The sequence below is a fragment of the Niveibacterium microcysteis genome, from assembly GCF_017161445.1.
Lineage (GTDB): Bacteria > Pseudomonadota > Gammaproteobacteria > Burkholderiales > Rhodocyclaceae > Niveibacterium > Niveibacterium microcysteis.
The window spans coordinates 57,672-170,351 of sequence record NZ_CP071060.1 but is presented as its reverse complement, the minus strand read 5'-3'; the positions used below and the strand labels follow the sequence as shown (position 1 = coordinate 170,351).

The 112,680-nt window shown below is 66.4% G+C and carries 104 protein-coding genes and 1 tRNA gene (2 of these 105 running past the window's edge); 49 read left to right on the top strand and 56 right to left on the bottom strand.

Going from position 1 to position 112,680, the window contains the following annotated elements; all coding sequences use genetic code 11:
* Positions 1–62, bottom strand: the start of a protein-coding gene (gene phoB, locus JY500_RS00765; protein WP_172201818.1) for a phosphate regulon transcriptional regulator PhoB. It extends 643 nt beyond the left edge of the window; the window shows 62 of its 705 coding nt (coding positions 1–62); its start codon is at positions 60–62; its stop codon lies off the left edge, out of view.
* 208 nt (positions 63–270) lie between these two features.
* On the opposite strand from phoB, the gene JY500_RS00760 reads away from it, so the two are divergent.
* Positions 271–1,509, top strand: coding sequence for a phenylacetate--CoA ligase family protein (locus JY500_RS00760; RefSeq protein ID WP_206254731.1), 1,239 nt, complete (start codon positions 271–273; stop codon positions 1,507–1,509).
* Positions 1,510–1,537: 28 nt separating this feature from the next.
* On the opposite strand, the gene JY500_RS00755 is transcribed toward JY500_RS00760, so the two are convergent.
* Genes JY500_RS00755 through JY500_RS00745 form a run of 3 tightly spaced genes read right to left on the bottom strand, consistent with a single transcriptional unit; the run spans position 1,538 to position 3,659 of the window.
* Complete coding sequence (locus tag JY500_RS00755) at positions 1,538–2,320, bottom strand: SDR family oxidoreductase (protein WP_172201822.1); 783 nt, start codon at positions 2,318–2,320, stop codon at positions 1,538–1,540.
* A complete protein-coding gene (locus JY500_RS00750; RefSeq protein WP_172201825.1) occupies positions 2,317–2,970 on the bottom strand; it encodes a thiol:disulfide interchange protein DsbA/DsbL in 654 nt (217 codons plus the stop codon). Before JY500_RS00750 ends, JY500_RS00755 begins: the two co-directional genes overlap by 4 nt.
* A gap of 23 nt (positions 2,971–2,993) precedes the next feature.
* Positions 2,994–3,659, bottom strand: coding sequence for an SPOR domain-containing protein (locus JY500_RS00745; RefSeq protein WP_206254730.1), 666 nt, complete (start codon positions 3,657–3,659; stop codon positions 2,994–2,996).
* 170 nt (positions 3,660–3,829) lie between these two features.
* Between JY500_RS00745 and ubiB the strand changes: the two genes are divergently transcribed.
* The 4 genes from ubiB to mutY all read left to right on the top strand — a co-directional run bounded on the left by ubiB (position 3,830) and on the right by mutY (position 9,326).
* A complete protein-coding gene (gene ubiB, locus JY500_RS00740; RefSeq protein ID WP_206254729.1) occupies positions 3,830–5,353 on the top strand; it encodes a ubiquinone biosynthesis regulatory protein kinase UbiB in 1,524 nt (507 codons plus the stop codon).
* 194 nt (positions 5,354–5,547) lie between these two features.
* Positions 5,548–7,113, top strand: a complete 1,566-nt coding sequence (locus JY500_RS00735) for a high affinity choline transporter 1 (RefSeq protein WP_172201831.1) — start codon at positions 5,548–5,550, stop codon at positions 7,111–7,113.
* A gap of 126 nt (positions 7,114–7,239) precedes the next feature.
* Positions 7,240–8,304 (top strand): VanZ family protein, encoded by a 1,065-nt coding sequence (locus tag JY500_RS00730; protein ID WP_206254728.1) that lies wholly within the window; start codon positions 7,240–7,242, stop codon positions 8,302–8,304.
* Entirely contained in the window at positions 8,301–9,326 is a 1,026-nt protein-coding gene (gene mutY, locus JY500_RS00725; RefSeq protein ID WP_206254727.1) for an A/G-specific adenine glycosylase, read from the top strand. Before JY500_RS00730 ends, mutY begins: the two co-directional genes overlap by 4 nt.
* Before the next feature lie 84 nt (positions 9,327–9,410).
* Here the strand turns inward: mutY and JY500_RS00720 are convergent, their stop codons facing one another.
* Positions 9,411–10,016 (bottom strand): LON peptidase substrate-binding domain-containing protein, encoded by a 606-nt coding sequence (locus JY500_RS00720; protein WP_206254726.1) that lies wholly within the window; start codon positions 10,014–10,016, stop codon positions 9,411–9,413.
* A gap of 135 nt (positions 10,017–10,151) precedes the next feature.
* Between JY500_RS00720 and recA the strand changes: the two genes are divergently transcribed.
* From recA to JY500_RS00660, 12 genes are all read left to right on the top strand, one after another.
* Positions 10,152–11,174, top strand: a complete 1,023-nt coding sequence (gene recA / locus JY500_RS00715) for a recombinase RecA (protein ID WP_172201846.1) — start codon at positions 10,152–10,154, stop codon at positions 11,172–11,174.
* 20 nt (positions 11,175–11,194) lie between these two features.
* Entirely contained in the window at positions 11,195–11,644 is a 450-nt protein-coding gene (gene recX, locus JY500_RS00710; protein WP_172201848.1) for a recombination regulator RecX, read from the top strand.
* On the top strand, positions 11,631–12,353 hold the full coding sequence (lptB, locus tag JY500_RS00705) for an LPS export ABC transporter ATP-binding protein (RefSeq protein WP_206254725.1): 723 nt from the start codon (positions 11,631–11,633) through the stop codon (positions 12,351–12,353). The genes recX and lptB overlap by 14 nt, the downstream gene beginning before the upstream one ends.
* A 16-nt stretch (positions 12,354–12,369) precedes the next feature.
* Complete coding sequence (locus JY500_RS00700) at positions 12,370–13,839, top strand: RNA polymerase factor sigma-54 (RefSeq protein WP_206254724.1); 1,470 nt, start codon at positions 12,370–12,372, stop codon at positions 13,837–13,839.
* 11 nt (positions 13,840–13,850) lie between these two features.
* Complete coding sequence (gene hpf, locus JY500_RS00695) at positions 13,851–14,174, top strand: ribosome hibernation-promoting factor, HPF/YfiA family (RefSeq protein ID WP_172201854.1); 324 nt, start codon at positions 13,851–13,853, stop codon at positions 14,172–14,174.
* A gap of 117 nt (positions 14,175–14,291) precedes the next feature.
* The gene (gene ptsN / locus JY500_RS00690) at positions 14,292–14,759 is read left to right on the top strand and encodes a PTS IIA-like nitrogen regulatory protein PtsN (protein ID WP_172201856.1); all 468 of its coding nucleotides are present in this window, start codon (positions 14,292–14,294) and stop codon (positions 14,757–14,759) included.
* Complete coding sequence (gene hprK / locus JY500_RS00685; protein WP_172201858.1) at positions 14,746–15,690, top strand: HPr(Ser) kinase/phosphatase; 945 nt, start codon at positions 14,746–14,748, stop codon at positions 15,688–15,690. The genes ptsN and hprK overlap by 14 nt, the downstream gene beginning before the upstream one ends.
* Positions 15,691–15,761: 71 nt before the next feature.
* Positions 15,762–16,226 (top strand): PsiF family protein, encoded by a 465-nt coding sequence (locus JY500_RS22360; protein WP_206254723.1) that lies wholly within the window; start codon positions 15,762–15,764, stop codon positions 16,224–16,226.
* Between the two features lie 112 nt (positions 16,227–16,338).
* On the top strand, positions 16,339–16,686 hold the full coding sequence (gene cutA / locus JY500_RS00675) for a divalent-cation tolerance protein CutA (protein ID WP_206254722.1): 348 nt from the start codon (positions 16,339–16,341) through the stop codon (positions 16,684–16,686).
* A gap of 11 nt (positions 16,687–16,697) precedes the next feature.
* Positions 16,698–18,524, top strand: coding sequence for a protein-disulfide reductase DsbD (locus JY500_RS00670; protein ID WP_206254721.1), 1,827 nt, complete (start codon positions 16,698–16,700; stop codon positions 18,522–18,524).
* A gap of 246 nt (positions 18,525–18,770) precedes the next feature.
* Positions 18,771–19,364 (top strand): TetR/AcrR family transcriptional regulator, encoded by a 594-nt coding sequence (locus JY500_RS00665; RefSeq protein WP_206254720.1) that lies wholly within the window; start codon positions 18,771–18,773, stop codon positions 19,362–19,364.
* An 84-nt stretch (positions 19,365–19,448) separates the two neighbouring features.
* Complete coding sequence (locus tag JY500_RS00660) at positions 19,449–20,549, top strand: alkene reductase (RefSeq protein ID WP_206254719.1); 1,101 nt, start codon at positions 19,449–19,451, stop codon at positions 20,547–20,549.
* A gap of 79 nt (positions 20,550–20,628) precedes the next feature.
* On the opposite strand, the gene JY500_RS00655 is transcribed toward JY500_RS00660, so the two are convergent.
* Positions 20,629–21,171, bottom strand: coding sequence for a Spy/CpxP family protein refolding chaperone (locus tag JY500_RS00655; protein WP_206254718.1), 543 nt, complete (start codon positions 21,169–21,171; stop codon positions 20,629–20,631).
* A 143-nt stretch (positions 21,172–21,314) separates the two neighbouring features.
* Between JY500_RS00655 and JY500_RS00650 the strand changes: the two genes are divergently transcribed.
* Positions 21,315–21,971 (top strand): MOSC domain-containing protein, encoded by a 657-nt coding sequence (locus tag JY500_RS00650; RefSeq protein WP_206254717.1) that lies wholly within the window; start codon positions 21,315–21,317, stop codon positions 21,969–21,971.
* A gap of 22 nt (positions 21,972–21,993) precedes the next feature.
* Here the strand turns inward: JY500_RS00650 and JY500_RS00645 are convergent, their stop codons facing one another.
* From JY500_RS00645 to thiS, 5 genes are all read right to left on the bottom strand, one after another.
* Positions 21,994–22,872, bottom strand: a complete 879-nt coding sequence (locus tag JY500_RS00645; RefSeq protein WP_206254716.1) for an aldo/keto reductase — start codon at positions 22,870–22,872, stop codon at positions 21,994–21,996.
* A gap of 16 nt (positions 22,873–22,888) precedes the next feature.
* Entirely contained in the window at positions 22,889–23,392 is a 504-nt protein-coding gene (locus JY500_RS00640) for a GNAT family N-acetyltransferase (RefSeq protein ID WP_206254715.1), read from the bottom strand.
* A gap of 3 nt (positions 23,393–23,395) precedes the next feature.
* Positions 23,396–24,112, bottom strand: coding sequence for a tRNA (guanosine(46)-N7)-methyltransferase TrmB (gene trmB, locus JY500_RS00635; protein ID WP_206254714.1), 717 nt, complete (start codon positions 24,110–24,112; stop codon positions 23,396–23,398).
* Between the two features lie 99 nt (positions 24,113–24,211).
* A complete protein-coding gene (locus tag JY500_RS00630; protein WP_172201877.1) occupies positions 24,212–24,997 on the bottom strand; it encodes a thiazole synthase in 786 nt (261 codons plus the stop codon).
* A 17-nt stretch (positions 24,998–25,014) separates the two neighbouring features.
* A complete protein-coding gene (gene thiS, locus JY500_RS00625; RefSeq protein ID WP_206254713.1) occupies positions 25,015–25,218 on the bottom strand; it encodes a sulfur carrier protein ThiS in 204 nt (67 codons plus the stop codon).
* Between the two features lie 165 nt (positions 25,219–25,383).
* Between thiS and JY500_RS00620 the strand changes: the two genes are divergently transcribed.
* The gene (locus tag JY500_RS00620) at positions 25,384–27,252 is read left to right on the top strand and encodes an autotransporter domain-containing protein (RefSeq protein WP_172201879.1); all 1,869 of its coding nucleotides are present in this window, start codon (positions 25,384–25,386) and stop codon (positions 27,250–27,252) included.
* 92 nt (positions 27,253–27,344) lie between these two features.
* Positions 27,345–27,418 (top strand) — tRNA-Gly (locus tag JY500_RS00615).
* A gap of 129 nt (positions 27,419–27,547) precedes the next feature.
* Here JY500_RS00615 and JY500_RS00610 read toward each other — a convergent pair.
* Positions 27,548–28,003, bottom strand: a complete 456-nt coding sequence (locus JY500_RS00610) for a PEP-CTERM sorting domain-containing protein (RefSeq protein WP_206254712.1) — start codon at positions 28,001–28,003, stop codon at positions 27,548–27,550.
* A 335-nt stretch (positions 28,004–28,338) separates the two neighbouring features.
* Here JY500_RS00610 and trhA point away from each other — a divergent pair, with 335 nt between their 5' ends.
* Positions 28,339–28,983 carry a PAQR family membrane homeostasis protein TrhA gene (trhA, locus tag JY500_RS00605; RefSeq protein ID WP_172201882.1) on the top strand — a complete coding sequence of 215 codons (645 nt, stop codon included), beginning with the start codon at positions 28,339–28,341 and terminating at the stop codon, positions 28,981–28,983.
* Between the two features lie 9 nt (positions 28,984–28,992).
* Here trhA and JY500_RS00600 read toward each other — a convergent pair whose 3' ends face one another.
* Together JY500_RS00600 and JY500_RS00595 are read right to left on the bottom strand one after the other, a co-directional pair.
* Positions 28,993–30,171, bottom strand: a complete 1,179-nt coding sequence (locus JY500_RS00600; protein ID WP_206254711.1) for an HD-GYP domain-containing protein — start codon at positions 30,169–30,171, stop codon at positions 28,993–28,995.
* Positions 30,172–30,264: 93 nt separating this feature from the next.
* Positions 30,265–31,944: a magnesium transporter CorA family protein gene (locus JY500_RS00595; RefSeq protein WP_172201886.1), complete on the bottom strand. Its 1,680-nt coding sequence runs from the start codon at positions 31,942–31,944 to the stop codon at positions 30,265–30,267.
* Positions 31,945–32,059: 115 nt separating this feature from the next.
* On the opposite strand from JY500_RS00595, the gene JY500_RS00590 reads away from it, so the two are divergent.
* Entirely contained in the window at positions 32,060–32,788 is a 729-nt protein-coding gene (locus tag JY500_RS00590; protein ID WP_172201888.1) for an NYN domain-containing protein, read from the top strand.
* Positions 32,789–32,865: 77 nt separating this feature from the next.
* Here the strand turns inward: JY500_RS00590 and JY500_RS00585 are convergent, their stop codons facing one another.
* On the bottom strand, positions 32,866–33,147 hold the full coding sequence (locus tag JY500_RS00585; RefSeq protein ID WP_172201902.1) for a hypothetical protein: 282 nt from the start codon (positions 33,145–33,147) through the stop codon (positions 32,866–32,868).
* A 162-nt stretch (positions 33,148–33,309) separates the two neighbouring features.
* Here JY500_RS00585 and JY500_RS00580 point away from each other — a divergent pair, with 162 nt between their 5' ends.
* A complete protein-coding gene (locus JY500_RS00580) occupies positions 33,310–33,720 on the top strand; it encodes a PilZ domain-containing protein (RefSeq protein ID WP_206254710.1) in 411 nt (136 codons plus the stop codon).
* Between the two features lie 19 nt (positions 33,721–33,739).
* Here the strand turns inward: JY500_RS00580 and JY500_RS00575 are convergent, their stop codons facing one another.
* The 8 genes from JY500_RS00575 to JY500_RS00540 form a co-directional block, all read right to left on the bottom strand.
* Positions 33,740–34,897, bottom strand: a complete 1,158-nt coding sequence (locus tag JY500_RS00575) for a hypothetical protein (RefSeq protein WP_206254709.1) — start codon at positions 34,895–34,897, stop codon at positions 33,740–33,742.
* Positions 34,898–35,072: 175 nt separating this feature from the next.
* The gene (locus JY500_RS00570; protein ID WP_172201908.1) at positions 35,073–35,288 is read right to left on the bottom strand and encodes a SlyX family protein; all 216 of its coding nucleotides are present in this window, start codon (positions 35,286–35,288) and stop codon (positions 35,073–35,075) included.
* A gap of 147 nt (positions 35,289–35,435) precedes the next feature.
* Complete coding sequence (locus tag JY500_RS00565) at positions 35,436–36,551, bottom strand: hypothetical protein (RefSeq protein WP_206254708.1); 1,116 nt, start codon at positions 36,549–36,551, stop codon at positions 35,436–35,438.
* Positions 36,552–36,622: 71 nt separating this feature from the next.
* A complete protein-coding gene (locus tag JY500_RS00560; RefSeq protein ID WP_206254707.1) occupies positions 36,623–36,886 on the bottom strand; it encodes a hypothetical protein in 264 nt (87 codons plus the stop codon).
* 55 nt (positions 36,887–36,941) lie between these two features.
* Positions 36,942–37,859 carry a ribosome biogenesis GTPase YlqF gene (gene ylqF, locus JY500_RS00555; protein ID WP_172201914.1) on the bottom strand — a complete coding sequence of 306 codons (918 nt, stop codon included), beginning with the start codon at positions 37,857–37,859 and terminating at the stop codon, positions 36,942–36,944.
* 92 nt (positions 37,860–37,951) lie between these two features.
* A complete protein-coding gene (locus JY500_RS00550) occupies positions 37,952–39,505 on the bottom strand; it encodes an ATP-binding response regulator (protein ID WP_206254706.1) in 1,554 nt (517 codons plus the stop codon).
* A complete protein-coding gene (locus JY500_RS00545; RefSeq protein WP_206254705.1) occupies positions 39,502–43,653 on the bottom strand; it encodes an ATP-binding protein in 4,152 nt (1,383 codons plus the stop codon). The genes JY500_RS00550 and JY500_RS00545 overlap by 4 nt, the downstream gene beginning before the upstream one ends.
* Positions 43,650–44,816, bottom strand: a complete 1,167-nt coding sequence (locus tag JY500_RS00540; protein WP_206254704.1) for an urea ABC transporter substrate-binding protein — start codon at positions 44,814–44,816, stop codon at positions 43,650–43,652. The genes JY500_RS00545 and JY500_RS00540 overlap by 4 nt, the downstream gene beginning before the upstream one ends.
* Positions 44,817–45,045: 229 nt before the next feature.
* Between JY500_RS00540 and JY500_RS00535 the strand changes: the two genes are divergently transcribed.
* The 6 genes from JY500_RS00535 to JY500_RS00510 all read left to right on the top strand — a co-directional run bounded on the left by JY500_RS00535 (position 45,046) and on the right by JY500_RS00510 (position 54,511).
* Positions 45,046–48,759 (top strand): DUF2339 domain-containing protein, encoded by a 3,714-nt coding sequence (locus JY500_RS00535; RefSeq protein ID WP_206254703.1) that lies wholly within the window; start codon positions 45,046–45,048, stop codon positions 48,757–48,759.
* Entirely contained in the window at positions 48,756–50,114 is a 1,359-nt protein-coding gene (locus JY500_RS00530; RefSeq protein WP_206254702.1) for a DUF3999 domain-containing protein, read from the top strand. The genes JY500_RS00535 and JY500_RS00530 overlap by 4 nt, the downstream gene beginning before the upstream one ends.
* 168 nt (positions 50,115–50,282) lie before the next feature.
* Positions 50,283–51,938, top strand: a complete 1,656-nt coding sequence (locus JY500_RS00525; RefSeq protein WP_206254701.1) for a flagellar assembly protein A — start codon at positions 50,283–50,285, stop codon at positions 51,936–51,938.
* A gap of 64 nt (positions 51,939–52,002) precedes the next feature.
* A complete protein-coding gene (locus JY500_RS00520; RefSeq protein WP_206254700.1) occupies positions 52,003–52,392 on the top strand; it encodes a hypothetical protein in 390 nt (129 codons plus the stop codon).
* A gap of 120 nt (positions 52,393–52,512) precedes the next feature.
* The gene (locus tag JY500_RS00515; RefSeq protein WP_206254699.1) at positions 52,513–53,343 is read left to right on the top strand and encodes a GDSL-type esterase/lipase family protein; all 831 of its coding nucleotides are present in this window, start codon (positions 52,513–52,515) and stop codon (positions 53,341–53,343) included.
* Positions 53,344–53,452: 109 nt separating this feature from the next.
* Entirely contained in the window at positions 53,453–54,511 is a 1,059-nt protein-coding gene (locus tag JY500_RS00510; RefSeq protein ID WP_206254698.1) for an acyltransferase family protein, read from the top strand.
* Between the two features lie 6 nt (positions 54,512–54,517).
* Here the strand turns inward: JY500_RS00510 and JY500_RS00505 are convergent, their stop codons facing one another.
* From JY500_RS00505 to JY500_RS00495, 3 genes are all read right to left on the bottom strand, one after another.
* The gene (locus JY500_RS00505) at positions 54,518–54,916 is read right to left on the bottom strand and encodes a hypothetical protein (protein ID WP_206254697.1); all 399 of its coding nucleotides are present in this window, start codon (positions 54,914–54,916) and stop codon (positions 54,518–54,520) included.
* Positions 54,917–54,991: 75 nt separating this feature from the next.
* Positions 54,992–55,876, bottom strand: a complete 885-nt coding sequence (locus JY500_RS00500; protein WP_206254696.1) for an alpha/beta hydrolase — start codon at positions 55,874–55,876, stop codon at positions 54,992–54,994.
* Entirely contained in the window at positions 55,873–57,492 is a 1,620-nt protein-coding gene (locus JY500_RS00495; RefSeq protein WP_206254695.1) for a wax ester/triacylglycerol synthase family O-acyltransferase, read from the bottom strand. Before JY500_RS00495 ends, JY500_RS00500 begins: the two co-directional genes overlap by 4 nt.
* Before the next feature lie 293 nt (positions 57,493–57,785).
* On the opposite strand from JY500_RS00495, the gene JY500_RS00490 reads away from it, so the two are divergent.
* The 3 genes from JY500_RS00490 to JY500_RS00480 all read left to right on the top strand — a co-directional run bounded on the left by JY500_RS00490 (position 57,786) and on the right by JY500_RS00480 (position 63,253).
* Positions 57,786–59,774 (top strand): OPT family oligopeptide transporter, encoded by a 1,989-nt coding sequence (locus JY500_RS00490; protein WP_206254694.1) that lies wholly within the window; start codon positions 57,786–57,788, stop codon positions 59,772–59,774.
* Positions 59,775–59,877: 103 nt separating this feature from the next.
* On the top strand, positions 59,878–61,014 hold the full coding sequence (locus tag JY500_RS00485; protein WP_206254693.1) for an FRG domain-containing protein: 1,137 nt from the start codon (positions 59,878–59,880) through the stop codon (positions 61,012–61,014).
* 109 nt (positions 61,015–61,123) lie between these two features.
* Positions 61,124–63,253, top strand: a complete 2,130-nt coding sequence (locus tag JY500_RS00480; RefSeq protein ID WP_206254692.1) for a DEAD/DEAH box helicase — start codon at positions 61,124–61,126, stop codon at positions 63,251–63,253.
* A gap of 87 nt (positions 63,254–63,340) precedes the next feature.
* Here the strand turns inward: JY500_RS00480 and JY500_RS00475 are convergent, their stop codons facing one another.
* Positions 63,341–64,195: an SDR family oxidoreductase gene (locus tag JY500_RS00475; RefSeq protein WP_206254691.1), complete on the bottom strand. Its 855-nt coding sequence runs from the start codon at positions 64,193–64,195 to the stop codon at positions 63,341–63,343.
* A gap of 88 nt (positions 64,196–64,283) precedes the next feature.
* Between JY500_RS00475 and JY500_RS00470 the strand changes: the two genes are divergently transcribed.
* The 4 genes from JY500_RS00470 (at position 64,284) to JY500_RS00455 (ending at position 67,485) form a co-directional block, all read left to right on the top strand.
* Positions 64,284–64,700: a winged helix-turn-helix transcriptional regulator gene (locus JY500_RS00470; RefSeq protein WP_206254690.1), complete on the top strand. Its 417-nt coding sequence runs from the start codon at positions 64,284–64,286 to the stop codon at positions 64,698–64,700.
* Positions 64,701–64,786: 86 nt separating this feature from the next.
* Positions 64,787–65,269, top strand: a complete 483-nt coding sequence (locus JY500_RS00465) for a hypothetical protein (protein WP_206254689.1) — start codon at positions 64,787–64,789, stop codon at positions 65,267–65,269.
* Between the two features lie 68 nt (positions 65,270–65,337).
* Entirely contained in the window at positions 65,338–65,979 is a 642-nt protein-coding gene (locus JY500_RS00460; RefSeq protein WP_206254688.1) for a c-type cytochrome, read from the top strand.
* 336 nt (positions 65,980–66,315) lie between these two features.
* Positions 66,316–67,485 carry a carboxylesterase family protein gene (locus JY500_RS00455; RefSeq protein ID WP_206254687.1) on the top strand — a complete coding sequence of 390 codons (1,170 nt, stop codon included), beginning with the start codon at positions 66,316–66,318 and terminating at the stop codon, positions 67,483–67,485.
* Between the two features lie 112 nt (positions 67,486–67,597).
* On the opposite strand, the gene JY500_RS00450 is transcribed toward JY500_RS00455, so the two are convergent.
* The 4 genes from JY500_RS00450 to JY500_RS00435 form a co-directional block, all read right to left on the bottom strand.
* Positions 67,598–67,798 carry a hypothetical protein gene (locus JY500_RS00450; protein ID WP_206254686.1) on the bottom strand — a complete coding sequence of 67 codons (201 nt, stop codon included), beginning with the start codon at positions 67,796–67,798 and terminating at the stop codon, positions 67,598–67,600.
* A 164-nt stretch (positions 67,799–67,962) separates the two neighbouring features.
* Positions 67,963–69,303 (bottom strand): DUF1996 domain-containing protein, encoded by a 1,341-nt coding sequence (locus JY500_RS00445; protein ID WP_206254685.1) that lies wholly within the window; start codon positions 69,301–69,303, stop codon positions 67,963–67,965.
* A 104-nt stretch (positions 69,304–69,407) separates the two neighbouring features.
* Positions 69,408–69,644, bottom strand: coding sequence for a DUF1272 domain-containing protein (locus JY500_RS00440; RefSeq protein WP_206254684.1), 237 nt, complete (start codon positions 69,642–69,644; stop codon positions 69,408–69,410).
* Positions 69,637–70,062, bottom strand: a complete 426-nt coding sequence (locus JY500_RS00435) for a rhodanese-like domain-containing protein (protein WP_172201967.1) — start codon at positions 70,060–70,062, stop codon at positions 69,637–69,639. Before JY500_RS00435 ends, JY500_RS00440 begins: the two co-directional genes overlap by 8 nt.
* 97 nt (positions 70,063–70,159) lie before the next feature.
* Here JY500_RS00435 and JY500_RS00430 point away from each other — a divergent pair, with 97 nt between their 5' ends.
* Entirely contained in the window at positions 70,160–71,149 is a 990-nt protein-coding gene (locus JY500_RS00430) for a helix-turn-helix domain-containing protein (protein WP_206254683.1), read from the top strand.
* Here JY500_RS00430 and JY500_RS00425 read toward each other — a convergent pair.
* Positions 71,146–71,535: an S-adenosylmethionine decarboxylase family protein gene (locus JY500_RS00425; protein WP_206254682.1), complete on the bottom strand. Its 390-nt coding sequence runs from the start codon at positions 71,533–71,535 to the stop codon at positions 71,146–71,148. The two genes, JY500_RS00430 and JY500_RS00425, sit on opposite strands and share 4 nt — an antisense overlap.
* 128 nt (positions 71,536–71,663) lie before the next feature.
* On the opposite strand from JY500_RS00425, the gene JY500_RS00420 reads away from it, so the two are divergent.
* On the top strand, positions 71,664–72,413 hold the full coding sequence (locus JY500_RS00420; RefSeq protein ID WP_206254681.1) for a GGDEF domain-containing protein: 750 nt from the start codon (positions 71,664–71,666) through the stop codon (positions 72,411–72,413).
* Positions 72,414–72,419: 6 nt separating this feature from the next.
* On the opposite strand, the gene JY500_RS00415 is transcribed toward JY500_RS00420, so the two are convergent.
* Genes JY500_RS00415 through JY500_RS00405 form a run of 3 tightly spaced genes read right to left on the bottom strand, consistent with a single transcriptional unit; the run spans position 72,420 to position 74,697 of the window.
* Positions 72,420–73,358: a DMT family transporter gene (locus JY500_RS00415; protein ID WP_172201976.1), complete on the bottom strand. Its 939-nt coding sequence runs from the start codon at positions 73,356–73,358 to the stop codon at positions 72,420–72,422.
* Positions 73,355–73,750, bottom strand: a complete 396-nt coding sequence (locus tag JY500_RS00410) for a VanZ family protein (protein ID WP_206254680.1) — start codon at positions 73,748–73,750, stop codon at positions 73,355–73,357. The genes JY500_RS00415 and JY500_RS00410 overlap by 4 nt, the downstream gene beginning before the upstream one ends.
* Positions 73,751–73,758: 8 nt before the next feature.
* Entirely contained in the window at positions 73,759–74,697 is a 939-nt protein-coding gene (locus tag JY500_RS00405; protein WP_206254679.1) for an isoaspartyl peptidase/L-asparaginase family protein, read from the bottom strand.
* A gap of 328 nt (positions 74,698–75,025) precedes the next feature.
* Here JY500_RS00405 and JY500_RS00400 point away from each other — a divergent pair, with 328 nt between their 5' ends.
* A complete protein-coding gene (locus tag JY500_RS00400) occupies positions 75,026–75,415 on the top strand; it encodes a hypothetical protein (protein ID WP_206254678.1) in 390 nt (129 codons plus the stop codon).
* 14 nt (positions 75,416–75,429) lie between these two features.
* Here the strand turns inward: JY500_RS00400 and JY500_RS00395 are convergent, their stop codons facing one another.
* Both JY500_RS00395 and JY500_RS00390 read right to left on the bottom strand, forming a co-directional pair.
* Entirely contained in the window at positions 75,430–75,747 is a 318-nt protein-coding gene (locus tag JY500_RS00395) for a DUF3301 domain-containing protein (protein WP_216661859.1), read from the bottom strand.
* Complete coding sequence (locus JY500_RS00390; protein WP_172201984.1) at positions 75,744–75,962, bottom strand: RNA-binding S4 domain-containing protein; 219 nt, start codon at positions 75,960–75,962, stop codon at positions 75,744–75,746. Before JY500_RS00390 ends, JY500_RS00395 begins: the two co-directional genes overlap by 4 nt.
* Before the next feature lie 84 nt (positions 75,963–76,046).
* Between JY500_RS00390 and JY500_RS00385 the strand changes: the two genes are divergently transcribed.
* Positions 76,047–77,282: a DUF1615 domain-containing protein gene (locus JY500_RS00385; RefSeq protein ID WP_206254677.1), complete on the top strand. Its 1,236-nt coding sequence runs from the start codon at positions 76,047–76,049 to the stop codon at positions 77,280–77,282.
* Positions 77,283–77,330: 48 nt separating this feature from the next.
* Here JY500_RS00385 and JY500_RS00380 read toward each other — a convergent pair whose 3' ends face one another.
* On the bottom strand, positions 77,331–77,768 hold the full coding sequence (locus JY500_RS00380; RefSeq protein ID WP_206254676.1) for a pullulanase-associated domain-containing protein: 438 nt from the start codon (positions 77,766–77,768) through the stop codon (positions 77,331–77,333).
* A 90-nt stretch (positions 77,769–77,858) separates the two neighbouring features.
* Complete coding sequence (locus tag JY500_RS00375) at positions 77,859–78,446, bottom strand: acyl carrier protein phosphodiesterase (protein WP_206254675.1); 588 nt, start codon at positions 78,444–78,446, stop codon at positions 77,859–77,861.
* A gap of 188 nt (positions 78,447–78,634) precedes the next feature.
* Here JY500_RS00375 and JY500_RS00370 point away from each other — a divergent pair, with 188 nt between their 5' ends.
* Both JY500_RS00370 and JY500_RS00365 read left to right on the top strand, forming a co-directional pair.
* On the top strand, positions 78,635–79,177 hold the full coding sequence (locus JY500_RS00370; protein ID WP_206254674.1) for a cytochrome b: 543 nt from the start codon (positions 78,635–78,637) through the stop codon (positions 79,175–79,177).
* An 84-nt stretch (positions 79,178–79,261) separates the two neighbouring features.
* Positions 79,262–80,842 (top strand): GGDEF domain-containing protein, encoded by a 1,581-nt coding sequence (locus JY500_RS00365; protein WP_172201989.1) that lies wholly within the window; start codon positions 79,262–79,264, stop codon positions 80,840–80,842.
* Between the two features lie 105 nt (positions 80,843–80,947).
* Here JY500_RS00365 and JY500_RS00360 read toward each other — a convergent pair whose 3' ends face one another.
* Positions 80,948–81,385, bottom strand: coding sequence for a MaoC family dehydratase (locus JY500_RS00360; RefSeq protein WP_172201990.1), 438 nt, complete (start codon positions 81,383–81,385; stop codon positions 80,948–80,950).
* A gap of 86 nt (positions 81,386–81,471) precedes the next feature.
* Positions 81,472–82,467 carry an Lnb N-terminal periplasmic domain-containing protein gene (locus tag JY500_RS00355; RefSeq protein ID WP_206254673.1) on the bottom strand — a complete coding sequence of 332 codons (996 nt, stop codon included), beginning with the start codon at positions 82,465–82,467 and terminating at the stop codon, positions 81,472–81,474.
* Between the two features lie 123 nt (positions 82,468–82,590).
* On the opposite strand from JY500_RS00355, the gene JY500_RS00350 reads away from it, so the two are divergent.
* Together JY500_RS00350 and JY500_RS00345 are read left to right on the top strand one after the other, a co-directional pair.
* On the top strand, positions 82,591–85,071 hold the full coding sequence (locus JY500_RS00350; protein ID WP_206254672.1) for a mechanosensitive ion channel domain-containing protein: 2,481 nt from the start codon (positions 82,591–82,593) through the stop codon (positions 85,069–85,071).
* Positions 85,072–85,220: 149 nt separating this feature from the next.
* Positions 85,221–87,341, top strand: coding sequence for an acetyl-CoA hydrolase/transferase C-terminal domain-containing protein (locus tag JY500_RS00345; RefSeq protein ID WP_206254671.1), 2,121 nt, complete (start codon positions 85,221–85,223; stop codon positions 87,339–87,341).
* A 31-nt stretch (positions 87,342–87,372) separates the two neighbouring features.
* Here the strand turns inward: JY500_RS00345 and JY500_RS00340 are convergent, their stop codons facing one another.
* The 3 genes from JY500_RS00340 to JY500_RS00330 all read right to left on the bottom strand — a co-directional run bounded on the left by JY500_RS00340 (position 87,373) and on the right by JY500_RS00330 (position 90,666).
* Positions 87,373–88,113, bottom strand: a complete 741-nt coding sequence (locus tag JY500_RS00340; protein ID WP_206254670.1) for a hypothetical protein — start codon at positions 88,111–88,113, stop codon at positions 87,373–87,375.
* A 62-nt stretch (positions 88,114–88,175) separates the two neighbouring features.
* The gene (locus JY500_RS00335; protein WP_172201996.1) at positions 88,176–89,039 is read right to left on the bottom strand and encodes an N-acetylmuramoyl-L-alanine amidase; all 864 of its coding nucleotides are present in this window, start codon (positions 89,037–89,039) and stop codon (positions 88,176–88,178) included.
* A gap of 136 nt (positions 89,040–89,175) precedes the next feature.
* Positions 89,176–90,666, bottom strand: a complete 1,491-nt coding sequence (locus tag JY500_RS00330) for a DegQ family serine endoprotease (protein ID WP_172201998.1) — start codon at positions 90,664–90,666, stop codon at positions 89,176–89,178.
* 168 nt (positions 90,667–90,834) lie between these two features.
* Between JY500_RS00330 and JY500_RS00325 the strand changes: the two genes are divergently transcribed.
* A complete protein-coding gene (locus tag JY500_RS00325) occupies positions 90,835–91,758 on the top strand; it encodes a hydrogen peroxide-inducible genes activator (protein WP_172202000.1) in 924 nt (307 codons plus the stop codon).
* An 11-nt stretch (positions 91,759–91,769) separates the two neighbouring features.
* Here JY500_RS00325 and JY500_RS00320 read toward each other — a convergent pair whose 3' ends face one another.
* From JY500_RS00320 to JY500_RS00310, 3 genes are read right to left on the bottom strand one after another with little or no spacing between them, the layout of a single operon-like run.
* Entirely contained in the window at positions 91,770–96,587 is a 4,818-nt protein-coding gene (locus JY500_RS00320; RefSeq protein WP_206254669.1) for a PAS domain S-box protein, read from the bottom strand.
* 15 nt (positions 96,588–96,602) lie between these two features.
* Positions 96,603–97,649 carry an HD domain-containing phosphohydrolase gene (locus tag JY500_RS00315; RefSeq protein ID WP_206254668.1) on the bottom strand — a complete coding sequence of 349 codons (1,047 nt, stop codon included), beginning with the start codon at positions 97,647–97,649 and terminating at the stop codon, positions 96,603–96,605.
* Between the two features lie 17 nt (positions 97,650–97,666).
* A complete protein-coding gene (locus tag JY500_RS00310; RefSeq protein WP_206254667.1) occupies positions 97,667–98,806 on the bottom strand; it encodes a response regulator transcription factor in 1,140 nt (379 codons plus the stop codon).
* Positions 98,807–99,020: 214 nt separating this feature from the next.
* On the opposite strand from JY500_RS00310, the gene JY500_RS00305 reads away from it, so the two are divergent.
* Positions 99,021–99,491, top strand: coding sequence for a Dps family protein (locus JY500_RS00305; RefSeq protein WP_172202008.1), 471 nt, complete (start codon positions 99,021–99,023; stop codon positions 99,489–99,491).
* Positions 99,492–99,546: 55 nt separating this feature from the next.
* Here JY500_RS00305 and JY500_RS00300 read toward each other — a convergent pair whose 3' ends face one another.
* The 8 genes from JY500_RS00300 to JY500_RS00265 all read right to left on the bottom strand — a co-directional run bounded on the left by JY500_RS00300 (position 99,547) and on the right by JY500_RS00265 (position 106,481).
* Positions 99,547–101,496 carry a S9 family peptidase gene (locus JY500_RS00300; protein ID WP_206254666.1) on the bottom strand — a complete coding sequence of 650 codons (1,950 nt, stop codon included), beginning with the start codon at positions 101,494–101,496 and terminating at the stop codon, positions 99,547–99,549.
* Positions 101,497–101,645: 149 nt separating this feature from the next.
* The gene (locus tag JY500_RS00295) at positions 101,646–102,110 is read right to left on the bottom strand and encodes a bactofilin family protein (RefSeq protein ID WP_172202012.1); all 465 of its coding nucleotides are present in this window, start codon (positions 102,108–102,110) and stop codon (positions 101,646–101,648) included.
* An 81-nt stretch (positions 102,111–102,191) separates the two neighbouring features.
* Entirely contained in the window at positions 102,192–102,557 is a 366-nt protein-coding gene (locus JY500_RS00290; RefSeq protein WP_206254665.1) for a hypothetical protein, read from the bottom strand.
* Between the two features lies 1 nt (position 102,558).
* Positions 102,559–103,410 (bottom strand): M23 family metallopeptidase, encoded by an 852-nt coding sequence (locus tag JY500_RS00285; RefSeq protein WP_172202016.1) that lies wholly within the window; start codon positions 103,408–103,410, stop codon positions 102,559–102,561.
* A gap of 282 nt (positions 103,411–103,692) precedes the next feature.
* Positions 103,693–104,295 carry a ubiquinone biosynthesis accessory factor UbiJ gene (locus JY500_RS00280; RefSeq protein WP_172202018.1) on the bottom strand — a complete coding sequence of 201 codons (603 nt, stop codon included), beginning with the start codon at positions 104,293–104,295 and terminating at the stop codon, positions 103,693–103,695.
* Positions 104,296–104,300: 5 nt separating this feature from the next.
* Positions 104,301–105,194 (bottom strand): Tim44 domain-containing protein, encoded by an 894-nt coding sequence (locus JY500_RS00275; protein WP_172202020.1) that lies wholly within the window; start codon positions 105,192–105,194, stop codon positions 104,301–104,303.
* A 110-nt stretch (positions 105,195–105,304) separates the two neighbouring features.
* The gene (gene ubiE, locus JY500_RS00270; protein WP_206254664.1) at positions 105,305–106,042 is read right to left on the bottom strand and encodes a bifunctional demethylmenaquinone methyltransferase/2-methoxy-6-polyprenyl-1,4-benzoquinol methylase UbiE; all 738 of its coding nucleotides are present in this window, start codon (positions 106,040–106,042) and stop codon (positions 105,305–105,307) included.
* 10 nt (positions 106,043–106,052) lie between these two features.
* Positions 106,053–106,481: a gamma-butyrobetaine hydroxylase family protein gene (locus tag JY500_RS00265; RefSeq protein WP_206254663.1), complete on the bottom strand. Its 429-nt coding sequence runs from the start codon at positions 106,479–106,481 to the stop codon at positions 106,053–106,055.
* Between the two features lie 108 nt (positions 106,482–106,589).
* Here JY500_RS00265 and JY500_RS00260 point away from each other — a divergent pair, with 108 nt between their 5' ends.
* The 3 genes from JY500_RS00260 (at position 106,590) to JY500_RS00250 (ending at position 111,603) form a co-directional block, all read left to right on the top strand.
* On the top strand, positions 106,590–108,941 hold the full coding sequence (locus JY500_RS00260; RefSeq protein ID WP_206254662.1) for a fatty acid cis/trans isomerase: 2,352 nt from the start codon (positions 106,590–106,592) through the stop codon (positions 108,939–108,941).
* 90 nt (positions 108,942–109,031) lie between these two features.
* Entirely contained in the window at positions 109,032–110,324 is a 1,293-nt protein-coding gene (locus JY500_RS00255) for a ferredoxin reductase family protein (RefSeq protein WP_206254661.1), read from the top strand.
* Between the two features lie 58 nt (positions 110,325–110,382).
* Positions 110,383–111,603 carry a TCR/Tet family MFS transporter gene (locus tag JY500_RS00250; protein WP_172202030.1) on the top strand — a complete coding sequence of 407 codons (1,221 nt, stop codon included), beginning with the start codon at positions 110,383–110,385 and terminating at the stop codon, positions 111,601–111,603.
* Positions 111,604–111,637: 34 nt separating this feature from the next.
* On the opposite strand, the gene JY500_RS00245 is transcribed toward JY500_RS00250, so the two are convergent.
* Positions 111,638–112,680, bottom strand: the 3' portion of a protein-coding gene (locus JY500_RS00245) for a sensor domain-containing diguanylate cyclase (protein WP_206254660.1). 571 nt of this gene lie beyond the right edge of the window; only the last 1,043 of its 1,614 coding nucleotides appear in the window; the start codon falls outside the window, past its right edge; it ends in the stop codon at positions 111,638–111,640.

Genomic DNA, 112,680 nt, shown 5'->3' with positions numbered 1-112,680 from the left:
TTGGCTGCGATCAGTTCTTGGATCGCGGGCTCGTCTTCAACGAGCAGGATGTTGGCTGGCATGGTCTGACTCCGGTCGCCTCGGGGTAGAGGGTTCGGCGACGAGTCTATTGCGTTCACTTGAACGATTTATGACACGTCACGTTATTGAAACACAGCCGTCGCCGCGCTGACGTCCCGGCGACACATGACGCCCGGGCGACAGACAGCACCGCAGCCCCGTCGCAGCATGGCGTTGCGCGATCCCGCGCGCTCCGCACGGTGTCGTCCGATGACCGAACACTTCGATGCGCTGGAAACCCGCGCGCCCGCCGACCGTGAGGCTGCGCTGATGGCCCGGCTGCCGGCGCAGATCGCGCTGGCGCAAGCTCACGCAGCGGCCTACGCCGATAGCTTTCGCGGCATCGATGCGGCCGCGATACGCTCGCGCTCGGCACTTGCCGCGTTACCCGTGGTCCGAAAAGCCGACCTGCTCGCGCGACAACAGCAGCACCCGCCCTTCGGCGGCTTTTCCACGGTGGGCTGGGGCCCCGATTGCGCGCGCGTCTTCGCCTCGCCAGGCCCGATCCATGAGCCTGAGGCGCCACGGCGCGACTACTGGCGGATGGCGCGCGCCCTTTACGCGGCCGGCTTCCGGCAGGGCATGCTGGTACACAACAGCTTTTCCTATCACTTCACACCGGCCGGCTCGATGCTCGAATCCGGCGCGCAGGCACTCGGGTGTACCGTTTTCCCGGCGGGCACCGGACAGACCGAATTGCAGTTGCAGGCGATCGCCGCGCTGCGCCCCGACGCCTATGTCGGCACGCCATCATTCCTGCGAATCCTGCTCGAGCGCGCTGCCGAGAGCGGGCTCGCATTCGACAGCTTGCGTCATGCGGCGGTATCCGGCGAGGCTTTTCCCGAGACGCTGCGCGAAGCGCTCGCCTCACAGGGCATTGCCGCCTACCAGGTATATGCGACAGCGGATCTCGGTGTGATTGCCTACGAAACCGCGGCACGTGACGGGCTCGTCGTCGACGAGGACATCATCGTTGAAATCGTGCGACCGGGCAGCGGGGACCCGGTACCCGAAGGTGAGGTCGGTGAGGTCGTCGTAACCAGCTTCAACCCGACCTATCCGCTGATTCGCTACGGCACTGGTGATCTATCGCGGGTGCTGCCGGGCACAAGCCCGTGTGGGCGCACGAATACGCGCCTGGCTGGCTGGTTGGGGCGTGCTGATCAGGCGGCGAAAGTACGCGGCATGTTCGTCCATCCCGGCCAGATTGCGGCAATCGTAAGGCGTTTCAGCGAGGTCAGCCGCGCCCGACTGGTGGTCGACAACCCCGACGGCAAAGACCGGATGGTGCTGCACTGTGAGACCCCGGAGCATGGCGGCAACCTTGAAGCCTCGCTCACCGATGCGTTGAGGGAAGTCACCAAATTGCGGGCCGAGGTACGCCTGCTTGCACCCGGCGCCCTGCCCAACGACGGCAAACTGATCGAGGATCTACGGCGCTACGACTGAACCCGCCTCGCCCACCAAAACGGCGGGCTCAGGTCGGCAGCTTGCGCGGCTTGTGCTTGGCCTTCGCGAATACGCGATCGAACAACCAGTTCGGCGCGATCGCGAGAAGCCGGGCGACGATACCCATCTGCCACGGGATGACGGTGTAGCTGGTCCCGCGTTCAATGGCCCGCGCAAAACGCCGCGCGGCGACATCCGCATCGAGAATGAAAGGCATCTTGTACGGATTAACCGCGGTGAGGGGGGTGCGGATGTAGCCCGGCGCGATCGTCACGACCTGCACACCACTGGCACGCATCTCGACGCGCAGGGCTTCGAGGTACTTCACGGCTGCCGCCTTCGAGGCGCTGTAGGCGCTGCCACCCGGCAAGCCACGCACGCCAGCGACCGAAGCAATGCCGACCAGCCGGCCGACGCCGCGTTCGCGCATCGCTGCAACGAAAGGATGAAAGGTGGCGAACAGGCCGAGCACATTGGTGCGCAGCACCGCGTCGAACACCTGCAAGTCCTCGGCGTGTTCGGTCAGCACACCGACCGAGATGCCCGCATTGGCAATCACCACGTCAGGCAAACCATGGCGCGCAATGAAGGCGTCGGCCGCAGCCTTCATCGCCGGCAGGTCCGCCACGTCGGCCGAGAGGGCCATATGGCCCTCGCCCGGCAGTGATTCGACGAGCGCTGCGAGTTTGTCCGCACGGCGCGCCACCAGCCCGAGCACGGCACCCTGCGCGGCGTAATGCCGCGCGAGCGCCTCGCCGATGCCGCTCGACGCACCGGTCAGGAAGACCCGCTGCCGTGCGCTGTCGCTCACTTGCGTCCGCGCTCGCCGCGGGCGCGCACGATCAACTGATCAACGACCGCGAGCGTGCCTTCGAGCGAGTTGGTCATGCTCGGTGCGGTCATGTACTTGCCGTCGACCGCCAAGGTCGGCACGCCCTGGATCTGGTAGGCGGCAGCAACCTGCGTGGCGCGCTGCAACTTGCTGGCCACCGAGAAGGAGCGGAAGTTCTCGTTGAATTTGGCGACGTTGACGCCGTTCTTCTGCAGCCAGGCGTTACGGGTCGCCTCGTCCTCGAGATTCACACGGTCGTTGTGGATCGCCGAGAAGGTCGGCAGCGACATGCGCTCGGTCTCGCCCATCAGTTCGTAGGTCAGGTACATCTTCGCCAGCACCGTCCACGCGTCACGATTGAACGTGATCGGAATACGGCGGAACTGCACATCCTTGGGCAGCTGCTTGAGCCAGGCCTCAACCACCGGCTCAAGCTCGTGGCAATGCGGGCAACCGTAGGAGAAAAACTCCAGCACCTCGATGCGATCGCCGCTCTCGGTCGGCCGCGGCGGGTTGATCACGCGGAAGTCCTTGCCAGCCTGCAGCGCCTTCTGCGCAAAGGCGCGCGAAGACATGGCCGCAAGCGCGGCGAGCGAAACGATCTGCTTGAAGAGGTCACGACGATTCATGCGTTGGGGCTCCGATAATGGGTTCAGTGACCCGACTGCGTGGCGGCAGGGGTCGATGCTTTGACCTTGACCACGTTCGATTCGATCCCGGCCTGCGCCAATTGCGCACGCGCGGCGTTCATGTCTTCCGGCTTGGCGTAGGGGCCAATGCGCACGCGGTGCAGTGTGCCCTTGTCACCCGCCTCGATGCGCTGAACGCTCGCCTCAACGCCCATCAGGGCAAGGCGAGCCTTCAGGTTGTCGACCTCGGACGGGTCGGCAAAGGCGCCAAGCTGCAGATAGAAGCGATCGGCCGACTCGGCTTGCGCGGCCGGTTTGGCGTTCTGGGCCGGCGGCAGCGCCGCCTGATCGCCCTTCGGCAGGATGTCGTAGAAGTCGAATTTCTTGTCGCCATCGGGCGCCGACTGTGCAGCAGGCTGTGCCGGGGCTGCGGTGGCGGCCTGCTCCGCCGGCTTCTCGACCGGCTTGTCGCCGGGTTTGCCGGGCAGGGCGATCGGTGCGCCACCGATGCTTTGTGCCGCCTCTGGCTTGCCGCCGGCCTTCTGGAAGTCGTACGGCCGAGAGAAGTACCAGGCAAGCGCGGCTGCAATCAACACGCCGATGATGAGACCGACAAAGACGCCGATCAGGGTACTGCCCTGGCTACTGTTGCGCGCGGGCTGGGGACGCGGTTTCTGGGCGCGGCTCATCGTAAATGCACGGTTGACGGATAACGGGCAAGTATAGCCTGCCGCCCGCCGCGTTGCGGTGCGGCGCCCGCGGCTTTGTCCGGCGTGGCTTTGCCGGTAGAGTCTCGGCTTTGCCCGGCGGCGGCTCGTGCCCCGGGCCGAACCCCGGTTTTCCATCAGAAGAATCGCCTGTGCGCCTGTTCCGCCTGATCAAGATCGTGCATGTGAGCCTGCGTTTCGGGCTCGACCGGATCGTCCTCGACAGCACCTCCGAGCGTTTGTCCGCCTGGGCCGGCCGGCTGTTCTTCTGGCGTGATCTGTCCGCCCCGCGTGCGGTGCGGCTGCGCGAAGCACTTGAGTCACTCGGGCCGATCTTCGTCAAGTTCGGCCAGGTGCTGTCCACCCGGCGCGATCTGATCCCGCCCGACATCGCCGACGAGCTGGCAAAACTGCAGGACCGCGTCCCCCCCTTCCCGACCGAGCAGGCGCTGGCCGTGATCGAGGCCGAATACGGCCGATCGGTCGATCAAGTGTTCAAGCGCTTCGATCGCAAGCCGATCGCATCCGCCTCGATCGCGCAGGTGCACTTCGCCGAGCTGCATGACGGCACGGAAGTCGCACTCAAGGTGGTGCGTCCGGGCATCGAACGCGTGATCGAGCATGACCTCGGGCTGCTCGAAGCCGCCGCCTACCTGATCGAGCGCGTGTGGGTGGACGGCCGGCGGCTCAAGCCGCGCGAGGTGGTCGCCGAGTTCGCCAAGCATCTGCGTGACGAGCTCGACCTGATGCGCGAAGCCGCCAACTGTTCGCAGCTGCGGCGCAACTTCAAGGGCTCGCCGCTGCTGGTGGTGCCCGAGGTGTACTGGGACTACTGCTCGTCGCGCGTGATGGTGATGCAGCGCATGGTGGGCACGCCGATTTCACAGCTGGAGCGTCTGCGCGAGCAGGGCGTCAACCTGCCGGCCCTGTCGCGCGCCGGCGTCGAGATCTTCTTCACCCAGGTGTTCCGCGACGGCTTCTTTCACGCCGACATGCACCCGGGCAATATCTTCGTCTCGGCGACCGGCAAGTACATCGCGCTCGATTTCGGCATCATGGGCACGCTGGAAGAGCGCGATAAACAATACCTCGCGCAGAACTTCATTGCGTTCTTCCGGCGCGACTACAAGCGCGTCGCGCAGGCCCATGTCGACGCGGGCTGGGTGCCGGCAGGCACACGGGTCGATGAATTCGAGAGCGCGATCCGCGCCGTCTGCGAGCCGATCTTCGACAAGCCGTTGAAGGACATCTCCTTCGGCAAGACCCTGCTGCGCCTGTTCCAGACGGCCCGCCGCTTCCAGATGGAAGTTCAGCCGCAACTGGTGCTGCTGCAGAAAACCCTGCTCAATATCGAAGGCCTGGGTCGCGAACTCGACCCCGAACTGGATCTGTGGAAGACCGCCAAGCCCTTCCTTGAACGCTGGATGAACGAGCAGATCGGCTGGCGCGCCTTTGTCCGCCATGTCGAGGAAGAAGCGCCAAGCTGGGCGGCGTACTTCCCGCAACTACCTCGTCTGGTGCACCAGGCCTTGCAGCACGAAGACCGCGATGCGCTGCGCGAATCGCTGGCCGAAATCGAACGCCAGCAAGCGCGTACCGCGACCTGGCTGCGTGTCGTCGGATTCGCTGCCCTGGCGCTGGCGGCGATCGAACTGTGGCACCTCTGGCACGGTTGAAATCCGGCCCCGGATCGCACGCAAAAAATCGGGAAATCTTCAATCGCATCAGGGCTATAATCGCGCCCGATCGATTGCGCCGGCGTCATCCGTAATGCCGGCACAGGCTGTCGAGTAGGGCCTCCGGTGCGCACCGGGGGCTTTTTACTGGCCTCGCGTTCCCGCCTGGGTTCGCCGCATCCCTCTCCCTGACCATGCTGCTGAGCTTTGTCATTGCCTACTGGCTGATCTCCATCGGAATCGGCCTCTACGCCGCGCTGCGGGTACACAACAGCCGCGACTACGCCGTCGCGGGCCGCAGCCTGCCGATGTACATCGTCACCGCGACGGTGTTCGCAACCTGGTTCGGCTCCGAAACCGTGCTGGGCATTCCCGCCACCTTCCTGAAGGAGGGCCTGCACGGCGTGGTGGCCGACCCCTTCGGCTCCTCGCTTTGCCTGATCCTGGTCGGCCTGTTCTTCGCCAAGCCGCTTTACCGCCTTAACCTGCTGACGATCGGCGACTACTATCGCCAACGCTTTGGCCGCACGGTCGAGATCATCACGACGATCTGCATCGTGATCTCGTACCTGGGTTGGGTTGCGGCGCAGATCAAGGCGCTGGGCCTCGTCTTCAACGTGCTGTCGGACGGCGGCATCTCGCAAGACATGGGCATGGTGCTGGGGGCCGGTTCGGTGCTGATCTACACGCTGTTCGGCGGCATGTGGTCGGTGGCGATCACCGACTTCATCCAGATGATCGTGATCGTGATCGGCCTGCTCTTCATCGGCTGGGAAGTGTCGGATCAGGTGGGCGGCGTCGGCGTGGTGGTGAACCACGCGCTGGAGCACGGCAAGTTCAACTTCCTGCCGGAACCGACGATGTCGGCCATCGTGCCCTTCATGGCAGCGTGGATGACGATGATGCTGGGTTCGATTCCGCAGCAGGACGTCTTCCAGCGCGTGCAATCCTCGGCCAACGAGAAGATCGCCGTGCGCGCATCGGTGCTGGGCGGTTCGCTGTACTTCGTTTTCGCCTTCGTGCCGATGTTCCTCGCCTACTCGGCGACCCTGATCGCACCCGATCTGGTGGCCAAGTACATCGACAGCGATTCGCAGCTGATCCTGCCGGAACTCGTGCTGCAGAAGGCACCGCTGTTCGCACAGATCATGTTCTTCGGCGCACTGCTGTCGGCGATCAAGAGCTGCGCCTCGGCGACGCTGCTGGCGCCGTCTGTCACCTTCTCGGAAAACCTGCTGCGTCCGCTGATCACCACCTGGCGCCCGAACCTGACCGACCACCAGTTCCTGCGGATCATGCAAGCCGTGGTGCTGGTGTTCACCGCGAGCGTCACCTACATCGCGATGAACTCGAAGCTGTCGATCTACGGCCTGGTCGAAAACGCCTACAAGGTCACCTTCGTCGCAGCCTTCGTGCCGCTCGTCACCGGCCTCTACTGGAAGCGGGCCACCAACCAGGGTGCGATCGGCTCGATGGTGCTGGGCCTGATGACCTGGCTCTCGCTCGAAGCGCTCGCCGCGATGCCGACACCGCCAGAGTGGATCGCGACCTGGCCGCCGCAGTTCGTCGGCTTCCTCGTTGCGATCGGCGCGATGGTGCTGTTCTCGTTATTGCCGCAGAAGATCGGCAACAACGGGGTGCTGGTCGGTCACACAGGTCCGGTGGGCTACCACCCAGCGGCGGGCCACGGCCCGCACCACACCGGCGAGCCCGCACACCCGCACCATGGTGCTGCACGTCCGCCGCACCCGCAGCCTTGAGCGCGTAGCCATGCCAGGCAAGGGGTCGCCACCCGATCGGGGGCGGCCCCTTTCTGCATTTTTGGGGTGCCGCGCGAGCCGTGCTACCGTTCTACGCAGGGCGCCACATCGGCGCAGGACACCGGCTTGCAATCCACCAATCGAAATCATCTTCCTCGCGATCTCGCCATCGCCGTCACCCTGCTGACGACGTACGCCTGTCTGCACCCGTTTTCCGGCTGGCATTCGATCGGCGTGGGGCCTTTCGACTTTCTCGTTGCGCCTTGGCCCCGCTACTTCACCGGCCTTGATATCGGCCTGAACGTGCTCGGCTTTGCGCCGATCGGCTTCGCATGGGGCACGGTGCTGTCGCGCGGCATGCCGCCGGGGCGGCGGGTGTTGATCGTGTGGATCGCCGCGACGCTGCTGAGCCTGACGATCGAGACGATCCAGAACTACTTGCCAACACGCGTCGCGAGCAACATCGACCTCTTCGCCAACAGTGCCGGCGGCCTGCTTGGCGCGATCCTCGCGCTGCGCTTCGGCCGCATCTTCGACGACAACGGTGCGCTCGCGCGCTGGCGCGAACGCCGCATCCTGCCCGGCCGCACCGGCGGGTTCGGCCTGCTGGTGGTCGGCCTGTGGTGGGTGTCGCTGCTGAACCCCAGCAGCTATCTGTTCGCAAATGGCGACCTGCGCAACCTGATCGACCTGACGCCCAGCTATGTGTTGAGTGGCCACGGTTTCCTGCGCGTTGAGCTCGCGCTGACGGCGGCCAATGCGGTGGCGATTGGCTTGCTGGCGCGGCACGCGATGCGCTCGCCCTCGCTGCTGCTGGCCGCCACCGTGCTGCTCGCGGGCATCGGCGTGAAGACGCTCGCCAGCTCGCTCTTCCTGGTGCCCGCGCAGCCGTGGCACTGGGCGACCCCCGGCGGGCTGCGGGGGCTCGCAATTGGGGTCGCCTTGCTGGCGCTGTTCTGGCGGGCCAGTGTGCATACCCGGCATACGCTGATCGGCCTCGCGCTGATGACGGCCACCGCGCTCGTCAACCTCGCACCGGACAACCCCTACTGGGATGCCATGACGCGCATCCGGCAGCAAGGCCATGTGCTGAACTTCCACGGCCTCACGGAGCTCGTCGGCAGCTTCTGGCCCTTCTTCGCGCTGCTCTGGCTGAGCTTTGGCACTCGGCGTGCGGAGAGCGTGCGGTGAGCCAGTTCGCGGACACGCTGATCGCATGGCAGCGGGCGCACGGCCGTCACGATCTGCCTTGGCAAGCCAGCCGCGACGCTTATCGCGTGTGGCTATCCGAGATCATGTTGCAGCAGACGCAGGTGGATACGGTGATCCCGTACTACCAACGTTTCCTGGCACGCTTTCCCGATCTGGCCTCCCTCGCCGCCGCACCGGTCGACGACGTGCTCGCGCTGTGGAGCGGGCTCGGTTACTACGCCCGTGCGCGCAACCTGCATGCCGCGGCGCAGCAGATCGCGCGTATGCACGGCGGCCGCTTTCCGCAATCGGCCAGCGCGATCGCCGAGCTGCCGGGTATCGGCCGCTCGACGGCCGCGGCGATCGCAGCGTTCTGCTTCGGCGAACGCGCAGCCATTCTCGACGGCAACGTGAAGCGGGTGCTCGCGCGCCACTTCGGCATCGAAGGCTTTCCTGGCGTACGCGCCGTGGAGCAATCGATGTGGGCGCTCGCGGAATCTCTGCTGCCCGCGCAGGGCGTCGACACCTATACCCAATCATTGATGGATCTGGGCGCGACGGTCTGCACCCGAAGCCGGCCGCGCTGCGCGGATTGCCCGGTTACCGGCAGCTGCGTGGCGCGTCAGCAGGGTCGCCAAGCGGAACTGCCGACGCCGCGCCCAACACGTGTTGTGCCGGAGCGCCAGAGTCGGGTGCTGATTGCCCGCAATGATGGCGCGGTGCTGTTGCAGAAGCGCCCGCCACACGGCATCTGGGGTGGCCTGTACGCATTGCCGGAGATCCCGGACGAGCTCGACGCCGAAGCCCATGCGCTGGCGCTCGGGCTGCGCGCAAACGGTGGCGCAACGCCCTTGCCACCGCTACGACATGCCTTCACGCATTTCCGGCTAACGCTGGAGCCCCAACTACTCGATGTGAGCGGCGAAGGCATTCACGACCCCGCCTGGCGCTGGGCGGCACCGCATGAATGGGACTCGCTGGGTTTGCCAACGCCAGTGCGACGCCTGCTCGATAGCCTCTAGGAAAACGGCAGCCAAGTCGGTCCGACGGCGCCCGACTGGGGGCTGGGCGAGCAGTGTCGATACGTCCCCGGTCGCGCGACGCCGTCAGGCGTCCTGCTTGAGCAGACCGCGTTGAACGAGGAACTGCTGGATGATCGTCAAGCGCATCAGTGGGTCGTCCAGCTCAAGCAACTTTTGTTTGGCCTTGACCGGAATCGGCAGGATTTCGGTATAGCGGTACCCCACCCATGCCGCGTCGTCGAAACGATGCGGCGCCGGAATCGCCTTTTCACCCGCGTCGGCAACCACCGCCTGCAACAAGGGCAGGGTATCGGCCAGCGCTTCGGGCGGCGCTTGCACTTCCGGCTCCGGCACCCACTCGACTACAGCCCTGAGCAAACCATCGGGCTGGGCGACGGCCTGCGCAATGCGGAACCGGCGCTCGCCGGTCACCACAATCTGCAGGATGCCGGGCTGATCCATGTCCCACTCGACGATGCGCGCGCTCGTGCCGACCTGGGCGGGCGTTGCCGGCGCGCCGGTCTCCTCGCCCTCTTCGATCAGGCAGACGCCGAAACTGCTGCCGTCCCGAATGCACGCCTTGACCATGTCCATGTAGCGCACCTCGAATACCTTGAGCGGCAATCGCGCTTCGGGGACAAGTACGGTGTGCAGGGGAAACAGAGGCAGTTCGGCGGGCAGTTCGGGCATCGGATTGGTCTCGCGGGCCCGCGAAACGCGCGCCGGGTGAAGTGGCGGAAGTGTGCCATGTTTTCCTGCACGCGCCCGACCGAGACGCACGCAATCTCTGTGCCATAATCGTTTCCAACGAATCGAGGAAACCCCATGGACGACAACAAGGCGAAAGCACTTCAGGCCGCGCTGGCCCAGATCGAAAAACAGTTCGGCAAGGGCTCCATCATGCGGATGGGCGATGGCGAAGTGGAATCGGACATCCAGGCGGTGTCGACCGGCTCCCTCGGGCTGGACATCGCGCTGGGCATTGGCGGCCTGCCGCGTGGCCGCGTGATCGAGATCTACGGCCCGGAATCGTCAGGCAAGACGACCCTCACGCTGCAGGCGATTGCCGAGATGCAGAAGATGGGTGGCGTGGCCGCCTTCATCGACGCCGAACACGCGCTCGACGTGTCCTACGCGCAGAAGCTGGGCGTCAACGTCGGCGACCTGCTGATCTCGCAGCCGGATACCGGCGAGCAGGCGCTTGAGATCGCCGATATGCTGGTGCGTTCCGGCAGCGTCGATATCGTCGTGATCGACTCGGTCGCCGCACTGACGCCGAAGGCCGAAATCGAGGGCGAGATGGGCGATCAACTGCCTGGCCTGCAGGCCCGCCTGATGTCGCAGGCGCTGCGCAAGCTGACCGGCAACATCAAGCGCACCAACACCATGGTCATCTTCATCAACCAGATCCGCATGAAGATCGGCGTGATGTTCGGCAACCCCGAAACCACCACCGGCGGCAATGCGCTGAAGTTCTACGCCTCGGTGCGTCTGGACATCCGCCGCACCGGCACGATCAAGAAGGGCGACGAAGTCATCGGCTCGGAGACCAAGGTCAAGGTCGTGAAGAACAAAGTCGCGCCACCGTTCAAGGAAGCGCACTTCGACATCCTTTACGGCGAGGGCATCTCGCGCGAAGGCGAGATCATCGACATGGGCGTCGAACAGCGCTTTGTCGACAAGTCCGGCGCGTGGTACGCATACAACGGCGAGAAGATCGGCCAGGGCAAGGACAACGCGCGCGAATTCCTGCGCTCGCACCCGGAAACCGCACGCGAAATCGAGAACAAGATCCGCGTACAACTGGGCCTGCCTGAACTGCCGGCTGGGGAAGCCGCCGCGGCCTGAACCAACGAGGCACATTGGCGATGAGCGGCGACGAGCTGAAGGCCCGCGCGCTCCGAACGCTGGCGCAGCGCGAACACAGCCGGGCCGAGTTGGCGCGCAAGCTGGCCGCGCACGGTGAGCCGGACGCGGTCGAAGCGGTACTCGACCGGATGAGCGAACTGGGCCTGCTGTCCGACAGCCGCTTTGCCGAAAGTTACGTGCGCAGCCGTGCCGGCCGGCTCGGCCAGCGACGCATCCAGCATGAACTCGCACAGCGCGGCGTGGATCCGGAAACGATCTCCGAAGCGCTGGCGAGTGAGTTGGGCGAGACAGAACTGGAGCGCGCCCGTGCAGTGTGGGCGCGCAAGTTCGGCAGTACGCCGGGCGATGCAAAGGAATGGGCGCGCCAGGCGCGCTTTCTGACCGCCCGCGGGTTTTCCGCGGAGGTCGTGAGAAAAGTGTTGAAAGAGCCGTTCGATGAGTCTGCTTAAGGTAGGCGGTCTATCCAAGCGCTACAAGGCACGCACTGTCGTGCGCGATGTCGGCTTCGAAGTCGGCAGCGGTGAGGTGGTCGGCCTGCTCGGCCCCAACGGCGCCGGCAAGACGACGTGTTTCTACATGATCGTTGGCCTGGTGCGTGCCGACGGCGGCACGATCACCCTCGACGACAAGGAAATCACCCACCTGCCGATCCACAAGCGGGCGCATCTGGGCTTGTCCTACCTGCCGCAGGAAAACTCGGTATTCCGCAAGCTCACGGTGGCCGAGAACATCCTCGCGGTACTTGAACTGCAGAAGCTGCCGAAGGACAAACTCGCCGCGCGGCTCGATGAGCTGCTGGGCGAGTTGGGCATCACGCACTTGCGCGATGCAACCGCGATGTCCCTCTCGGGCGGCGAGCGGCGGCGGGTTGAAATTGCCCGCGCGCTGGCCACCAACCCGCAGGTGATCCTGCTCGACGAACCCTTCGCCGGCGTCGACCCGATCGCGGTGATCGATATCCAGAAGATCATCCGCTTCCTGAAGGATCGCAACATCGGCGTGCTGATCACTGATCACAACGTGCGCGAGACGCTGGGCATCTGCGACCGCGCCTACATCATCACCGAAGGGGTGGTGCTCGCCAGCGGCCGCCCCGACGAAATCGTCCAGAACGACAAGGTTCGCGAGGTTTACCTCGGCGAGCATTTCCGACTCTGATCGCGCAACCCCCACGATGAAGCCCTCGCTCCAGCTCCGCATCTCCCAGCAGCTCGCGCTGACCCCGCAGCTGCAACAGTCGATCAAGCTGCTGCAGCTATCGACACTGGAGCTCAACAGCGAAATCGAGCGCATGCTGCTCGAGAACCCCTTGCTCGAACGCGAAGACGCCGAGTCGGACCCGGAAGCCTGGGGGCAATCCGCCACCACGCCGAGCGGCGACGAACGCACCGACACCGCCAACGATGCGGCGGCCGAAGCGGCCGAGACCTCGCCCGAACCGAGCGAGCCGAGCTTCGACGATGCCGGCAGCTATGACGACGGCCCCACCGAGTGGTCCGGCGAAGGTGGCGGCAGCGGCAATCGCGACGATGACGACGAAACGGATTTCCAGGAATTCCGTGCTGCGCAGACGAGCCTGCGCGACCACCTGGATGAACAAGTTGCCCTGATGCCGCTGTCGGACCGCGATCGCGCGCTGCTGCGCTTCATGATCGAAGCGCTCGACGACGATGGCTATCTGACCCAGCCGCTCGACGAACTGCTGGAGCTGTTGCCGCCCGAGTTTGAAGTTGACGTCGACGAGCTGCAGATCGCCCTCGCGCACCTGCAGAACCTCGATCCGCCGGGCATCGGCGCACGCTCGCCAGGCGAATGCCTGAAGCTGCAATTGCGCCTGCTGCCTGAGAGCGCTGCGCGTGAAGCCGCGATCATCATCGTTGAGCAGCATCTGGAGCTGCTGGCCGCGCGGGATTTCGTGCGACTCAAGCGGCATCTGGGTTGCAGCGACGAAACGCTGCGCGAGGCGCACCAGCTCGTTTGCAGCCTCGATCCGCGCCCCGGTGCGCGGTTTGCCGCAATCGAGACGCGATATGTGATCCCGGATGTGATCGTGCGCAAGGTGCGCGGCCACTGGAGTGCGACACTGAACCCGGACGCGATGCCCAAGCTGCGGATCAACCAGCTCTACGCCGGAATCCTGCAGCAGAACCGCGGCTCGGCCGGATCGCTGGCCGGGCAGTTGCAGGAGGCACGCTGGATGATCAAGAACGTGCAGCAACGGTTTGACACGATCCTGCGGGTATCCCAGGCAATCGTTGACCGCCAGCGGCAGTTCTTCGATTATGGGGACGTGGCAATGCGTCCGCTGACACTGCGCGAAATCGCGGAGCAGCTTGATCTGCATGAGTCGACGATCTCTCGGGTGACCACGCAGAAGTACATGGCCACGCCAAGAGGTATCCTTGAACTGAAGTATTTTTTCGGCAGCCACGTCGCCACGGATTCTGGCGGCGCGTGTTCAGCTACGGCGATTCGTGCGCTGATTCGCCAGCTGGTCGCGGCAGAGGATCGCAAAAAACCGCTATCCGATGCGCGGATTGCCGAGCTTCTCGGCCAGCAGGGGATTGTCGTTGCGCGACGAACCATCGCAAAGTACCGCGAGTCGCTCAACATCCCGCCGGTCAGCCAGCGCAAGATGATCTGAGAGGATAAATCATGAACCTGAACATCACCGGACACCATCTCGAAGTTACCGCCGCGCTCCGCGACTACGTAACATCGAAACTGGATCGCGTGATTCGCCACTTCGATCACGTCACGAGCGTTAACGTGATCCTGTCGGTGGAAAAGCTGAAGCAAAAGGCGGAAGTGACGGTACATGTACGCGGCAAGGACATTTTCGTCGAGAGCATTGACGAAGATTTGTATGCCGCAATCGACGCCATGACGGACAAACTGGACAGGCAGGTTCTCAAGCACAAGGAAAAGTCCTACGATCACGGCCACGAGGCGCACAAGCGCCAATCTGCAGAATCGTAATCACGGTCGCTCTAGTGAATCCCGGCGCGTAAGCTTGCGGAAAGCCCCCGCGCCGAACATGAGCTGACCCCGGATCTGCGCGCCTTCGGGCGCGCAGTGCATTTCTGAACCCCAAGCATGAATCTCATCGCCCCGCTGCTGCCGCCGTCCAATGTGCTCGTCGATCTTGAGGCGAGCAGCAAGAAGCGCGTCTTCGAACAGGCTGGCCTGCTCTTCGAAAACCATCAGGGACTCGCGCGCAGCGCCGTCTACGACGCGCTTTTCACGCGTGAAAAGCTCGGCTCCACCGGCCTTGGACAAGGCATTGCGATTCCGCACGGCCGTATCAAGGGCCTGCGCGACGCCGTCGGTGCCTTCATCCGCCTTGCGCAGCCCGTGCCATTCGAGGCCCCGGACGGCAAGCCGGTGAATCTGATGTTCGTGCTGCTGGTGCCGGAAAGCGCCACCGAGCACCACCTGCGACTGCTATCGGAGCTCGCACAGATGTTCTCCGACCGCAGCTTCCGCGATGCACTGGCGCAGGCCAGTGATGCGTCCGAGGCCCACACCCTGTTCGTGAACTGGAACCCGAATGCGGCGAACTAGCGTCGCCCGGATCTACGAGGACAACCGCGACCGGCTCGGCCTGAGCCATCTCGCCGGCCCGCTCGATGTCGAGGTTCAGGTTCCAAACGAGAAAGTGTGGCCAGCCGAGCTGGTAGGCCACCTCAACATCATCCACCCGAACCGCATTCAGGTGATGGGCGAGGCGGAGCTGGGCTGGATTCGTCGCCAGGCACGCGACAAGGTACAGCATCAGCTGGAAAGCATCCTGCTGGCGCACCCGCCAGCGATGATCGTGGCGGACGGATGTGAAGTGCCGCCGCTGATCCAGAGTGCGTTCGAAAGCGCACGCGTCGCAATGTTCACGACCTCGGCCGAGACGGCCCGCGTGATCGATTCGCTGCGCACCTATCTTGCGCGCAACCTTGCCGAGAAAACCTCGCTGCACGGCGTGTTCATGGATGTGCTCGGGCTCGGCGTGCTGATCACCGGCGATTCCGGCGCCGGCAAATCCGAGCTTGCGCTCGAACTGATCTCGCGCGGTCACGGTCTCGTCGCGGACGACGTGGTCGAAGTGTCGCGCATCGCGCCAGGTGTGCTGGAAGGGCGCTGCCCGCCAATGTTGAAGGACTTCCTGGAAGTCCGTGGCCTCGGCATCCTGAACATCCGCACGATCTTCGGCGAAACCGCATGCCGCCGGAAGATGAAGCTCAAGCTGGTGGTACATCTGCATCGCCAGATCCGCGGCGAAAGCGCGCAGATGCCGCGCCTGCCGCTGGAAGACGACATGCAGGATATCGTCGGTGTGCCGACTCGCCGCGTCACCCTGCCGGTTGCCGCCGGCCGCAACCTTGCGGTGTTGCTGGAAGCGGCGGTGCGAAATACCATTCTTCAGTTACGTGGCATAGACTCGATGCAGGAATTCGTTGATCGCCAACGCTCTGCGCTGGATCTCGACGAAGAAGACCTGTAGCCCGAACGCTCGCATCTCCTTCCGCCACATCGGTGGCGGCTCTACCCCAATCTCTCCTCCGGAGGCCTTGCATGAATAAGCTTGTGATCCTGGCTGCAGCTCTGGCCGCGCAGTTCGCCCTGCTCCCCGCCCACGCCGCCGACGAGGCGAAGAAGCCGACTGCGCAGCAGGAAAAGATGAAGGTCTGCAACGAGAAGGCGACCGGCATGAAGGGCGATGAGCGCAAGAAGTTCATGAGCGACTGTCTGAGCGCCAAGCCCGCTGCCGCCGAAGCCGATGCCAAGGCACCCAGCGCCCAGCAGGACAAGATGAAGGTTTGCAATGAAAAGGCGACGGGCATGAAGGGCGATGAACGCAAGAAGTTCATGAGCGACTGCCTCAGCGCCAAACCCGCTGGCGCGCCCGCCGCCGATGCGAAAGCGGACGCCAAGTCCAGCACCTCTCAGCAAGACAAGATGAAAGTCTGCAACGAAAAGGCAACCGGCAAGACGGGTGACGACCGCAAGAAGTTCATGAGCGAATGCCTTAAGGGTTGAACCCTCGCCGCTGCGACCAAACCCCGCCCTTAGGCGGGGTTTTTGTTTGGAGCCAAGGCGCGGCTGGCCGCTGCCGCTAGAATTCAGAGGCGGAGTCCTCAGGGGTAAGGCCATGACAGAGCCTGTGCTGATCGTGATGTGCAACTTTCCTGACGCGGCGACGGCAGAACGCATCGCGCAGCGTCTTGTGGAACGTCGGCTCGCCGCCTGCGTCAACATCCTTGCGCCGATTCGTTCGATCTATCGCTGGCAAGGCGCCGTCGAACAGGCAGAGGAAGTGCCGGTCCTGATCAAGACCGCCGCATCCCGCTACGCGGCGCTCGAAGCAACGTTGCTAGCCGAGCACCCCTATGAGGTGCCAGAGATTCTCGCAGTTGAAGCAAATCGCGGCGCCGCGGCCTACCTGCAATGGGTGGTCGCGATGACCGAACCTGACGAACAATTGCCCGACGGGCTCTAGAAACACGACCGATGAAGTTCCTGATCTCGCTGTTGCTTTGCTGCCTCACAACAAGCGCCCTTGCGGCGCCGGAATTGCTGGAACCCGAGAAGGCGTTCGGCGTCACGGCCGAAGCCAAGGACTCGAAGACGATTTCGCTGCATTTTGCGATCGAGAAGGGTTACTACCTCTACAAGCATCGGTTCGCATTCGAGCCCAAGGACGCTACCTTGACGCTCGCACCCGCCAGCTACCCTGCCGGCGAGCGAAAGCAGGACGAGTTCTTCGGTGAAGTGGAGATTTTCCGCGGCGACCTCGCAGTCTCGGTGCCCGTTGCGTCCGGAGCGCTCGGCAACGGACAACAGCTGAGCGTTACATACCAAGGCTGTGCAGACGTGGGGGTTTGCTACCCACCGCAAACGACATTGGTGACGCTCGGCGGCGCCGAAGGTGGCGGCTTGCTGTCGCGCGCGCTTGGCAAGCTCGGTGCTCGTGACGAACCCGCCCCGGCTGCCACCGCGCCCGCGATCGCGGCGACAGTGCCGGTCACCGCGGACGAGAGCGGGCGTCTTGCTGGGCTGTTGAGCACCGGCAAGCTCTCATTGATCCTGCTGAGCTTCTTCGGTGCCGGTCTGCTGCTTGCCTTCACGCCTTGCATGCTGCCAATGCTGCCGATCCTCTCCGGCATCATCGTAGGCCAGGGCGCACACGTGACCCGTGCGCGCTCAACCGCCCTGGCAGGCGTCTACGTGCTGGGCATGGCGCTGACCTACGCGGTGGCGGGTGTAGCGGCGGGTCTTTCCGGCACGCTGCTGTCGGCGGCATTGCAGAATGCCTGGGTGCTCGGCGGCTTTGCGGCGATCTTCGTCGTCCTTGCATTCGCGATGTTCGGCTTCTACGAACTGCAACTTCCCTCGGCATTGCAGAGTCGCCTTTCCGACCGCGCCAACCATCAGCGCGGCGGCTCAGTGCTGGGCGTGGCGGTGATGGGCGTGTTGTCGGCCCTGATCGTCGGCCCCTGCGTCGCGGCGCCACTCGCCGGCGCCTTGCTCTACATCGCCAAGACCGGTGACGCGCTGCTCGGCGGCGTGGCGCTGTTCGTGATGGCGCTGGGCATGGGCGCCCCGCTGATTCTGGTGGCCGTTGCCACGCGCGGCCTGCTGCCGCACGCCGGCCCTTGGATGGAGTCCGTCAAGCGCAGCTTTGGCGTGATCCTGCTCGCGCTCGCGCTGTGGCTGGTCACGCCGGTACTGCCGCAGGTTGTCGTGATGCTGGCGTGGGCCGCGCTTGCGATCGTGTGCGCCGTATTCCTGCATGCGCTGGACCCACTGCCACCGCAGGCAAAGGGCGCGCGGCGCTTCTGGAAGGGGGTCGGGGTACTGTTGCTGATCGTCGGCAGTGCGCTGCTGATCGGCGCTTTGGGTGGCAGCCGTGATCCACTGCAGCCACTCGGCTTCCTGCGCGGTGCAACGGCCGCCGAGGCCAATACGAAACTGCCGTTCCAGCCAGTAGCCAGTGTTGCAGAGCTTGATGCCCGGCTCGCCGAAGGGCGGCCGGTAATGCTCGACTTTTACGCGGACTGGTGCGTCAGCTGCAAGGAGATGGAGCGCTTCACCTTCAGCGATCCGCGCGTCGCAGCAGCCCTGAAAGACACGCTGCTGCTAAAGGCGGACGTCACCGGCAACACCGAGGCGCACCAAGCGCTGCTGAAGCGCTTCGGGCTGTTCGGCCCGCCCGGCATCGTCTTCTTCGACGCTGCCGGGAAGGAAATCGATTCGAGCCGGGTCGTCGGTTTTCAGCCCGTGGATGGCTTTCTTGCGACACTCGCAGCACGCAGCGCGCAAAAAAGTGGGTCGTGAAGCCCCCGCCTCACGACCCGATACGACTACCGACCACGAACCTCGGATCCGTGGTTTGGACCACCGGAGCCGAAAATCCCGCCACAAGGGAGCCATGCAACGGGATCGGGGCGCATTCTGCCTTAAAGGTGAGGCACCTGTCTATGCGCATGGCATTTTTGTGTGGAGTTCTTCGCAGCTCAGCAAGCCGACACAGGCACTTGCGACGCTTGCATTGTAGACGACCGGTCTAGTACGATTCGCCCCATGAACCGGACCACTGACACCCGCGAGCACATCCTGCAGACCGCCGAGAGCCTGATTCTCGGCAAGGGCTTCGCCGCCGTGGGGCTTGGCCCGATTCTCAGCGCCGCTGGCGTACCCAAGGGCTCCTTCTACCATTGGTTCCCCTCCAAGGAAGCGTTTGGGGTGGCCTTGCTCGAGCGCTACTTCGAGCGCTATCTCGAAAGCCTCGATGAGCGTTTTGGCAGCGCCGCCGGCACCGGACGCGCGCGGGTGCTCGGCTATTTCGCCGACTGGATGGACCGCCAGCGCGACGGCGGCTGCGCGCAGCAATGCCTCGCGGTAAAGCTGGCCGCCGAAGTGGCCGACCTCTCCGAGCCGATGCGCCAGGCACTCGAAGTCGGCACGCGGCGCATCACCGCGCGAATTGCGGGCGCCCTGCAGACCGCCTCGCAAGACGGTTCGCTGCCGGCAGGCGCGGACCCGGCAAGTCTGGCTGTCACGCTCTACACCTTGTGGATCGGCGCAAGCGTGCTGACCAAGGCACAACGCGACGCCACGCCGTTTGAAGCCGCCTGGGCGCACACGCTGCACCTGCTAGGCGCCGATCTGCACTGACCGATTGAAATCATGTTTTCCGATCGACTTCGTCCTGACTCTAGCCGACCGGTCTAATCACAACACCCCACCTGGAGTATCACCATGAACGCTGACAAGCTGCTGCACCCGATTCAGGTTGGAAACCTGAGCCTGCCGAATCGCATCTTCATGGCACCACTGACGCGCCAGCGCGCGAGCCAACCCGGCAATGTGCCGACTGCACTGAACGCCACCTACTACGCGCAACGCGCCTCGGCCGGCCTGATCGTCACCGAAGCCACGCAGGTGATGCCCGAGGGCCAGGGCTACGCCTGGACCCCCGGCATGCATACCGACGCCCAGCAGGCTGGCTGGAAACTGGTGACTGATGCGGTTCACGCGGCCGGTGGCCATATCGCGCTGCAGCTCTGGCATGTGGGCCGCATCTCGCACCGCCATGTTCAGCCGGACGGCAAGCTGCCGGTAGCCCCTTCGGCGATCCAGGCCAATGCGCAGACCTTTGTCGTCCACCCGGATGGCAGCATGGGCATGGTGCAGACCGATCTGCCGCGTGCGCTCGAGGTCGAGGAATTGGCGGGCATCGTCGCCGCATTCCGTGCTGCCGCGCGCCGCGCCATTGATACCGGCTTCGACTTCGTCGAAATCCACGGTGCCAACGGCTACCTGCTGGACCAATTCCAGAGCACCGGCCCGAATCAGCGTACCGATGCCTACGGTGGAAGCGTCGAGAACCGCGCTCGCCTGACGCTCGAAGTGGTCGATGCGATCGTTGCCGAAATCGGCGCCGCGCGCACGGGCATCCGCCTGTCGCCTTTCGGCACCTTCAACGACATCGCCGACACCGAAGCCGAGGCGATGGCCTTCTACCTCACCGAGCAACTCGATGCCCGCAAGCTGGCCTACGTGCATATCGCGGAACCGGACTGGGCGGGCGGTCCGCAGTTGGCCGACGCTTTCCGCGCCGCGCTGCGCCAGCGCTTCAAAGGAACGCTGATCTTTGCCGGCGGCTACACGCTTGAGAAGGCCGAAGCGCTGATCGCCAGCGGCGTGGGTGACGCGGTCGCGTTCGGCCGCCCCTTCATCGCCAACCCGGATCTGCCGGCACGCTTTGCCAAGGGCGCGGAGCTGAACGCCCCGGACGCATCGACCTTCTACGGCGGCGCGGACAAGGGTTATACCGACTACCCCAGCCTCGCAAGCTGATCAGCTGTAAACGAAAAACCGGCCGGGTTACCCCGGCCGGCCAGCGGCTTGCCCTCACGCAACCCCGCTCTGCAAGCGCTCAGGGCTGCAGGTCTTTCGGCGCCGGTGCGGGTGCCGCACCACGCGGCCCGCGCATGCCGCCACGCCCACCATGCGGCCCCATTATGCTGTGCGCGTCAAACGCCTTCTTCTGCTCTGGCGTGAGCTGGTCGTAAAACTTGCGTGTCTCGACGAGGTGCTTTTCCATCTGCGCCTGACGCAGCTTGGAGTGCTCGAGCATCGCTGCCATACGGTCCGGTGCCGGCTTGTCGCGCAGCGCATCGAAGTCCGGGCGATTCTTCGCCATCGCTTCCATGTCGGCGAGGATGCCGTCGCGATAAGCCTTCCACGCGGGCTCTTGCGCGGCGCTGAGCTTGAGTGTGTCGTGCAGCGCGTCGAAGCGCTTGGTGGCCATCTGCTGCATGCGCGCCGGGTCGATCGGGCGCTTCTGGCCGTGCATGGGCGGCATGCCGTCGCCCATCGGGCAGTCTCCCGGTCCAGGCGCGGCAAGGACCGCCGCGGTGGTCAGCGCAGCTGCACCGGCCGCGAACAGCAAGGCAACATGTCGTTTCGTGTTTTTCATGTGATCCTCCGGTATTCGGTTCTGGGCCGACACACCGTGTCCGACCCTGCACTTGCATTGAAGCACCGTCCGCGCGCCAAGGTGTTTACCCCGCAGGCGGGCATGTTTCCGGTTGTTACCGGCGCCCTTGTCTGGACCACTGCATGAGCACACGCTATTTCACAGGCCGTGCTGGCCACCTGGCCGATGGCACGCCGTCCGCGATTGCCAAACAGCCCGTGGTGGTGGCGCTGCGGCTCGGGCCGCTCGGCTTCGCGGGCGACGAGCAGGCGGATCATCGCTTTCATGGCGGTCCGGATCAGGCCTTGCACTACTACCCGGCTGAGCATTACGCCGCGCTGGCGGCACGCTTCCCCGCGCTGGCGCGCTTCGGCCCCGGCGATCTGGGCGAGAACATTTCCGACACCGGCTGGCTTGAGCACAACGTGCGCCTCGGTGATGTATTCGCGCTGGGCGAGTGCCGTATCGCCGTCACGCAACCACGGGTGCCTTGCCACAAGATCGCCAAGCGTCTGGACGAGGCGGACGCGCCGGCGTTTGTCGCAGAGACGCTGCGCCTCGGCTGGTACTTCCGCGTGATTCAGGGCGGCATCGTCACGCCGGAAGCGCAGCTTGAGCGGGTGGAAAGCGACCCCGCCGCGCCGTCGATCGCGACGCTGTGGCAACTGCGACTCGACCCGGCGGCCGACCCTGAATTGATCAACTGGCTCGCGAACCACCCGGCGTTGGGCCGAGCATGGCGCGGCAAATTTGCGCAGCGCGCCGAATGGCTGGCCCGCAATCCGCCACTGTTCCGCTAGGGCTACACGGCGGCGGCTTGAATCAGATCTGGCCGATCCAGTCGTGATCGTGCTGCAGGAAGGCCGCCCGCAGGTTGCCGATCTGGTAGTCCGGCAGGGGGCCAAGGCCGAACCATTCGATGTTCTGCGCCAGGTTTGCCGCGTTGGCGGTGCCGACGATCGCGCTTGAGACGCCCGGCACCGAAGTCGCAAACCGGATTGCAATCTCGCCCCAGGCATGGCCGAGATTCGAGACCGCCATCGCGCGCCAGCGCAGCCAGTATTCCTCGCAGTAGTCGCCGAGCGGCCTCTCCGCAAAGCGCCAGGGGTGGTTCGCTGACGGACGCTTTGCGATGAACCCCTTGCCCGTGATGCGTGGCAGGACGCGATCGATGACGCGTTGGTCGCACAGGTTCAGCGAGGCCATGAAACCGTCGAAGCGGCCACAATCGACGGCGTAGTCGAGGTCTGCGTTCTCGCCCGAATAGGCGACCGCGCGCACTTTGCCAGCCTGCTTGGCCGCCTCAAGCGCATCGATGACTTCGCCGCGCGCGAGCGTTTCGGCCGGGCAGGAATGCAGATGCACGATGTCGATCCGGTCGGTCTGCAAACGCTGCAGCGCCGCCTCGACGCCCGCGGTGATGCAAGGGCCGGTCCAGTCGGCGAAACCGTCAATGCCGTAGCCGAGCTTGGTCGACAGCACGATCTCGCTGCGCCGCCGCGCGAGATGGCGCCCGATGCGCTCTTCCGACAAACCGTAGCCACGCGCCGTGTCGATCAGCGTGATCCCGGCATCCACGGCGGCATTCAGCAGCTTGCCGACACTCGCTTCATCGAGCCGTGCATCGCCAATCTGACCGGCTCCCAGGCCCAGCGCAGACACTTCGATGTCGCTTTGGCCGTAACGGCGGCACGGAATCATGGTGGATCTCCTTGAATCAGGCCCGGCTCGATCGCAGCAAGCGGGCCAGGCGGGCGCCGCCCGGCGACGGAATGAGCGGCAGGCGGAATTCGACCCCGGTAGCGTTTTCGCGTTGGACCTCGAAACCCAGCGCACGGTGCAACCGCAGCAAGGCCGGGTTGGCCTTGTACACGTAGCTCCACAGGACTTCGATGCCCAGCGCGTCGATCAACGACGCAAGGCCGCCCAAAAGCTCGCGCAGCACGCCAGCCGTGCGGTAGCTTGGATGCACGGCGAAGGCCGTCACGAACCAGCTTGTCGCCGTTTGCTGGGTGACCATGCCATAGGCGACCAGCCGGCCGTCACGCCACACCTGACACAGCTGCGACACTGGAAGGCTTTCCGCGATGCGCGCGCGGCAAGCCTCGGCGTCCGCGGCCAACCCGCTGGCGCGGCGCGTTAGCAGTTCGAGCGCCAGCAGCGCATCGACCAAGGCGTCGTCGGTCGCCGCATCGTCCAGCGCGGGAGCCGCCTCCTGCATCACTCAGGCCTTGCGCCGGAAGACCAGGTCCCACACACCATGCCCGAGCTTCAATCCGCGATTCTCGAACTTCGTCAGCGGGCGGTAGTCGGGCTTCGGCGCATAACCGTCGGCGGTGTTCTCGAGCATCGGTTCGGCCGACAGCACTTCCAGCATCTGCACCGCGTAGTCTTCCCAGTCGGTTGCGCAGTGGATGTAGCCGCCCGGCACCAGCCGCTTGGCGAGCTCATGCACAAAGGGGCTCTGGATCAGACGCCGCTTGTTGTGACGCGCCTTGTGCCACGGATCGGGAAAGTACACATGCACGCCGGCCAAGGACGCATCGGCCAGCATGTCGCGCACCACCTCGAAGGCGTCGTGCTGCATCACGCGAATATTGGAAATGCCGCGCTCTTCGATCAGCTTGCACAGGTTGCCGACACCGGGGCCATGCACCTCAATGCCGAGGAAGTTGTCGCCCGGTCGTGTCTGCGCGATGGCGGCCGTGGTGTCGCCCATGCCGAACCCGATCTCGAGGATCGTCGGCGCGGCGCGGCCGAACGCCGCAGCGTAGTCGAGCGGTGCGGCGCGGTACTCGACGCCCCAGCGCGGCATGCCTTCCGCAATGAAACGTTCCTGCGCCGGCGACATGCGCCCCTGGCGCACGACGTAGCTGCGGATCGGGCGCGTCTTCGGGTCGTCGACCGACAGATGCTTGCGCGGTTCGGGTGTGTCGCTCATGCGGTGGTTCCGGAAATAACACCGCCGCGGCGCTGCGCGGGCAACGGCGAAATCCGTCCGTATTGCCCCGCCGAGTCCGCGGCGTCAGGGATTACATGGTCAGCTGCCGATCAGGCCCGTCGTAGGCGAACTCGGGCTCGCCGAATAGAACTTCTTCGGCATGCGGCCGGCACGGAAAGCCTCGCGCCCCGCTTCGACCGCCTTCTTCATCGCACCGGCCATCAGCACTGGATCTTGCGCAAGTGCGATGGCAGTGTTCATCAGCACGCCGTCGCAACCGAGCTCCATCGCGATCGCCGCATCGGACGCGGTGCCGACACCAGCGTCCACCAGCACCGGTACTTTCGACTGCTCGATGATCAGCTTCAGGTTCCACGGGTTCAGGATGCCCATGCCGGAGCCGATCAGCGACGCCAGCGGCATCACCGCGACGCAGCCGATCTCTTCGAGCATGCGCGCCTGGATCGGGTCGTCCGAGCAGTAGACCATCACCTTGAAGCCGTCCTTCACCAGCGTTTCTGCGGCCTTCAGGGTCTCCGGCATGTTCGGGAACAGCGTATTCGGGTCGCCCAGCACTTCAAGCTTCACGAGGTCGTGTCCATCGAGCAGCTCGCGCGCCAGGCGCAGCGTACGCACCGCATCGTCCGCGCTGTAGCAGCCGGCGGTGTTGGGCAGGTAGGTGAATTCGGACGGCGGCAGTGCGTCGAGCAGGCTCGGTGCGTTCGGGTCCTGGCCAATGTTGGTGCGACGGATCGCCACGGTGACGATCTGCGCGCCGGAGGCGACAATAGCCTCGCGTGTCTGCGTGAAGTCGCGATACTTGCCGGTGCCGACAAGCAAGCGGGAACGGTACTCGGTACCGGCAATGATCAGCGGGTCAGTCATGTTCTTGGGCTCGGGCTTCAGCCGCCGCCGACAGCGACGACGATTTCAAGGCGGTCGCCCGCTGCGAGGGCAAGCTCGGCGTGGCGACCCTTAGGAACGATCTCGCCATTGCATTCAACCGCGAGCCGCTTCCCGGCATAGCCGAGGCGCTCGAGCAGTTGGGCAACGGTTGTATTGGCGGGCAGGGATTGCGGGGCGCCGTTGAGGACGATCTCGATCATGGCATTTCCGCGACAGAGGCGCGGATTCTAGCACGCGGGCTGCTACGCTTAAGGCTTGCCGCCCGTCGCAGTCAGTGCCAAGATCCGGCACCATACGCATCCGTACTGGGTGCGGGCCGGATCAATCAGTCGCAAAACCAAAAATACCTACACGAGGAGACCCTGATGTTCGCACGCCAACCGCTAGGCCTGGCCATTGCAGCGCTGTTCGCGCTTCCCGCATCGGCAGCCGATTTCACGAATACCTTCTTCTTCGGCGACAGCCTGACCGATTCGGGCTACTTCAAGCCGATCCTCACGGCGAGCGGTGCAGGCACCCTCGTGAATGCCGGCTTCGCCGGCAAGTTCACCACTAACCCGGGCCCGGTGTGGTCCGAGGCGCTGGCAGCCAAGCTTGGCACCACCGCCGCACCGAGTAACACCGCCGGCGGCACCAACTACGCACAAGGTGGCGCCCGCGTGAATAGCACGCCCGGTTTCGGCGGTGGTCCGGCCACGACGGCCACGCCGATCACCGGCCAAGTCGGCGCCTACCTCACTGCCAACGGCGGCGCGGCCGACTCGCATGCGCTCTACACCGTTTGGGGCGGGGCGAATGATCTGTTCTACGCCGCAGGTGGCGGGGTTCCGGTAGCCAGCCTGCCGACCTTCGTGCTGACGACCGTAACACAGCAGGTCGGTGCCGTCGAAGCGCTGAAGAATGCCGGCGCGAAGTACATCATCGTGCCGAGCCTGCCGAACATGGGCAAGACTCCGGCTGCGCTGGCTGCCGGCGCCACGGCTGCTGCCGGCCTGACGCAATTGTCCGCCTCGTACAACTCGCAGCTGTTCGGGCAAATGGCCGCCAAGGGCCTGAACGTGATCCCGCTCGACACGTTCAACCTGATTACCGAAGTGCAAGCCAATGCCGCCGCCTTCGGCTTCACCAACTCCGGCACCGCCACCGCCTGTCTGACCACCGCCACGAACCCGACCGGCACCTCGCTGTTGTGCGGTGCGCCGGGCTCTACCGTCGCCAACCCGCAGGAATACATCTTTGCCGACGGCGTGCATCCGACCACGCACACCCACGCGATCCTCGCCGACTACGCATACTCCATGCTGGTGGCCCCGCAGCAGATCGGCATGCTGGCCGAAACGCCGGTCCGCACCCGCAACACGCTGACCAACACGCTGCTCGATCAAGGCATGGAATCGCCGACCAAGCCGAGCCGCCTGTGGGTAAGCGCCAATGGTGGCCAACTCAAGTACGCCGACTCGCCTGAATTCGGTGGCGCCGACGGCATGCCCTGGGGCATCACGGTCGGCTACGACACGCGTACGCAGTTTGGTGGCCTGGGCGTCGCCTTCAACGGCGGCAGCTACAAGCCGGACTTCGCCGCCGACGGTGGTTCGTACTCGCAGACCGAACTCTCCGCCAGCCTTTATGGCGGCATGGTGTTCGGCCAGCTCGGCCTGTCCTTCGCCGGCACGATCGGCTACATCAACTACAACACCGACCGCGATGTTCACCTCGGCAACGTGACCCGCACGATGAGCGGCGAAACCGAAGGTTCGAACGTGTCAGCCGGCATGCAGGCCTTCTACCAGCTGCAATCGGGCAAGCTGACGCACGGCCCGGTCGCCGGCCTGACCGCTCAGCGTGTCCAGGTTCGCGCCTTCAACGAATCGAATGCAAACGGCGCTTCCACCGCGCTGAGCTTCGGTTCGCAAGTCCGCCAGTCGGTACTCGGCCGCCTCGGTTATCAGCTGAGCTACGACGCGACCAGCTTCATCCCCTACGGCCGCATCGGTGTCGAGCACGACTTCATCAAGTCGACCGATCGCGACATCGAAGTGGGCCTGCCGTCGCTGTACTCGGGAAGCTACAAGCTGCCGGCCGGCGAAGTGGATCAAACCGCGGCAACGGTGCAGCTGGGTAGCCGTTTCCACCTGAGCCCGGCACTCGGCGCATGGGTGGAATTCAACGGCAACTTCGGCCGCAAAGATGTCACCGACTACGGCCTGTCCGGCGGTCTGCGCTACGCCTTCTGATCGACGGTTTGCCTGAAACCCCAACGGCCCGGTACAATCCGGGCCGTTTTCACGTTCCGGTGTTGCCACCCGAACGTTCGAATCGGCCCTGAGCGGGCGTCGTATAATGGTAATACCCTAGCTTCCCAAGCTAGAGCCGTGGGTTCGATTCCCATCGCCCGCTCCACTTCTGTCTGCCGAACAGCTCCCGGACTTACCTGCACGCACGGCCAAAGGCCATCGCGATGTTTCTGCACGTCAAAAAACAAACCGCCCGACTGCGCGGGCGGTTTGGGCAACGCTGCAGCGCGGGCGCTTAGCGGCGCATGCGACGGCTGCTGATCGTGATGATCATGCCGAGGCCACCCAGCAGCAGTGCATAGGTCTCGGGCTCCGGCACCGCCGGGATTGCGCCGGCACTGGCAATCGCGTAACCGGCGCCGAATAGCGGCTTGATCGAAACACCAAGCAGGTAGTCGCCAGCGGCGAGGTTGAAGAAGTCATACGTTCCGAGGGCGTAGCTGCCGGAGAGTTTGTTCCAGTCGCCGTCGAGCAGCGTCCAGAAACCGGTCGCGCCGACACCGCTGACTTGGGCGAACACGGTGGAGGGACCCGTGATCGTGAAGGAGACGACATCGGCAAAGCTCTTGGTCTTGCTTGCGGTGGACACCGAACTGAGGCTTGAACCAAGGGTTCCGAGGTCCGCAGCCTGCGCACTCAGGGCGGTGGCCATGAGCACGAGTGCGGCAAGGAAGGTTCGCATGGTTTTCATGGCGATACTCCTGTTGAGGTTGGGGCCATAGCCTCAACGCATAAGCCGTGCCATCTCGCGGCAGACCGCAACGCCAGCAGGAAAGAAGCGCCAAGCATTTGATTTCGTTGGCGATTATCCAAATGCCAGTCCGACGAAACTGGGATCCGGACAGCTCGCGGCACCACCCGCCAAGAGTGGAATTGGTGCGCCGCACCAAAACCGGTGCATCGTTTTGTCGCTAGACGTAAGCGAAGCCAGCTGCAAGATGCCGCGGCTGATCCTGCTCAAAGCGGCCCGAATGCCGGCGTCCGATGCTGGTACCTTAGCGAAGCCAGCTCACGGAAAGGATTGTCATGAAAGTCAAAAAGCGCCCACAGTCGCGCGCCGAAGAGCTCGCCAATTCCATCAGCCACGGTATCGGCCTGCTCGCGGCACTTGTTGCTGCACCGATCCTGATCGTCGTAACCGCACGCAGCGGCAATGCCGCGAACATTGTCGGCGCGGCGGTATTTGCGGTGTGCATGGTGCTGACCTACCTGAATTCCTCGATCTATCACTGGATGCCGCAAGGGCACCTGAAGCAGGTGTTCCGCAAATTCGACCATGCGGCGATCTTCCTGCTTATCGCGGGCACCTATACACCCTTCACGCTTGGCGTGCTCAGCGGGGCGATGGGCTGGACGCTCTTCGGGCTGGTGTGGGGCATTGCGGCGCTGGGTCTGCTGCTGATGCAGTTCAACCGACTCGGCAACCAGTGGGTGTCGAACGGCCTGTATCTCGCCATGGGGTGGCTGATCGTCGTCGCGACGGTGCCGCTGGTGACGCACATGGCACCGGCTGGTCTATTGCTGCTTCTTGCCGGCGGGCTCGCCTACAGCGGTGGCGTGGTGTTCTATGCGCTCGATGCGCGCCTGCGCTTTGGCCACTTCGTGTGGCATCTGTTCGTACTGGCCGGATCGACCTGCCACTTCTTCGCGGTGCTTTGGTACGCCAACTGAGTAGCCGAATCAGAACTCGAATTCCAGCGTATCGAAGGGCCGCATCCGGCTGCGCGACTCATAGCCGAAGATCAGCGCCGGGTTCAGGTTGAGCTGGCGGAAACGCTCCACCGGCACCGTCGCGACCACCGCAAACTGCGATCGCGCGCTGTCGCGGATCACCGGCTCCATGTAGAACTGGCCTTTGCGATTGATCAGCGCATACACCAGCGGCTGATCGGCCCGCACGCCGCGGCGCATGACCAGCCCCAGCTCGCCGCTCGCGAGCCGCACACCAGAGCCGGGTGGATAGATGCCCAGCTCGCGGACCAGCGCATTGACCAGCGGATTGTCTGCCCCGCCGTGGCTGATGAAGGTTTCGCGCAAGGCCTGGTCCGCCGACAGGGCTGGACGGCTCGCCCGCGGGCTGACCTTTGCGCCGAAGATGTCGGCGAGGCGGATTACTTCCGCCAGTTGCGCCGCCGACCCATGGCGCACCCGCGTCGGCAGGGCATCCGGCGCTTCGTGATGCAACGCGACGGCGCGCAGCCAGTCGTTGTCGGTCACTCCGGCAGACTCCAGCAGGTACAGGCCGCGCACCGGATGCTGGTGGATGATCTCGCGCTGCGGTGCGCTGGGTGGCGCGGTTTGGGTGACCAGGCTGGTTTGCAGCTGCCGCATGCCGATGTTCATGCTCAACGCGGCACGCAGCAGCTGTTCGCGCTGGTGCGGTGGCCAACCCAGGCGGCGGGCGACCAGTTCGCACAGCGTGGCGGCATGGATCGCGTGGGCAACCGCATAGTTGGCGCCGTTCCAGCGCATCATCTGGAACAACGCGAGATCGGCGTCGCGCTCGCAAAGCTCGCTGATCAGCGGTGCGAGCTCGCTCAGGCGGTCTGAAAAGTCCGGCGTACGTTCAAAGGCATGCAGCAAGCTGGCGAGGCGGGCCTCGGTTCGCGCCCAGCTGCCCACCGGGTCACTGAGCACCTGCCGCCTTGCCGGCTCCGGGCGCACCGGCGGCCTTTCTGACGGCGCGGGCGGGCTGGCGTCGGCGACATAGGCGCCGCGCACGACCAACTGATCAAGCTGGTCCGGCATCTGGATGCGGTAACCACGGCGCAGCAGCAGCTTGCCGCCGGCGTCGAACACATCCCACGGCAGCGGCTCATTCAGGCGCAGCGAGCTACGCGAAAGGCGGATCGAACGCATCAGCTAACTCCCCCGACCCTGCTGACAGGGTCTGAACCGTTTATCGGCGCAGCGGGTATCCGGCTTGAGCCAGCCGCTCACGATGTGCGTCCCTCAGCCCGCACCTGCGCCGCGATCGCCGCCGGGCCGCATCGCGCGAAGAAAGGCTCGGCCCTTCTGCCGCAGACTCAAGTTCTCGTCCGACAGCTCTTCGAGGAAATCCGACAGGCGTTTCGACTTGGCGACGGCAATCAGGGTCAGTACGGTAGACAGGATCAGCACGAAGAAGAACACATTGACCCGGTCGATCAGCGGCGCTTCCGCTTCGGCGATCAGGTTCATGCCAAGGAAGCCGGTCGAGATCGTGCCGATCAGCCCGAAGATCGTCACCACAGTCAGCCGGACCACGGTGTTCGACTGGCGCCGCGCGCTGTCGCTATCAAGGTAGTCGTTCATCTCGGCGACCTGCTCCTTCACCTGCACGAACAGGGCATCGTTGCCCAGTTGTGTCGACGCACGGCGAAACAGCGATTGCACCTGGCCGCGCTCGGAAATCTCCGGGAACCAGTAGCGATGCGTGAAACCGAGGAACAAGGCGTAATTCGCACGGATGCGGCGCTTGAATCGGCGCACCGATTCGACGCGACGAATATCAAGCCCGCCAATCGCGGCGGCCAGGCGGTCCGAGAACACCAACAAGGCCGCACGATGGAAGTGCGCGATCAGGAATAGCAGAAAGTACTGGTGGCGGAACTGGGCCAGCAGCCCGCGCTCGGCATCGCGGTAGAACTCGCAATCCGCCTCGCCAACGACGATCAGCGACTGGCCCGAGCAGAGGAATCGGGTATTCGGCCCCGCCGCTGAGTTGGACCAATAGCGGTCGTCGCAGTGGCGCTGCTCGAATTCACAGACCGAGGGGTCATTCAGCGGCAGCGGATCGCCCGGGCGCAGATGGGCGACCAGGCCCAGCCGGATGAAATCCTCGCGCGACAGCGCGCGAGGCTTCTCCAGCGCGAGGTAGGCCATGAACGGCATGCGGTGGTATTCGATCTGGCGGTAGCGCAGCGGCCCATCCTCGCGCACATGGTCCGACACCAGCGGCTGCAGCAGCCACGCCCAGTGCACGCCGACACACGGAGCCCGGTTGCGGCACACGAAAGCGAGGTAGCGCGACCGGGCATCGCTGTCGGAACTGCTCAGCACCACATCGTCCGCCCCAAGCCACTCGGCGCGATGTACGTTGTGCAGCCCCTGCCCGGCGTCGTCCCAGCCCGATGGATAGGCGCGGCCGAAACGGTAAAGCAGTTCCTGCGCGGTGCTCAGCGGCAGCGATTCGGCGTGGAGCTCCACGTTCAGCAGGATCAGATCCAGCTCAAAGAAGAAGTACAGGTCGACATGCGCGACGGCCAGTCGAACCGGCGTATCGCCCGGCGCGACCGTGATCCGCAAAGCCTGAACATCGTCGCGGCGAAACACGCGCATCGGCCCGGCCGGCAACGGGCCGTCCGGCAGGTCGTCGGCACAGCGCGGATCCCCGTACAAAAAGCGCTGCACGTACGGCAGGAAGGAGACGAACTCCTTGTAGTGGCGTTCGTGGAAGTGCTGCGGATCTTCGGTGAACTCGTCCGCAACGCGGCGCCAGGGGTGCTGCCAGCGTGGATCATCCAGCGTGCGCCAGGGCTTGCGGCGCACTTCCTCGCCGTGCGCGCCCTCCAGCTGCAGCGGCCACAGCAAGACATGGCGGAAATGGCGGACGATCTGGTCCGCAGCGGATCCCGGTTCGCTCGATGACATCGGCCCCTCCGGCTTTCAGCGTCGGCCGCGGAATACCCGCCCCTGACGCGAGAACACAAGGATAGGTCAGCCGTGCGAGACTGTCTGCCCTCGCCCTACTCGCAAGAGGCTCGCCATGCCGCTGGACGAACGCCGCGTCGCCCTGTTCATCGACGCCGACAATGCCCCCGCGCTGTATATCGACGTGATTCTCGCCGAGCTGGCGCGCCACGGCACGGTCTGCATCCGCCGCGCCTACGGCAACTGGAAGAGCGATCGCCTCAACAGCTGGGAAGCGGTGCTGAACCTGCATGCGATCCAGCCAATGCACCAGATCGACTACACCAAGGGCAAGAACGCGACCGACCTCGCGCTCGCGATCGACGTGATGGACACGCTGTATTCGCGCGAGATCGACGTCTTCGCGATCGCCTCGTCGGACTGCGACTTCACCCCGCTGGCGACCCGCCTCCAGGCCGCAGGCAAGCGGGTGATCGGTTTCGGCGAGCGCAAGACACCTGTGGCCCTGGTGAACGCCTGCTCCACCTTCCTCTACCTGGAGCAGGAAACAAGCGGGGAGACGCCGGAGGAAGTCACCTCGATCGCACCGCGCGACGCCAAGGCGCTGAAGGGCGACGCGCGACTGATGAACCTGCTGCGCAACGCGGTCCACGCGGCGGAAGATGATCAAGGCTGGGCACCGCTCGCCAAGGCCGGCGCACTGATCGGCAACCAGGCTTCGTTCGATTCACGCAACTACGGCTTCAAGAAACTGGTGGATCTGTTCGATGCAATCGACCTGTTTGAAGTAACCCGCCGCGACGGGCACCCCTTCGTGCGCGACAAGAAACGCAAGATCAGCTGATTGTCGGGCCACAAAAGCAAAACGCCCCGCATTGCGGGGCGTTTTGCTTGATACGAGGCTGAATTGCGGTGTCGCTATCAGTCCGCTGCCAGATTCGCGGCAAACACGCTGTCGGCGTTGTCCGGGAATTCGTAGCGGGCAAACGCACGGCGGATGCGGGCCTTGTTATGGCGTGCGCCGTGGTCGATGAAGCGGATACCGATTGCCTTGCCGTTCTGCGCCATCGTCATGAACGCAAACCGCCAGCGGGCGGTTTCCGCCAAACGCTCTCGCAGTTCGCACTCATTGGCGATTTCCACACCCGCCGCCTTCAGCGAGTCGAGGAATTCAGCGTAGGACTCTTCGCAAAGCCTTCCCATATTTCTGCTCCGTTATTCTGCGGTGGTCGTCCACCATGACGCCTCTAACGGGGGGCATTACGGAAAGGTTGACAGCGCTTTTCAGCCGCTTTGAGCGCCGCCACTTGCGCGAAACCGGCTCTGCGGCCGAGACTTCGCCTTCCTGACAAAAAACTGACGCCCATGAGCGACACCTCTGCCAGCAACGAACGCCGCACACGCCAACGCTTTGCCGCCCAGCGCGACGGCAAGACGATCTTCTGGGTTGAACTCGATGGCCACCGCCTGCCGCTCAACGACCTATCGCTTGAGGGCTTCAGCTACGCCTCGGCGATTTCGCCCGAGCTTGGGCTTGAATTTCCGTTCGCACTGCGGCTCGAAGGCATTCCGGACCGCGTCCGCGGCCGCGCGCGCATCGTCAATTACGTCAATGCCGCTGCGGGCGGGCAGGTGGGCTGCCGTTTCCTGAGCTTCGATGGCGATGGCGCCTTCGATCTGCACGACTGGCTGACGGTGCATGTCATCACCAGTGCATCGGTGCGCATCTCGGAGCAGGAAGCCAAGGCGATCGTGGCCGGGCCCTCGCTGATCTGACGCCCGCCCGCTTAGAAGGTCACCCGCCGCGACGGGCGACGCGATCGTCGCGCCTTACTTTGTCGGCTTGCGGCGCAAATGCCGGCAGCTCGCGTCTGAGCAAGGTCAGCAGCAAACGGTCACCGTGCACCCGCAACACCGGCCACACGGGTCGCAAAACCGCCTCAGCCTCGTCGCGGCGCCCTTGTTGCGCCAGGGCCAGCGCATAGGCGCCGCTGCATTGCGCAAGCGATAGCCATGTCGCGGGGTTGGCCGCATGGGCCTGCAGGCTGCGTGTGGCGCCGGCCAGGGCGGTGACGGCCTCGCTGCGGCCATGGCGTAGCGCGATCATGCCGCGCGCCCAATCGTGGAAGGGGCGGCGCGACGCCGGAAGCTTGCGCGGATCGACGCCGGCAAGCAGCTCCAGCGCCGCCAGCAAATCACCGACCCGCGCTTCGGCCAGCGCCAGATCGACACGGAGCGCCAGATCCGCCGGCGCCGCCAGGTGCGCCGCGCGGCTTGCGGCGACGAAGCCGGCGTAGTCACTGGCCGCGTAGTTCACCATCGCAAGGCGTTGATCGACCAGCGTTGGCGACTTCGCATGCAGACGCTCGCGCCAAGGTTCGAGCGCCGTGCGCGCCTTTTCGAGTTCCCCCTGCGCCGCGCAAATGCACGCCGCACGGGCGGCAAGATCGAAGGCCGGCATCGGCTTGCGCACCTGGCTGGCCAGTTGGCCGGCGAGGGCGGCGGCATCAGTCCAGCGGCCGAATGCCATCGCCCGAAGCAGGCGGTCGTGGCAGATCGCGTAGCGATACTGCAACAGCGCCGGCAGCAGGGCGAAAGCCAGCACACCCAGTGCCAGCAACACGACGATTGCTTGCGCCAGAACGAGACCGGACGCGAGCAGGAACGCGACCAGCGCGACCCAGTAGCACTGACGGCGCAGAAGTTCGGCACAGAAAGTGCGAAGGCTGGGCTCTGGCTGCTGACGTAGCGGCAACAGCGCCTGGGGCGCCGCCGGCGGGTAGCCACCGCGTTCGTCACGCGGCGCGATGAGCTCCGCCACGTCGCGCAGGCGAATGTTGGCCAGCCCGCGTGCCGCCAACGAGGCAATCGCCTGCTCTGCGTTGCCGGCGTCGACCGAATCCATCACGGTGTGCCCCGCCGGATCATGGGCACTGAAGAAAATGCGTGCCATCGTGAGCCCCCTGCCTGCGGGGCCACACCAGCCGAGGCCTCGCGAATCACGATGCTGGCATACGCCTTTGGCATTTTCGACGCCGTTCGTCCGGCCCTTCCGACCGGCCTTCGGCGCGCGGCGGATGACACCTTGCGCGGGTGTCGGAGCGTGGCCTACGTAGTGCGGCGAGCGCTCAGTAGTGCGGTGGAATCTCTTCGCGCAGATCGCGCGGCTCGCCACTTCCGCCACCCCCGCCAGCGCCGGCACGCACCTGCTCGGTCAGCGCGCGGACGTGCTTCTGCAAGGCCTCGATCTGCTGCTGCTGGCGATAGACGGTGTGATTGAGCTCGTCGAGCAGGTCTTCGGCGAAGCTGAGTTTGACTTCGAGGCGGGTGATGCGCTCTTCCATGGGCAATCCTTGAGTGGCGGCGCCATTCTAGGGCAGGACCGGAGAAGTCGTTATGGCAGCGCGCCGGCACCGGAACCCGGATGTCGCGATCCGCACTGCCGGCGTGCCGCGCGAGCCGGCACGCCGCTGCACTCAGGCAATGCTGGTTCAGCCCGCCTTGACCTTGGTGGTGTAGGCGAGATCGCTCTGCAGATTGGTCTGGGCCACACCAATGCGCAGCAGCGCGTAGGTGACGCTGGCGAATGGATCCTCGTAGTCCGGCCGGCTCGCTTCCAGCACCGAAACGCCCTTCGGAATCAGGCGCCCGCGGCCGGTATCCACCGTCGGCTCCGCCTTCAACACCCGTTCGTAATCGGCGCCACGCACGAGCAGGCTGAAGCCCGGGCGCAGCGACAGCACCTTGGCGCTGGAGAGCCCGCCGCTCACTTCCTCACGCGCGCGCTTCGTCAGCACATAGCTGATCGGATCACCGGCGAACACCGCTTCGCTGGTTTGGTCGCCGAGCAGGCGGTCGAGACTCTGGTTGAGGAAGTTCAGGCAGGGCGTGGTCAGCGCCGGCAAGCCGAGCAGGCCGATCAGCTCCTTGCCGGTATCGCCGGTGATGAAGTTGAGTGCCTCCCGCCACAGCGGCGGTTCTTCGTGCCGCAGCACCTTGAACTGCAGCTTGAGCGCGCCGCCCGGCACTTCCATCACGCGGTTCTGGAACGCGCGGCGGAACGACAGACCCAGCTCGGTCGGCTCGGCCGCGACCGGTTCCTTGCCGCTGGCCTGCTTGTAGAGCTTGAGCCCGGCGTTGAGCACCCAGTTGAGGTTTTCCAGGCCGGGGTTGTTCTCGCCGCGATCCTGCGCGATCGAGAACTGGAAGGTCAGCCTGTCCTTCGGGCCGAAGCGCTTGTCGTTACGCGCGAAGTGGAAACCGACCACCGAGATGCCGAACAGCGCATCCGGATTGTCGTCGTTGCCGTCCAGCGCGGGGTCTGCCTCCTCCGGGCCGGCAACGCGATCGGTGTTGCCCTCGCTGATGAAGGGCAGCACGAAGAAGCTGGTTTCCCCCTGGCTCGTATCGGTCAGCTCCATGCGTCCCTCGCGCATGCGGAACTCGACCCCGTGCAGCGCATGGTGGCCGTTTGCGTCGCGGCCGAAGGCGCGCGGTGTCCAGATCTTGGGGTCTTCGACCAGGGCGCGATCGCTCACGCTCATCGGGTCGATGCGGATCAGGCCGGCACGTGTCGGCCCGGACGGGGCACTGAAGAAGGCGGGCATGGTGCAGCTCCTGCGGGGTGGTCTTTCAGACTAGACCCCCCGCGTGAAGCTGCAATGTCGGATTGCGCCGTTCAGCGGCGGCGCGGCAACGCGCGCAGGGCGCCACGCAGGCATGCCGACTGCAGGCGCCAGCCGAGCACCGCGGCAATGCAGAATGGCGCGAGCCCCAGCCGCACTGCACCGCTGGCGAGCGGCGAAAGATCCGGTACGCGCGGGCCGCGCATCACGCGCCGGCCAAGCGCGAGTGGTGTGGCCACGCTCCAGGCCACCAGGCGATAGGTGACATCAACGCCTGCGCGGCGCGGCAGCGTTTCTTCACTGGGGATCGGATGCATGGTTCGCTTGTCCGGCAGAGTCAATCGAGCAGCCTAACCGATCCACCGCCCGATTTCAGGCGGGTTCGGCATCGTCGTCGGGCTGCGCCGCCTCGGGCACCACATCGCGCGCCTTGGCCGCCGCCAGCATCGCGGCACGGGTGCTCGGGGTTTCGAGGCTGATGCGGCCCAGCGTGCCGCTGCGGTAGTCGGTCAGCAGGATCAGCGCGGCTTTTTCAAGGTCGAGATCGCCACCCTTCATGCGGCAGCCACGGCGCTTGGCGACTTCCTCGACCACGCCGGGCCCGTCGAACCCAGCCGGGTTGAACTTGTAGCGCGCGCCCAGCTGGGTCGGATAGCGCGCCAGCAGGCATTCTGCGAGGAAGGCGGCCACCGCTTCCTCGATCACCGCGTTGGTGCCCACCGCATGGCTCGCGGCAAGCATGTAGCCGTCGCTGTCATGCTCGATCTTCGGCCACAGCAGGCCGGGGGTGTCGGTCAGCGTCATGCCGGGGCCCAGATCCAGCGTCTGCTGGCCCTTGGTCACGGCGGGCTCGTCGCCGACGGCGGCCACCTTGCGTTTGAGCAGCGCGTTCATCAGCGTGGATTTGCCGACGTTGGGGATGCCCATGATCATCATGCGCAGCGGCTTGGTGTTGTCGTCGCGGTGCGGTGCGAGCTGGCGGCAGGCGGGCACGATGCGTGCCACGTCCGCTGGCTTCTTGAACGACAGGGCGAGCGCTCGCACACCGGGCTGTGCGTTGTAGTAGTCGAGCCACTCGCGTGTGGCTTCGGGGTCGGCGAGGTCCGCCTTGTTCAGGAGCTTCAGGCAGGGGCGCTGCCGAAACAACCGCAGCTCCTCAATCATCGGGTTGCGGCTGGCCTCCGGAATGCGGGCGTCCAGCACCTCGATCACGATGTCGACAATCTTCAGGCTTTCGGCGGCTTTCTTGCGCGCCGAGGCCATGTGTCCGGGAAACCACTGGATCGCCATCGGGGTCGTGTCCGTTCGGAAAGCGTTGCAAAAGGGGCGTCATTGTCCCACCCCTCGGGCGGAAAGGCACCCTGCCCCAGCAGCCGGGTGCCTCAGGGGGTGTCGACTGCACTCGGCAAGGTGACGGCGAAGCTGCTGCCGGTGCCGGGTTCGCTGCGAACCGAGATCTGCCCGCCGAGCGTCTTCTCGACGATGCTGCGCACGATATCCAGCCCGAGCCCGGTGCCGCCGCGCCCGGCCTTGGTGGTGAAGAAGGGTTCGAATATCTGCCCCAGCAGCGCCGGCGGCATGCCGACGCCGTCGTCACTGACGCACAGCTCGATCGCGCCGGAGGGCAGGCGGCTTGCCGAGATGCGGATCGTGCCGCCGCTGCGCGCCTCGAACGCGTGTGCCACCGCGTTGGATACCAGGTTCGCGATCACCTGACCCAAGGGGCCGGGGCTGGTATGCAGCCGCAAGCCGGCCGGCAGGTCGAGCATGAAACGGTGTTTGCCCTCGGCGAGCATCGGTGTCAGCGTGTAGCGGAACTCGTCGACCCACTGCGCGAGATCAATCTCGCGTCGTTGCGACGTCGCCTGATCGAGCGCCATGCGCTTGAAGGATTCGAGCAGCTCGCAGGCGCGCCCGAGGTTGCTTGCCAGCATCGTGGTGGCCGCTTCGCTGGTGTCGAGGAAAGCGTCGAGCTCGGAGCGCCGCAGCCCGCCGGTCTTGAGGTCTTCGCGCACGGCGCGGATGCGGCCGGTGAGCGACGTCGCGAGCGCAGTGACGTTACCGATCGGGTTGCCGATATCGTGCGCAAAGTTCGCCACCAGGCGGCCGAGCGACGCAAGCTTTTCCGCCTGCATCACCTGCTGTTCGAGCTCGCTGTTGATCTGCCGCAGCCGACCTTCGGTCTGACGCCGTTCGCTGGTGTCGAAGATCGACACCAGCACGCTGGTGCCGTCGTCCCCCGGAATCGGGCTGAGGCCGATCTCGCACGGGAAGGTACTGCCATCGCGCCGCAGTGCCTCGAGGGCGCGCCCCTGCGCCATGCGGCGCGGGCGTGCCGCGCCGAAGTACTCGGTCACGCGCTCACGATGCTGGACAACCTGGTCCTGCGGAATCAGCACATCGACCAGCTCACCGACCAGCGCCGCGGGTGCGTAGCCCAGGAGTGCCTGCACCATGCCGTTGGCAAAACGGATGCGGCGCTGCTGATCGACGATCAACAGCGCCGAGGGCATCAGTTCCACCACCTGGCGGAAACGCACCTCGGCGGTCTTGCGGCGCAGCAAGCTGCGCACACGCGCCAACAGCAGGCCGGGTGACACAGGCTTGGTGAGGAAGTCATCGGCGCCCAGTTCCAGGCCTTCAAGCTGGCTGGCCTCGCTGGTGTCCGCGGTAATCACGATGACCGCGACATCGCGCGTTTCGGCACCGTCGCGCAGTTGCCGCAACACATCGAAACCGGAGAGCTCCGGCATCATCACATCGAGCAGAATCAGTTGCGGGCGATCCGCCAGGCGAGCAAGTTCCAGCGCCATGCGGCCGCTGGTCGCGGTCTTGATCCGGTAGTGGTGTTTCAACGTGGCCGCCAGCACATGCAGGTTGGCCGGCTGGTCGTCGACCAGTAGCACAAGCGGCTTGTCGTGTTCGCCTTGGGTCATGCGGACACCTCCAGATCCAGGGTCGCGATCAGCTGCGCCACGCTGGCGAGCGCCCCGTCGTGATCGAAGTGATCGATCTGCCGCAGCAGTCGCCGCAGGGGCTCACCCGGCCCATCGTACGCCGTCAGCTGGCGCAGTGTCTCGATCAGTGCGTCGGGGATCAGTTCGCGACGCTCAAGATAGGGCGGCAACGCCCGCAAGGTATCGCGCAAACCGGGCAACTCGCGCGCGCGCGGCCCGGCGTCCGCATCCGAGAAATGCGCACGGATCACCGCGACCGCGGTAAGCAACGCCGCGGCGAAGTCTGCCCCAGGGCGCTGCGTGCCGTCGCTACGCAGCGCCTGTTCGGCGGCCGCGGCGGCGCCGGCCAACGCCACCGCGCCCAGGTTGCTCGCCGCACCCTTGATCGCATGCAGGCGGCCCAGCGCATCGCCGATGCGGCCGTCGGCCAGCAGCGCGTCAATTGCATCGGCCGCGCCGGCGCAATCATCCGCCAGCTCGCAGAGCAGTCGTTTCAGGCTGGCCACATCACCGTCGAGTCGCCGCAACGCGGCAGACAGATCGAAACCGGGCAGTGGCGGCAGCACCGGCTCCACATCAACCACCACCACATCGGCGGCAACGCCGGCCTGTGGCAGCCAGCGCAGCAGCACCTGATCGAGCAGCGCCGGGTCGATCGGTTTCGGCACGAAGTCGACCATGCCGGCCTCCTGGCTCAGCCGACGATCTTCGGGCAGCACGGCCGCCGTCATCGCAACAACGGGAATGCCCGCGCAACCGGGCAGCGCATGAATGCGCTGCGTGGCTTCGAGCCCGCCCATCACCGGCATGTGCAGATCCATCAGCACAAGGTCGAAGGGCGCCTCCATGACACATTGCACCGCTTCGCCGCCGTGCTGCGCGGTATGCACCACGATGCCCCGACGCGCCAGGAAGCCCGCCGCCACCTGCTGGTTCTGCGCGTTGTCTTCCACCAGCAGCACACGCGCGCCGTCGAAGCGCAGTGTCGGTGTCGGCACCGCCATCACGTCGCCAGCGGGATGGGGAGCCGGCGGCCAGTGCGCGGGAAGCTCGTCGGCCGCGAGCGCCGGCAAGGTAAAGCTGAAACAGGCGCCCTCGCCAGGCTGGCTCTCGACGCTGATCTCGCCGCCCATCGCGTTGACGAGGCGCTTGCAGATCGCCAGCCCGAGGCCGCTGCCGCCATGCCGCCGCGTAACGCTGCCGTCGGCCTGCGTGAAGGGCTGGAACAGGCGTTCGATCTGCGTTTCGGACAAGCCAATGCCACTGTCGCGAATGCTGCAACGAAGCATTGGCGTGCCATCGCTGCGCGCCTCGGCGGGCTCTGCCTGCAAGACGACCTGCCCCTGTTCGGTGAACTTCAGAGCGTTGCCCAGCAGGTTGTTCAGCACCTGCGCAATGCGCAGCGGATCGCCGAGGATCGGCTCTGACAGGGCTGGCGAAATATCGATCCGCAGACCAAGCCCGCGCTCCTCGGCGCGCGCCGCGAACAGGTTGGCCGCATCCTGTGCCAACTCGCCGAAGCGCAGCGGAATCTGCTCGACCTGGAGCTGGCCGGCCTCGACCTTCGAGTAGTCGAGAATATCGTTGAGTACGCCCAGCAAGGTGCGGCCCGAAGCGATCGCGGTGTTGAGGTAGTCGCGCTGCTCGGCGGAGAGCTCGCCGTCGAGCACCAATTGCGTCAGTCCGAGCACGGCGTTCATCGGCGTTCGGATTTCGTGGCTCATGTTGGCCAGGAATTCCGACTTCGCGCGGTTGGCCGCCTCGGCCGCCTGGCGGGCCGAAGCCATTTCGGCGGCGAGCTGGCGCTCCTGCGTCACGTCTTCGAAAAGCCAGACCGTGCCGCGCGACAGATCGCGCGGATCGATCGCCCGGCCTGCCAGGGCACAGATGAAGCGGCTGCCATCCTTGCGCTTGAGCTCCTGATCGCGCCGGTGGATGCCGCCCGTCTCAAGCTCGGCATAGATGGTGCCGCCGGCAACATAGGCGGCCTCGTCGAGGTACCAATCGCGCGTGGTGCGCCCGATCAGCTCGTCGCGACCGTAGCCGAGCATTTCTTCAAGGCGCCGGTTGCACTTCTCGACGACACGGTTACGCAACAGCGAAATGCCGAGCGAAGCGGATTCGAAGATCGCCGTTTGCTCGTCGGCCACGTTGCGCAGCGCCGCCTCCTGTCGCCGCGCCTCGGTCACGTCGCGGTTGACGCCGACAGCGCGCAGCGGCGTGCCATCGCTCGCGCGCACGATCACCGCCAGTGCGCGCAGGTGCCGCACCTCGCCCTCCGGCGTGACGATGCGGAACTCGGTGTCGAAGCTGCCCGCACCGCGCAGTGCGGCATCGAGCTCGGCCGCGGCACGAGCGCGGTCTTCCGGGTGCATGCGCGAGACCCACGCCTCGTAAGCACCCGAGAATTCGTCGCGCTTGGCGTGGTAGAGGTCAAACATCCGGTCGTCCCACAGCAACACGTCGGCGACCACGTCCCAATCCCAGATGCCCGCGCCCGCCGCCTGCGTGGCCAGCGCCAGACGCTGTTCGCTCTCGTGCTCGGCCTCTTCGACCAGTTTGCGCTCGGTGACGTCGGTCACCACGCCGTTCCACAAACTGCCGCCGTCGCCGCTGGGCGTACCGTCCGACTCGATGCGGAACCAGCGCGTCTGGTCGCGCACGACGAAGCGGCACTCCATCCGGAAAGGCGCCATCGCCGCGACCGCCTCACCCTGCCGCCGCATCAGCTCAGGCAGATCCTTCGGATGTGCGCGTGAGAAGGGCAGCAGGGGGTCGCGCGCAATCGCCGCCTCGTCAACGTCAAGCAGCTCGCAGAAGCGCGGGCTGACATAGTCGAAGCCATGACTGCCGTTGGCGCCGACGCGGAAGGTGTAGATGCCGGCCGAGATGCGACGTACCAGGTCGTCGAAACGCGCATTGCTGCGCGCCAGTTCCTGCGTGCGTGCGGTGACGCGCTGCTCCAGCAGGGCCTGCTCTTCGGCAAGCCGCTCTGCCATGCGATTGAAACTCGCGCCGAGCTCGCGGAACTCGCTGCTGCCCGCAAGCGGCGCGCGTTCATGCAGATCGCCGGCTGCGATGCGCTGCGTGGCGCCGAGCAGCTGGCGGATCGGCTTGACGATGCCGCGCGCAAACATGCTGGCGACGACGAAGGCAGCGAACACGAGCAACGCCAGCGCTGCGAGGCTTTGCATGCGCAACGCGGTGGCCGGCGCAAAGGCCTCCTCGGCGTCGATTTTGACGACCATGTACCAGCGCAAGGCCGGCAGATAACGCCATGCCGCCGCCACTTGCACACTGCCGTAATCGCGCCCGATGCCGCTGCCACGCTCGCCGCGGATGGCGGCCTGCATCGGCTCGCCAAGCTTGTCGAGCGGCCGCCGCAGGCGGAACGCGGCATCCGGCACCCGCCGCAACGGCACCACATAGAGCGCCTTGTCACCCTCGACCTGGGTAACGATCGTCTCACCGGTATTGCCAAGTCCGGTCGGATCGGTGACCACCGCGTTGAGGTGTTCCAGCGACAACTGCAGCGCGACGGTGCCGATCGGTTTGCCGTCGCGGATCACCGGCGACACCATGAAGACGGACGGCCGCCCGCCGGATGGCGCGTAGGCGGCCACCGGCGTGACCTGCGTCGTCAGCAAGGCCAGCGCCTGGCGGTGTGCCTGCGCGAGAATCGTGTCGCGGTAGGGGCCGGTTTCGAGGTTGCTGTCGAAGTCCGCCTCATGCAGCACCGAGAACACCACCGTGCCATCGGCGGCGATCAGCAGCAGATCGTAGCCGCCGCTGGTGTCTTGCACGCTGAGAAAGTAGTCGCGGTAGCGGGCCGCTTCGATCTGGTACTGCGTGGCTTCGGTGCTGGCCAGCAGCGAGGGCAGCACGCTCAGCGCATGCTGGGCCGTTGGCGAATTGGCCAGCGCACGGCTGTCGCTGACGCGCTCTTCGAGGTAGCTGTTGATCTGGTCCGACTTCTTGTCCGCGATCGCCGACAGGTGCGTCAGCATCGTCGCGGTGAGCGTGCGTTCGAACGCGGTATCGGCCCACCAGGCAAGCCCGCCGACCGGCAGCGCCGACAGCAGCAGGAAGCCCAGCAGCAGGCGCGGCAGGATGCGGCCCGGGCTCACGGCGTGCCGCCTTCAAGCATGTGCTGCCAGGCTTCCCGGCTGCGATAGGCAGGCCAGGGCGCCGGCCGCAACGGGTAGTCCGACGCGAAAACCTGTTCGAACTGGCCGTCCGGCAATGCGCGGCCGACTCGCATGCGCTTCCACAGGTGGCGCGTGGCGGCATCCACCGCTTCGATCGATGAGGGGCCGCCGACCGATTGGTGCAGGAGCGCGGCGTTGACACGGACCGGGTCGTCGCTGCCGGCGTCGCGTACCGCCTGCGCCCATAACTTCACCCCGACGTAGGCGGCTTCGACCGGGTCGCTGGTCGGCCGATCCGCGCCGAAGCGGGCACGCCAGGCCGCGACGAAACGCCGGTTCTGTGGCGTATCGACAGACTGGAAGTAGCTCCAAACCGCATAGTGTCGTGTCAGGCGCCCGCCACCCCAGGCCCGCATTTCAGGTTCGGCAACGCTGAAGGACATGACGGGTTGATCGACAAGCCCGGCCGCGACCAGGGCGGCGAAGAAGGCCGCGTTGCTGTCACCGTTGAGCGTGTTGAGCACCGCGACCGGCCGTGCGGCGCGCAATTCGGCGATGACCGCCTCGAAATCGTGGCTGCCCAGCGGAAGGTAGTGCTCGCCGGTGACCTCGCCGCCGCGCGCCTCCACCAGATCGCGGATGATCAGGTTGGCGGTGCGCGGGAAGCGGTAGTCAGAGCCAACGAGGAACACGCGTTTGCCGTATCGCTCCAGCATCCAGTGGGTGCCGGGCACGATCTGCTGATTCGGCGCCAGGCCGGTGTAGAGGATGTTGGGCGACTGCTCCATGCCCTCGTACTGCACCGGGTACACCATCAGATGACGATGGCGCTCGACCACCGGGCGTACCGCGGCGCGGCAGGCCGAGGTCCAGCACGCGAACAGTGCGCTGACATGTTTCTCGGAGATCAGGCGCTCGGCCTCGCGCGCGGCCTGGTCTGCATCGGAACGGCTGTCCGCCAGTTCCACTTCGACCGGCCGCCCCAGCACGCCGCCATCGGCGTTGAGTTCGGCCACCGCCATCTGCACCGCATCGACCAGCGGCCGCTCGCTCGCCGACATCGTGCCGCTCAGCGAATGCACGACACCGATACGGATCGGGGCGGGCGCTGGCCGGTGCCGGATGAACAGCACGGTGCCCACAATGCATATCGGCAGGAGGACGAGTAAGGCGTATCGCCTGGGCATGGAAGGCACGTTCCGGCTGGTCGCTTCCTTCAATTACGGCCGTGGCGGGCGCGCCTTGAACCGACCGCAGTGGCAACGATCTGCACCCGACCGCGTTTTCGCTCACGCTGTGCAGCACGGCGCTGTGGGAGACTGCCCGCCGTGCGGCGTATCGGCCGCGTCGCCCGGAAACGGAGTGGATGCTGTGAGTCTTCTGTTGCTGTTGATCGGCCTCGTGGTGGGCCTCACGACCGCGCTCGCCAATGACCTGAGCGGCTGGCTGGGTGCGATGCTGGGCGCCTTGCTCGGCTTTCTGCTTGGGCGGGTGGTATGGCTGACGCAGCAGTATCAGGACGTCGCTGAACGGTTGGAAGCCAGCGAGAACGCGCTCGCCGCACTACGCGAACATTTCGACCGCGTCACGCTGGCGATCCATCAGCGTTTCGTTGCACTGGAATCGGGCTCCGGGGCCACCGCTGCGGCGAGCCCAGAGGCAGAGCGCGCGACCGAAGCGCCTGACGTCGTGGCGGTGCCATCGCCGAGCGTCGAACCCACGCCGGCCAGCGAACCCGAGCTCACGCTCGACCTGTCGCCAACGCCGGCGCCAATCACGCCAGCGTCACTTGAGCCGATCGCGACAGCGCAGACCAGCGCAACGGCGGTAAGCAAGGACGAGGCACCACTTGAGGCTGCAGTGGCTCAAGTGCGCACGGACGACGCCCCGACCGACCCGATTTCGCCCGATTCCGCGCCGGTCAGCGTGCCGGCCGAGGCGATCGACGAACCGCCCCCGGAACCAGCCGGCCCCAACCTGATCGAACGCGCCTTCGACGCCGCGCGCGCCTGGCTCTTCGGCGGCAACACGCTGGTGCGCATGGGCATCGTGCTGCTGTTCCTCGGGCTGGCCTTCCTGCTGCGCTACGCGGCCGAACGCACCACGCTGCCGATCGAGTTCCGCTACGCTGGCGTTGCGGCCACCGCGCTCGGCCTGCTGGTGGTCGGCTGGCGGCTGCGCGAACGCAACGGGCCCTACGGCTTGCTGTTGCAGGGTGCGGCGGTGGCGGTGATGTACCTCACCACTTTCGCGGCGATGCGGCTGCATCCGCTGATCCCCCTGCAGTTTGGCTTCGTGCTGATGGTGGCGGTCGCGGCGCTCGCTGGCCTGCTCGCGGTAAAGCAGAACGCGCCCTCGCTGGCAATCGCCGGCACGCTGGGCGGCTTTGCGGCACCGATCCTCGCTTCCACCGGCGGCGGCAGCCATGTGGCGCTGTTCTCCTACTTCCTGCTGCTCAACGCCGGCGTGCTGGGCATTGCCTGGTTCAAGGCCTGGCGGGTACTCAATCTGGTGGGTTTTGCCGGCACCTTCCTGATCGGCACCGCATGGGGGCTGCGCAGCTACCAGCCGGAGCTCTTCGCCAGCACCGAACCCTTCCTCGTCGCCTTCTTCCTGATGTACGTGACGATCGCACTGCTGTTCGCAAGCCGCCGCATGGCCGAGTGGACATCGCCGATCCGCGATGCTGACCACGGCGAACTGCTGCGTGGCGCCCTCGCGCATGCCAACGCGATCGACGGCACCCTGCTGTTCGGCGTGCCGCTGGTGGGCTTTGGCCTGCAGGTGGCGATCATCCGCCACATCGAATACGGCATGGCGTTCAGCGCCTTCGCGCTGGGCGCCTTCTACCTGATCCTGGCACGCGCGCTGCTCGGCCGCGATCGAGTCCGCAACCTGTTGCTGGTGGAAGTCTTCCTCGCGCTCGGCGTGATCTTCGCGTCGCTGGCGATCCCGCTCGCGCTCGACGACCAATGGACCGCCGCCGCGTGGGCGGTGGAGGGTGCCGGCATCTACTGGCTCGGCCATCGCCAGCAGCGCACGCTTGCGCGCGCCTTCGCGCTGCTGCTGCAGGCCGGTGCCACGCTGTTCTTCCTGCGCACACTGGGCAGCGGCACTGCCGACCCCGGCCCGCTGCTGGCCGGTTCCTGGCTCGGCACGCTGATGCTGGCCGGCGCGCTGCTGTCGAACTGGCGCGTCGCCCGCATCGCAGCTGCGAACGACAACCCGCCCGCCGACGCCGCCCTCCAACCGCTCTTCGCGGTGCTGGGCCTCGTCTTCGCCTACCTGCTGGCGCCGATGCTCGCCGGCAGCACCACCACCGCGGTGGCCTGGGCGATCGCCGGCGTCGCCACGGTGTGGGCGGCACTGCGCTTTGCGGACCGCGCCGCGCTGCTCACCGGCATGCTGGTGCAGGTGGCTGCCGGCATCGTGTTCTTCGCCAACAACCACGGCGCGGCGGCGGATGGCGGGCAAGTCTTCGCGGCTGGCCTGTCGGGCCTGGTGGTATGCGGGCTGATCGGCCTCACGGTGCTCGCCAGCACGATCCTCGCGACCCGCCATGCCGATGCGCTGCCGGGGCTGTCGGTCGGGGTCGGGCTCTTCCTCGTCTTCGGCCTCGCGCTGATCAACTTGGCGGTGCTCTTCGTGCTGCCCTGGCGGGTGGCGAGCGGCGTGTGGGCGCTCAGCGGCGTGCTGATCCTGTGGCTCGCGATTTCGCTGCGGCAGGCGGTGGCGATGTGGTTCGGCATTGCACTGCAGGTGGCGGCCGCGGCGGCCTTCCTGATGCAGGTGTGGCCGCACGTCGCGCTGCATGCCGACCCGGATCTCTCACCGCTGCGCCATGCCGGCTTCCTGGTGCCGCTGGTGATCGCGCTCGCGGCATGGGTCGCCGCATGGCGCCTGCAGCAGCGCGGCGACGAGCAGTTTGCCGACATCGCACCGAAGCTCTCGCTGCTCGGCCTGCTGTGGGGCGCGCTGTGGTGGGGCTATGCCTGGCTCGCCGAGATCGAACGCTTCGTCGTACCGGCGCAGCAGCACGCCGCAACGCTGGGCCTGATCGCTGCCACCGCGATGCTGTGGACGCTGGCGGCACGCCGCTGGGCCTGGGCCACGCTGGCTAACCTGTGCCTGGCGCTGACGCCGCTCGGTTGTTTCGCACTCGCGGCCGACTATCACGCCGGCTATGCGCCCTTCGCCCGACTCGCGGGCGCGGGCTGGCTTGCGATGCTGGTCGCGCACCTGCTCGCACTGCGCCTGCTCGGGGAGGGCGATGAAGCGCCGTGGCCGGCGATCGGCATCAAACTCGCTCACGCGCTCGGTGCATGGCTGCTGTTGACGGTGCTGGCACTCGAAGCGCGCGTACTGTTCGCCGAACTGGGCGACGAACGGTCTGCATGGCGCTGGCTCGGCTGGGCGCTGGTGCCCGCCGCCTACCTGATCTTCACTGCGCGCGAGCAGTGGCCGCAGCGCTGGCCCTTCGGCGCGCACGCATCCACCTACCGCACCCTGGTCGCCACGCCGGTGGCGCTGTTGATGATGCTGTGGGTGATGGCGGCAAACCTGCACTCGACAGGCGCTGCAGCACCGCTGCCGTACATCCCCATTGCCAACCCGCTGGAGATCGCCTGCGGCATCGTGCTGCTCGCGGTGTGGCGCTGGCTCACGCGTGTCGATCTGGCGTACGACGCGCAGCAATTGCTGCGCCCGAGCTTCGGCGCGGTCGCCTTCCTCGTCTACACCTGCGGCGTGGCCCGCGTCGTGCATCACTGGGCCGGCGTACCCTTCGAATCGCACGCGCTGTTCGCATCCATGACGCTGCAGGCAAGCCTCTCGATTGCGTGGAGCATCGCCGCGCTGGCGCTGATGGTGAGCGGCCACCGCTCGAAGGATCGGCTGCGCTGGCTGATCGGCGCGGTGCTGATCGGCGTGGTCGTCGCCAAACTGTTCCTGATCGAACTCTCGAACACTGGCGGGCTCGCGCGCATCGTGTCCTTCATCGCGGTGGGCGTGCTCTTGCTGGTGGTCGGCTACTTCGCGCCGCTGCCGCCCAGGACCAACGAATCGAACGAAGAGGCCACATCATGAGCCGCGTCGCCACCCTCCTAGTCGCGCTGCTGTGCTGCAGCGTTGGCCACGCCGCCGAAGAACAAGCGGCGGACTTCGCCGCCCGCGCCAGCATTCGCGTTGCGCAGGCCGCACCGTACGCGCGGCTCACGCTGCCGATCGACGCCTACCTCGCGGCCCGCTCACCGGATCTGCGCGATCTGCGCATCTTCAATGCAAACGGCGAGGCGGTGCCCTTCGCGCTGATCGCTACACCGCCGCAGACGCGCGCCAGCGAACAGCAACGCGCACTGCGCTGGTTCCCGCTGCACGGCGAAGCCAACACCACTGGCGGCGACCTGCAGGTGGACGTGCGGCGCGACACCGCCGGCACCGTGGTGTCGGTACGCGAGCAGGCGGGCAAAGCGGCCGGCAAGCCGCTGCGCGGCTACCTGATCGATACCGGCAGCAAGGATGCGACGCCGGCGGCGCTCGACATCACGCTCGGCGAGGGCGTCAGCGGCTTCCACCGCGTCAGCGTCGAGGGCAGCGACGATCTCGCGCAGTGGCAAAGCCTGCAGCCCGACGCCGTGCTCGCAGTGCTCGATTTCAACGGCGAACAGATCCGCCGCGAGCGCATCGAACTTGGTCAAACCAACGCGCGCTACCTGCGCGTGCTGTGGCGCGAGCCCGCCGAAGCGGCGCCGATCACCGCAGCGAAGTTCATCACACGCGAAGCGCACACCGAGCCCCCCGCGATGGTCTGGACACCCGCAAGCGCCGCGCTGCGCGACGCCAAGGGCGACTATGTGCTGAAGCTGCCGACGCCGATCCGTGCCGAGCAACTGCGTGTCACGCTGCCGCCGGGCAATCTGTTGGCCCCTGTCGAAGTCGCTACGCGCAACGACGAACGCGCGCCCTGGCAGCGCCTCACCAGCGGCGTCGTCTACCGCCTCAGCGGCGAAGGGCCGGATCGCACCTCGCCCGACATCGCGCTCGGCAACATCGCGATTCAGCATCTGCGCCTGCACGCCGACCCGCGCAGCGGTGGCCTCGGCAACACCGCGCCCGCGCTCCAGGTCGGCCTCACGCCGCAGCAGCTCGTCTTCCTCACCCGCGGCCCGGCGCCCTACACCCTCGCCCTCGGCAACCCCAAAGCCGCACCCGCCGCGCTGGCGATCGGTACCCTGGTGCCCGGCTACGGCCAGCCCGACGCACCCAGGATCGCGGACGCCGAAGCAGCCTTCGGCCCCCAGGCCAGCGCCGCCGACAGCAGCAGCCCCGCCACGCCGGAATCACCCGCCGCCACGCGCAAGTGGGTGCTGTGGGCGGTGCTCGTCGTGGGTGTCGCGGTGATGGGCGGCATGGCGTGGTCGCTGGTGAAGCAAACGAAGTAGCTGCTGATGATCGCCGCTCGGCGTCGCGCGCAGCAGAGGCCGGCCCGCGTTGGGCGCTGCACAACAAGCTGATCGCCCGCCAACGGCCAAGCTGATTCGGCTTTCCTTTCCCCACGTGTCGCGGCATCCTGTTCCATCACCGCGTGACGTTCGGATCGGGGGCCACAGATGGGCGACGTATCCGCAGAGCAGGAAGACCAGCCGCTGACGTTGAGTTTCGACGAAGCGCAGCGGGCGGTGTTGGTGGATTTCACACCGCAGCCGGGGGCGGCTGCGGTCACCGAAGAAGGCTTGCGTGCAACACTCGCGGAGCACGGCTGGGGTGCGTTCCGGATGTCCGCAGAGGCGCTCGCAGCCCTGCTGGCGGCCTGCAGCGCCGGTACTGCCGTGGCGTCGCTTCGAATTGCCGAGGCCGTGGATGCGACGTTCAGCGTCGCTTTGAGCGAGGATCAAATGCTGGCGCATTTGAGCCTGGTACCCGCAGAAGGCGGCGCAGCAGTATCTCGGGATGCCGTGCTCGCTGCGCTGACCGAACTCGGCGTTCAATCCGGCGTTGACCAGACTGCCCTGACCGAAGCGCTCGCGGCCGGCGTTGCCGATCACATGGTGATCGCACGCGGCCTGGCGCCGGAACACGGCGCCGACGGCAGGCTTGAACCCTGCCAGACACAGCCCCGCACCCGCAGCCCGAAGGTCAGCGAAAGTGGGCAGGTGGACTACCGCGATCTGGGCGATCTGCTGGTGGTGCATCCGGGTGACGCGTTGATGCGCCGGATACCACCCACGGCCGGCACGCCCGGCCGTACGCTCACCGGCGCCATCGTACCGGCGCAACCTGGCAAGGCCGTTGTGTTCGGCGCAGATCTGCCGGGCACGAAACGAAGCGCAGAGGACCCGGATCTTCTCGTGGCTGCGATCACGGGTCAGCCGGTCTTGCGGCACGACGGCATGATCGTGGAGCCGGTGCTGGTGATCGAGTCGGTGAGCATGACGAGCGGCAACATCCGCTTCGAAGGCAGCGTGAAGATCAAGGGCGATGTCGAGTCGGGCATGACGGTCAGCGCCACCGGCGATATCGAGGTCGGCGGCGTGGCTGAACTCGCGACGCTGGACGCCGGCGGCAGCGTGGTGGTGCGCGGTGGCATCATCGGCGCACTGGGTCGCAAGGACGGCAAGAGCAGCGGCGCGCCGATCACCCGCGCGGCGGTGAGCGTGGAAGCGGGCTACGCGCAGAACGCGCATATCGAGGCCGGTGACTGCATCGTGATCGAGGACGCCGCGATCCAGTGTGAGCTGGTCGCTGCAAACCATATCGTCGTCGGCAGGAAGAAGCGCGGCTGCCTCATCGGCGGCCGTCATCAGGCGACGATGAGTCTCACGGCAAAAGAAGTCGGCAGCCCGCAGCGCCTGACGACGCAGATCGAACTGGGCATCAATCCGGCGATGCACAAGCAGATGCTGGAGCTGGCAAAGAGCCGCGACGCCAAGGAAACGCAGTTGCTCGAAGTCAGCAAACTGCTCGCGCTGGCGCGTCAGCATCCGGGCAGGCTGCCGGATGCCACCGTGACGAAAGCGCGCCAAACGGCCGCAGCCATCGCGGCTGCAATCGCCGAGCTGCGCGAGCAGTACGAAGAGATCAACCGCAAGGTTGCGCTGTCGCTCGGCGCACGCGTGATCGCAACACAGAAAATCTACGAATCGGTGGAAGTGCATCTCGCCGGGCACCGGTTCCGCGTGCCACGCGAATATGGCGCCTGCGCCGTGGGGCTCGACCGCGAAGGCCAGCTCGGCCTGCTGGCGCCGGATGAGCCCGCGTTGGATTGAACGGCCGAATCCATCGCCGCGATGAACCGGACGGCATCGTCGGCCGGGGCGTATCATCGATCGCATGGCCACCTCATCGAAACGCAAACCGGCAGCGCCGCCCGCAAGTACCGCGGCCGTATCGGAGAAGCCGTTTCTGCGCTTCTACCATTCGGAAGCATTGCGCCAGAAGACGCTCGAACTGCTGGCCTTGATCGAAGGCGCGGACGATCCCGGCGAACATGGTGTCGCGCTCGCCGACCTGGTCGTCGAACTGATGAACAGCGGCATGGACTACTTCTTCATGCAACCGCTGAAGGAGTCGAAGGCCGGCTTCATCGTCCAGCAATCCGCGAACCTCGGGCTGACCGGCGCCCAGCAGGTGATCGGCTCGGTGATCCGCAAGATCATCCAACGCATGGACGCAGCCCAGCTTGTGTCGGTCAGTGGTTCAATCAGGCGGCTGATGGTTTGAACTGTGCAACGCGCCGACCGCGCCAGCGAGCACAATGTCATCAGCATTTGCGCTGGATGAAGTCGGCATGTCGTCACCCGCTGTACAAAGCGTTTCCTTCACCCACTCCGGATACACCACATGGCACACGACTTGGTCTTGCTTGCACAGGCGCTGCAACGCTCGGCGAAGCGGCTTGCGCTGATCGGACTGCTGTTGCCGCTATGCGGCTTGAGCAGCTGCGGCGGTGGCGGGTCCGACGCGCAAACCACGCCACCGAGCGCGCCCATGTCAATTGAAGCCCCCACCTGGCTCAACAGCGGCGTGCGCGTGATGGCGCTCGGCGACTCTCTGACCGAGGGTTGGCCTGCGACCTACGGCGGTTATCGCTTCGAGCTGTATCGCCGTTTCATCGCCGCGAAGCTGCCGGTGGACTTCGTCGGTTCGGTCACGAACGCGTCATACGGCCTGCCCGACCCTAACCATGAAGGCCATGGGGGCTGGACCTCGTACGACCTGCGAGACGGCCGCCCGAACGGCCTGGACAACGGCAATGTGCGCAACTGGCTTGGAGCCTGGCATCCACAAGTAATCCTGCTGCTGGCCGGCACCAACGACGTCTTCTACACGCAGGGCGACGACACGATCGCCGCCAACCTGCTTGCGCTGATCGACCGCATCCGCGAAGTGGCACCCGATGCCGAACTCTTCGTCGGCTCCACGCTGCCTCTGGCCGATCCGGGCCTTGCCGCACGCGTCGTGCGATTCAACGCCATCGTGCAGCAAGGCCTCGCCACGCGCATGCAGCTCGACCCCCACTTGCACAGCGTGCCGACGCACGACGCGCTCAGCATCGACGACCTCGCGGACGACGGGGTCCATATTCGCCCCGAGGGGCCGGGCAACGGGAAACTGGCCGACGCGTGGTTCAGCGCGATACGCAGCACGCTGGAACGTCTGAGCACTCACTGAACCTTCGGCCAAACAGGAAATACCGCGCGGCGGGTGAGCGGCCGCCGCCGTTAGAATCCCCCGTCGCCAAGCCCACCGGGCTGGCCGCTGCTTGGAAACGGGATTCTGGATGGCAAACGCCCGCTATGTTTTTCTCGACGGCATTCGCGGCGTTGCCGCACTGTTGGTGCTGACCCGACACACGGATGCACTCTGGAACTTCGAGATTTACCGGGGCTACCTCGCCGTCGACCTGTTCTTCGTGCTGAGTGGCTTCGTGATTGCCAGCGCCTACGACCGACGATTGCGCGATGGTCAGCTGACAAAAAGCGGCTTCATGCTGGTGCGGTTGATCCGGCTCTACCCGATGTATCTCCTGTCGCTCGTACTTGCCATGCTGGCCTGGAGCCTGTCGGCTACGCCAACACCAATGCTCGCCGGGTCGCTGTGGGTGGCCAGCGCGATGACGGCATTCTTTCTGCCGACACCGCCGCACCGCGATTCAATCCTGTTCCCTCTCAACGGACCATACTGGTCGCTGTTTTTTGAACTCATTGCGAACCTCGGCTACGCGGTCTGCCACCGGGTTTTGAGCAATCGTGTGCTGGTTTGGATCCTGTCGTTCACGGCCCTGGTACTGACGCGGATGGCAGTTCGCATGGGCGGCCTCGACGACGGCTACTCGTTCACCGCCGAGTCATTGCTGATCGGGCTGACACGCGCGGTGTTTGGTATCGCGATGGGCGTGCTGCTGTTCCGCACCGGTGCTCGCGTCAGTAACTGGGTCGAGCGCCTTGGTTCGCCATGGCTTGCCTTCCTCGTTGTGTGTGGCGTCATGCTCTCGCCCGATATGGGCCGCCTCAACGTCGTAGTGGACCTTGCCGCGGTCTGCCTGCTCTTCCCTCTCGCGGTACTCAGCATGTCGCGGGATAGCGCCACCCGTTTCGACCGCGGGCTGCTCGCACTCGGTGCAGCGAGTTACCCGATGTACGTGCTGCACGCGCCGGTCGGCGAACTCGTGCAGCACCTTGCACCGACAATGATTACGACATTCGCGCCGTACAGCGGTGTGGTCTTCGTCGCGCTGTTCGTACCCTTGGCAGTCTGGCTGGAGCGACGCATCGACGTCCCCTTACGTCGATCGCTGACGGGCCGTTTGATCGGACGCACCCCGCTTCAGCGCGCATAAAGGCAGTCAGCGAATCTGCAGATCCTGCTCGGCTAGCCAGGCGAGGGCGTCGTCGATGTTTTGGCTGCGGCGGTAGCGGACCATGCGGCGTGCGCGCTCGGCGAGTTCGCTGACGATCAGCGCGTGCAGCATGGAAGGCAGGATGTCGGTTGCTGCAACCATGCCCGCGGCGACACCCGCTTCGAAGAAGGCCCACCAGGCGTCGAAGCACTCGGGCGTGCCGCCGCCCCATTCGCGTGCGTCGGTTAACAGACCCCAGGCTCGCCCGTTGCGGGCCTGCCACAAGGCGCGCGCATCGCGGTGCATGTTGCGCGCAGCAACGTCATTCCACTCACCGACGAGACGGCTGACCAGAATGTCGCCCTGCCATTCCAGCGAATACGTTCCGTGCTGAGCCCATTGCATGTGCGCTCCCGGCAGACGGTTGGCGGATGCGATGAGTATAGACAGCCGCCGCTCTGCGTGCGGCGGAGCGCAATATCAGCGCGCGCAGTGCCGCGCGATCGCATCCACCAGGATCGCCTGCACGCCGGGCGCGAGATCGTGTCCCATGCCTGCGATCACCTGCAGTTGCGCGCCGGGAATATGGCGTGCGGTATCGCGGCCTGCCGCGAGCGGCACCAGGGGGTCGGCGTCGCCATGCAGCACCAGCGTCGGAGCACCGATGCGCTTGAGAAGGCGGCGCCGGTCGCCGCAGGCGATCACCGCCAGCAGCTGATTCACCGTGCCGGCAGGGTGATAGGCACGGCGCACGCCGGCTGCGATCTGGCGCCGCAAGTGTTCACGCGCAATCGGGAAGCCGGGGCTGCCGATCACGCCGAAGACACCGATCAGATGCTCGACGACGCTTTCCGGATTGCCCGGTTCGGCGGGCCGGCTCAGCAGCGCACGCATCGCATGCAGCTTGGGGCGTGAGAGCCGCGGATTGCCGCTCGACGACATGATCGATGTGAGGCTCAGCACTTTCTCCGGATGCCGCACAGCCAGCAGCTGCGCGATCATGCCGCCCATCGAGGTACCCACGATGTGGGACTGCGCGATACCGAGCGCGTCGAGCAGGCCGGCGCTGTCATCGGCCATATCGGCCAGCGTGTAGGGCACACGCGGCGGCAGGCCCAGCGCACTGCCGACGATCGTGCGCAGCAGCCCGGGCCGCTTGCGCGCCTTGAGGTGCGTCGACAGGCCGCTATCGCGATTGTCGAAGCGGATCACGCGGAAGCCGCGCGCCACCAGCGCGTTGCAGAAAGCGTCCGGCCAGCTCACGAGTTGCATGCCCAGGCCCATGATCAACAGGATCACCGGCGCCGCTGGGTCGCCCAGCGCTTCGTACTCGATCTCGATGCCGTTGACCGCCACGCGGCTCATGCCCGCGCCCCCGTCGCGCCGGCGCGCCGCTTTCGTGCAGGCTTGGGTGACACAGCCGCCAGCCGCGATGCCGCAGACAGTTCATCAAAACTCTGTCGCAGCGCATCGGCGAGCTTTTGTGGCTGCGGCATTGCGATACGCGCGCTGGTGATGCCGAAACCCAGCTGGCCTGCGTAGCTCATTACCGTGATGTTGAGCCCAAGCCCGTGTTCGACGATCGAGATCGGCCAGTAGTCGATCATGCGAGCACCGCAGCAGTACAAGGGTGCGGTGGGGCCCGGTACGTTGGAGATCACGAGGTTCGCAATCGGCGGAATCCGGTTCGCAAGCGTGCTGCGACAATACAGCGCCGCGAGCCCGCCCAGCACCCAGGGCAGGCCGATGGACGGGAAGTCGGTCGGCAGGATGGATTCCGCGCGCTTGGCCACCGCCTTCACCGCGCCCGCGGCTTCGCGAATCGTTTGAAGGCGGGCCAGCGGGTCGGCGATCTGTGTCGCAAGGCTCACCACAGCCATCGTGGCCTTGGTGGTGAACTCCGCATTACCGGCTTCGCGCAGCGAGATTGGCATTGCTGCGATCAGTGATTTCTCGGGCACGCCGCCGCGGTGCGCGAAGTAGCGACGCAGCGCGCCGCTGCACAGCGCAAGGACCACATCGTTGAGCTTGGCGTCGTTCGCAGTGGCGATCTGCTTGAGCGCGTCGAGCGGCAGGCTGATCGCGGCGAAGCGCCGCTCACCGGTGATCTGCACATTCAATGCCGTCTTCGGCCCCAGCGCGAGACTGCGCCGCAACGCCGATTCGCCCGATGCTTCGCCGCGCGCGCCAAGCGCTTGCTTCGCCAGCCCGCCGAGCAGACGGGCCGCTGCAGGCAGATGGCGCACCAGTTTCAGGTACTGCGCCGCGTCGTGCTGCACGGCGGCAGCGGCAAGGCTCAGCACGCTCGGAGGCGGCGCAGTTCGTGCTCGACGTGTGGGCGCGGCAGGCGTCGCGGCAGGCTGCGCCTCGCTGTCGAACAAGGCGTGTGCGAGTGCGACGCCGGCACTGCCGTCGAGCACCGCGTGGTGGATCTTCACGTAGAACGCAGCCTGCCCCTCGGCGAGCCCGTTGATCACGTACAGCATCCACAGCGGGCGCTCGCGATCGAGCAACTGCGCATGCAACTCACCGATGCAGTCTTCCAGTTCTGCTTGGCCGCCGGGCATCGGCAAGGTCACGCTGCGGACATGGTCGTCGAGGTTTACCGCCGGGTCGTCGATCCACACCGGGTTGGCGAACTGCAATGGCATCGTCGCCAGCTTGCGCCGCAGCACCGGCGTGCGCGGCAGGCGCTCGGCCAGCATCTGGCGAATTGCGTTGCGGAACTGCGCGGCACCACCGGGGGGTGGCTCGAAGCGGTGCAACGAGCCCACATGCATCGGCGTTGCCGCCGTTTCCAGATGCAGGAAGCTGCCGTCCAGTCCGCTCAGGGGCTTCACGAATCGACCTTTCGATAGGGCAGCCATGGGTGGCCGCCCGCCCAGCGTAGTCGATTCCGGCGCCGCATGCGCGCCCGCTCGGTCCACCTGCACCGTCACTGGCTCACCGTGGATCACGCGATCCCGGCCTTGCGCGTCCACGCTGTCTATCCGCCAGCGTTGAGCCGCAGCGTCGGGCCTGCGCTTTGATCTGGTCATGACCATTGCGCGCAGACGAAAACCAACGCCAGCGCTCGCGGAGCGGCACGCCGCGCCGCCCGCTGGCCAACGCGGCGGATCAGCGGCCGGTTTGTGCCGGCGCAAGCGTGCTGCGGGCGGCCCTATCTTCCGCGGTCACGCCTCTGTCACAATGCGCGCGCCCCGGCAACGGGCGCCCTACCCGGGCGCCGGCTGTTGCGGGGTAAGGCCCTTCAACCAACTGGCTCAAACAGCACATGGCCCTGATACATCTGACCGATGAACAGACCCGCACCTGGACGCGGGCACAAAAAGACGAATGGTGGTTCAAGAACGTGTATCGGGGCGACATGGCCCAGCTCACGATCCGATCCGCACTCACCGGTTTCCTGCTCGGCGGCATCCTCTCCGCCACCATGCTCTACATCGGCGCGAAAACAGGTCTTGGCCTGGGCGTCGGACTCACCTCAGTCATCCTCTCGTTTGCGCTGTTCCGTTCGCTCTCCAAGGCGGGCATCACGCGCGACATGACGATCCTGGAAAACAACTGCACCCAGTCGATCGCCACCGCAGCGGGCTACATGACCACGCCGCTCACGGCGAGCCTGGTGGCCTACATGCTGATCACCGACAAGATCATTCCGGCGTGGCAGATCGTCGTGTGGCAGGTGATCGTCGCGATCCTTGGCGTGCTGATCGCCTTCCCGCTCAAGCGCTACTTCGTCAACGACCAGCAGATGCCCTTCCCCGAGGGGCGCGCCTGCGGCGTGGTGCTCGATTCGCTCTACACCAGCGATGCCGCGGTCGGCATCTTCAAGGCGCGGCTGCTGGCGGTGGTGGCAGGGGTCACCGGCCTCTACCAGATGATCGTGTCGGACGGCTGGATGAAGCTGATCCAGTTCAAGCTGCTGCAGATGGACAAGTGGGCCGGCATGACCGAGCCCTGGACCTTCCATGAGCGGCTCGACGCCTACTACTACAACCTCGCGACCGCCTATCACCTGTGGATCCCGAAGATCCTCGGTACCGATATCCGCCAGCTCGGTTGGCGCGCGACGCTGGACGCCTCGCTGATCGGCGTGGGTGGCCTGATGGGCATCGCGGTCGCGAGCAGCGTGCTGCTCGGCGGCTTCATCAACTTCGCGGTGCTCGCGCCGATCGTGATCCAGCTCGGCGACATCGTGCCGCGCGTGGCGGCCGACGGCACGCCGATCCCGATCAACCGCGGCGAGATCGTCAACCAGTGGTCGCTGTGGTGGGGTGTCGCGATGATGGTGACCGGGTCGCTTGTCAGCCTCGTCGGCCGCCCGGAGATCTTCAAGAGCGCCTGGAAGTCGATGAGCGGCCGCAACAAGGCGGTCAGCAACGGCCCGGACATCCTCAAGGACATCGAGCTGCCGCTGTGGGTGTCCTACGTCGGTGTGCCGCTGTTCAGCGTGCTCGGTGCCTGGGTCACGCACGAGTTCTTCGGCGTGCCCTGGCTGCTGAGCGTGGTCTCGCTGCCGCTGATCTTCGTGCTGACCATCATCGGCACCAATTCGATGGCGCTGACCTCGTGGATCCCGCTCGGCGCGATGGCGAAGATCACGCAGTTCTCGATCGGCGCGCTCGATCGCAGCAACCCGGCCAGCAACCTGCTGCCGGCCGGCATGACGGCCGAGATCTCGGCCAACGCGGCGAACCTGCTCTCCGACATCAAGCCGGGCTACATGCTCGGCGCCAAGCCGCGCCAGCAGGCGATCGGCCATGTGATCGGCATCTTCTCCGGCGCGCTCGCCTGCGCACCGCTGTTCTTCCTGCTCTTCCTGCCGAAGAACGCCGAAGGCGTGCGCTCGACCACCACCATCGTCTCGGACGCCTTCGCCTTCCCGGCTGCGCTGCAGTGGAAGGGCGTCGCCGAGATCATCGCCAAGGGCGTGGCCTCGCTGCCGACCTCCGCCGTCATCGCGATGGTGCTCGCCTGTGTCGCCGCAATCGCGATCGAAGTGGCGAAGATCGTCACGAAGGGCCGCTTCCCGCTGTCTGCGGTGTCGATCGGCCTTGGCGTCGTGCTGCCGCCGGACGCATCGCTGACGATGTTCGTCGGTGCGCTGCTGTTCTGGGTCATGAGCCGCCGCAACGAAGGCAAGCCCGGCACCCGTGGCCACGCGATCTGGGTCGACGGCCTTGAACCGATCTGCGCCGGCCTGATTTCGGGCGCCGCGCTGCTCGGTATCGGCAACGCGATCGTGAATGTGCTGATCTGATCGTCCCCTCACGGCAACTGAAAAACGGCGTGCGCATCCGGCACGCCGTTTTTGTTTTTGCGCACCGTAGAATCTGAGCCCCCACGCGAAGCGAGCCTGCCCCATGCGCGAGATTCCTGCCGAATCCAAGACCATCGAAAGCGTCGCGCAGGCGATCGACGCGCTGACCCGCGGCAAGCTGCTCGACGCGCTCGCCCCGGAAGCCAGCGCACGCCGCGGCGATGCGCGCTTCGGGCTGTGGTTTCGCGGCCATGAACGCGCCAGCTACCGGCTCGTGCCAAGCCTGCTGCGGCCGGCACCAGGGCGCGCGCCGATGGATGAGGTTTCACTGACGCGCCACTTTCGCGCACTGAACCCGGATGCAGCGCCGGCCGGCACGCCGGACTTCGCCGCGCTGGTCACGATGCAGCACTACCTCGCGCCAACCCGGCTGCTCGACTGGACCGAGAACCTGCTGGTCGCGCTGTTCTTCGCGGTGCGCGAGCCGCACCTGGACGACTGCGGCGAAGACGCCGCGATTTGGATCCTCAACGCGAGGCGCCTCAACTACTACAGCTCCGCCACGCGCCGCAGCGCCGAGCTGCTGTACGCCCACGACGCCGACGTCGTAGCCCGTGCCGCACTGTGCCGCGTACGCAATCGCGACGAATGGCGCGACTGTGTCGCCCGCAGCCTGCAAGCTCCCGACATCGACGGCGAGCACTATCGCCACGCGCGGCTCCTCAGCGCGATCGGCGACACGCCGATCCCGGTATCGCAGATCGCCAGCGAGGCGCAAACGGTGGACCTGCGTGCAGTGCCACTGAACACGCCGCGCGGCATCAGGCCCGTCAAACTGTTCGACGACACCAACTGGGCCAGTGCGGAGCGCCTCGCGCTGCGGCTATCGATGCCGGTGGCCGTGTTCCCGCCGCGGGCCAACCCACGCATCCGGAACCAGGCTGGCACCTTCACCTTGCACGGCGGCCGCTACGTTGCCGACACCTCGGCCTGGGCGGGCAAGACCCTGTCGCCAAGCGCGATCGGTGCACCAGTCGATCTGCTCGACATCGATGCCGCGCTGAGCCGGACGCGCATCCTCAAGTGGCTGCGGATCCCGTGCGCCAAGCGTGCCGCCATGCGGCGCGAACTGGCGCTGATCGGCATCACCGAGGCCGCGTTGTTCCCCGAACTGGACTACCAGTCGCGCCATCTCGCCGAGCGCTGGACGCCACCGCGCGAGAGCGACAGCGACGATTGAGCCGCCACGCGGGGCATCTGCCCCCTGCAGATATTCGGCAAACGGCGCCGCGTCGGCGATACTTCAGGGTTGGCCCGTGTTTTCGGGCCGTCCTCGCAGGGCCCCCGCCATGACTACACCCGACACCCCGACCACCTTCGCCGAGCTCGGCCTGCCCGAAGCGCTGCTGCGCGCGCTGGCGGACGTGGGCTACGAAACCCCCTCGCCAATTCAGGCCGCCTGCATCCCGCTGCTGCTGGAAGGCAATGACATCATCGGCGAAGCGCAGACCGGTACCGGCAAGACGGCGGCGTTCGCGCTGCCACTGCTCTCGCGCATCGACATCGCCGAGCGCCGCCCGCAAGCACTGGTGCTCACGCCAACACGCGAACTCGCGATCCAGGTTGCCGAGGCCCTGCAGAAGTACGCACACCACCTGCCCGGCTTCCATGTGCTGCCGATCTACGGCGGCCAGAGCATGGTGGTGCAGCTGCGGGCGCTGTCGCGCGGGCCGCAGGTGATCGTCGGCACGCCGGGCCGGGTGATGGACCACCTCGAGCGCAAGAGCCTCGAGCTCGATGCGCTGCGCGTGATGGTGCTCGACGAAGCCGACGAGATGCTGCGCATGGGCTTCATCGACGATGTTGAATGGATCCTCCAGCACACGCCGCCCGAGCGGCAGACCGCGCTGTTCTCGGCGACCATGCCGGAGCCGATCCGGCGTGTCGCGCGCACCTACCTGCGCGAACCGCGCGAGGTGAAGATCCGCGCCGCGACCAGCACCGTCGAGGCGATCCGCCAGCGTTACTGGACCGTGCGCGGCATGGACAAGCTCGATGCCCTCACGCGCATCCTCGAAGTGGAAGAGGACTTCGACGCCGCGATCGTGTTCGTGCGGACCAAGATCGCCACCGAAGAGCTGGCGCAGAAGCTCGAAGCACGCGGCATCGCCGCCGCGGCGCTGAACGGCGACATGACGCAGGGCCTGCGCGAACGCGTGATCGAGCAGCTGAAGAACGGCCAGCTCGACATCGTCGTCGCGACCGACGTGGCGGCGCGCGGTATCGATGTGCCGCGCGTCACCCACGTCATCAACTACGACATCCCCTACGACACCGAGGCCTATGTGCACCGCATCGGCCGCACCGGCCGTGCGGGGCGCACCGGCAACGCGATCCTCTTCGTCAGCCCGCGCGAGTTCCGCATGCTGAAGACGATCGAGCGCGTCACCCGCGCGACGATCGAACCGCTGCGCCTGCCGACGCGCAGCGAAGTGGAGATCAAGCGCGCCGAGCAGTTCAAGCAGCAGATCACCGAGGTGATCGAGAACGAATCGCTGGAATACTTCGTCGAGCTGGTGAGCCAGATGGAAGACGATCAGGACCTCACCGCGCACGAAATCGCCGCTGCGCTGGCCTGGATCGCGCAACGCGAGCGCCCGCTCAAGCTCGACCCCGCCGAATGGCCGGATGAACCCGCTGCAAGGCCGGAACGCGAACGCCCGGTACGCGAGAACCGCGAAGAGATCCTCGCCAAGCGCCGCGAGTTCTCGGCCGGCGCACTGGCGCGCTACCGCATCAACGTGGGCCGCAACGACGGCGTGATGCCGAAGGAGATCGTCGGCGCAATCGCCAACGAAGGCGGCATCGAAGGCCGCTACATCGGCCAGATCAACCTGTTCCCGGACTTCTCGACGGTGGAACTGCCGCGCGACCTGCCCGCCGACGTATTGGCGCAGATCGGCGCGATCCGCGTGCGTCGCCAGGCACTGGCGATCCGACCGCTCGAAGAAGGGGAAGCCGAAGGCATGGAGCGCCGCCCGCCGCGCCGCGATTTCCGTGATGAGCGCAGCGGCGGCGGCTGGGGTGACCGCGGCAAGCAACGCGAAGGTGATCGCGGGCGCTTTGAAGACCGCAAGCCACAGGGCCGCTGGGCCGACGACCGCCCGCCGCGCCCGCGCCCACAAGGCGAGCGCCCCTACGGCGATCGGCCGCAAGGTGAGCGCAGTTTCAGCGAGCGTCCGCGTTCAGACCGACCACAGGGCGACAGGCCGCAGGGCGAACGTTCGTGGGGTGACCGGCCACAGACCGACCGGCCCGCGAGTGACCGCCCGCAGGGTGATCGTCCTTGGGGCGACCGACCGCCACGTCCTCAAGGCGACCGGGCCCCGCGCCCCTTCGGCGACCGCCCCCCCAAGCCCGCTTACGCGGGTGACAAGAAACCCTGGGGCCCGCCCAAGGGCCGCAAGAACGATCGCTGATCGATAAGGAAAGGGGCTGCACATGCAGCCCCTTCTTTTCATCGGCCACGGGCAACGCCCGGGGCCGACCATCGTGCTGGACGCGGCTTACTTCAACGCCGCCTGCATCAGCGCAGCGAGCGATGCCGTCGGGCGACCGATCAAGGTGCTCAAGGTGTGCGAATCGTCAAACAGGCCGCCCTTCGAGGCGCCGGTGTCGGAATCGGCCAGTAGGGCGGCAATCGGCTCCGGCAGGCCGGCGCCCAACAACGCACCCTTGAACTCGGCTTCAGCCATGTTGATGTAGGGGATCTGCTTGCCGGTCTGGCGGCTCAACTCGGCGGCGAACTCGGCAAGCGTGTAGCTCTCGTCGCCGGCCAGTTCGTAAACCTTGCCGGCCTGATCTGGCGAGGTCAGGACAACGGCCGCCGCGTCCGCATAGTCGGCTCGCGCGGCCGACGCGATGCGGCCTTCGCCGGCGCTGCCGATGTAAGCGCCATGCTGCACGGCGGGCGGGATGCTCGCGAGGTAGTTCTCGGTGTACCAGCCATTGCGCAGAACCACGTGGGGCAGGCCGACTTCCAGCAGGTACTGCTCCGTCGCGAAATGCTCATCGCGCAGCCCGAGCGGCGAGCTGTCGGCGTGCAGCAGGCTGGTGTACGCCAGCAACTTCACGCCAACGCGCTTCGCGGCGTCGATGACGTTCTTGTGCTGCGGAAAGCGTTGGCCCACTTCGCTCGACGACACCAGCAGCACCTGGTCGGCACCGTTGAAAGCCGCGTCGAGGGTGGCGGGCTGGGTGTAGTCGGCGGCACGCACTTGCACGCCCAGCGCGGCGAGATCGGCCGCACGAGCAGGGTTGCGCACGGCGGCGACGATTTGCGCTGCGGGCACCTTGCGGGCGAGCAGGGAATTGATGACGAGGCGGCCGAGCTGGCCGGAAGCGCCGGTAACGACGATCATGATGCGCACTCCTGTAGTGGAAGGTTGGTGGTTCGCAGCCTATCGACTAAACTTACTTTTCGTAAGTACGCACCTGAAAGTTAGTGTCATGCCCAACGCTCACCCCGTCCCCGCCGAAAGCGCAGAAACCTTGTCGGAACGCCTGATGCGCGGCAACGTCTTTGCCGAGCTGTGCCCCTCACGCGAAGTGTTGCAACACGTCACCAGCCGCTGGGGCGTGCTGGTGCTGGTCGCTCTGCTGGGCGGCACGCATCGCTTCAGCGACCTGCGCCGAAAGATTGGCGGCGTGAGCGAGAAGATGCTGGCGCAAACGCTGCAATGGCTGGAGCGCGATGGCTTCGTGCTGCGCGTGGCCTACCCGGTGGTGCCGCCGCATGTCGAGTATTCCCTCACCCCGCTCGGCCAGGAAGTCGCACAGCGGGTTCAGGCGCTGGCCGACTGGATCGAAGGCAACCTCGCCACGATCCTCCGGGCCCGCGGCACCCAGACCGAGGCAAAGCACTGATACCGGCCAGCGCTCGCTGACGCGAGCGGCAACGACCACCGTCCTGCTAAGGTATGAGTCCTCATCCGGTACGCCAGACCACCACCATGCGCCGAGTTCTGCGAAGAGCCCTCTTTCTTGCCCTGCTGACCCACGCGATGCCGGCAGGCGCTGCACCGCTCGCGGTGGGCGACACGCTTCGACTGCCACGCCTTGAGGACCAGCACGGCCGCGCGTTCGACGTCGCACCCGCGACACGCACCTTGCTCTTTGCAGCAGACAAGGCCGCCAGCGATCTGGTGATGCAGGTCTTCGACGGCATCGGTGCCGAGCGCCTCGACGCCATGCAACTGCGCTATGTCGCCGATATCAGCGCCATGCCGGCGCTGGTCACAAGCATGTTTGCGCTGCCTGCGCTGCGCAAACGCGCCTATCCGGTGGGCCTGGCGCGCGATGCCACGCTGACCGCCGAACTCCCCCGCGAAGGCGGTAGCGTCACCGTGCTGCGCATCGAAGCCGGCCGCATCACTGCGCTTGCCTACGCCGCAACGCCAGGCGCACTGAAACGCGCGTTGGGCCTCCCTGAGTAGGCCAACTCGCCCGGCACGCGGCCCATCCGCCGCCCAAAACGCAGCAAACCCTGAGGAGCATCGTATCCATGCGCAGCATGATCTTCGTTTTGGCGATGCTGGCCAGCACGCCTGTCCTCGCTGAAGTGCCGGCCTCGCTGAGCGGCCCCCAGTTCGACGCCGCCTTGCAGCAAAAAGGTGATCCGGCACGCGGCAAGGCGGTATTCGCGGAATGCGCCGGATGCCATCACAAGGATGCGTCAGGGCGCAGCAGCGGCACGATTCCGCGTCTCGCCGGGCAGCATGCGTCCGTGATCCGCAAGCAGTTGCTCGACATCCGCACCGGCAAACGCAACAACCCGCTGATGGCGCCGATTCTGGACGACCCGGATCTCACACTCGACGCGATCGCCGATGTCGCCAGCTACCTTGCCTCGTTGCCCGTAGCCGGCCCCACCGGCAAGGGGCCAGGTACGATGATCGGCCGCGGCCGATCGCTGTATGTCCAGGACTGCGCGCGCTGCCACGGCGCAAACGGCGAGGGCATCGCCGAACAGTTCAACCCGCGCCTCGTCGGCCAGCACTACGGCTACCTGTTGCGCGAACTCAAGCTGATCCGCAGCGGCGAGCGCGGCAATTCCAACGCCAACATGGTCGGTGTGCTCAAGCCGTATGCGGAGTCGGATCTGGAAGCGCTGGCGGATTTTCTGTCGCAGTTGCCTGCGCCCTGATCCGGGCTGCCGATAGAAAGCCAGCCATCGCTCGAACGCGTCGGACACACGAATCTGGTCGCATTGCGAACATGACCCTCGCCATCACGAAACGAGACCCCGTGTCCACCATGCTTAGCATCGTGCGTACCCACTCGTTGCTCAGTTGAGCAAGACGGGCTTCAGCACTGCAGAACGATCTGCACCAAGGCGCTAACTTCGTCACGGGGGACGACACACACCAACGTTTTGCCTATGTCATTTGGCTATATTTTCGGATTCTCGGAATTGCCTCGCAGAAGGTAATCGTGATTCGGCTGTGCACGCGCGAAGTTCTCAAACGAAACGGAGAAATCGATGAAATGCGTGACACGATGGTCCACCCTCGTTCTGCTCGCAGCGCTCGCTGCCTGTGGCGGAAGTGGCGGCGGCAGCACTCCCGCGGCACCAGAAGCAGCGAGCTATACGCTCACGGAATCGCTGGTGACGACTCTGCCGAAGGAAGAACTCGCAGCACTGACCAGCAAGGAATATCTCCTCTATCTGCCGCCCGACTACAAGGCCAGCGAAGACAAGAAATGGCCGTTGATCGTCTTCCTGCACGGTTCGTCACCGTCGGCGGAGGAGCCGAAGACAATGGCGATGCTCCGCAACGACGGCCTGATGTACGCGATCACCCAATCCGGCGTTCGCCCCGCGGCAATCGTCGTGGCGCCCTTGTCCAAGGAGTTCCAAGGCTTTCGTCGCGAAGCCGTCGACGCGGCCATCCGGGACGTCCAGGCCCGCTACAAGGTCGACCCGAACCGCGTCAGCCTGACCGGCATGAGCCTCGGCGCGATCAATGCTTGGAACATGAGCCTGAGCTGGCCCTACCGCTTCTCGGCCGTCGCCCCTGTCGCCGGCGGGCTCTATGACGAGGTGATGAATCGCCACATCTACGAGGATCGCTTCTGGGGCCAAGCCTTCAAAGCGCTTGCCGCAACGCCCTTCAGGGTATTTCACGGATCACGTGATACCGCGGTCCCGATCGAATATGCGGAGCATGTGGCTGGCCTGCTCGCTGCGGCTGGCGGCAACGTGGACTTCCGCCGCACGGACACCGACCACATCGGGACCGCCGGGTTCGCATTCACTCAGGCGCTTGCCGATTGGCTCGTGTCGCAACAACGCAGCAGTGCCAGCAGCGAGCACCCCCCTATCGACGGACCAGAGCGCTACACAGGTCGCTTTTACTCAAAGGCGTACGACCGGAACGGCCACCCCCTCGATAGCTGGGTGGAGGTCTCACAGGACACAATGTCTACCCTAAAGGAAACCGGTGACGGCTGGGGGGTCGCGCCGTTCACCCTTGTACATCTTGGCGACTCCCGCTTCATGAACCCCTTCGGGGCCATATTTTGGTTGGGCAGTCCCGACCCCGAAACGCACCAGATGCAATGCTGGTACTCCCTACATGCACCGATATTCGGCGACGGCAGCTACGGCATTTCCGGCGAACCCAGACTTCCTTCAGGTGGTCCGTGTTAGGCGCCAGTACCACCGCTAGTCCGTAAGGCCAGGGCTGCGATCAGCATGGCGCACATCAACCACGTGCGCCACGCCCCCACAAAGCAGCCATCCGCTGGCAACCTAAAGCCAGTCAGGCGCCCTTTCTGGCTCGCGCCGGGTCAGATGTCTGCACTAGCTGCTGCGACAGACGCATCGCCGGAACGGCCGCAATCGCGAGCGAAGCGACGGACTGGTAGCCAACCAACGTGCTGCCTACCGTTGCGGCGAAACCTGCTATAGCGATCAGGGCAGCGACGAAGGCTTGGGTCGGGCGGATGCGAAGGGCGTTCATGGCGGTCTCCTGTCTTTCACTTGGGGGCAGCATCGGTGCTGCGTTGAGTGAAGAATGGATGAGCGCCTTGATGGCCGCGAGCGGCCTGCGATGAACTGCAGCCGACGCGGAACAGGTTGCAGAAAACCGGCCGCAGACGGCGTGGGCCGCCTGCGGTAGCGGTGTCAGTAAAGGGTGCGCCCGTCGCCCAGCAGGTAGGCGTGGCAATCCACGGCCGCCTGGTCGCAGTGCTCGATCCAGGTGTCTCGGATCTCGGGGTTCCAACCGTCGAACCAGTCGGCGTGCACCGAATAGCCGGCCGGCAGCGACAAGTCGTCGGACGCCAAGCGCCAGTTCAGCGGTGCGTCGGCAGTGCGGACGAGGTAGAGCACGTTGAGCGTGATCTCGGGCAGCGCGACCGGATGCGTGGCCGGGCAGCCGCTGCCGGTGGGGTAGGCCATGTGGCTCTTGTGGTTGGCCGAATCAAGGTTGACGCCGTCCCAGCACTGCGGGAAGCGCACCGACATCTGCACGTTGTCGCCCACCGCGCAGTTCGGGATGGTGGCGAAGTGTTCCGGCGAGCTGCGGCAGGACCAGTTGGCGACGTCCTGCGCGCCCTTGGCCTTCATGTCGCCGGCGATCATGCGCAGGCCGGCGGGCATCGGCTTCACATCGGCCGCCTTCACGCCGCCGTAGCCGGTCTTGTAATACCAGATCGGGTCGCTCGGCACGATCGGTTTATGGCTGACCGTATCGATCAGCGCAGGCACCCAGTAGGCCGACCGGTTTGCGATGCCGCCCGCACAGGTGGAGTTGCCGCTGCCGGCGAGCGAATGCGCGGTGGAATACGCGTTGGTGCCGGTGTTGCCAAAGAAGGCGTGCAGGTGCGACATGCCGGGCTTGCCCGGAAACACGATCGGATCGTCGAACGCCATGTGCGAGAAACCACAGATGGTGCGGAATGCGCCGACGCCGTCGGCGGAGGGCGTGCCGAGGTCGGTAGTAGGCTGCACCCGCAGCTCGCCATAGCCTTCGGTACCCATCGGAATCGCCGAGAGGTCGATCTGCGGGCACATCCCGCCGGCGTAACAGACATTGGGCGCCGCGATGGTGCCGGTCATCATCACGTCCGACACTTCACAGCGCTTCGTTTCACCGGGCGCCGGGTCGCTGCCAAAGTTGGCCGCGCTGCAATGCCAGCCGGGGAAGCTGTTGAGGTAGCGCTGGATCACCCACTTGCCGTCGGTACCGTAGCGGATCTCGCGCAGGCCCTCGAATTCACACCCGCCAAAGTATTCAGCGCTGCACGGCGACCATGAGGTCGCGGCGACCGGGTTGAGAACAGGGCGTTCGGCAGGGATCTGGCCGCTGGCAGGCGGCGTGGTGCCCCCGCTTGTACCGCCCGGCGTCGCAGTGTTGCCGGTGTCGCCAGCGCCGCCACCGCCGCAAGCCACAAGCAGCACGCAAGCCGTGGCGACAACCGCCAGGCCGGCCCACCAGGCATTCATTCGATCTTCGATTCGCATTGCTCGGCGCTCCGGCAGGCTGGATTCGGGCGCGCAGTGTAGCGAAGCTGGTAGCGCCTATGACAAACGGCTGACGAGCGGTGCGGCGTCTGCCCCGGCAGCTGTCAGTCCGGGCAGGGCTTATGGATTCGATGGTCCGATGCAGGATTGGCGGCCAGCTTCTCAGCCGGGCGTCGCGGGCGCCGCAGCAGTTCGCCACCACAGTTGGGGCAGAGGCCCTGCAGGCGGTGATCGGCGCAGTCCGCGCAGAAGGTGCATTCGAAGCTGCAGATGCGGGCCTCGGTGCTGTCGGGCGGCAGGTCGCAATCGCAGCACTCGCAGTTGGGGCGGAGCTCAAGCATGTTCGGCCACCTTGCCGGGCTGCTCGCCGGTCGCGAATTCAAAGCCTTCATCGGCCCAGCCGGTGATGCCGCCGATCATCTCCTTGACCGGCAAGCCCAGTCCGGCGAGCCGCAGCGCGGCCTTGTTGGCGCCGTTGCAGTGCGGGCCGGCGCAATACACCACGAACAGCGCGTGCGCCGGGAAGCGGCGCATCACGCCCTCGGTGATCTTGCCGTGCGGCAGGTTGATTGCGCCCGGAACATGCCCTTGAGCGTACAGCGCCGGGCTGCGCACATCGAGCAGCACGAAGTCCGGCGCGCCGGCGGCGAGGCTGGCGTGAACATCCCAGCAATCGGTCTCGAAACCGAGGCGGGCGGCGAAATGGCGCAGGGCTTCATCGGGCGACGCGGCTGGAACAGTTGCAACCGGGCTTGGCATGGTGGGCTCCGAACGGGTTTGGGTGCTGCAATTGTGGCCAAGCACGACGGCACGCTACAGTGGCGGCAACGACACAGACCGGTGCATTACCGCCAACATGAACGCCACGCCTCTGGTTCTCGCAGTGCTGCATCCGCGCGTTGCCTTGTTCGAACTGGGAATCGCCGCGGAGCTGTTCGGGCTCGCGCGACCCGAGCTGGGCGTGCCGTGGTACCGCTTCGAGACCCTCGTCGCCGGCGAGGCTGCGGCGCAGGCCGTTGGCTCACTGCGGCTGACCAGTGACGGCGACATGGACGCCATCGACCGTGCAGACCTGATCGTGATTCCCGGTTGGTCCACCGACGCCGCGCCGCCCCCAGCCGAACTGTGCGACGCACTGCAGCGTGCCGATGCGCGCGGCGCGCGCTTCATGTCGATCTGCTCCGGCGCATTCCTGCTGGGCCATGCCGGCCTGCTGAACGGGCGCCGCGCGACCACGCACTGGCGCCACTGCGAGCGTTTTGCCGCACTGTTCCCGCAGGTTCGGCTCGACCCGGATGTGTTGTATGTCGATGAGGGCCGCATCCTCACCGCGGCCGGCAGCGCAGCCGGCATCGATGCGGGCCTGCACCTGATCGCGCAGGACTACGGCAGCGCAATCGCCAACCGGGTCGCGCAGCGCATGCTCGTCACGCCGCATCGCGACGGCGGCCAACGCCAGTTCATCCCGGCCGCTTACCCGCAGCGGCGCAGCCAGCGCTTTGACGCGGTGCTCGCATGGGCGGAAGCGCATATCGCCGAGCCGCTGAGCGTCGCGACACTCGCCCGGCGTGCCACGATGAGCGAGCGCAGCTTCCTGCGCCGCTTCCAGGACGCCACCGGCCTCACGCCGATGAGTTGGCTCAGCCAGCTGCGTATCGGAAGGGCCCGCGCGATGCTCGAATCGGGCGACGCGCAGCTGGAGGCCATCGCCACCGCGTGCGGCTATGGCTCGCCGGAATCGCTGCGCGCTGCGTTCCGCCGCGAAGTGGGGCTGTCACCCGCCGCCTACCGGCAACGCTTCAGGATGCGCAACGCACCGGGCGCAGCGGCAATCACGCCCCCCTAGCTCGGCGGCTGCATCAGTGCGCCCCGCTGCAGCCGGTTGCGACACAGGCGCTGCGGCTGAAAATGCGCCAGCAGGGCTTCGATCAAGGCTTCGGCGCGCGCGGAGTTATCCGCCGAGTAATTGCAGACGTAGGCATCGAGCGTCACCCCGCGGAGCTCCGGCCAGGTGTGAACGGCGAGGTGAGATTCGGCCAGCAGCAGCACGCCGGTGATGCCGGCGGGCGCGGTGTCCGGCGCAGGGAAGCGGTGGAACAGCTCCGACACCACGGTCAGCCCCGCCGCCAGCGTCTCAGCCCGGCAGACCGCGGCGAGCGCGCCGGTATCGGTCAGCAGCGTCTGATCGCAGCGGCAGTCGAGCAGGTCGGCGGTGAGATGAAGTCCGTGCATCGCGGCAGTTTGTGGGGGTCCGGCTGCGATGGTGCCACAGCAGCGCGCCAGATCGCAGTATGCTGATAGGGTCAGCGGGCTCCGCCGTCAACGTGGTGCTCGCCGCCCCGATCCAGCCAGGAGTCCGCATGGACGTACTGCACGATACAGCTCGGCCCGCCCAAGGAAGCGGCTTGGGGCAGGTCGCCGACACACTGATGCACCTTGGCCCGCGCCGCGGCCTGCTGCTTGCCACCGCGTTCGCGGTGCTGCTGTCGCTGGCGCTCACGCTCGCGGCCTATGTGGTGGTTGGGCGCCTGCCAGGCGTCGCCCCCTTGCTGATCGCCGCGCTTGCGCCACTGATCGTGATCCCGCTCTGCGTGGCGCCCTTCCTGCGCCTGCTGCACACGCTCGAGTCCATGCGGATGGAACTCGCCCGGCTGTCGCAGATCGACGAGACCACCCACACCTACAACCGCCGCTTCTTCCTGCAGATGGCGCAACGCGAGTTCGACCGCGCCCGCCGCTACCACCACCCGCTCGCGATCGTGATGCTGGAGATCGAAGACTTTGCCGCCATCGTCGCGCGGCACGGCCATGTCGCGAGCGACGCCGTGCTGCGGCGCATGGCGGGCATCGCACTCGGCAGTACCCGCACGCTCGATGTCGTTGCGCGCTTCGAAGGAGCGCGCTTCGCGCTGCTGCTGCCCGAGACCGACGGCGCCGCCGCAGACCTTGTCGCCACCCGACTGGCGCATGAACTGGCGGGCGACCCGGTGCAGTGGACCGGGGGCGAGATCATCGCCAGTGCGCGTAGCGGCAGTGCCCAATTGCAGCCAGAAGACGAAGCGCTCGACAGCGTGCTGCGGCGCGCCGAACTCGCGCAGCGCCGCCACTAAACCCGCTCACACGCCACGCTGGCGTTGCACCGCCCAGACTGCCGCTACAACCCCGGCGAGCATCAGCGCCATGCCGGCCAGCGCCGGCAATGCGGGCATCTCCGCACGCCACAGAAAAGCGTAGGCAAACGCCGCGAGCGTTTCGAACACGATCAGCTGGCCGCTCAGCGCGGCAGGCAGCAGACGACTCGCGCGGTTCCAAAGCAAAGTGCCCAGCCAGGATGCAAACAGGCCCATCGCCAGCATCAGCATCAAGTAGCGCTGCGGTTGCGGGCCGAACGGCAGCGCGTAGCCCGCTGGTCGCGCCACAGCAAGCGTCGCGACAAAGCCGAACAGCGCGAGCGGCAGCGTGGCGAGCCCCTGCGCCGTGGCCCAGGTGCTGGAACCCAGCGTGGCATGCTGCTTGAGCCAGCGAGCATTGCGGATCGGATACCAGGTCCAGCACAGCAGTGCGCCGAGCGCAAACAGCACGCCAAGGCCGTAGTGGCGCCCGGCGCCCGGCGCGAGGCGGGCGAGTTCCTGCTGATTGACGAGCCCGATGCCAAGCCCGATCAGACCCAGCGCCGGCAACAGGCTGCGCCAGGGCAAGGTGGCGTCGCGCGCATTGCTCAACAGCGCAATCACCACCGGCAGGGTGCCGATGATCAGCGTAGGCAGGGGCGCATCGGCAAGCTGGATCGCGCTCGCAAGACACAGGTAGTAGAGGATGTTGCCGGCCAGCGCCAGCTCGAAGGCCATGCGCCAGTCGGCGGCACGCAAGCGCGCCAGCGCGGCTCGGTCGCGCCAGGCGAGCGGCAGCGCGATCAACCCGAAAGCCAGATAGCGCCCGAACGCAAGCAGGGTCGGCGGATAGTCGGGGAGCATCCGCGGCGCGACAAATACGAGCCCCCACAAGAGGCCCGCACCCAGCGCGCACAGCACGCCGGTGCCAAGTGCCTGCTTCATCCGGTGACTCGGCGCAGCCAGCGTTCCAGCGTGGGCAAGCCGTTCGGAAGACGTGGTGGCGCCAGCGCGAGTCCCAGCAGCACGCCGCAGCTGTTTGCCAGCATGTCGAGCGGATCGTAGGTGCGATACCCCGTCATGCCCTGCAGGAATTCGAGCACCACGCCCATCGACACAAGCAGGCCCAAGGCAAGGAAGCGCGAACGCCGCGCGTACAACAAGCGGGTGAACCAGCCTGCCAGCGTGCCGTATGCGATGAGGTGGCCGCTCCAGTTGCCCGGATCGCCCGGCACTTCGGGCGGCTTGGGTTCGAGCGAAAAGAAGATCACCAGGGCGACAAGCGCCCAGCCCATGCCCCACCACAGGCGCGCACGCTCGAAATGCGGGGCGCTCATCGGTCCGCTCATACCGCGTCCTCGCGATAGATCGCCACCTGCGCGGCACCGCCCTCGCTCACCGCTGCGCGATACATGCCCTCGCTGTTGAATGGCATTGCAATTTGACCGTTACGGTCGACCGCGATCACACCACCGGTACCACCAAGCTCGGTCAGCGTCTCACGCAAGGCCGATTCGGTCGCTTGCGCGAGCGATTGCCCGGCCAGGCGCATGCGCGCCGAGATCTCGTGCGCGACCGCGCCGCGCACGAAGGATTCGCCGTGCCCGGTGCATGACACCGCGACGGTGTCGTCGGCCCAGGTGCCGGCACCGATCACCGGGGTGTCGCCAATGCGGCCCGCCATCTTCGCCGTACGCCCGCCGGTGGAGGTGGCGGCAGCGAGGCACCCCGCCGCGTCGCACGCGACTGCACCGACGGTGCCGTGGCGTACCTGCTCGGAGGCCTCACTCTCGCGCCCGCCCGCCGCGATGCGTGTCAGCTCCTGCTGAAGCGCCTGCCAGCGCGCCTCGGTGTAGAAGTAGTTCGGCAGATCGAGCGCCAGACCACAGCGCTCGGCGAATCGCTCGGCCGCTTCGAAGCCAAGGGTGACATGGGGCGTGCGGCGCATCACCTCGCGCGCCAGCTTCACCGGGTTCCGCACGCGTCGCAGGCCGGTCACCGATCCGGCCGCGCGTGTGCTGCCGTCCATCACGGCCGCTTCGAGCTCAACGAAGCCGGCCTCGTTGAACACCGCGCCGCGCCCCGCGTTGAAACGCGGGTCGTCCTCCAGTGCCACCACGGCCGCCTCAACCGCATCGAGCGCAGGGCCGCCGCGGCGCAACACCGCATGACCGGCTTCGAGCGCGGCCGCAAGGCTGGCGCGCAGCGCGACCTCGTCGCCGGCGCTCAAGTCACAGCGCCGGATCGTGCCGGCGCCACCATGGATCGCAAGTGAGAAACGCATTGTCGACTCGACACGTGGGGGGTTTGCAATTGTAGGCGCTGCGCGGCGCTTACATCTGATTGCACCTCCACCCGCGGCAAGCGCACATCGCAACCGCGCAGCCACTAAGGTGTTGCGCTTTCATCGACGCGGTCTCTTGAACATGTTGCGCGCCTCAGTTTCCAGCCTTCTTGTCGCGGTAGTCGTCGCCGGGTGCGCGACGCAATGCGGTCCGGACGAAAGTCGTCGAGGGCCGCCATCGGGTGAGGGGCGATCGCAGCGTGGAGGCCCTGGCGGGCCCGGCGGGCAACGCGGCGGCGCAATCGAGCAGCCGCAGGATTCGCTCACGATGCAACTGGAGCTGCTGCACGATGCGCTGCGGTTGGATCGCCGTCAGGAGGCGCTTTGGCTCGCCTATACCGACCGCCTGCAGGCGCTGTTGTCTGACATGCAGCGCCCGCGCGCCGTATCGGCGCAGGGTGACGCACTGCATCGCGTGGAGGACCGCATCGCCCCCTTGCGCAACCGACTCGCCGCACTCGATCAGATCAGCGCCGCAGCGGGCGATCTCTACCGGGTGCTCGACGAACGTCAGCGCAGCGTCGCCGATGAAATGCTGCCGGCGACGGTGCCATTGCTTGCCGACCGGATCGAGATGGAAAACAGCCGCAACAGCGACATGCGTGGCCCCGGCGGCGGTATGCAGCAGGGCGGCCAGGGGCAGCGCCGCCGCCGCTGACGTCATGCCGTGCCCTAGTGCAGCACGCGCGGCCCGGTATAGAGGCTGACCACCTCGGCGCCGGTCAGCGTGACCTCGCCATTGCGGCGGTTGTCGCCGGTATCGGAATACTCGAAGCGGTAGGTACGCTGCAGGCGCAGCTGGCCATCGTCGTTGCGGGCCAGCCGCAACTTGGCGATCGCCACCGTCTCGTCGAGCAGCTGCAGGCCTTCGCGCTCGCACTGCCGGCGCGCCGCGACAATGCCTGCATCACGCGCGCGCAGGCTATCGAGCCAGAGCCAGACCAGGCCGGCGAGCAGCAGCAGCGCGGTGAGTTCCCAGCCGCCAATCATGGGCGCTTCACACGGATCGTGGCGCCCGCTGCGCGGACGACTTCACCGCCAACGAGCTTGCGTTTCTTGCGTGTTTCGACCTCGCCGTCGACCGTGACGACACCGTCGGCGATCATGGTCTTGGCATGGCCGCCAGACTGCGCAATGGCCAGCAGCTTGAGCAGATCGCACAGCGCGACATGCTCGCGGGTGAGGGGGAAGACGTGTTCGGACATGATCAGTGCGCGAAGTGGGGCCAGCGCCTAGCTTACCGCGTCCGCTGCCTTATCATCCGTCACCCGATGCAGCGCCGCGCCAAGATGATTCGCCCCGTCCTTCAAGCCCTGATTCCGGCCCTGCTGCTGGCCGCCTGCGTGACCGCGCCACAGGGTCTGCCGCCCGAGAGCCCGTCGATCGAAACCCCGCCGGCGCCGCAACCAGGCGCAGCGCCGGGCATCGTGATTCCGCCGGCGGACGCAGGTCGGCCTTTGCCGCCGGTCGTGCCGGTTCCACCACAACAGCCACCACGCCCGCCTTATCCCTCAGAGCGCGAGGGCGTCGCGCAGGTGCTGCGCCTGATTCCACCCAAGGCTACCGACCGCAACGGCTGGGCAGAGGACATCTTCCGCGCCTTTGCCGCGCAACAGCTTGCGCCGACCCAGGCGCAGTTCTGCGCCGCAATCGCAGTGATCGAGCAGGAGTCGAGCTTCGTTGCAGACCCGCCGGTGCCGGGCCTCGGCCACATCGTGCGCGAGGAGCTCTACCGCAAGGCCGCCGGCTACCTGGTGCCGCCAGTCGTTGTCGACATGGCCCTGCTGAAGCCCTCAAGGGATGGCCGCAGCTACGGCAAACGCATCGATGCGCTGCGCACCGAGCGGGAAATGAACAGCCTGTTCAACGAGATGGTCGCCGAGTTGCCGGACTTCGCGAAGGCGCTCGGCAACAAGAATCCGATTCGCACCGGCGGGCCGATGCAGGTGTCGGTGAGTTTTGCCGAGGACTACCTGCAGACGCATCGTTACCCGTATCCGCGTCGCGGCACGGTACGCGACGAGGTGTTCACGCGGCGCGGCGGGGTCTATTTCGGCATCGCCAACCTGCTCGACTATCCGGCGAGCTATCCGTCGCCGCTGTATCGCTTCGCCGATTTCAACGCCGGCCGCTATGCGTCGCGTAACGCGGCATTTCAGGCCGCGGTGGCACGCCTTTCGGGGCGGAAGCTCTCGCTGGATGGCGATTTGCTGCGCTATCGCGATGGCCAGGCCTTGCGCGAGCAGAGCAGCACCGAGCTTGCGCTGCTCGATCTGGCGGGCAAGCTCGGCCTGAACGCCAGCGAGATCCGGCGCGATCTGCTGCTCGAAAAGTCGGCGGCTTTCGCACAGAGCCCCTTGTGGCTGCGTGTGATGGCGCAGGCGGACCATGTCGCGGGCAAGCCTGTGGCGCGCGAGTTACTGCCGCAGATTCAACTGCAGAGCCCGAAGATCACGCGCAAGCTCACCACCGAATGGTTTGCAAAACGCGTCGACGGCCGCTGGCAGGCCTGCATGCAGCGCTGAAATTAAAAAAGCCCGCATTAAGCGGGCTTTTTCTCGAGTGGCCGGGGTTCAGCCTTTCGGGCGTGCCGAGTAGAGCTTGCATTCGCCCTGACGGATCCAGACTTCCTGGCCCTTGTGAGCGAGGTTCGACGAGAGTTCGAGCTTCTGGTCGTTCGGGCAGTTCTTGTTGCCCTTGCCGTCGGTGATGAGGAATTCCATCATCGTCGCGCCCTCGCCGAGTGCAACGTCGTAGAACACGCCGTAGCCATCCTTGCGGTTGAAGCGCCAGTTGCCCGGCCACTTCGGCGCGCCGTTGCGCGGGCCTTTCCATGCGTAGACGCCCCAGCCCTCGTAGTCCTTGTTGTCGCGCGCGTAGTGCACGCGCAGCGTCCACGGCTGCAGGCCGGTCGGCTTTTCCGGCAGATCGGCCGGATCCTGTTCCTGAGCAAAAGCCGCCGAAGTGCCAAGCAGCGCAACGGCAAGCAGCGAAATCATTGTCTTTTTCATGGTGTCCGGAGTCCGGTGTGGTCGATCTGGGAAATTTTCTCAGGGGATTGCGTCCCGAATCTTGATCGTAGTTGCCTCTCCGGGTTTCGATCAAGAGCCGCGACGCCGGCTGACAACAAATTGCAATGCATCGGGCAGGAAGGCGAGGCAATCCGCCTCGAAATCGTCGTAGGCAGCGTGCAGCTCGGCGATCGCCCCCGCAAGCGGATTCGGCTGCCGCGCGCGGCGCAGGCTCATGCCATCCAGCGCGGCGCCGACATGCTCGGTCTCGACATAAGCGGCAAGCCAGTCGTGCCGCTGCATGCGCGGCAGCACCACGGCAAAGCTGGCAGGCAGCGCCGCGGCCCGGTCCGTGGCTTCGGCATAGAGCTGGGCGGTGAAGAGCGTCAGCGGCGAAGAATGGAAACGCGACCAGTGGCGCGCGAGGAAATGGTCATAGAAGAGATCGACGAGGATGCCGGCGTAGCGGCGCCGCTCCGCGCTGACACGTGCGCGGCTCGCGCGGAAGGCCGGATGCTGTTCCGCCCACACGTCGATCGCGCGGTGCAGCGCGACCCCGGCGGCGAGATCCGGCGGCAGATCGCCAGGCAACGGCCCCTTGACGAAGTCACCGGCGAGCCCGCCAACACGGTCGGCCGCCGCGTCCCCGGCGAGCCAGGCGTGGGCGAGGTAGTTCATGACAAGCTCTGAAACGCACTCATGGTGCGAGGGTGCGCGCATGCCGGCCTTTCGCGCAAACCCTGCCTGAGCAGACTTGGCTTGTTGCAGGTCAATGCGCCCTCCGTTGCAGCTCGCTAGCGTGGCCGGACGCGCTGCGGGCGTCTGTCGCCCTTGCGGCCGGAAACCGGGGGAGGTGGATGATGGGATTGGGGAATACGGATCGGCAATTCGGGCCGGTGGCGCGCGCGCTGCACTGGTGGAGCGCGCTTCTGGTAATCGGCGCCATCGCGCTGATCGAGGCCAAGGGGTGGTTTGAGAAAGGCAGCGACACGCGCGCCTTGCTCGGTCTGCTGCACATGCAGGCCGGCGCGCTGATCTTGCTGCTGACCGTGCCGCGCATCGTCTGGCGCTTCACGCAGCCGCTGCCCCCCATCACCCCGGCGCCGCCGCCGTGGCAGGACGGGCTCGCGCATCTGATGCACTTCGTCTTCTACGCCGCACTGATTGCACTACCGGTCAGCGGTGTGCTGATGAAGCAGGCCCATGGCGACGCCGTGGTGTTGCTTGGCATGAGCCTGCCCGCGCTGATCGCGCCCGACCCGGGCCTGCGCGAGTATCTGCATGAGCTGCACGAACTGCTGGGCAACGCGATGATCGCCTTGATCGTGGCGCATGTGGCGGCCGCAGTGGTGCATCACCGCGTGCAGCGCGACGACACCCTGACACGCATGTTGCCGGGTAAAGGCTGAAACGCCGTGCATTTCGGCCAAAGGATTTGTGCTCAAATGCCGTAAAGTCGGTTTGTTACACATTACGCACGAACTCCCCCCGAGATGATCAACCGCGTCGAACTGCATTCGGCATGGAATGCATTGGTCCAGGCTTGGCGCCCGGTCTGGCAGGCAAGCCATGACATGGCCCGCTGGCAGGCCTTCGCGACGCATTGCGAACGGCTTGCGCAGCTGGCCCATGCGGGGGAGCTGGCGGCGGTTGAAACCGCGATGGCACCGCTGGTGGATTTCCTCGCGACGCTGCGCACGCCAGGGGACGCCGAGAAGGCGCGGGTCGATCAGCTGCTGCCCGGCGTCTTCGCGGCCGTGCGTTCAGCGCTCGCCGAACGCGCCCGTCAGCCGGAGCGTGTGCCGGGCGATGACAGCCTTCCGCTGGTCGTGATGCTGGCGCGCGACGGCCAGGCCTACACCGACCTGGCCCAGCAGATGGAACACTACGGCTACAGCTTCAAGGTGTTCAGCCAGTATCGCCACGGCGTGCGCTACGCCGCGATGAACCGCGCGGTGGCAGTGATCGCGGAACTCAGCGGCGAGCTCGACGCGGAAACCACGGCGGTCATCACCGAGATGAACCGCTGCAATCTGAAGTGGTTCGCGCTGTCGCCCGAGGGCAGCTTCAACATCCGGCTGCAGGCGGTGCGGCACGATGCGCAGGGCTTCTTCGTTGCACCGATGTCGGTGTCTGCGCTGGTCGACGCGGTCGATCCGCTGGCCTTCGAGTACAAGGACGAGCCTTACCGCGTGCTCACGCTGGACGACTCGCCCACGGTACTTGCAACCGTTGAACGCATCCTCGGCCAGTTTCCGAACATCCATGTGCGCGGCCTGCGCGAACCCTCGCGCATCCTCGAAACGCTGATGGATTTCGCGCCGGATGTGCTGCTGCTGGACTTCCACATGGACGGCTGCACCGGCCTTGAAGTGGCGCGCATCATTCGCCAGAACAAGGCCTTCGAGTCGATCCCGATCGCCTTCCTGACCAGCGAGACCAGCGAATCGATCCAGCAAGAGGCAATGCGCCAGGGCGGCGACGACTTCCTGACCAAGCCGATCTCGGCCGCGCAACTGGTGAACGCGGTGGTGAGCAAGGCCGAACGCTATCGCGGGCTGCGCCGCCTGATGGTGGAAGACAGCCTGACCGGTCTCTACAACCATGTGAAGACCAAGACGCTGCTGCAGCAAACGCTGCTGCTGGCTGACCGTCAGGGCGTGCCGGTGAGCTACGCGATCCTCGACATCGACCACTTCAAGCAGGTGAATGACACCTACGGACACACCACCGGCGACAAGGTGATCAAGTCACTCGCGCGCTACCTGCGCTTGCGCATGCGGCGCTCGGACGTGGTTGGCCGATACGGCGGTGAAGAGTTCGTCGTGGTGCTGTTCGACAGCACGCCCGAAGACGCACTGGAACGTGTCGAAGCCCTGCGGCGCGGCTTCAGCGGAATCTTCCACCAGACCGATCAGGGCCTGTTCGCGGCAAGCTTCAGCGCCGGCATCGCACACTTCCCGGCCTACCCGACGATGATGGAGCTGATGGTCGCGGCCGACGATGCGCTCTACGCCTCCAAGCGCGCCGGGCGCAACCGCTGCACGCTGGCGGAACGCAGCATCCCGGACTGACCTTCGGGCGCTCGCTGGCGGTTCGCCAGCGTTGCAGCGCCCAATCCGATCCCGCTGCACCGACGCGGCGGCCCAGGCCGCCACGATGGCAACGCCAGGCGGGACTCAGGCCGGCCGAACTGGCGCCATCACCAGCGCATCACCTTGCAGCACCGGTTTGCCGCCCACGCTGCAGACGCAATCGAGCTCGATGCGGTTCTTTTCGCGGTCCACCGATTTCACCGTGACGCTCGCGGTGACGGTATCGCCGAGCTTCACCGGCCGGCGGAAGCGCAGCGACTGGCCGAGATACACGGTGCCTGGGCCAGGCAGGTGATTGCCGAGCAGCGCGGAGATCAGGCTCGCCGTCAGCATGCCGTGCACGATTCGGGCGCCGAACTGCGTTGAGGCGGCGTAATCCGCGTCGAGGTGCACCGGGTTGGTATCGGTGGAGACGTCTGCGAAGGCGCGCACGTCGGCGTCGGTGAAGGTCTTGCTGATGCTGGCAGTCTCGCCCGCCGCGATCTCATCGAGGTAGCGCGGGGCGGAAGGGGTGACACTCATGCGGAACTCCGGCTCGAAAGGAATAGCGGATTGTGCGCAGCGATGCGTGACAGCACATCGCTGCAGATCAAGACCTGGCCGGCCTGCTAGGGCGCCGGCCGCTCGGGCAAGCCCGCGCGGATACGCTGCGAGAAATCAGGCGACGAACCGACCTCGCGGGCCCGTGCGGTGATATCGCTGCGCAGACGTAGTTCGGCCAGCGGCATGCTGGTGTTGATGACCTTCTCCTCGTACGCAAGCTCGTCGAGGTGGCCATTCGCGAGAATGCGCCAGTCGGTCAGCTTGCTGATGCCGAACACATGCTTCACGTTCTTGAAGATCATCGTCGTGCAATTGCCGGTGAGCGCGTTGTACCAGGCGGGGTGGCTGGCGAGCTCGTTGAACTCCTCCACGTAGCCTTCGAGCAACGCGCGCGCGGCCGCTGGCGAGGTGCCGAGCTTGTAGAGCCGGATCTGCTCGTTGCGGTGATTGGTCCGCACGCCGAGCACATCGCGCTCGTCGGCGACCACGTAGTACAGCTCGAACTGGCGGAAGAAGCCGAGCAAGGCGGAGTATTCCTCGCCCTTCTCCTTGCGCGTCTCGATCGATACGGCAAGCGGCGGCGCGTCGTCAAACTCCCACACCATGATCGTGTGGCCGTACTGCGTCGGGCCCCAGAAGCTGATCGCCAGATCCAGCCCTCGCAGCTTCGTCAGGTCGTAGCGGCGGGTTTCCCAGTGCGGCTCAAAGTCGGTGTCGCTGCTGCGATAGGCGAAATTGCGCACGTTATGCACGGTCAGGATATTGCCGTCGATCGTCGCCGTCGGAGGGTTCGCCACATCCGGCAGCCAGTCGCGCTGGTTGCTCGCCGGAATCGCCAGCCACCACATCAGCACCACCGCAAACGCAACGATCGCGGCCAGGGCACCACGGCGGAACGGGCGGACCCGAACCAGCAGCGCGATCACCGCGCCAGCGTAAAGCCCACACAGACCGGCCGCCACCGGGCGCGACGCGGGACCGTCAATCCACAAGGCCGCGACAGCCCAGAGGCTGACGAGAACGGCCACCAGGCCGAGCAGGAAGCGTGCGATCGGGCGCATGCAGAATCTCCGGACGTGAACGCGGTGAGGTTAGCCGCTTGGCCGGCACTTGTCTGCACTAAGTCATGACAAGCGCTGGCGGCTTGCCCACAATGCGCCGCAAACGCCTTTACTAGGATCTGCATGTACACACGCGCCCTGCTCGCCGCCATCGCCCTGCTGACCACCGAAGTGATCGCCGCACCGATAGCCGGCATCGCTGGCGTGATGGACGCGGCGGGCGCTTCGCAATCGGCGCCGGCTGCGCACAGCCCGGCCAATCCGGATGCGATGGACGCCGCAAGCATCGCCGCCCGTATGAAGGCTGCGCAGGATGCACTGGCGCGTGCGGACAACCGCCAGGCGGCCGACGAAGCGCTGCCGCCCGGCATACCGCCCGAGCTGCTCAGCGAGCGCCGCTACCTGCTGCAGCAACAGGTGACGGCCTACGCCTTGCAACTCGACATGATCCGCCGCGCCGAAGCACTCAAGACCCGTGCGGAAATCATCTCCGGCGCCGACGTCATGACGCCGACGGACGAACTCGGAAAGCCGCCGTACTCGATCGTGCTGGTTGATCGCCTGCGGCAGCAGTTGCAGACGGTCGCGCTGGCGGTCGATTCGATCGAAGCGCAGCAGCTCGTGGTGGCCAAGGAACGCGAGATCGTCACGCGCGACTACGACGCCGCGGAGCTCAGCCGCCGCCAGAGCTTCGAGGCGCTGGAACGCAACCGGGTAGCCGGCGATCTGCCACGCCTGCGCTGGCTATGGCAGTTTTCCGAGCTGCGCGCCCATAGCCATGGCGCCCGCTTGCAAGCCCTGCGGCAACAGGAAGGGGTACTGGCGACCGAACTCGCCCAGACAAGCAGCGCCTTCCGCGAGCTCGAAGCGCGGGTGGCGCAGACTGAGAGCAAGGTGCGCTTCAACGCGGCGGACCGCGAAGTGCTGTTGGCCCGTCAGGCCGAACGCCGCACCGCACTGGAGGGCGAGCTGGCGAACGCGCGCGCAGACGCAAACGCACTCGAACAGAGCCTGCGCCAACGCCAGCAGGAACGCGACGAACAGCGGGACACGCTGGTCAAGCTGCGGGCCGCGCTGGATGCCGCGCGCAACCAGATGAAGACGCCGGGCGTGGCGGGCGGCAAGGACAAACACAGCCATACGGTCAGCATCGCCGAGCTGGAAGCCAAGATCGCGCGCCTGAACGACAGCATGACGCAAGCGCAGCGCCTGCTCGAACTCGAGCAGGTGCGTGCGATGACCGCAGGCGACAAGATCGACATCCTGACCCGCCTCATCGAATCGCAGCACTTCCAGCATGTGTTCTGGGATCTGCGCTATGCGGCCGAGCAGCCCGGCGCCACGCAAGCCACCACCGAAGCGCTGCGCAATGGCGTGCGCGAACTGACCGAGCGGATCAAGGAACCGTCGCGCAGTCTGCGGCATGAGCTTCAACTGACCCTCGATCAGATTTCGGCAATGCAGGATCGACAGGCGAACGCAACGCCGGAAGAAGCCGCGCTGATCCGGCAGACCATCAACGCCATGCAGGATCGGGTGCAACTGCAGTTGCGCGGCCTGACCGAGGTTGGCCAGCTTCGCCTGATGGCCACCCGCTGGAGCGAGGAATTCAACCGCGAAGCCGCCGACCGCAGCGCCAAGGCAAGGCTGGACGCGATCCGCAACGAGGTTGTCGACACCGTCGGCGACATCTGGTCTTACGAGTTCACGACCGTCAGCGACACCGCGATCGTCGACGGTCAGACGATTGCCACGCAGCGTGGCGTCACCGTGGGCAAACTGGTCATTGCACTGATAACGCTGTTCGCCGGCTTCTGGCTGGCGCGGCGCGTGGCGCGCTTGTTCAACAACCACATCCATGCGCGCTTCGGCATTCCGTTGCAGACGCTCAACACCGCCAGCAACTGGGTGCTCTCCGGCGTGTTCGCGATGCTGTTCGTGATCAGCCTCGCGATCGTGCGGATTCCGCTCACCGTGTTCGCCTTTCTCGGCGGCGCGATCGCGATCGGTGCCGGCTTCGGCATGCAGACGCTGCTGAAGAACCTGATGAGCGGGCTGATGCTGCTGGTCGAACGCCCGTTCAAGCTGGGCGACACCGTCGAAGTTGCCGGCAAGCGCGGCACCGTAACCGACATCGGCGTGCGCGCCAGCACGATCCGCAACATCGACGGCATCGAGACCCTGGTGCCGAACGCAAGCTTCATCGAGCAGGAAGTCACCAACTGGACCTACACCTCCGGCAAGGTGCGCTTCGCGGTGAAGATCGGCGTGGCCTACGGCGCACCCGCACGACGCGTGGCCGAACTGCTGCTGGAGGTGGCCCAGCGCCACGGCAAGATCCTGAAAGACCCGGAGCCCGAGGTACTGTTCGAGGACTTTGGCGCCGACGCGCTGAACTTCGGCCTCTATTTCTGGCTCGATCTGGATGCCGGCACCGCAGGGCGGATCGTCACCAGCGACGTGCGTTTCATGATCGACAAGGCCTTCGCCGAAGCGGGAATCGTGATCGCCTTCCCGCAGCGCGACGTCCACCTCGACACCTCGCGTCCACTGGAAATTCGCATGCTCGACACCGCGGCGCCAGGCAGCCCGGTGGCGACTTGACTGGCCTCAAGCCCGGCCAACACGCACCGTGACAAGCGCGTCGGGCGCACCGCAGAATGAGTTCGTTGCCAGCGCGTGATCCGCCTTGCGACGTGTCCATCGAGACCATGAATCAAGACCGGCACAGACCGGCAACCGGGGGAGAAACCATGACTGCGCCACTGCGCTGCGCTCGCATCGAAGACTCGATCGATGCGCTGATTGACCGTGTCGGCAAGAACATCGTGATGGCGATGCCGCTCGGCATCGGCAAGCCCAATGCCTGGATCAACGCGCTCTACCGGCGGGCGAAGGCGGATCCGACGCTCAAGCTGAAGATCTTCACGGCCCTGTCGCTGGATCGCCCGCGCGGCAAGAGCGCGCTGGAACAGCGCTTTCTGGGGCCCTTCGTCGAGCGCGTGTTCGGCAACTACCCGGACATGGACTACTCGATCGACGTCAAACGCAATGCGTTGCCGCCTAACGTCGAGATCTGCGAGTTCTTCCTGAAGACCGGTGAGTATCTCGGCAACGCCAACGCACAGTCGAACTACGTGTATTCGAACTACACCCACGCGGTGCGCGATGCGCTGGCGCAAGGCGTGAACGTGTTCGCGCAGGCGATTGCGGTGGAGGACACGCCAGACGGACCGCGCTATTCGATGTCGTGCAACACCGACCTGACGATCGATGCGCTGGAACAGGCCAATCGCGACGGCGTCCAGCACATGCACCTGATCGGCGTCGTGAATCGCGAATTGCCCTTCATGCCGAACGACGCGCTCCTGCCCGAAGAGGACATCTCGATCCTGGTCGACGATCCGGCCTCCACGCACACGATCTTTGCGCCGCCCAACATGAAGGTGGACGACCAGGACTACGGCATTGCGCTGTATTCCAGCAGCACCGTGAAGGACGGCGGCACGCTGCAGATCGGTATCGGTTCGCTTGGCGACGGCATCGCGCATGCGCTGATCCTGCGCGACCGCGATAACGGCACCTACCGGGCGATGCTCAAGGCCCTCGGTGGCCCGCTGCATGCCGGCCACAACTACCAGGAGGCCTTCACGGAAGGCCTCTACGGCTGCAGCGAGATGTTCGTGAATGGCTTCATGGAGCTGATCGACGCCGGCATCATCCGCCGCGAAGTGTTCGACAACGTCGCGCTGCAGACGCTGCTGAATGCCGGCAAGGTCGGGCTGATCCCGGACGAAGCCATGCTCGAAGCCCTGCTCGAAGCCCGAGCGATCGGCTCGCCGCTGTCGCGGGCCGACTTCGACTTTCTGCACCACTTCGGCATCCTGCACGCCGATGTGCGGCTCGAAGACGGCGCCCTGCTGCGCGGCGCCGAGCGACTCCCCGCCACGCCGGCCGATCCCGCAGTACGCAAGGAGATCGCCGCCCGGATGCTGGGCGAGCGACTCACGCACGGGCGCCTGATGCACGGCGGCTTCTTCATCGGCCCGACGCATTTCTACGACCGCCTGCGTACCATGCCGCGCGAGCTGCTGGCCAAGATCAACATGACGCGGATCAGCTTCATCAACCAGGTGATGGGGCAGGAGCAGCTCGCCGCCACGCATCGGCGCGATGCCCGCTTCATCAACACCACGATGATGGTGACGCTGCTCGGCGCAGCAGTGTCGGACGGACTCGACACCGGCAATCTCGTGTCCGGCGTCGGCGGCCAGTACAACTTCGTCGCGATGGGCCACACCCTGCCCGGCGCACTGTCGATCCTGATGTTGCGCTCCTGGCGCATCGGCAAGGACGGCAAGCCGACCTCGAACATCGTCTGGAACTACGGCCACGTCACGATTCCGCGCCACCTGCGCGATGTGTACATCACCGAATACGGGATCGCCGACGTGCGCGGGCAGTCCGACGCCGATGTGATCAAGCGCCTGCTGGCCATCACCGACTCGCGCTTCCAGGACGAACTGCTCGCCCGCGCCAAGGCCAACGGCAAGATCGCGCAGGACTATCAGATCCCGCCGGAGCAGCGGCAGAACCTGCCCGAGGTGCTATCGCAGCGCCTTGCCGAGTTCCACCAGCGCGGCCTGCTGCCGGACTTCCCCTTCGGTACCGATCTCGATGCGACCGAGCTCACGCTCGCCAAGGCGCTGATGAAGCTTAAGGCCCAGCAGAAGTCACCGCTGTCTCTGGTCGGCTCCCTGATCCGCGGACTCTCGGCGACACCAAAACCGGAACTGCTCGCACGCATGGGGCTGGATCAGCCGAAGGATTTGAAGGAGAAACTGATGCGGGCCTTGGTGGCGGGGAATTTGTAAGACCGGCCGCCGCGCGCATCAGCCATCCGGATCAGCGGCCCTTGGCGGGTTCCTTCACGATCCCGCGCAAGGTTCGCTCCATCTCGCCATTGCACAGCTGCCGATAGCGCTGTGATTCTTCCACCGAGTCGATGATCGCGTGCTCGCGGTCGACTTGGTGGAAGTTCGCTTCGAGCTGCGCCATCCAGCTGACGCGGGCACGCTCCAGCACCGCTTCGCGGAGTGCGGCCGGCTCGCCCATCCACGGCGGCGCGCCGCCCTCCTGGGCGCGCAGGCTTTCTTCGACGAAGCGGGCCGTCTTTTCGAGCTGGGCCAGGTTGGCGGCGACATGGCGCTGTTCATGCGCCAGCACTTCATCATGGCCGCAGGTGCCGGGCGGGAACTCGGTGGCGACGTACACCTGCTGGTTGAGGATCAACTTCACTTCAATGCGCGAGCGGATGCAGCTGCGCGCGCCGTTGCGTTCGCGCAGTCCCTGGTAGCTCCAGCGCATGTCGTAGCGCTGCCGCACCTGGGTCAGCCCAACCACCACTTCGCCGGCCTTTAAGGGTTGCTTGCGCAGCACCGCAAGCTCGGCGGCGCTGTGTGCGAGATCCAGTGGCGGTGTTTCGAGTTCGGTGAGGACGCGGATCTCCACCGGCTGCAGTCGCGTCTCGCACAAGGCCGCAAAGGCGTCCGGGCCCCGCTGCGTGCCCTCGGCATATGCCACGTTGGCGACAAGCCCGAGCAACAGCGCCAAGCGGGAGAAAACGGGACGGATCGATCTGAACACGATACGCATCGGCAACGGCGGGGCGCCCATTCTGGCAGCCCCGCAAGCGCGATGCGAGGGTGTCAGCCAGCCTTCTTGCGCTTGGCGGCGGGTTTCTTCACGGCAATCGCACGCGCCGCACCGGCGTTGAGCGGTTCGATGAACTGGTTGTTCACCCAACCCTCGATGTCGGTATTGCCGACCACCTCGACACGGTTCCAGCGATCGCCCGCCTCCAGCAGCACGAGCTCGGTGCCCTTCTTCAGGGCGGGCGCCACTGCGGGGAATTCGGCACCGGCACCGGCGCGGATGTTGAGGCTGCTGGCGGTCACGCGGTAGTGCGGCGCGCTGTCGTCGGCACGCCCGTGCATGCGTCCGCGCAGGGCTTCGAGCGGGAAGGCCGGGCCGGGGTCGGTCTTGCGGCCGCGTGCAATGTCCTCATGGCCCAGGATGTCTTCCAGACCGTAGCGCGCCACCAGCAGTTCCGCCAACTCGAAGGCGCGCTCGATCTGCACCGCGGTGTAGGCCTGCCAGGGCATCACCGGCCCGCCGTACTTGTGTGCGGCGATTACCACCTGATCCTTCGGCACCGGTTTGCCAAAACTGGTCTGGAAACTGTCGCCCACCTGCCGCAGGCCGCCAGCGTTATCCATCTCGATGCCGATCGAATGCTGGTTGAGGCCAATCACACCGTTCCACTGGCTCACGCCGGCATGCCAGGTGACGACATTGAAGGGGGCAAGCTGGATGATGCTGCCGTCGCGCGCCAGCACGAGGTGGGCGGAAGCCTTCGCGGCAGGGTTGCACAGCCAGTCGGCCGAACTCTGTGCCGAGGCGCCGCCGGTGAAATGCATGATGAGAAAGCGCGCGGTCAGCGCACCACCGCGGTTCGGTGTTTCCTGCTTGCGCACCTGGTCGCCGGTGAGCCAGTGGTTTCGGATGTCCATGATTCGCCCCGTCCGCGCGCAGCGATTGCCGCGCCTCAGTCCTAGGCGTAGACGGTGCGCCGTGAAGAGTCAAACCGCCCATGAAAAAGGGCGATGCGGTCACCCGCATCGCCCTCTGGTTCGCAGTCGGCGCGACTTACTTCAAACGCACCGGTATGAACAGACGCTGATTGCCGCGCAGCACCAGCAGCGCAAAGCGATCACCCGCGGCATCCAGCCGCGCCGTCATCTCCTGCATCGTCGTAACGCGCTGGTTGTTCACCGCGATGATCACGTCACCGGGGCGCACGCCCGCCTGTGCCGCGGGGCCAGCCACGTCCTCGACCAGCAGCCCGCCCGGCACGCCGAGCTTGCCGGCTTCGCGCGATTCGAGCTGACGCAGTGCGAGGCCAACCTTGCCACTGGGCTTCTCGCCACCCTTGCCAGCCGTCGGCTTGCTGCCTTCGCCCGGCATCTCGGCCAGCGTCGCGGTGAATTCGCGGCTGGCCTTGTTACGCCACACCTGCAGCTTCACCTTGTCGCCCGGCTTCAGGTCGCCGATCACGCGCGGCAGGTCGGTCGATTCCTTCACTTCCTGACCATTCACCGCGAGGATCACGTCGCCCGATTCCAGGCCCGCCTTCGCAGCGGGGCCATCGGGCTCGACCTGCGAAACCAGCGCGCCCTTGGCTTTGTCGAGGCCGAAGGTCTGCGCCAGGTCGTCGTCCATGCCCTGGATCAGCACGCCGAGACGACCGCGCTGCACCTTGCCGTACTTCTGCAACTGGTCGCGCACCTTCATCGCGGTGTCGATCGGGATCGCGAACGAGATGCCCATGAAGCCGCCCGAGCGCGAGTAGATCTGCGAATTGATGCCGATCACCTCGCCGTTCAGGTTGAACAACGGGCCGCCGGAGTTACCGGGGTTGATCGCGACGTCAGTCTGGATGAAGGGCACATAGGTTTCGTCCGGCAGGCGGCGCGCCTTGGCCGAGATGATGCCGGCGGTCACCGTGTTGTCGAAGCCGAACGGCGAACCGACCGCGATCACCCATTCGCCGACCTTGGCATGCTCGGCGTCACCGATCTTCACGGTCGGCAGGTTCTTCGCGTCGATCTTCAGCAGCGCCACGTCGGTGCGCTTGTCGACGCCGACCACCTTGGCCTTGAACTCGCGCTTGTCGGTCAGGCGCACGGTCACTTCGGTTGCGCCATCCACGACGTGGGCGTTGGTCAGCACATGGCCGTCCGGGCTCACGATGAAGCCGGAGCCGACGCCTTGCTGCACGCGCGGCTGACCGCCCTGCTGGCCACCCTGGCCGGGCACCGGCACACCGAAGCGGCGCAGGAAGTCGTAGAACGGGTCATCGGCAAACGGATTCTCGCCGGCGGTCTCACCGCCGGAAGCGCGCACGCTGGAGACGGCGATGTTCACCACCGCTGGCCCCACCTGTTCGACGAGGGCCGAGAAGTCGGGCAGGCCGGCACGCGCCGTGGCGGTGGCCGTGCTGCTCGCCGCGGCAACCGGGGCCGAGGCCAGCGCGCTGGCATGCGAGGTCGATACACCGGGCCCTTCCTGCAGGCATCCGGCAAACGCCACCGCAGCCACACTGGCGAGCGCGAGCGAACGGGGTAGCGTCATCTTCATCTTTGCATCTCCGTATTGGAATGGAAGTGGGATTATCGATGCGACACCGGCGACCGCAATCCGGCCGCTTACATGGCATTACAAACTGGGGATGCCTGTTGCAATTTTCAAGCCGGTACGGCGTCAGGGATACAATCGCAGGCTCCCTCCCGGCACCGGAATCGCTTCGTGACGCTCACCGATCTGCGCTACATCGTGTCCCTCGCACGCGAACGCCATTTTGGCCGCGCGGCGGAAAAATGCCACGTCAGCCAGCCCACGCTGTCGGTGGCGGTGAAGAAGCTTGAAGACCAGCTCGGCGTGATGCTGTTCGAACGCAGCGCGGCCGACGTCAAGCTGACCGAAATCGGCGCGCAGATCGTGGCGCAGGCCGAACGCGTGCTGATGGAAGCGCAGCAGGTGCGCGAGATCGCCGAAGCCGGCAAGGACCCGCTGTCCGGGCCGCTGCGCCTGGGCGTGATCTACACGATCGCACCCTACCTGCTGCCGCGGCTGATTCCGCTGATGCGCGAGCGCGCGCCGCGCGTGCCGCTGATCATCCAGGAAAACTACACCGCCAAGCTCACCGAGGCGCTCAAACGCGGCGAGCTGGACGTGATCGTGATCGCGCTGCCCTTCGTGGAAAGCGGCATCGTCGCGCAGGCGGTGTATGACGAACCCTTCCGCGTCGTGATGCCGCCGGGCCACCCGTGGGCCGCGCTGCCCGAGGTGCCGGCCAGCAAGCTGATGGAAGAACCGCTGCTGCTGCTGGGTGCGGGCAACTGCTTCCGCGACCAGGTGCTCGAAGCCTGCCCGCGCTGCGCCAACCCGAACGGCGGCAGCGGCTTGCAGAAGACGCTGGAAGGCAGCTCGCTCGAAACGATCCGCCACATGGTCGCGACCGGCGTCGGCGTGACGGTGCTGCCAAGCGCCGCCGCCGACGGCCTGAACACCGCGCACGGCCTGGTCGAAGTGCGCCCCTTCGTCGACCCGCAACCGCATCGCACGGTGGCGATCGCGTGGCGTGTGACCTATCCGCGCAACGGCATCATCGACGTGCTGCGGCGCGCGATGCTCGACACCGCGCTGCCGGGCACCAAGCCGCTGCGCTGAGCAAGGGCCGCTCAGGCGGTCGCCGTCTGCAGCGCTGCGAGCGCCGCCAGCAGCGGTGTCAGGGCGTCGCACAGACGGTCGCGTGCGGCGCTCACCGCGGCGGCGTCGCCACCCTCGCGCAGCAGGCTCTCAAGCGCGATTGCGGCGGCTTCCACCTCCAGCGCGCCGATGCTCGCGGCGCCGCTCTTCAGCGTATGCGCAAGCCGCTGTGCGAGCGCTGCGTCGCCCACGCTGCGCGCGGCGTCGAAGTTGGCCGCAAAGCCGGCGTGCGATTCGTGGAAGATGCGCAGGTACTTCAGGTAGGTCTTCGGTCGCCCCATCGCGCGGGCGAGACCCACTGCGGTATCGACGCCCGGCAGCGGCGGCACGCCGTCGGGGGGCGTTGAAGTACCCCCCGGGGCCCCGCCGGTTCCCGCCGCGGCGGCCGACAGCATGGCCGGCATCGATGCGCGAGCCGGCGCTGCGGCCAGCGGAGGTGTAAGTGGCGCGATCCAGCGCATCAGCACGTCGAACAAGCGCTCCGGATCGACCGGCTTGGAGATGAAGTCGTTCATGCCTGCCTCCAGAACCCGCTCGCGTTCGCCGGCGAGCGCATTGGCCGTGAGCGCGATGATCGGCAGACTCGCCAGTGCGTCTTGCTGGCGCAGGGCGCGTGTTGCCGCATAGCCATCCATCACCGGCATCTGGCAATCCATCAGTACCGCGTCGAAACGCTGCTGGGCCAGCATCGCGACCGCCTCGGCGCCGTTGCTCGCCAGCGCGACACTGACGCCGACGCTCTGCAGGTATTCGCGCGCCACTTCCTGATTGAGTTCGGCGTCGTCGACCACCAGCACGCGGCTGCCTGCAAGCGCAGCAAGCGCTTCGGCTGCGGTGTGCCGACGCACCTCGGGTGCCGGCGCGTCCTCACAACCGAGCGCCCTGGTCAGTGCGACCACAAGGGCCTTGCGTGTGACCGGGCGGTCAAGGCGTTGAATGGTGCAAAGGCCGGTCGTCGCGAGGTGCAATTCGAACTCGGCGCATGAACTGCCGCTGCACACGTTCACAAGCGGCGGCGGCGCGGCACAACGCCACGCAGGAAGCACGTCGCCCGGAAGGCCGCAGTCGACCAGCAGCACGTCGTATGGCGAGCCTTGCTCACGTGCAGCGTCGATCGCGTGACACAGCGCCGGCATGCTGTCGGCGAGCGAGACCTCCAGCCCGAGTTCCACACAGCGCTCGCGCAGCAGCTCGCGGCCGCGGCTCGGTGGTGCAGCCCACAGCACGCGTCGGCCCACCAGCGCGCCGGGCATCGGGAACTCGGCTGCGCTGCCGACCCGCCCCAGTTGCACCGTAAACGCGAAGCTACTGCCAACGCCTTCGGTGCTGCGCACCCGGATCTCGCCGCCCATCAGGCGCACCAGCTGACGACAGATCGCCAGCCCGAGACCAGAGCCGCCGAAGCGCCGCGCAATCGAGGCCTCGGCCTGCGAGAACGCATCGAACAGCAGCGGCAGGCGATCGGCGGGGATGCCGTCGCCACTGTCTTCAACCTCAAAGCCCAGCGTCACCGTCCCCGGCGTCGCCTCCACGCAGCGGACGCGCACCGCGATGAAGCCGGTACGCGTGAACTTGGTCGCGTTGCTGCAAAGGTTGACGAGCACCTGCCCGAGCCGCAGCGGATCGCCGACGAAGCGTGCCGGCACCTCAGGCGGCGTATCGAAGTAGAGCTCGACACCGTCATGTACCCGCGTGTGCACCATGTCGGCGAGGTGTTGCAGCACATCGTCGAGCGCGAACTCGACCGATTCGAGCTCGAGCCGGCCGGCGTCGATGCGCGAGAAGTCCAGCACATCGTTGATGATGCCCAGCAGCGATTGCGCGGAGCGATTCACCTTGATGATGAAGTCGCGCTCGCGCAAGGCCAGCGGGCCCTGCAGGGCGAGGTCGGACAGCCCGATGATGGCGTTCATCGGCGTGCGGATCTCGTGGCTCATGCGGGCGAGAAACTCGCTCTTCGCGCGTGCGGCGGTTTCCGCCACCTCACGCGCCTGCGTGAGCTCCGACTCGATCGCCTTGCGTTCGGTGATGTCCTCATGCACACCGATGAAATGCGTCGGTCGGCCGTCCGGATCGCGCAGCGACGCGATCGCCGCGGCCACCCAGCGTGCTTCACCGTCCTTGCGCAGATTCAGGAATTCGCCGTGCCATTCGCCACCGCCCAGAATCGTGCGCCAGAGGCCCTGATACTCGGCCGCGGTCGTGTGGCCGGACTTGAGCCGACGCGGCGTCTCGCCGATCAGTTCGCTCGGCTCGAAGCCGTAGAGCGCGCAGAATTTCGGGTTCACATATTCGATGTGCCCGTCGGTGTCGGTGATCAGGATCGCAGAGGCGCTCTGCTCGACCGCACTGGACATCAACTGCAGACGTAGCTGCTGGCGCTCGCGCTCGGTGATGTCGCGGAACACCAGCAACACGCCGCTGCCGGCCGCCGCCGCGAGCGGGCGGATGTAGTAGGCCGCGCGCAGCGCGCCGCCATCGGCCATGCGCACTGTCGCACCCTCGCCCGAGACCGGCTCGCCCGTGCGCAGCACATGCGCAAACGGGCCGTCCGTATCGGCGGGATGATCGGGAATCTCCAGCGGCACGGCATCGCGGTAATGGCGCCCGATCACCGCCTCCGCGCTTACGCCAAAGGTACGCAGCGCGGTCTGGTTCATGTAGCGAACATGGCCTTCGCTATCGACCTCGACGACACCTTCGTCCACCGCATCGAGGATCGTTTCGGCGCGCACTTCGGCGCGCAGCGCGCGCGCCTCGATCAGCTCCTGTTCGAGCCGCGCACGTTCGGCTTCTGCGGCGCGAAGTTCGGTCACGTCGGTGAAGAAACCGAACATCGCCGCGCGCTCCTCGTAGCGGATCTCCGACGCGAAGATGTCGACCACGAAGCGCTCGCCGTTGCTGCGCACCGCCGGCAGGTTGCTCGCGCGCCCGCCGTGGGCGCGGATCAGCGCGCTGAACTCGGCCTCGACCTGTTTGCGCGCGTCCTCCGGGTAGAGCACGGTGGTCGGGAAGCCGAGCAGTTCATCCTTGCCGCGCCCGAACATGCGCTCGGCAGCGGGGTTCGCATAGAGTATCGAGCGATCGGCCCGGCTGATGATGATGATGCCTTCCTGCGCAGCCTCCAGCACCGAACGGGCACTCGCCTCGGAACGCCGCAAGGCCTGTTCCGCCAGTTGGCGCTCGGTGATGTCGATGACGATGCCGACACTCTTCGCGGGCCGCCCTTCATCGTCGAGGGCGGTGTCGCCTTCCTCGCGCACCCAGCGGATGCTGCCGTCGTCCATCGCAAGGCGAAACTCGATCGAGAAGCGCTTGCCGTCCGCACACGCGCGTTCGATGACTTCCGACACAAGGGCTCGATCGTCTTTGTGGATGCGCTGGCGGAAGGCAGCCGGATCGGGATTGCCGGGCCGCAGCCCGAGAATGCGATAGACCTGCGGTGACCAGTAGCGCCGCCCGTTGCGCCAGTCGGTTTCCCAGTGCCCCAGGTTCGCGACGCGCTCTGCCGCTTCGAGGTTCTGCGCCTTCTCGGTGAGCTCGGCGGTTCGCTCGGCCACGCGCACCTCGAGCATGCCCTTCGCGCGCTGCAACGAGGCCGTCGAGTACGCCAGGCGTGCTGACATCGCGTTCAAGGTGCTCGCGAGCTCGCCCAGTTCATCGTGGCCGGCATAGCCCACCTCGCCCCCCAGATTGCCCGCCGCCACTTCCCGGCTGAAGGCGGTAAAGCGCTGCAGCGGGCGCACCAGGCGCCAGCCGAGCACGATCGCGATCGCGGCGGTGGCGAGCAGCAAGCCCGCGACGATAGGCAGCAAGGCCAGCTTGATCGCGCGCACCGGCGCCAGCGCTTCTTCCGCCCCGATGCGCGCCACCAGGCCCCAGCCGTAGTCGGGCAAGGGGCGCCACGCCGCGAACACCGGCTCGCCGCGGTCGCCCTGCGTCAGCCCGCGCCCAGCCGGGCCAGCGAGTGCAGCCTGCAGACTGAGGCCACGCGTGCCTGCCAGGTTGAAGCGTTGCGTGAAGGCGAGCTCCGGATGGCCACGCGGTGGCGTAAGCACCAGCACTTCGCCCTTGCCTTCCCGGCGCAGCAGCAACAGCTCGCCGCTGCGGGTGTCGGCCATGCCGGCTTCGAGCGGCCGCAGGAATTCTCGGTTGTTGAGCTGCAGCACCAGCACGCCAAGCACTTCCGCCCCGCGCACGATCGGTATCGTGGCGAAGGCGGATTCCGCGCCGGTGGGGGCATACATCTCATGCGGCACGAAGCTCGCACCCTGCTCGTCAATCGCGGTATGCAGGCCCTGCGCGAGGCGCGTCGCGCCCGACGTGGCGGCGCCCACGAAGAGCGAAGTGGAGGGGGGCGTTTCCTTCTGCTGCGACATCACGACGCGGCCGTCGCGATCGACCAGCATCACGTCGTAGAGGAAGGAAAGGCCGATGAAATTGAGGGTGGCGAGGCACTCCGCATCGCGCTTGCGGTAGTCCGCGCTGTCGGCGTCGCCTCGGTCGAGCGCGCGCGACAGGCTTTCGAGACACTGAGCAGTCGCCGGCAGCGCGGCGAACACGCGGCCGTCGTTGAGCACCTGCTCGATCCATGCGCGCAAGGCCCGCTCGCGCCCCTGCGCCACCTCGTCCATACGCTGGCCGGTGGCACTGCCGATCTGCTCTTCGAGGCTGGAAATGACGAAATAGGCGGTCAGCGCCGTGGGCACCAGACTGCTCAGCAGCAGCCAGCCCAGCAGGCGGGCGCGAATCGAGCTGAACAGCCTCGGTTTGGGCGTACTGCCGACCACGGCTGCGCGGCCCGCCTAACCCGCGCCGCGGCCCAGGCCGGCGATGTCGGCGAACACCGCGCGGCCGAGATCGCCCGCCTCGGGGGCCGACGAAGCGAAGATGTCCGGGTCGCGCGCCAACAGGTCGAGGAAGACCGCAAGCAACTGCGGGTCGCGCCAGCCACGCGCGCCCTCGTCGCGCAGGATGCGCAGCACCTCGGTCTGCGGCAAGGCCGGCTTGTAGGGGCGGGCATAGGCCAGCGCATCGTAGATATCAACGATCTGGAACACGCGCGCCAGCAGCGGAATCGCCTCGCCCGCGAGGCCATCCGGATAGCCACTGCCATCCCAGCGCTCGTGGTGCGAGCGGATGATCGGCACGGTGCGCGCCATGCTCTTGAGCGGCGAGCACAGCCGCGCGCCGATCAGCGTGTGCTGCCGCATCACCTTCCATTCGTCGTCGGTGAGCTTCGCCGGCTTCATCAGGATCGCGTCCGGGATGCCCAGCTTGCCGATGTCGTGCAGCACGCCACCACGGCGCAAGGCCTGCAGATCGGCTTCGGCGAGCCCCAGCGCACGGCCGAACTCGACCGAGTTGTGCGCCAGCCGGCTGCAGTGGTCACCGGTGTTCTCGTCCTTCGCCTCGACCATGCGGGCGAGCGCGAAGAGCATGGTTTCCGCGTTATCAAGCTGGTCGGTGAGGCGTTTGTGCTCGACCGCCGCGCGCACGCGCGCATGCAGTTCCACCGGATCGAAAGGCTTGCGGATGAAGTCGGTGGCGCCGGCATCGAGCGCGGCAGCGAGATCCTGGCTGCCGGAGTCCCCGGTGAGCATCAGGATCGGCAACATTGCGTCGCCCAGATCATGGCGAATCCTGCGACAGACTTCGTCACCCGACATGCCGGGCATGTGGCGGTCCAGCAGCACCGCGTCGAAATGCTGCGAGCCCAGCAGGGCCAAGGCCGCGGCGCCGTCGGTGCATTCGGTGACACGGATGCCCACTTCGTCGAGACAGTCGCTCGCCACCGCTCGAGCGAGCGGATCGTCATCGACAACCAGCAGGTGGTAGCCGTTCGCGGACATGATGTGCCCTCCCCCGCTTATGCGGTGCCGGTCTCCTGCGCCAGGCGCGCGGCAAGTGCGCGAAGGCCGGCGCTGGCGTCGTCCGCGCTGTCGTAGACGTTGGATACTTCGTAGGTCGCCGCGCGCAGCAACATCGCGACGCGTTCTTCCTGCGATTCACTCAGGCCCATGTGCAGGAACTCGCGCTCGGTGCCGTGCAGCATGGTTTCCAGCGCCACCGTGATGGCGCCGCGCTGCGCGCGCCGCTGCGCTTCGATGGCGTCGATCGCCCGGCGCGTCTCGTCCAGCATCTCGCGCAACTGGCGCTCGCGCAGCCGCACCGCCGCGTCGGCATCGAGCGCGCGAACGCGCGCCGAGGCGGCCTCAGCCAGAATCGCGAGATGGTCGCGCAGGCGCCCCGCGCGGTCCGGGTCGTCGAGCGGCATGTTCTTCACCAGCAGCGTTACCCCGGGGTAGTTGAAGGCCGCGCGGCGGCCAAGGCTGACGATTCGGTCCTGCCCGCCCATCAGTGCCAGCACGCCCGCTTCCATCGCGCTGGCTTCGCCCTGAGAGGTGCGGATCAGCGGCGCGGCGCTGCCACGCAGGCTCAGCGCGCCATCCAGCCCATACTGCGTGAGCGCGGCGAACACCGCCGTCGCGAGCGCATCGTAGTCGGTGCAGCCAAAGCCGCTGCGCATGAATTCGATCACCACGCCCAGCTCACCGGCGCTGCTCATCGCGGTGAAAGCGGTGCTGAAGGCGCTCTGGGCGCTTGCGGCAAGGCGCTTGCGCTCGGCGAGCTGGCGCACGATGCCCTGCACCCGCGCGTTGAGCTCGATTGCGTCGAAGGGCTTGGCGATGAAATCCTCTGCGCCAGCTTCCAGCCCCGCGAGCCGGTCCTCCAGCGTGTTGAGGCCTGAGAGGAACAGCACCGGGATGTCGGAAGTCGCGAAATCGTCCTTCAGCCGACGGCAGGCCTCGAAACCATCGATACCCGGCATCTGCACATCCAGCAGGATCAGGGCCGGCTGAAGTTCGGCCGCCATGTGCAAACCCTGGCTCGCGTCCTGCGCGCCGGCCACGCGCCAGGCGGGCTCCAGCGCATCGGTCACCATCTCCCGGATCAGGGCATCGTCATCGATGACGAGCACCAGCCCGACGTCATGTTCGTTTTGCATCGCTTCCCCCAGATTTCCCACCATGCTTATCGGGTGAATCGAGTTCCGCCTTGAGGGGTATCAGCTTCAGGCGCGGCGGCGGTCACGATAGCCCTGCACTATGCGAAGCATCCACACCCTCAATTGGGCGGGGCAGACGCGGGCGTCTAGGCTTCAGTGTAGGCAGATCGGGGCGCGATGCCAGCCGATCGCGCACAAACGCAGGAGAAACCGCATGAGCATCGATATCGGCATCAACGACAGCGACCGCGCGCGCATCGCGGACGGGCTGTCACGCCTTTTGGCGGACACCTACACGCTCTACCTGACCACGCACAACTTCCACTGGAACGTGAAGGGCCCGATGTTCAACACGCTGCACCTGATGTTCGAGGCGCAGTACACCGAACTGGCGCTGGCGGTGGACCTGATCGCCGAGCGGATCCGCGCACTCGGCCATCCCGCGCCCGGCACCTACTCGGCGTATGCACGCCTGAGCTCGATCGGCGAGCCGGCCGACGGGCTGTCGGCACTCGACATGATCCGCCATCTGGTGGCCGGGCAAGAGTCGGTGGTGCGCACCGCGCGGCATGTGTTTCCGCTCGCGGATTCGGCGCACGACGGCCCGAGTGCGGACCTGCTGACGCAACGCATGCAGGTGCATGAGAAGAACGCCTGGATGCTGCGCAGCCTGCTGGAGAGCTGAAACGAAAACGCCCCCGACTCGGCGGGGGCGTGTGTCGCGGGCCGCGCTGGGCCGCTTACTGCAGGTGCTGCTGGAAAAAGCGCAGGATGTGGCCCCATTCGAGCGCCTGGTTCTCGCGCTTGGCGGTGCCATGGCCCTCGTCGGCAAAGATCATCAGTTCGACCTTGGCGCCTTTGGCTTTCGCGGCCTCATACATCTGCACCGCCTCGCCGACCGGCACGCGCGGATCCGACGCGCCCTGGCTGATCAGCAGCGGCGCCTTCAGGCGGTCGATGTAGGTGGTCGGCGAGAGCTTCAGCAGCGCGATGCGATCCTTCTCCGGGTCGCCATACTCGGTGATGCGCAGCTGGCGACGATACGGTGCAGTGTTCTGCAGGAAGGTCAGCAGGTTCGCCATGCCGACCGCCGAGGCGCCTGCATCGTAGGCACCGGCGAACATCGTCATCGCGATCAGCGTGGAATAGCCGCCGTAGCTGCCGCCGAACACGCCGACCTTAGGCACCACGCCGTTCTTCGCCCAGGCACTGCGGATGTACTTAGACGCGTCCTCGATGTCGGTGATCACATCGAGCCGTTTGAAGCCGTTGTCGGCGTCGAGCCAGTTGCGCCCGTAACCGTCGGAGCCCCGCACATTCGGATCGACGACGATGAAACCGGCATCGACGAACATCTGCCACAGCGGCGAGAAGCCGGGGCGAGACTGTGCCTCCGGGCCGCCGTGGAAGTGCACCAGCACCGGGCAAACCGGCGCCTCGGCGCCTTCGCACTGCGGCGGGCGGCGTACGAACATCGGGATCGGCGTGCCGTCGCGGGCCGGGTAGCTCTCCAGCCGTGCGGTGACGAAGCGGCCGGTATCTTCTTCCGGTGCCGACGGCGTGATCCAGCGCGTCAGTTTCTTCGTCTGCCAGTCCCACACATAGCTCTGGCGCGGTGCCTTCGGCGTGCCGACGGCAAGCGTCACGAAACGGCCATCCGGTGTCGCAGATCCAACCAGCTGGTGGTCCGCGTCGGCCGGCCAGGGTAGCGCGAGCGGCTTGCCGGTCTTCAGGTCGATCGCATGGGTTCGGCTGTAGCCGGCTTCATTCACCGTGTAGTACAGCCGCTTGCGCGCATGGTCGGTGCCGAAGGATTCGACATCCCACTTCAGCTCACCGGTAATCGGCGTGAAGTTGCCGGCGCGCCAGCGGTAGAGGCGCTGGAAATTGCCGAACTTGTTGGTGCTCACCAGCAACTCACCGGGCGCGGCACCGAACTGCGCCTCGTAGTTCTCCTTCTCGCCCTGGCCGAACAGCGTCGTGACGCGCCCACCGCGTTCGAGCACCACGTATTCACGCGATTGCGAGCCGGTGTACTTCACCAGTAGCAGGGTGCCGTCGTCGGCCAGATCGGCCACGTTCCACAACCCGGCCTCGTTGAAGATCTGCACCTTCTCGCCACTTGCGATGTCGTAGCGATAGACCGCATAACTGTCGGGCTTCTGGTCGTTGGCAGTGAAGTAGAGGAAGCGGCTGTCACGGCTGATCGCGCCGAAGCGCGACTGCACCTTCGGCAGGTGCTGCACCATCTTCAAGGCGCCGCCGCCCACCGCTTGCAGGTAGATGCCCGGGTTTTCCTCGCCCTTGCGATCGCGCGATACGACCAGCCACTTGCCGTCCGGCGTCACTGCCAGCGGCAGGGTGCGGTCTTCGCCGCCGGTCATCTGTACCGGGAAGCGATCCGGGCCATCGAGCCGCCACACCTGATCGCTGCCGCTGACGCGCCAGCTGAAGAACAGGCGCTTGCCATCCGGCGCCAGCAAGCCGGTGCCCGGTGCGCGCAGATCCAGCATCGACTGGATGCGGCGCGAGACTTCGGGCGGCAGTGGCTTCGGGCGGAATTGCTCAAGCGTCGCCGGGCTGACCGATTCGGCACCAAGGCCGGCGTAGTCGGTCTGTGCGCTGGCCGGGGCCGCGAACAGCGGGGCGCCCAGCAACAAGAGCAGCGCGAGTTTCGGGATGCGGGACATCGGTACAGGCTCCATCTTTCGGGGCTGCCGCGCGTTGCCGCACGGCCGGGAAGTCGCGAAGCGCGATTGTAGGACGAGCGACGCCACAAAAGACAACGGGGCACCGAAGTGCCCCGCTGCGTCGGGCGATCACCGCTTTTTCGGCGCCCTCAGGCGCTGCGCGCGCGCTCGGCCTTGTCGCCCTTGTCCGCCTTCTCGGCGGGCAGTTCGACCACGTTGTCGCGCAAGGCGTCGCCGCCAACCTGGGTAATCGTGCCCTGCACGCCGGCGCCCACTTCCATCTGAAGCTTGTGGTAACGGATCGTGCCGGAGACGCGCGCCTTCGGCTGCAGTTCGAGGAAGTGTTCGACTTCGAGATCGCCGATCACGGTGCCGTTGATCACCGCGTCGTAGCAACGCACGCTGCCTTCGATGCGGCCCTTGTCCGACAGCACCAGCAGGCTCTTCTCCTTCTTGCTGTCGCCGTCCTTGCCCATCGCATTGCCCTTGAGCGTGCCGTCGATGCGCAGGCCGGAGCCGAACACGATATCGCCGGTGATCTCGACGTCTTCGGCGATCAGGCTCGAGAGTTTGCTGACTTCGATCAGGTGCGGTTTCTTGCTCTTGCCGAACATCGGGGGTCTCCTGCAATGGTGTGTCGCGCGCCGGTGCCAACCGTTGGCCGGCGCATCATGGAATCGGATGGTGGGTGGCGGCTAGCGCCGACCCTCCTGCGCCTTGCGGAAGAAGGTCACTTCATCTTCCAGCGCACGGATGCGTTCATTGAGGCCATCGACCTGGCGCTCCAGCTCGTTTGCACGCGCCTCGCTCATGCGCGAGCGCAAGGTGCTGTCCTCCAGCGCCTTGTGCAGCGTTCGCAGTTCGCTGCGTGCCTCGGCCAGCTCGCGCACGTTGGCGCTTTCCGGCGCGAACAGCAGGAAGCCGCCAACCAGCAAGCCTGCAACGACGATGCCGCTGAGCACGCCGATCGCCAGATGCGTGGTCGGCCGCTTGCGGCGCGACAACACCAGGCCGGCATGGGTCAGCTGGCGCGTGCGGCCGGCGCGGAACGGGATCGCCATGTCAAAGCCCGGCGAGGTAGTCGCGCGGGTCGACATACTCGCCGTCGCGGATCACCTCGAAGTGCAGATGCGGCCCGGTCGAACGGCCGGTGGAGCCAACACGCGAGATCTCCTGGCGCGGCTCGACGAGTTGCCCGGTCTTCACGAGCAGCTTCGACGCATGGGCGTAGCGCGTCATCAGGCCGTTGCCGTGGTCCAGTTCCACCACCCAGCCGAAATCCGGGCTCCAGCCGGCAAACGCGACAACGCCGCCCGCGGCCGCGCGGATCGGCGTACCCGGGTCAGCAGTGAAGTCCAGCCCTGCATGAAAGGCCAGCCGCCGCGTGATCGGATCGACACGGTTGCCGAAGGTCGAGCCGATTTCGACGCTTTCGATCGGGCGACGGCTGGGGAAGGTCATGAGGCCAAGGTTGCGTTGTGCGGTGACCTGGCCGATCTCGCTCAGTTGCGATTCGACACGCGCGAGTGCGGCATCCAGCTCGGCCATCGGGTCATGGCTGCTGATCACGCGCGGCGGCAGCATCGGGCCGCCGCTGCCACCCTTGCCCTGGGTTTTCTTCTCGTAGTCTTCGAGTACGCCAATCTTGCGGCCAAGATGGGCGGCCTCGTTTTCGAGCTTGAACACACGCCCGGCGATCGCGCCGAGCTGCTCAACGGTGTAGGGGTTCTGCCGGAAAGAGGGCAGCTTCGGCAGTGCAGCGGGCGAGCCACCGGCCATCAGGTAGCCAAGCACGGCGCCAAGCGTCAGCAGCAGGGCGGCCACGCCAAGGCCGGCGACCAGCAGGGTGCGGGTCGACAGCGTGCGCACCCCCGAGGCGGTCAGCCCGCCGGTGGACAGCATCACAAACGCCATTCTTTTGTCTCCCTCCCTTGGATCTACTTTTGGTGTCTCGCGCCCGGGCCGGGATTGCCGGAGGGGCCGGGGCTGTCCGGGTGGCAGCGCCTGGCGTTGGCAGCTGATGACCTCGGACGAGCGGGTGGAAAGCGCGACTTTAAGTGTAAAAGCCACCGACGCGCAATGCCGCCGTCAAGCAGAAAGTCGAGCTGGATCAAGCCATTGCATGCGGCAGCGCAATGAAAAACGCCCCGTATCCGGGGGCGTTTGTGTCTTCAGGCAGAGCAGTTCGCGCCGTGTTCAGGCGCTGCCGCGTTCGATCCGCTCTATCCGCTTCCCAAGCCGCGCAAGGTCGTCGCGCAGCGCGGCCACGTCGCGGCCGAAGGCCTCCAGCTCAGGCCGTGGCGGTGTCAGGCGCGCTTCTTCGATCGCGTATTCGCGCAGGTTGTCGACCAGGTTGCGCGCCGCTTGCCGGCCCCAGCCGGCAAACTCACGAGCGCCCTGATGCAGCCGATGCGCAAGCGGGTCGCCAACGATGCGCGAGAGGTCTTCCTCGGCATCCCACTCAAGGTTGCGCAGCACGAAGCCCAGGGTTTCGGCGAAATGCGCGTCGCCCGAAATGCGCGCCTGGCGGAACAGGGCATCAGGACCGTCCGGCAGTTCAGCCAGGGCGCCGGCCGGCAAAGCAAGCCGCACATCGGCATCGTCCGCTTCCGCGCAGGCTGCGATCTGGCCGTTATCGCCGATCACGAAATCCACCGCCACCGCGCCCAGCGCCAGGTGGGCGCGGCGTCCGGCGAAAGGCAGCAGCCGTTCGCGCGCCCAGGCATTGCGCGCCAACAAGTGCCCCAGCAGGCGCGCAAAGGCGTTGCTGGGGAGCGTCGGACGAGCGACTTCGCTCATCGCGTTCAGGCGACCTGCTGGATACCCGCCAGCACCCAGCCGCCGTTGCCGGCAACCGGCTTGGTCAGGTGCCAGACCTCGTTGAAGCCGGAGGGCGGGGCATCCTTCTCTTCGCGCAGCAGGCCGTGGAAACGCACGCTGGCAATGTAGCGATTGCCTTCCTCAGCCACTTCGAGCACTTCAGCATCGAGCTGGATCACGTCGGTCTGGTTCGCCGCGCCGCGACGCTCGTCGATGTCGAGCTTGAACTCGGCGAACATTTCCGGCGTGGTGAATTCGCGGATGTCGTCGAGGTTGCCGGCGTCGTTGGCCGCCTGCAACCGCACGAACTGAACCTTGGCATTGCGGGTGAAACCCTCGGCATCGAACCCGGCTGGCAGCGTGTTGGCCACCGGCTCGGCGGCGAGCGGCGCAGCGCCGCCGCCAATCGAAGTCACGACCGGGCGATCAGCCTGTGCGTTGTACGGCGCACCCGCACCGGCGTACTGCATCGGCGAAGCCTGCTGCGGTGCTTTGCTGGCCATGAAACGGCGGATCAGCATGAACACGACACCGGCCGCGAGCACGGCAAGCAGGATGCCGGCAAAGTCACCGCCGACGCCGAAGTGCGACAGCAGCGAAGCCAGCCCGATACCGGCGGCGAGGCCAGCCAAGGGGCCCGCCCACTTGCGCCAGCCGGAGGGTTGCGCCGCCGGCGGCGTGACGCCCGGCTTGGCAGCAGTCGGCGATGCCGGTTGCGGCGCGGCCTGCGGCGGGGTAGCCGGGCGCGCCGGTGCAGTGGCCGGTGTGCGCTGCATGCCGATCGAACGGCTGCCGCCCAGGCGCTTGGCCTCGGCATCCGCCACAACCATCGCGCTACCGATGAAGATTGCAAACACCGCGATCATCAGACGTTTCATTCGTTGGACTACTTTCGTGTCAGTGGGGTCGGGCTGTTAGATGCGAGCGAGCACGACAAGTTCAAGGGCTGGCCGCGAAAGCCAAACCCTTGGCACTTGCGGTAACGGAATCAGAACTTGTAGCCGCGATGCAGCGCCACCGCGCCAGCCGCGAGGTTGAAGTACTGCACGCGTTCGAGCCCGGCGCCGCGCATGATGTCGGCCAGCGCGTCCTGATCCGGGTGCATGCGGATCGATTCGGCGAGGTAGCGGTAGCTGTCGGCGTCGTTGGCGACCTTCTTGCCCATCCACGGCAGCAGCTTGAAGGAGTAGGCGTCGTACACCGGCGCGAGCGGCTTCCAGATCTTGGAGAACTCGAGCACCAGCAGGCGGCCGCCCGGGCGCAACACGCGGCGCATCTCGGCCAGCGCGACGTCCTTGTGCGTCATGTTGCGCAGGCCGAAGGCCACGGTGACCAAATCGAAACTGTCCGAAGCGAAAGGCAGCTTTTCGGCATCGCACTGCGCGGTCGGCAGGTTGAAACCCTTGTCGAGCACACGGTCGCGGCCGACGGCCAGCATTGCGTGGTTGATGTCGGTCAGCCACACCTGGCCGGTGTCGCCGACGCCCTTGGCAAACGCCAGCGAGAGGTCGGCGGTACCGCCGGCCACGTCGAGCACGCGCTCGCCGGGACGCACGTTGGCGATGTCGATCGTGAACTTCTTCCACAGCCGGTGCATGCCCATCGACATGAGGTCGTTCATCACGTCGTACTTCTGCGCCACCGAGGTGAACACCCCGGCAACCTTCTTGGCCTTTTCGCTCTCGGCAACGGTTTCGTAGCCGAAGTGCGTGGTCTTGTCGTTCATCGTCAATTCCTCAATGGCTGCCGCAACTGCCCGACCCACAGCCGCCCTTGGGCGCCTTCGGCGTTTCAGTGTCGCGGCTCGCGCCGGCCTCTTCGAGGCGGCGCAGGTATTCGGCCCACAGCGGTTCGTGCCGCGCGCCCAGCTGGTACAGGTAATCCCAGGTATAGAGCCCGCTGTCGTGCCCGTCGGTGAAGACGAGCTTCACCGCATAGTGGCCGACCGGCTCGATCGCGCTGATGTTCACATCGCGCTTGCCGGTCTGCAGCACTTCCTGACCTTCGCCATGGCCGCGCACTTCAGCCGACGGCGAATAGACGCGCAGGTATTCGCAGGGCAGCTCGAAGCGCTCGCCATCTGAGAACGCGATCTCAAGCAGGCGCGAGCGCTGATGCAGGCGAATATCGGTCGGGATCGGGGTATCGGTATCGAGTCCGCTCATGGGTGGCCTCCGCGCACGCTTTCGTGCAAGCCGGGCAGTTTACCCCAGCGGCGGCGCCGGGTCGGCGGGTTACCATCGCGCGCTCCTGTTCCCCGGCCCCGCAAACCGATGCCTGTCCTGTCTCCGACCCGTCTGATCCTGCTCGCCACGCTGCTGCTGGCCGGCTGCGGCATGCTTGCCCGCGAAGCCTTCGAGCGCGAACACGCGCCGGCCGATCCGACACGCTATGACCACGCGGTGGCACCGAGCGCAGGGCAAGTCAGCTACCGGCGCCAGATCCAGCCGCTGCTGGGCCAGCGCTGCGTGGTGTGCCACGCCTGCTACGACGCCCCCTGCCAACTCAAGCTCGGCAGCTGGGAAGGCATCGCGCGGGGCATCAGCCCGGAGTTGGTGTACGACGGCACGCGCCTGAACGAAGCGCCGACGACACGCCTGTTTGCCGATGCCTTGCGGGCCTCCGAGTGGCGCGAAAAGGGCTTCGCGCCGGTGCTCAACGAGCGTGAAGCCACGCCCGCCGCCAACCACACCGCGAGCCTGCTGTACCGCGCACTGGCGCTGAAGCAGGCGCACCCCTTGCCGCAGGTGGATGTGCTGCCTAAGGACTTCGACTTCGGGCTCGATCGCAAGCAGAGCTGCCCGCGCATCGAGAACTTCGAGGACTACGCGCGGGACAAGCCGCTCGCCGGCATGCCCTACGGCCTGCCCGGCCTGACGCAAGCCGAGTTCGATCTGGTCGCCCGCTGGCTCGAACAGGGCGCACCGGACGAAGGCCCGGCGCCAGTACCTGCGGCAGAGCAACGCGAGGTCGACAACTGGGAACGCTTTCTGAACGGCGATTCGAACAAGGAACGGCTGATGAGCCGCTACCTGTACGAACACCTGTTCCTCGGGCATCTGTACGTCAGCAACGCGAAGGACGCCAACGCCTACAAGCTGGTGCGCAGCGCCACGCCGCCGGGCCAGCCGATCCAGCTCGTCGCCACCCGCCGGCCCTTCGACGACCCCGGCGTGATACGCGTCTTCTACCGCCTGCAGCGCGATCAGGAGCCGATCGTCGCGAAGACCCACATGCCCTACCGGCTCGACGCCGAACGCATGGCGAAGTATCGCGGCTGGTTCCTAAAGCCGGACTACACCGTCGATACGCTGCCCGGCTACACCGCGCAGACGGCCGCGAATCCGCTCGCCACTTTCCACGAGCTTCCGGTCAATTCGCGCCATCGCTTCCTGCTCGACGAAGCGCAGTTCTTCGTCATGAACTTCATCAAGGGCCCGGTGTGCCGCGGGCAACTCGCGCTGGACGTGATCGAAGACCGTTTCTGGGTCTTCTTCACCGACCCGGATGAGGGCGCGGTCAGCGATGCCAGCGAGCGGGTGCAACGCGAGGCGGCCAAACTGAAACTGCCGGCCGCCTGGGGCAGCGACGCAGGCCTGCTGAAACCGTGGCGCGCCTACGCCGAGCAGGAAGAGGAATTCGTGCGTGCGCGCACCGCGGCGCTGCGCGAAGTGGCGCAAAAGCGTGGCGGCCCGGCACTCACGACGATCTGGGACGGCGACGGCCACAACACCAACGCCGCGCTGACGATCTTCCGCCACTTCGACAGCGCCACCGTGGTCAAAGGCCTCGTCGGCGAGCCGCCGAAAACCGCCTGGGTGATGGGCTACAACCTGTTCGAGCGGGTCTTCTACCTGCTCTCGGCCGGCTTCGACATCTACGGGAACATCGGCCACCAGCTGCACAGCCGGCTGTACATGGACTTCCTGCGCATGGAAGGCGAAACCAACTTCGCAATGATGCTGCCGCAGGCCGCCCGCAAGGACACCTTGTCGTACTGGTATCGCCACGACGGCGACGCCCTCAAGCGGGTGCTGGGCATGGATGCCGGCGTCGAAACCGCCGTGCCTTTCCGCAGCGACGACCCGAAGACCGAGCTGTTCACGCTGCTGAAGAAGCGCCTCGGCCCTGCGCTCGACACCCGGCTCGCGCTCGACACCTACCCCGACGTCGCGCTGCGCCGCCCCCTGCAAGCGCTGGCCGCGGTGCAGGGCGCCAGCCTCGACTGGATGCCCGAGGTCGCCTACCTCGAAGTGAGCGACGCCGCGGGCCGCCCGCACTACTTCTCGCTGCTGCGCGACACCGGCCACTTCAACGTGACCCACCTGCTGCGCGAATCCAAGGCGCTGGCACCCGACGAAAACCGCCTCACCGTGGTGCCCGGTTTCGTCGGCGCCTACCCGAACGCGCTCTACCAGCTCAAGGCTGCCGATCTACCGGCGCTAACCGAGGCGGTACGTGGGCTCGCCTCGGAAGCGGACTACCGCCGTTTGGCCGACCGCTTCGCGGTGCGCCGCACGCGGCCGGACTTCTGGGCCTTCAGCGATACGCTGCACGACGCGATGCGGCGTGAGGGGCCGATCGACGGCGGCCTGCTCGACTACAACCGGCTGGAGAACCGCTGAGGGGCCCGACCTGCCAGCCTCCGTGCCGCGTTAATCGCTGCTTAAGCTTGGAGTCGGACACTGACGCCATCCTTCCCCCGGAGATGCGTCATGAATCGATATCTGTACGGCCTGCTCGCCCTCGTGGCGGGCGCCTGGCTGATGAGCCCGAGCGCCAACGGCGCCGGCTTCTGGGCCTGGCGCCGCGAAGCGGTACTGCTGACCGGCCTGCTCGGCCTCGCCACCATGAGCGCGGCGATCCTGCTCGCCACCCGCCCGCGCTGGCTGGAACAGCGCCTGAACGGGCTGGACAAGGCCTACGGCCTGCACAAGTCGCTCGGCATCGCGGCCGGCGTCACGCTGGGCCTGCACTGGTTCGCCGAGAACGGCGCGAAGTGGCTGGTGCAGCTGGGCCTGGTGATGCGCCGCGCGCGCGGCGGCCCGCACGGCCCCGAGAATGCGCTGATCGACTTCGCCAAGGACAGCGGCGAGTGGGCCTTCTACGTGCTGATCGCGCTGGTGCTTATCGCGCTGATGCAGCGCATTCCCTACCGCTACTTCCGCTGGGTGCACAAGGCACTGGCCGTCGTGTTCCTCTTCGGCGCCGTCCACGCAGTGGTGCTGATGCCGGACAGCTGGCTCGCAGCGCCGGCAGGCTGGGTGTTGATCGTCGCCGCAGCAGTAGGCGGTGCCGGTGCGTTGTGGTCGCTCGCCGGCCGCATCGGCAAGACGCGCACCCACCAGGGCCGCATCGAATCGGTCGCGGTGTCGCCGAGCGGGCTGATCGACCTGCGCCTCGCGCTGCCGGCACCGGGCCTGCGGTATCGGGCCGGGCAGTTCGCCTTCCTCAAGTTCGACGCGCTGGAAGGGCCGCACCCCTTCACGATCGCCTCGGCCGACGACCCCTGCCGCCCGCGCTTCGTGATCAAGCCGCTCGGCGACTACACCGACACGCTCGCGGCACGCCTGGCGGCCGGTCAGGCGGTGGAACTGGAAGGCCCCTACGGCTGCTTCGACTTCAGCGCCGACGGCAAGCGCGAGATCTGGGTCGCTGGCGGCATCGGCATCACGCCCTTCCTCGCCCGGCTTGATGCGCTGGCGGCACAGGGCGGCGCCAAGCGGCCGGTGGATTTCTGGTATTGCACCCAGCAGCACAGCGAAGCCATGTTCCCGGCTGACCTGGAGGCGCGCTGTGCGCGTGCGGGCGTGACGCTGCATCGCATGGCGGCCGATTGCGCCGGCCTGCTGTCGGCCGACCGCGTCGCCGCCACCACCGGCTCGCTCGACGGCGCGCGGGTCTGGTTTTGCGGCCCGAGCGGCTTTGCGCAGACCCTGCGCAGCGGGCTCGAAGCGCTGGGCCTGCCGCGCGACGCCTTCCACAGCGAACGCTTCGCGATGCGCTGACACACCCGGTGCGCGAGGCCTCTGCCACAATCGGCGCTTTCCTGTCGCCGAGCCCGCCGTGAGCCCAGCCCCGCGCACCGCCACCGTCGTCTTCATCTTCATCACCGTGGTGCTCGACGTGCTCGCGCTGGGCGTCGTGATCCCGGTGCTGCCCAAGCTGATCGAAGCCTTCATGGGTGGCAACACTGCCCGCGCGGCAGAGATCAACGGCCTGTTCTCGACCGCCTGGGCGCTGATGCAGTTCGTCTTCTCGCCGCTACTCGGTGCGCTGTCGGACCGCTTCGGCCGCCGCCCGGTGATCCTGATCTCCTGCCTCGGGCTGGGCCTCGATTACCTGCTGATGGCGCTGGCGCCGACGCTGTGGTGGCTGTTCGTCGGGCGTGTGATCTCCGGCATCACCGCGGCGAGCTTCTCCACCGCTGGCGCCTACATCGCCGATGTCACGCCGCAGGACAAGCGTGCGGGCGCCTTCGGCATGATCGGCGCGGCCTGGGGCCTGGGCTTCGTGGTCGGGCCGGCGGTCGGCGGCCTGCTCGGCGGCATCGACCCGCGCCTGCCGTTTTGGGTCGCCGGTGCATTGGCGCTGGCGAACTTCGGCTACGGCTTCTTCGTGCTGCCCGAATCCCTGCCGCGCGAACGCCGCTCGCCCCGCTTCTCATGGCAGCGCGCCAACCCGCTCGGCGCGCTGACGCTGTTGCGCTCGCACCGCGAGCTGTTCGGGCTGGCCGGTGTGAACGCGCTGTACTGGTTCGCGCACTACGCGCTGCCGTCGACCTTCGTGCTCTACACCGGCCACCGCTACGGCTGGAATGCGCAAACGGTGGGCCTCACGCTCGCAGCGGTCGGCATCTGCAACGTGATCGTGCAGGCCGGACTGGTGCGTCGGGTGGTGCCGGCGATTGGCGAGCGCAACGCGCTGCTGCTGGGGCTGGCAGCGGGCGTCGCCGGTTTCACGGTGTACGGACTGGCCCCCACCGGTTTCTGGTTCTGGGCCGGCCTGCCGGTGTTCGCGGCGATGGGTTTCTTCGGCCCCGCACTGCAGGCGCTGATGACGCGCCATGTCAGCCCGCAGGAACAGGGGCAACTGCAAGGCGCCAACAGCAGCATGTCGGCCCTGGTCGGGCTGCTCGCGCCGGGCACCTTCAGCCTGGTGTTCGCGGCCTCGATCGACCCCGCTGTCGGCTGGCATCTGCCGGGTGCAGCAATGCTGCTGGCCGCCGCCGTTACGCTGGTGGCGCTCGTACTGGGCGCCCGCGTGACGCGGCGCGAAACAGCCTGACACCAGGCCTGACGCCGGGCCCGACGCCACCGCGTCAGATGCGGCTGGTGTTGCCGGGCGACTCGATCACCACCGGCAGCCCCTCGCGCGCGAGCTCGATCCGGTTGCGGCCGCCTTCCTTGGCGCGATACAGCGCGGCGTCGGCGCGCATGTAGAAGCTCTCGCCATCTTCGCCGTACTCATGCAGCGCAACGCCGATGCTGATCGTCAGCCGACCGTGCTGCGAGTTCTTGTGCGGGATGTTCATCGATTCGATCGTGAAGCGCACATGCTTGGCGACATTCATGACGACGGCGCTGTCCGCATCTTCGAGCAGGATCGCGAATTCCTCGCCGCCCAGCCGTGCGCACAGGTCGGTGGCACGCGCCGCCGCACCGCGCATCACCTCGCCAACCTTCTGTAGCGCATGGTCGCCGGCAGCATGGCCGTAGCGGTCGTTGAAGGATTTGAAGCTGTCCAGATCCAGCATCACCAGGCCGAGACCAGCGCCGGTGCGCTGCTGGCGGCGCAGCGCAAGCGCCAGACGTTCGTCAAACGCCCGCCGGTTTGCCAGGCCGGTCAGCGAATCGGTGGTGGCACGCAGTTCAAGGTCGCGCAGCTGTTCGCCAATCACCGCGAGCAAGGCATTGGTGTGCGCCGCAAGGTGGCCGATCTCGTCGCTCCGGCTCTCCGTCACACGCAGCGTCCAGTCCTTCTGCTGCCAGATGCGGTCGATCTCGCCCGAGAGCTTGCGCAGCCGGTAGACGAGTACGCGATCGAGCACGAACACCAGCGCCACCGCGAACAGCGCCGCCACAGCCAGCAGCTTCAGGCCGACATGCGCGAGGCTGCTGCGGCCCAGTGCGCTGATCTCGCGCGGCAGGCTCATCACCAGTTCGCCGAACACCCCGCCGCCCAGATCCGAAACGGCATGACGCACTTCCAGCGTGTTGGGTGTCGAGCGGATCACCGGCGAGGCACGGCCGAACACTGGCGATGTGATCGGCGAGCCGGTGATGTCGGGGCTGACGGCCGGCCCGGAGGGCGGCGCCAGCGTGAAGTCGATATGGCTTTCCGCCTTCACGCGCTGGATCAGCG

Excerpts from the sequence above, each read along its gene's own strand:
- JY500_RS00760 (WP_206254731.1), top strand. The coding sequence starts at position 271 with ATGACCGAACACTTCGATGCGCTGGAAACCCGCGCGCCCGCCGACCGT.
- JY500_RS00750 (WP_172201825.1), bottom strand. The coding sequence starts at position 2,970 with ATGAATCGTCGTGACCTCTTCAAGCAGATCGTTTCGCTCGCCGCGCTT.
- JY500_RS00745 (WP_206254730.1), bottom strand. The coding sequence starts at position 3,659 with ATGAGCCGCGCCCAGAAACCGCGTCCCCAGCCCGCGCGCAACAGTAGC.
- JY500_RS00735 (WP_172201831.1), top strand. The coding sequence starts at position 5,548 with ATGCTGCTGAGCTTTGTCATTGCCTACTGGCTGATCTCCATCGGAATC.
- JY500_RS00720 (WP_206254726.1), bottom strand. The coding sequence starts at position 10,016 with ATGCCCGAACTGCCCGCCGAACTGCCTCTGTTTCCCCTGCACACCGTA.
- recA (WP_172201846.1), top strand. The coding sequence starts at position 10,152 with ATGGACGACAACAAGGCGAAAGCACTTCAGGCCGCGCTGGCCCAGATC.
- recX (WP_172201848.1), top strand. The coding sequence starts at position 11,195 with ATGAGCGGCGACGAGCTGAAGGCCCGCGCGCTCCGAACGCTGGCGCAG.
- lptB (WP_206254725.1), top strand. The coding sequence starts at position 11,631 with ATGAGTCTGCTTAAGGTAGGCGGTCTATCCAAGCGCTACAAGGCACGC.
- JY500_RS00700 (WP_206254724.1), top strand. The coding sequence starts at position 12,370 with ATGAAGCCCTCGCTCCAGCTCCGCATCTCCCAGCAGCTCGCGCTGACC.
- hpf (WP_172201854.1), top strand. The coding sequence starts at position 13,851 with ATGAACCTGAACATCACCGGACACCATCTCGAAGTTACCGCCGCGCTC.
- ptsN (WP_172201856.1), top strand. The coding sequence starts at position 14,292 with ATGAATCTCATCGCCCCGCTGCTGCCGCCGTCCAATGTGCTCGTCGAT.
- hprK (WP_172201858.1), top strand. The coding sequence starts at position 14,746 with ATGCGGCGAACTAGCGTCGCCCGGATCTACGAGGACAACCGCGACCGG.
- JY500_RS22360 (WP_206254723.1), top strand. The coding sequence starts at position 15,762 with ATGAATAAGCTTGTGATCCTGGCTGCAGCTCTGGCCGCGCAGTTCGCC.
- cutA (WP_206254722.1), top strand. The coding sequence starts at position 16,339 with ATGACAGAGCCTGTGCTGATCGTGATGTGCAACTTTCCTGACGCGGCG.
- JY500_RS00670 (WP_206254721.1), top strand. The coding sequence starts at position 16,698 with ATGAAGTTCCTGATCTCGCTGTTGCTTTGCTGCCTCACAACAAGCGCC.
- JY500_RS00665 (WP_206254720.1), top strand. The coding sequence starts at position 18,771 with ATGAACCGGACCACTGACACCCGCGAGCACATCCTGCAGACCGCCGAG.
- JY500_RS00660 (WP_206254719.1), top strand. The coding sequence starts at position 19,449 with ATGAACGCTGACAAGCTGCTGCACCCGATTCAGGTTGGAAACCTGAGC.
- JY500_RS00655 (WP_206254718.1), bottom strand. The coding sequence starts at position 21,171 with ATGAAAAACACGAAACGACATGTTGCCTTGCTGTTCGCGGCCGGTGCA.
- JY500_RS00650 (WP_206254717.1), top strand. The coding sequence starts at position 21,315 with ATGAGCACACGCTATTTCACAGGCCGTGCTGGCCACCTGGCCGATGGC.
- JY500_RS00645 (WP_206254716.1), bottom strand. The coding sequence starts at position 22,872 with ATGATTCCGTGCCGCCGTTACGGCCAAAGCGACATCGAAGTGTCTGCG.
- JY500_RS00640 (WP_206254715.1), bottom strand. The coding sequence starts at position 23,392 with ATGCAGGAGGCGGCTCCCGCGCTGGACGATGCGGCGACCGACGACGCC.
- trmB (WP_206254714.1), bottom strand. The coding sequence starts at position 24,112 with ATGAGCGACACACCCGAACCGCGCAAGCATCTGTCGGTCGACGACCCG.
- JY500_RS00630 (WP_172201877.1), bottom strand. The coding sequence starts at position 24,997 with ATGACTGACCCGCTGATCATTGCCGGTACCGAGTACCGTTCCCGCTTG.
- thiS (WP_206254713.1), bottom strand. The coding sequence starts at position 25,218 with ATGATCGAGATCGTCCTCAACGGCGCCCCGCAATCCCTGCCCGCCAAT.
- JY500_RS00620 (WP_172201879.1), top strand. The coding sequence starts at position 25,384 with ATGTTCGCACGCCAACCGCTAGGCCTGGCCATTGCAGCGCTGTTCGCG.
- JY500_RS00610 (WP_206254712.1), bottom strand. The coding sequence starts at position 28,003 with ATGAAAACCATGCGAACCTTCCTTGCCGCACTCGTGCTCATGGCCACC.
- trhA (WP_172201882.1), top strand. The coding sequence starts at position 28,339 with ATGAAAGTCAAAAAGCGCCCACAGTCGCGCGCCGAAGAGCTCGCCAAT.
- JY500_RS00600 (WP_206254711.1), bottom strand. The coding sequence starts at position 30,171 with ATGCGTTCGATCCGCCTTTCGCGTAGCTCGCTGCGCCTGAATGAGCCG.
- JY500_RS00595 (WP_172201886.1), bottom strand. The coding sequence starts at position 31,944 with ATGTCATCGAGCGAACCGGGATCCGCTGCGGACCAGATCGTCCGCCAT.
- JY500_RS00590 (WP_172201888.1), top strand. The coding sequence starts at position 32,060 with ATGCCGCTGGACGAACGCCGCGTCGCCCTGTTCATCGACGCCGACAAT.
- JY500_RS00585 (WP_172201902.1), bottom strand. The coding sequence starts at position 33,147 with ATGGGAAGGCTTTGCGAAGAGTCCTACGCTGAATTCCTCGACTCGCTG.
- JY500_RS00580 (WP_206254710.1), top strand. The coding sequence starts at position 33,310 with ATGAGCGACACCTCTGCCAGCAACGAACGCCGCACACGCCAACGCTTT.
- JY500_RS00575 (WP_206254709.1), bottom strand. The coding sequence starts at position 34,897 with ATGGCACGCATTTTCTTCAGTGCCCATGATCCGGCGGGGCACACCGTG.
- JY500_RS00570 (WP_172201908.1), bottom strand. The coding sequence starts at position 35,288 with ATGGAAGAGCGCATCACCCGCCTCGAAGTCAAACTCAGCTTCGCCGAA.
- JY500_RS00565 (WP_206254708.1), bottom strand. The coding sequence starts at position 36,551 with ATGCCCGCCTTCTTCAGTGCCCCGTCCGGGCCGACACGTGCCGGCCTG.
- JY500_RS00560 (WP_206254707.1), bottom strand. The coding sequence starts at position 36,886 with ATGCATCCGATCCCCAGTGAAGAAACGCTGCCGCGCCGCGCAGGCGTT.
- ylqF (WP_172201914.1), bottom strand. The coding sequence starts at position 37,859 with ATGGCGATCCAGTGGTTTCCCGGACACATGGCCTCGGCGCGCAAGAAA.
- JY500_RS00550 (WP_206254706.1), bottom strand. The coding sequence starts at position 39,505 with ATGACCCAAGGCGAACACGACAAGCCGCTTGTGCTACTGGTCGACGAC.
- JY500_RS00530 (WP_206254702.1), top strand. The coding sequence starts at position 48,756 with ATGAGCCGCGTCGCCACCCTCCTAGTCGCGCTGCTGTGCTGCAGCGTT.
- JY500_RS00525 (WP_206254701.1), top strand. The coding sequence starts at position 50,283 with ATGGGCGACGTATCCGCAGAGCAGGAAGACCAGCCGCTGACGTTGAGT.
- JY500_RS00520 (WP_206254700.1), top strand. The coding sequence starts at position 52,003 with ATGGCCACCTCATCGAAACGCAAACCGGCAGCGCCGCCCGCAAGTACC.
- JY500_RS00515 (WP_206254699.1), top strand. The coding sequence starts at position 52,513 with ATGGCACACGACTTGGTCTTGCTTGCACAGGCGCTGCAACGCTCGGCG.
- JY500_RS00510 (WP_206254698.1), top strand. The coding sequence starts at position 53,453 with ATGGCAAACGCCCGCTATGTTTTTCTCGACGGCATTCGCGGCGTTGCC.
- JY500_RS00505 (WP_206254697.1), bottom strand. The coding sequence starts at position 54,916 with ATGCAATGGGCTCAGCACGGAACGTATTCGCTGGAATGGCAGGGCGAC.
- JY500_RS00500 (WP_206254696.1), bottom strand. The coding sequence starts at position 55,876 with ATGAGCCGCGTGGCGGTCAACGGCATCGAGATCGAGTACGAAGCGCTG.
- JY500_RS00490 (WP_206254694.1), top strand. The coding sequence starts at position 57,786 with ATGGCCCTGATACATCTGACCGATGAACAGACCCGCACCTGGACGCGG.
- JY500_RS00485 (WP_206254693.1), top strand. The coding sequence starts at position 59,878 with ATGCGCGAGATTCCTGCCGAATCCAAGACCATCGAAAGCGTCGCGCAG.
- JY500_RS00480 (WP_206254692.1), top strand. The coding sequence starts at position 61,124 with ATGACTACACCCGACACCCCGACCACCTTCGCCGAGCTCGGCCTGCCC.
- JY500_RS00475 (WP_206254691.1), bottom strand. The coding sequence starts at position 64,195 with ATGATCGTCGTTACCGGCGCTTCCGGCCAGCTCGGCCGCCTCGTCATC.
- JY500_RS00470 (WP_206254690.1), top strand. The coding sequence starts at position 64,284 with ATGCCCAACGCTCACCCCGTCCCCGCCGAAAGCGCAGAAACCTTGTCG.
- JY500_RS00465 (WP_206254689.1), top strand. The coding sequence starts at position 64,787 with ATGCGCCGAGTTCTGCGAAGAGCCCTCTTTCTTGCCCTGCTGACCCAC.
- JY500_RS00460 (WP_206254688.1), top strand. The coding sequence starts at position 65,338 with ATGCGCAGCATGATCTTCGTTTTGGCGATGCTGGCCAGCACGCCTGTC.
- JY500_RS00455 (WP_206254687.1), top strand. The coding sequence starts at position 66,316 with ATGAAATGCGTGACACGATGGTCCACCCTCGTTCTGCTCGCAGCGCTC.
- JY500_RS00450 (WP_206254686.1), bottom strand. The coding sequence starts at position 67,798 with ATGAACGCCCTTCGCATCCGCCCGACCCAAGCCTTCGTCGCTGCCCTG.
- JY500_RS00445 (WP_206254685.1), bottom strand. The coding sequence starts at position 69,303 with ATGCGAATCGAAGATCGAATGAATGCCTGGTGGGCCGGCCTGGCGGTT.
- JY500_RS00440 (WP_206254684.1), bottom strand. The coding sequence starts at position 69,644 with ATGCTTGAGCTCCGCCCCAACTGCGAGTGCTGCGATTGCGACCTGCCG.
- JY500_RS00435 (WP_172201967.1), bottom strand. The coding sequence starts at position 70,062 with ATGCCAAGCCCGGTTGCAACTGTTCCAGCCGCGTCGCCCGATGAAGCC.
- JY500_RS00430 (WP_206254683.1), top strand. The coding sequence starts at position 70,160 with ATGAACGCCACGCCTCTGGTTCTCGCAGTGCTGCATCCGCGCGTTGCC.
- JY500_RS00425 (WP_206254682.1), bottom strand. The coding sequence starts at position 71,535 with ATGCACGGACTTCATCTCACCGCCGACCTGCTCGACTGCCGCTGCGAT.
- JY500_RS00420 (WP_206254681.1), top strand. The coding sequence starts at position 71,664 with ATGGACGTACTGCACGATACAGCTCGGCCCGCCCAAGGAAGCGGCTTG.
- JY500_RS00415 (WP_172201976.1), bottom strand. The coding sequence starts at position 73,358 with ATGAAGCAGGCACTTGGCACCGGCGTGCTGTGCGCGCTGGGTGCGGGC.
- JY500_RS00410 (WP_206254680.1), bottom strand. The coding sequence starts at position 73,750 with ATGAGCGCCCCGCATTTCGAGCGTGCGCGCCTGTGGTGGGGCATGGGC.
- JY500_RS00405 (WP_206254679.1), bottom strand. The coding sequence starts at position 74,697 with ATGCGTTTCTCACTTGCGATCCATGGTGGCGCCGGCACGATCCGGCGC.
- JY500_RS00400 (WP_206254678.1), top strand. The coding sequence starts at position 75,026 with ATGCAACTGGAGCTGCTGCACGATGCGCTGCGGTTGGATCGCCGTCAG.
- JY500_RS00395 (WP_216661859.1), bottom strand. The coding sequence starts at position 75,747 with ATGATTGGCGGCTGGGAACTCACCGCGCTGCTGCTGCTCGCCGGCCTG.
- JY500_RS00390 (WP_172201984.1), bottom strand. The coding sequence starts at position 75,962 with ATGTCCGAACACGTCTTCCCCCTCACCCGCGAGCATGTCGCGCTGTGC.
- JY500_RS00385 (WP_206254677.1), top strand. The coding sequence starts at position 76,047 with ATGATTCGCCCCGTCCTTCAAGCCCTGATTCCGGCCCTGCTGCTGGCC.
- JY500_RS00380 (WP_206254676.1), bottom strand. The coding sequence starts at position 77,768 with ATGAAAAAGACAATGATTTCGCTGCTTGCCGTTGCGCTGCTTGGCACT.
- JY500_RS00375 (WP_206254675.1), bottom strand. The coding sequence starts at position 78,446 with ATGAACTACCTCGCCCACGCCTGGCTCGCCGGGGACGCGGCGGCCGAC.
- JY500_RS00365 (WP_172201989.1), top strand. The coding sequence starts at position 79,262 with ATGATCAACCGCGTCGAACTGCATTCGGCATGGAATGCATTGGTCCAG.
- JY500_RS00360 (WP_172201990.1), bottom strand. The coding sequence starts at position 81,385 with ATGAGTGTCACCCCTTCCGCCCCGCGCTACCTCGATGAGATCGCGGCG.
- JY500_RS00355 (WP_206254673.1), bottom strand. The coding sequence starts at position 82,467 with ATGCGCCCGATCGCACGCTTCCTGCTCGGCCTGGTGGCCGTTCTCGTC.
- JY500_RS00350 (WP_206254672.1), top strand. The coding sequence starts at position 82,591 with ATGTACACACGCGCCCTGCTCGCCGCCATCGCCCTGCTGACCACCGAA.
- JY500_RS00345 (WP_206254671.1), top strand. The coding sequence starts at position 85,221 with ATGACTGCGCCACTGCGCTGCGCTCGCATCGAAGACTCGATCGATGCG.
- JY500_RS00335 (WP_172201996.1), bottom strand. The coding sequence starts at position 89,039 with ATGGACATCCGAAACCACTGGCTCACCGGCGACCAGGTGCGCAAGCAG.
- JY500_RS00330 (WP_172201998.1), bottom strand. The coding sequence starts at position 90,666 with ATGAAGATGACGCTACCCCGTTCGCTCGCGCTCGCCAGTGTGGCTGCG.
- JY500_RS00315 (WP_206254668.1), bottom strand. The coding sequence starts at position 97,649 with ATGTCCGCGAACGGCTACCACCTGCTGGTTGTCGATGACGATCCGCTC.
- JY500_RS00310 (WP_206254667.1), bottom strand. The coding sequence starts at position 98,806 with ATGCAAAACGAACATGACGTCGGGCTGGTGCTCGTCATCGATGACGAT.
- JY500_RS00305 (WP_172202008.1), top strand. The coding sequence starts at position 99,021 with ATGAGCATCGATATCGGCATCAACGACAGCGACCGCGCGCGCATCGCG.
- JY500_RS00300 (WP_206254666.1), bottom strand. The coding sequence starts at position 101,496 with ATGTCCCGCATCCCGAAACTCGCGCTGCTCTTGTTGCTGGGCGCCCCG.
- JY500_RS00295 (WP_172202012.1), bottom strand. The coding sequence starts at position 102,110 with ATGTTCGGCAAGAGCAAGAAACCGCACCTGATCGAAGTCAGCAAACTC.
- JY500_RS00290 (WP_206254665.1), bottom strand. The coding sequence starts at position 102,557 with ATGGCGATCCCGTTCCGCGCCGGCCGCACGCGCCAGCTGACCCATGCC.
- JY500_RS00285 (WP_172202016.1), bottom strand. The coding sequence starts at position 103,410 with ATGGCGTTTGTGATGCTGTCCACCGGCGGGCTGACCGCCTCGGGGGTG.
- JY500_RS00280 (WP_172202018.1), bottom strand. The coding sequence starts at position 104,295 with ATGAGCGAAGTCGCTCGTCCGACGCTCCCCAGCAACGCCTTTGCGCGC.
- JY500_RS00275 (WP_172202020.1), bottom strand. The coding sequence starts at position 105,194 with ATGAAACGTCTGATGATCGCGGTGTTTGCAATCTTCATCGGTAGCGCG.
- ubiE (WP_206254664.1), bottom strand. The coding sequence starts at position 106,042 with ATGAACGACAAGACCACGCACTTCGGCTACGAAACCGTTGCCGAGAGC.
- JY500_RS00265 (WP_206254663.1), bottom strand. The coding sequence starts at position 106,481 with ATGAGCGGACTCGATACCGATACCCCGATCCCGACCGATATTCGCCTG.
- JY500_RS00260 (WP_206254662.1), top strand. The coding sequence starts at position 106,590 with ATGCCTGTCCTGTCTCCGACCCGTCTGATCCTGCTCGCCACGCTGCTG.
- JY500_RS00255 (WP_206254661.1), top strand. The coding sequence starts at position 109,032 with ATGAATCGATATCTGTACGGCCTGCTCGCCCTCGTGGCGGGCGCCTGG.